Below are 115,343 nucleotides of genomic sequence, written 5' to 3' on the forward strand. Positions count from 1 at the left end.
TTGCGTAGCTGGCATTGGCAACGACCATACCAGACAGGGCTCCACCGGATGCACCAGCCAAGGCAATCAATACATCAACCGTTCCCTGCATTTTCGCACGAGTGGCGGGCTGCGTTGCATCCACGATGAGCGCTGTGCCGCTAATTAATCCGAAATTCCAGCCCAGTCCGAGCAGCACAAGAGCGGTGATGAGTAGCGGCATCGAATCGGCTGGCGCGAAAGCAGCAGTTATGCTGGCTGCAAGCAGTATGACACCTGAAGCATATGCCATTGTGGAGCGACCGATCTTGTCAACGAGTACACCCGTCAAGAGCGAGGGGAGGTACATCGCACCGATATGAAAACCGATGACGATGCCTACTTCAGAGAGACCATGTCCGTGGTGCTTCATATGTACAGGCGTCATCGTCATAATAGCAACCATGACGATCTGCGTCAAAATCATGACGGTGGCTCCCACGATGATTCCACGGTTGTTGCTTGCAAGCTGATTCTCATTTAGACAGGACGGCGTGCTCTGATCCACCTGTTGTGCTTCGGCGATTGCTTTCGAAACGATGAACGGGTCTGGTCGAAGCAATATCCAAAATACGAGACCAGCGAGGATAAAGGCTGCGGCACCCAAGATAAAAGGACCGGCCAGTGCGGGGACACCGATGGATGTAGCGAATCGTCCCATGACTTCCACCAGGTTTGGTCCTGCAACGGCCCCGAATGTAGTGGAGACCATGGCAATACTTACAGCAGTCGCTCGTTGTTTAGGCTTTGCCAAGTCTGTGCCTGCATAGCGGGCCTGCAGGTTAGTAGCGGTGCCAGCCCCATACAGAATTAAGGAAGCAAATAGAAGGACAACACTGTTTGCGACGGCTGCGATAACCACCCCAATTGCTCCAATACCTCCGGCTAAGAAGCCGCTAGCGAGACCCAAACGGCGTCCAAAGCGTTGAGAGAGTCGACCAACCAGCAATGCAGCGACAGCAGAGCCGAGCGTGAGCAATGCGGAAGGGATGCCCGCGAGACTTTCCGAACCGAGCATATCCTGCGCGAGGAGAGCCCCTACGGTGACACCTGCCGCAAGTCCTGCACCGCCGAAAATTTGTGAGATGACAACGATCCAGAGCGTTCGCTTGTATAGTCTTTGCTGTTTATCTGGGGAGTCGATGTAACTTTGTAAATCTTCAGGTTTGAATAACATCTGAACCACCTTTCTATGTAAGGGGAGCTTTCGTTAAGTTATGAAATTTCAGTCATCCATTTGGGTGAAAATGACTGGGGAATTTGCATTTAGTATAGTATTGACGACGGTTTAACACAAGGATAATACGGCTTAAAAAACACTTTTCGAATACAAAAACACCGGACATTTTCTACCCGGTGTTTTTCGTTCATTTTCCTACGATAATCAATAGCTCACGGAGGTTTTGTATGAGGATTTGATTTTCTTCCAGCGTACCTACACTGATTCGAATATGCTCCGGTAACCCCCAAGTGTCTCCGTACCGCAAAATGATGCCTCTTTCCAGCAGCTCTTGATAAATCCTACCCGCATGTGGCCCCAATTTTGCCAAGATAAAATTAGACATACTCACGGTATAAGGGATATTCATTTCATCGAATGCATCATACAGCTGCTTGCGGCCCTTGGTGTTTTCTGTGAGGGATTTTTCAAAATGCTCCACGTCAGCAAGGGCGGTTATTGCGGCTGTTTGTGCCAAAGAATTGACGTTAAACGGCTCTTTTACTTTCAGGATTTTTTGGATCACCGAAGGGTGAGCGACACCGAATCCGACGCGAATACCGGCAAGCGCGTAAATTTTCGAGAAGGTTTGCAAGACGAGAACAGGGTATCCTTGGCGGACAAATTCAATTCCCGTTGTGTAATCGTCAGCCGTTGCATAGTGACTGTAAGCAGCGTCGAGTACCACAAGCACCCCATCTGGCAGTTGGTCTAGCAATGCCGTCAAGTCCTGACGAGACAAATAGGTGCCTGTCGGGTTGTTTGGGGAACAAAGGTAGACAAGTTTTGTTCGATTCGTGATGGCTCCCAAAATAGCGGAAACATTGTATGCATAATCGGCCTCAAGCGGAACCGTTTTGATGACTGCTCCCATGAGATGTGCGCCGAATTCATATTCACTAAAGGTCGGCGTAGGCACGACGATTTCGTCCTCGGGCTCCAAATAGGTTTCGGAAATGAGCTTGATCAGTTCGTCACCGCCATTCGTGACGATTAAATGCTCCGGACTTAACTCAAGATGATCAGCCAAGTGCTCTTTCAGCGTCGTTGTATTAGCATCCGGGTAACGATGCAGCTCCGGGAGCGCACCGAGAATGGCGCGGATGATTTTAGGGGATGGGCCGAGTGGATTTTCATTTGAGGCTAATTTAATGATATGAGAGAGTCCGTACATTTTTTTAATCTCCCAAATCGGCATTCCAGGTTGATAGGATTGTATCTTTTCTAATGTTTTACGCGATTGTGTCGTGGGCAGTTGTTTCATCTATATGGCCTCCAAAACTTCATGGTAGCAACACTGTAAGTGAAATCTCCAGCAGTGTAACCAGCCAATTCACGAAAGATGGAACAGACCAATTACGAGGAAGGACACAAATTGGATGGTTCATAAAAGTCAAGATTGGATCATGAAGGAAGGAGCCGCGTACCTTATAATCAGCCCAGAAACATCACTCATTCAAACAACACGGAAGGATAGTGAGGTGGGAAAAATGTTGATTCAAGGGCAAACGCCGCTCTTTAACGGGCTGAGAAAGCATGCCCAGAAGAATCCAATCCAATTCCATATACCAGGTCATAAGAAAGGGAAAGGGATGGATCCTGAATTTCGATGGTTCATGGGAAAAAATGCACTTTCCATCGATTTGATTAACATTGAACCATTAGACGATTTGCATCAACCAAAAGGAATTATCAAACAAGCGCAGGAATTGGCTGCTGAAGCCTTTGGCGCTGATCACACCATATTTTCTGTTCAAGGTACGAGCGGAGTCATAATGACCATGATTATGGCGGTATGTAATCCCGGCGATAAGATCATCGTGCCACGGAATGTACACAAATCTATCATGAGCGGAATTGTTTTATCGGGTGCGACCCCTGTCTTTTTACATCCAGAAATAGACCCTGTCTTCGGGATCTCACATGGAATCACACCACAAGCTGTGGAAAAAGCATTGGAACAGCATCCAGATGCAAAGGCAGTTCTAGTCATCAATCCAACCTATTTCGGAATTGCCGGTGACTTGAAGAGTATCGTTCAAATTGCGCATGCCAGAGGAGTGCCTGTACTCGTTGATGAAGCGCATGGCTCACATGTGCACTTCCATCCCAAGCTTCCACTATCGGCGATGCAAGCTGGTGCAGATATGGCAGCAAGCAGTATGCATAAATTAGGAGGATCTCTGACGCAGAGTTCGTTGTTGAACATTCAGGGAAATCTTGTTTCGATTCAGCGTGTACAAGCTATCTATAGCATGCTCACTACGACATCCACCTCTTATTTACTGCTCGCTTCGCTCGATGTGGCGAGAAAGCGGTTGGTTACATCCGGGAAAACTCTGTTGGATCAAACGATTCAGCTGGCAAACGAAGCACGAGCACAAATCAATAAAATTAATAATCTGTACTGCATTGGGAGAGAAATTATCGGGACAAATGGAGCGTTTGCTCATGATCCGACCAAGCTGGTCATCTCAGTAAAAGACCTCGGCATTACGGGATATGAAGCTGAAAAATGGCTTCGTGATCGCTATAACATTGAGGTAGAGCTATCTGACCTGTACAACATCGTTTGTATTATCACACCGAGTGATACAAAAGAAGATTTGCAAATCCTTGTCTATGCCTTGGAGGAGCTGGCTGCCGGGTCCGAGGATCAAGGGAACAGAAAAAGCCGTCCAAAAATGCAGCTTCCCAAAATACCGGTACTGGCTGTCACTCCGCGCGATGCATTTTACGCATCGACAGAGATGATTCCTGTCGAACAATCCGTGGGAAGAATTATCGCGGAGTTTGTCATGGTATATCCACCAGGTATTCCGATCTTTATCCCGGGTGAGATCATTTCGGAAGAGAACCTCATCTATACGAAGAAAAACATCGAGGCAGGTTTACCTGTACAAGGCTTTGAAGACCCCACGCTACAAACCATACGTGTCATCAAGGAATAACCAAACAACAGGCATTGGAGGAGAATTCTATGAAACAATATCTCAGCTTTTCGGACGAGGTCAGACACGCACTTGATCATCAATTACCGATTGTTGCACTAGAAACGACGATTATCTCCCATGGAATGCCTTATCCGCAAAATGTAGAAATGGCGAACGACGTAGAGCAAATGATTCGCAATCATGGTGCTGTTCCGGCAACGATTGGTTTTATGGATGGGCAAATCAAGATTGGTTTGAGTGCGAGTGAGCTGGAAGAATTCGCGACAAACAAAAATGTGGCCAAGGTTAGCCGCCGGGACATCCCGTATATTTTAGCCTCGAAAAAAATAGGAGCGGCAACCGTATCGGGGACGATGATCGGTGCTGAGTTGGCAGGCATTCGCATGTTTGCAACAGGTGGAATTGGCGGTGTTCACCGTGAAGGGGAAGTGACGTGGGATGTATCTGCTGATTTGACGGAGCTGGCAGAGACAAATGTGGCAGTCGTATGTGCGGGCTGCAAATCCATTTTGGATATCGGAAGAACACTGGAGTACCTGGAAACGCTCGGAGTACCTGTTGTTGGCCATCAAACAACCGAGTTCCCGGCTTTTTACTCCCGCCAAAGTGGATTCGATGTGTCTGTAAGCATGGATACGCCAGAAGAGGCAGCTGCGATGCTGGATGCCAAATGGAAACTCGGCTTGAAGGGCGGAGCGGTGATTGCCAATCCGATCCTCGAAGCGGATGCGATCCCTTACGATGAAATCGAAGCGATTATTCTCCAAGCGATGCATGATGCGAAAAACCAAGGAATCACTGGCAAGCAAGTAACGCCATTCATGTTAGCGAATGTAAAAGAACGAACAGGCGGAAAAAGCCTGGAGGCGAACATTGCCCTAGTGAAAAATAATGCAATGCTCGCTGCACAAATTGCCGTTGCGTTAAACCGTAGCGAATCATAGGAGGAAAGGCCGCCTTGGGGGTGGCCTTTTTCTTTTGCTTACTCAAGGATTCTCTACCGCCTTTCCTCCTTTGATCCGGAAGAGGATCAGCAAAAAAATCGGCAGCAGCAGGAGCACATATCCATACTTGTAATAGGAGTGAATGGCTTGCAAGAGTTGTTGATGATTGGAAAACACGAGTAAAGACAGGAAAAGCGTAACCAAACAGACAGGCAAGCTCAGTTTTTTGTAAGTGGTGGAAAGGAGAAAGGCAAGACATTCACAGATGGCGTATAAAAATACCGCTACTCGGATGAAACAGCCTGCTGTCATCGTATATAAACCATAAATGTCTCCGCGGCTTATAAATCCCAATTTTATTTGTCTGACTGTATTTTGCACGGGCCAGTCCAATTTTTCCGAGAGAGGGAGGCCAAATACAGCAATGGCACTCATTAGCATCGAGGCACCCAAAAAGACGTTAAATAACACAAGAAAGGAGAAACCATTGAAGTCATGACGCACACCGACCCATTTTGTCTGAAGCAGGAGGACTAAGATCAATTCCCCCCACAAGGCAACATAGTAAAGCGAGCCCTCCAGCGCAGGTCCCCAGCCATTGTCGAGGATCGGCAAAATGCGGGCATAATCTTTTTCTTGCATGAGTGTCAGTCCAACTATCGGTCCTGTTATCATCGTCATCAAAAAAAAGATGACGGCCATTCTGGCGATGGATTCGATGTTTCTTTGCAGACTGAACCAAATAAGAAGGATGAAGCTCGTTCCGATTGCCCAGAGAGGCGTCTCCGGCAAAAAGGTTATTTTGATGAACTCCTCCAGACCACGCATCGTCGTAGCAGAAGCAAACAGAAAATAGGCGAGTAAGATCACACATAAAATGACAGCTGGTGCTCTACCGGCTTTTTCTTCTGTTCCCGTCAGCAACGAGGTGCTTTGAAGTTTCCTTCGCAGAATGCTCAACAGTAGGACGAATAGAATGCCTAAGGGAATGCTGATCAAAGCAGATATCCAGCCGTCTTTGCCAGCGGTATGAATCAGTGGTTCGATTAGCGAGACGTGTCCCATTATGGGGAGACTTAATGCATGGATTGAGACCCACTGAAATCTTGAGATCGTGCGGACGTCCAACCATCCCACTCCTTATTTTTCGCCAAGTTGCTCTGTCAGAAGTCCATTTAAGAGGAGCTTGCTTTGAACGTTCACTTTTACGTCTAGTTCTGAAAAGTGAGCGGGCCATTGTTCTTCCCAGGTTTTCCACACTTGTGGATACGCGCGATGTACATATTCATGAAAGCCAAAAATATCGGCCTTGTTTTTCTTCGCTACTGTTACAGCCTCATGGATTTCATCTCTAATGACATGATTGATTTTTGTCTGCAACCATTTATACGTCTCGGTGTCCATTGGAATGGGATGATTGAGACTTCCGATATATCCGTGTGGATGGACAGTCACTTGGATATGTAACTGATTATTTTCGAGAACGGGACGGATTTTTGTTTTGGAATCCACAATCTCGATCGATGCGTATTGTCCCTGCTTCTTGAGTGGAACGATGACAAGCGTGCTTTTTATTTTCCCCGTTGTCCACAGTAATCCACGCACCTGTGTCTCATTGATCGAAGCGATCGCTTTTCCGCCTTTGATAATGACAGCTCCAGCTTCGCGGCTTTCTTTCTTCGATTGGATTGGATGACTGATCGGCAGATAGCCTATTTTCTCTTTACTCGCCATCATGCGCATAAGGTCGAGTGAACGTACGGGTGGATATTTGCCAATGGCTCGACTGGCTATCATTTTTTCGTTGATTTGCAGCGGCTGGATGTCGTTCGTATTTCCTTTTGTGTGCAGGAGAGATTCCGCTTTCCCTTCGACATAAATGACCCAGTGACGCCCGGATAATTCCTGGTCGCGAAAAAATAAATCAAGGGGACCGATGATATCCTTTTTGGCCGCGGCAGTGCCAATCGCTACGTATTGCATTTGATGATAGCTAAGCTTGTACCCCGAGTACTCGATCATATTTCGGGCTGCATCAAACATGGTATAGCCTGTCGATTGGATAATCGCGCTTTTTTCCGCCGTGCCTCCTGCATCCGTTTTTCCACTGCTTGGCTTCATGACGTTCACAGTAAGGACATAGCGGCCTTCCTCGTTCAAGTCGATTCCAACTGCCGTGACAAATCTTGTCTCAGTGAGCTCGATGTTATTCCAGCATCCCCCTAAAATGACAGTCAGCAAGCCTATCACAGCGGTTAGCGTCTTCATGATCATTCTCCCTTTTGCTTCTTCAGTGGGAAAGGGGTAGCACCAGAGCTTTGTTTGATAAACCAAAGTGGAAGGCGAATAAAGAAGTCCTTCCAATCTTGCAGTTTCAAAGGAGCTAAAGGAGCAAGATAAGGTATCCCAAACGAACGGAGATCGCACAAATAAATAGCAACCAGATAAAAGACAAGAAAATTGCCGTACAATCCAAGCGCCGAGGCGGCAAAAATCGAGACAAATCGCAGAATGACTACCACATCAGAAATAGCTGGGAAAATAAACGAAGTGATGGCCGACGCGGCAATGACAATAACGGTCGGCGCCCCAACTAATCCCGCACTAACGGCGGCCTCACCAATGACTAATGCTCCTACGATGCTGACAGCTTGTCCGATGGGGCGAGGCATGCGGACCCCAGCCTCACGCAGCCATTCATACACGATCGCCATAAGAAGCAGCTCGATGGGCAAAGGGAACGGAACCCCTTCTCTGGCATTGATAAAACTGAACAACAACGTGGGGGGGACTAAGTCCTTGTGGAAATTTTCGAAAGATATATAAAGAGATGGGAGAAATGCTGAGACAAAAAATGCTGCATAGCGAAGCAAGCGCAAAAAGCTGGCGTAGAAAGGGCGGGAATAGTAATCCTCCGGGTTTTGAAAAAACTCTTGAAACGTGGCTGGTACCATGAGGGCAACTGGACTGCCGTCCACTAAAATAGCGACACGCCCCTCCAAAATCTTGGCTACCAGGATGTCCGGCTTCTCACTGTTGAAGATGGTTGGGAAAATAGAATACGGTTCGTCTTCGATCCATTGCTCGATATAGCCGGAGTCCAAGATGGCATTCATTTTTATGACAGATAGGCGCTTTCTCACCTCATCGACCAATTCTTCCTTCACAATTCCTCGGACGTAGGCGAGACATACCCTTGTATTCGATTGTGTACCGATCCAGTAGGTCTCAATTTGGAGATTGGGATTGTGATATCTTTTCCGAATGAGTGAGAGATTTGTGTCAATCGTTTCAATAAAGCCTTCGCGTGGCCCACGAATGACTGCTTCTTTGGAAGGCTCTTCCACGCTTCTTTGTCCAAGCGATTTGGCTCCGATAATAATGCATTGTGCTTGCTTATGAATAAAAAGCACGATATATCCGCGGGCAAGCTGTTCGAGCACTTTTTCAAGGGTGCTTTCCTTCCACGCCATCGAGACATGCAGAACAGCATTCATCATATGATCAATCATGCCCTCGTTGAGATCGCCAATGGTATTCATCAACGGTCTAATGACATCCCGATCCATTACGTCTTGATTCGACATGCCTTTTAAGAACAGCAAAGATGCTTGGTGTGACTGATTTGTCCCAAGCCAAATGGTTCGGACGGCTAGATCACTCGTGAACCCAAAATGACTGCGAACGGTGGTCACATTTGCTTGAAGATCCTCCTGTAGGGGAGTTTCTTGTGGTTCCTGATTTTGTTTGATTTGATGGATGGATAGCTTTCTCCGAAACTTTTTGATCACGTAGCTTCACCTAATCAGCAATGAGATGGAAGTGATCTTAGGGTACCCATCGATTTCCAATTCCATTCGACTAGATAAGGACCTTCTTGCGTGAGAAGGGCTTTTTTGTGTCCAAAAAGTGTCCAAAATGCAGCGGATTCGTGAACATGGCTGGTTGAACCACTTTGTCATTGGCTGGTGACACTCTATTGGTCCGGCTTTAGAGTAAGACTTGTTTCAATAGTACCCTGTGCATGGTGATAGGAGATGAGGACAAGGACATGAAGACGTCCAAGACAGTACGCTGTATGTCATTTTTGTTCATGTTCATCCTGCTGTTCTTGACGACCGGTTGCGCTGATAACTATATCGTGCTCGATCCGAAAGGACCCATTGGTGAACAGCAAAAGGACTTAATGATTTTATCCACGCTTTTAACGTTAATTGTGATTGTTCCTGTACTAATTCTTACTTTTGTCATTGTATGGCGATACCGTGACAGAGAAGGAAGAAAGGCGAAGTACACGCCTAATTGGGAACACAGTACGAAACTGGAAATCATTTGGTGGGGCATTCCCATCATCATTATTACGTTAATTGGGATCGTGACAGTTCGGTATACGTATTCGTTGGAGCCATCCAAGCCGTTGGAATCCGAGAAGAAACCGATCACGATTCAAGTGACGAATTTGGATTGGAAGTGGCTGTTCCAATATCCTGAACAAGGCATTGCCACTGTGAACTATGTGCAGTTCCCAGAGGATGTGCCAGTACGCTTCGAAGTGACATCTGACGCTCCGATGAATTCATTCTGGATTCCACAGCTTGGCGGTCAGATTTATGCCATGTCCGGCATGTCTATGACTCTCTACCTGCAAGCAGATGAGCAGGGTGAGTACATGGGATCTGGTGCGAACTTTACCGGAAAAGAATTTGCGAAGATGTTCTTTACTGCGAATGCGACTTCCCAAGAAGACTTTGATCAATGGGTGAATCAGGTGAAAAATACTTCCCCTGAGCTGACGCTGGATGGTTACAAAGAGCTGACCAAACAAGGAACATCGGATGCGCGCTATTTCTCTGCTTTCCCTGAAGGATTGTACGAGATGACTGTGACCAAGTATGCTGCTTCACACAATCACGGCTTATCTACGAGAGTGCAATCGCCAGCACGGGTGAAAGAATAGTCGGTTGAAATGGAAAGAGGGAGGAGAGAGACAACGATGTGGGAGAGTGTGAAAGAATTCGCCTCTGAATTTTTCGTAACAGGCGATCCACTTATTTACGGTGCGGACGTCAGCATTGTGCTCAGTATGATCGCAATCGTATCAGTGCTGACTTACTTTAAAAAATGGGGATGGCTCTGGCGCGAATGGCTGACAACTGTCGATCACAAGAAGATCGGTATCATGTACATTCTCGCTTCCGTTCTCATGCTGTTTCGAGGAGGGGTAGATGCTCTCCTAATGCGGGCTCAGCTCGTCATGCCTGAGATGCAGTTTTTGAGTGGGGATCACTACAACCAGATTTTTACGACGCATGGCGTTATCATGATTCTGTTTATGGCGATGCCGCTTATGTTTGGTTTGTTCAATGTCATCGTGCCACTGCAACTCGGTGCACGTGACGTAGCCTTTCCGTTCCTGAATGCGCTCAGCTTCTGGTTGTTTTTCTCAGGGGCGATGCTGTTTAACTTGTCCTTCGTCATTGGGGGTTCCCCGGATGCAGGATGGCTGGCTTATCCGCCGTATTCGGAGTTAGCCTTTAACCCGGGACCAGGTCAGGATTTCTACATTTGGGGGATTCAGATCTCAGGTATAGGTAGTTTGATGACCGGGATTAACTTTATTGTGACGATCTTGAAAGTACGTGCTCCAGGTATGACGTTGATGAAAATGCCGATGTTTTCCTGGTCAGTTTTGTCGAGTTGTATCGCAATCGTTTTCGCATTCCCAATCTTGACTGTTACATTGGCACTGCTGTTTATCGACCGCTATTTGGGGGGACACTTCTTCACCTTGGATGGCGGCGGTAATCCGATGATGTACATCAACCTGATTTGGATGTGGGGTCACCCGGAAGTTTACATTATCGTTTTGCCAGCGTTCGGGATTTTCTCGGAGATCGTTGCGACGTTCTCACGGAAAAAGCTGTTTGGTTACAAATCCATGGTGTTCGCCATGATCATCATCAGCGTTCTCTCGTTCCTTGTATGGGCGCACCATTTCTTCACAATGGGCTCCGGTGCGGACGTCAATGCCTTCTTCGCGGTCACGACGATGTTGATTGCGATTCCAACGGGTGTGAAAGTGTTTAACTGGCTGTTTACGATGTTCCGAGGAAAAATTACGTTTGAAACGCCGATGCTGTGGATGGTCGGGATTATCCCGAACTTCGTCATCGGTGGGATGACGGGTGTACTTCTGTCCGTGGCACCTGCTGACTTCCAGTATCACAACAGCTACTTCCTCGTTGCACACTTCCACCAAGTGATCATTGCGGGTGTCGTATTTGGATTCTTCGCAGGCTTGTACTACTGGTGGCCGAAGATTTTCGGCTTCAAGCTGAATGAGCGTATTGGCCGTTGGGCTTTCTGGCTGTGGAACATCGGGTTCTACCTGTGCTTCATGCCGCAATACGCATTGGGCTTGATGGGTATGACACGTCGTCTTTACACGTACGGCTGGGACAAAGGCTGGTTCGAAATGAACCTTGTATCGACGATTGGTGCCGTAATCATGGGTGCTGCATTCCTTGTCCAAATTTGGGACATTGCATACAGCATCAAACATATGAAGAGAGATACAACAGGAGACCCATGGAATGCTCGTACGTTGGAGTGGTCGATTCCTTCTCCAGCTCCGTTCTATAACTTTGCCGTAATGCCGCAGGTAACGTCTCAAGATGATTGGCATGAAAGAAAGCTGCGTATCGAGCAAGGCTTGGAAAAGCCGGCGAAAGTAGAGCTGGAACCGATTCATATGCCGAAAAACTCCGGTATTCCGATTGTAATGTCCATGTTCTGGTTCTTTGTCGGATTCGGTTTGATTTTTGACTGGCTATGGATGGCTGTACCAGGATTTATCGGTGTGATTGGTTGTATGGTTGTTCACTCGTTTAACTACGACACGGACTATTACGTCACGGTGGAAGAGATTAAACGTACAGAGGCGGAAGCAGGGAGGGTGATTACGTAATGGCTAATGTGAATGCTGGACACCATGATCATCATCCAGACCAAGAGGAATTACGCACGTTTGCCTTTTGGATCTACCTCATGACGGATGTTATCTTGTTCGCTACCTTGTTTGCGACTTATATCGTACTGCAAGGGAGCACGGATGGTGGTCCAGGTCCAAAAGATCTGTTTCAGATGAATGGTATTTACGCGAGTACGTTTATTTTGCTGACCAGTAGCTTTACGAGCGGTCTTGCGATTCTCGCTATGAATAAGGGTAATCGTCTTGCATTGATGAACTGGCTAGGAGTTACCATATTTTTAGGAGCATCCTTCTTGTTCCTGGAAATCAATGAGTTCATACATCTGGTAGGCGAAGGGGCTACGATTAGCACGAGTGCATTCCTGACTGCTTTTTACACCTTGGTAGGAACGCATGGATTGCACGTGGCGCTCGGATTAGGGTGGATGATCATCGTCATCATGCAAATCGCGAAGCACGGCATTACACCCGTAACGAAACGAAAAGTAAACATCATCAGCTTGTTCTGGCATTTCCTTGATGTTGTTTGGATTTTCGTCTTCACCATCGTGTATGTGATGGGGGTGAATTAATTGAGCAAGCAATCTGTGCATGGCACGACAGAACAACACGGCGGTCATGGTTCCTTGAAATCGTATGTGATCGGTTTCGTCTTGTCGCTTGTATTGACGATCATCCCAATTCTGGCCCTAGAGAACGGTTGGTTGGATAGTGATAAGCGACTCATCATCTATTTAGTAGCGGCTCTGTTCCAGTTTATTGTCCAGTTATTCTTCTTCATGCATCTGAAAGAAGAGGATAAACCACGCTACAACTTGATGTCGCTCTTACTCGGACTGTTTATCGTATTCCTCATCGTGATCGGCTCCATCTGGATCATGATGTACAACATGGTCGCACTATAATGACGTCAATTCAATCGGGGGTAGGAGATGCTAGCAGATTGGATACAGCTCACCAAGCCCCGCATTCTTCAACTTAATCTGGTAGCAGCATTCGGTGGGTATTGGGTAGCGAGTAAGTGGGAGCCGGATTGGATGCTCTTGTTATGGCTGATGATCGGGACCACACTCACAATGGCTTCGTCCTGCGTGTTAAATAACATTTGGGACTGGCAGCTTGACCAAAAAATGACCCGTACGAAAGACCGGCCACTTGCTTGCGGACGACTGAAACCTGGGGGCGTACTGCTGTACGCCCTGGTTCTCGGTCTTGCGGGAGAGCTCGTGCTATTTTATAAAGTCAATGCGCTAGTAGGTTGGCTCGGATTGTTCGGGATGTTCGTATACGTAGTCGTTTACACCATGTGGCTCAAACGAACGTCAACCTGGAGCACGTCCATTGGTGGCGTTTCGGGAGCAATGCCGCCTGTGATGGGGTATTGTGCCTACACGAATGAGATAGACGCAGGGGCGTGGCTTTTGTTCGCTTTGCTGTTTTTGTGGCAGCCTGCTCACTTCTGGTCACTTGCGATTAGGCGTGTAGAAGAGTATAGAACGGCGGGATTTCCTCTCCTCCCGGTAGTGAAGGGAATCAAGCGAACCAAGTTCCAAATGATTCCGTACGTGGTGCTATTGTTGCCAACTGTAACGATTATGTACTTACTTGGTTATGTAGGGATTGTCTTTTTCGCTGTTTCCTTCCTATTCGGAATGGTATGGATGGGACATACGATGATCGGGATTGTGTCGGAGAACACGGAAAAATGGGCGAAGACAAACTTTTTCCTCTCGATTAATTATTTGATGATTGTTTTTGTTTGCATGGTAGTGGATACAGCAGGCCGTCCCTTTTTGTAAGGTACCGTTATTCCCGTAGGAAAGGTAGGGGGTTTCTGTGAAAGCCATCAAGTATCTCATGATTGGTTCACTGATCTTGGTTGCAACTGCATGCAGCAATGGCGCAACGGAAGAGCAATCAGAAGTTGCAGATGCAGATAAAAGTGCGATGAAGCTATACAAAAATAATTGCATGAGCTGCCACGGTAACGATTTATCCGGTAGGGTGGGTCCAGGCTTGCAGCAAGTTGGCTCGAAAATGACGGAGGAAAAACTCGTTGAAATAATTACGGTCGGCGCAAATGGCATGCCTGGTTATGAAAATGTACTCAGCGCAGAAGAAATCGGCCAGTTAGCGAAGTGGCTCTCTGAGAAAAAAGAATAGGAGAGGGGCGGTACAATGAAAAAAACAGCTTGGTTGATCATGCTCAGTATCCTGATGGTTCTGGTAACTGCGTGTGGTCCAGCAAGATATGATTACAACTATCCGGTTAATGAATTTGCTTATACGGACCAGGAAGGGAAGCCTTTTTCATCGAAAGACCTGGAAAATAAGGTATGGGTTGCTAACTTTGTCTTTACGTATTGTGGAACCGTTTGTCCTACGATGACAGCAAACATGGCTGAATTGCAGAAAAAAGCAAAAGAAGCTGGCGTTGATGCGGAGTTTGTTTCTTTCTCGGTTGATCCAGAAAGAGATACGCCAGAGGCATTGAAGTCATATTTGGGTAAATTCAATGCTGACTTCTCCAATTGGCATGCATTGACTGGGTATGGATTTGATGAGATCAAAACGTTTATTCTCAAGTCATTCAAGACTCCAATAGAAAAGGACCCTAATTCCGATCAAATCATCCACGACACGTTTTTATACTTGGTCGATCAAAAGGGAACAGTGGTTAACCGTTATGAAGGAATGACGGACGTGCCTTACAATCAAATTATCGAGGATATGAAAGCGTTGCAGGAGTAGGGGAGCCAGTCGGGTACGCCGAATAATAGGAAAGTAAGACAGATTCTCTATTTGGGAGGGGATGTAACATGTCAATTCAGCAACATAACGTACGAGTAGCAGTTGTTCAAGCTGCTTCGGTCATAATGGATCGTGATGGAAGTACGGAAAAGGCGGTTTCACTGACATTGGAAGCAGGCGAAAAAGGAGCGAAAATCGTTGTTTTTCCCGAAGCTTTTATCCCTGCGTATCCGAGAGGCCTTACTTTTGGGACAAAAGTAGGCAGTCGTTCCCCTGAGGGGCGTAAAGACTGGTTTCGTTATTGGGACAATTCGATTGTGGTCCCGAGTGAAGAGACAGACAAGCTCGGGGAGGCAGCGCGCAAGGCTGGCGTGTATCTCGTCATTGGTGTGATCGAGAGGGACAATGAAAATAGCGGTGGCACCTTATATTGTTCCGTCTTATTTTTCGGACCAGATGGTGAGTTGCTCGGCGTGCATCGCAAGCTGAAGCCGACTGCATCCGAACGATTGATTTGGGGAGAAGGGGACGGAAGTACTTTGCCGGTATTTGATACTCCATACGGTAAGATCGGGGCCCTGATTTGTTGGGAGAATTATATGCCGTTAGCGCGAGCAGCCATGTATGCAAAAGGCGTTCAAATCTACATCGCACCAACAGCTGATGCGAGAGATGCATGGCAATCTACCATCCGCCATATCGCATTGGAAGGCAGATGCTTCGTCTTATCGAGCAATCAGTACGTAACAAAAGATATGTATCCGACTGATTTGGCTTGCTACGACGATCTGGCTTCTTCTCCAGACGAGATGAGCAGAGGTGGAAGTGCGATTGTGGGGCCATTGGGTGACTATATCGTCGAGCCTGTTTTTGGTCGGGAAGAGATTCTCTACGCTGATCTAGACATTCGCGATATCGCTTATAGCCAATTCGATTTTGATGTGGTTGGACATTACTCGCGCCCGGATGTTTTTACGTTGTTGGTGAATGAAGAGAAAAAAGAGAATGTGAAGTGGATGAAGTAAGTCCGTTTGTAAAATACAGAAGACCTCCATTGCTTGATAAAAGCGGTGGAGGTCTTTTATTAGTTGCTGTGGTGGGGGAAGAAGCGCATTTCCAGTCTACGCTTCGGAACAAATAGCGGGAGCGCTTCAAACGTAGAAGTTTCGAAGAAGTATTCCATAAGTGAAGCAAATTCCCCACCATTTATTCCGGTGCTGGGATGGGCTCCAGAGGCGCTTGGACTGGAAATGCGCTTCTTCCTGCGTAGCTTTGGCAAATATTCCTTTAAGGTAAATCCAAGTAGTAAAAAAGTTGAATCAAAGCTTCCTGTCTTGACCTGCAAAAATGCTCTAAAAGCTTGAAAGAAACAAAAGCTGTACGAAAGTCCTGTCACAGGACTTCCCCCGACCACAATCGTTGACCGACAACTATGACAAAACAGCCTTCAACGCATCCGCAAATTTAGAGACACCAAGCGTAATTTCCTCTTCTTTTGGTCGTGCAAAGGTAAATCGAATGTAGCCGGAGTCTGAACCATACACACTGCCAGGTACAAAAACGACGCCTCTGCGAACGGCTTCTTCAAACAATTGGTTGTCGTTCACATCAGGGTTAATTTTACACCACAAGTGTAATCCGCCTTGGGGAATGGTGAACGAAAGCTCATTGGGCAACTCTTTTTGCAGTGCCTCCACAAGCAAATCTCTTCTGTACTGTAAATGCATACGTAACCGCTCTAAATGTGGCAGGAAGTTATCGGAATGCAAAAACTGGGCCGCGATTTTTTGTGGTACCACGCTCAGGCCAAAATCCATCTGCTGGCGGGCATCTGCCAGACGTTCGATAACGGAATGAGGCGCCACCATCCAACCGACTCGTAAACCGGATGCAGCAATTTTGGAAAAGGAACCAATGTAGACAACGGAGCCAAGTTGATCCAATGATTTGAGTGGCAGTGGAGGCTTGCCGTCATAGGAAGTCAGACTGAAAGGATCGTCCTCTACAATCGGCAGACCGAGTTCGCTTGCTACATCCAACAGCTGCGTGCGCCGAGTGGGATCAAGACAAATTCCTGTAGGGTTTTGAAAAGTGGGATTGATAAAGATCATCTTGATCCGATGTTTTTTATACAAGGCTCGAATATCTTCTGGATCAATTCCGTTATGGCCGACGGGAAGGCGGAACAGGCGAAGTCCAGCAGATTGAAACATAGGCAACGAGTAAGAATAAGAGGGATCTTCGATGGCAACTGCATCGCCGGGTGCAAGCAGACATTGGGTGATCAAATAAAGAGATTGTTGAGAACCCGACGTGATCAGAATGGAAGAGTCCGTTGTCTGCACATTCCGGTATCGTGACAAATACGAGACCAGCTCTTCGCGCAATGGTGTAAAGCCTTGCGGATTGTCGTATCCGAGATATTCCGTGAAGGGGTTTTCCTTCATCAGGGTACTGATTTCCTTACCTGGTGAGAGTTGAGAAGACAACTCCCCACTCGCAAAATCGATGAGACTGCTGTCTTTTTGCAAGGCTTCTCTAATCCGCCGCAGATAAGACAAATTCGGGAGGAATTGACCACCTTCTACATATCGATGCCAGTTGGGTGTATGCTTCGGAGTTGCCTCCCATTTATTTTTACTTACACGAGTACCGCTTCCTGTTCTGCTCTCGATGATGCCTAATGCCCGAAGTTCCTCGTACGCTAAAATAACAGTGCTTCGGTTTACTCTTAATTGCTCAGCCAGTTTTCTCTCAGAAGGGAGCAGGCTCCCAGGGGGGAACTCTCCATATGAAATTCTGCGTTCAATCTCATCGGCTATTTGGTGGTATAGAGTTTGACTGCTCGACCGATCAGGCTTCCAAATGATAATCACAACCTTGCACATATTCATTGTTTGTTATATGGGGGAATCCATTTCATCATAACATTGTTAAGAAAAATACATGTGACAAAGTCGTTCCAAACTGTTGAACATGGATGGATAAAAGAATCATGATGGTTCCATTTCCGAATGAGTATGATTAGGTTTCCATCCAGTGGTGATGAATACTCGTGATAAAAATAGATAGATTTTTCTTGCAAAGAGAAAGGGTGTGTCAATCCGATCAAGAATGAGTAATGACAGTATATGGGAAAAGAGGCGTGATCATTGAGTAATTTGACGCTACGGTATTTGAAGGTTTTGGTTTTAGCATTATCCGCAGCATTTGGAACATCCATTTTCTTAGGGAATCTTATGGACTACCATTCCAATTATCAATTTGTCCAACATGTTCTGTCCATGGATACCACTTTTGAGGGTAACGCACTTATGTGGCGAGCGATTACTGATCCTACTGCTCACACCATTGCTTATATCGGAATCATCATTGCGGAAGGGCTATTCTCACTTTTTGGTTGGATCGCGGCAGGAAATATGCTGCGTAATGTAAAGAAGGATGCAAAAACGTTCAATAACTCTAAAACATTCGCATATATCGCTTACATGGTTGCTTTTTGCATCTGGTTTTTCGGATTTGCGATTGTGGGCGCAGAGTGGTTCGCCATGTGGCAATCACAAGTATGGAATGGTCAGCAGGTAGCATTTAACATTACAGAGGTGATGATTGGATTCGTGATTTTGGTTTCCTTGCGAGATCGAGAATTAACAGATATGTAGTAGTAGAGCCACGTTCCTTTGAGAGCGTGGCTTTTTTATTTGAATTGCATTTTTCGTTCGGAGTTAAATATGCGAGGGAATCACGAACGTCGGGTTATGCTGGTTCAAAATATCTTCCATTCGCTGACGCACAGTTTCTTTATACGAGGGATCTGGCAGAATGTAAAAGCGATTGCTCTTGATCGCCAGGAAGGTGTGATCAGCTACTTCTTTCGGAGAAATTCCTTGCTCGACACCTGAACGAATGAACTGGTCGATGGCGGTGGTCATCGGTGATGGCTCCACGATATCTCCTGGTTTGCTGTACTCGGCTGGACGATTGCGATGGGCGTCACATATTTGCGTTTGAACAAAGCCGGGGCATAAAACGGAAACACCGATTTTAGATTGGATCATTTTCAATTCGTGGTAGAGGGTTTCCGACAGACTAACTAGCGCATGCTTGCTTACACGATAAATGCTATTCCCTGGTCCGGACTCTAGGCCAGCGAGAGAGGCGGTGTTCACGATGTGGCATTCAGTCCCTTGTTTTAACATCATGGGTACGAAAATTTGTGTAGCGTGAATGGCACCCCACAAGTTCACATTCATGACCCATTGCCAATCAGCAAGGGTGCTTTGCCAGATTGTCGAGCCTCCGCCAACCCCTGCATTGTTGAACAATAGATGGACAGCACCGAACGAGTCTAGCGTTTTTTGTGCAAGCATCTGGATATCTTTTTCTTTACTTACGTCCGTTACGACGGCGAGGACAGTTGCTCCTGCTGCCTGTAACTCCTGCTCTACTCGTTGGAGCGCCGCTACTTCTACATCGGCAAGAACAACCTTCATTTGCTCCTCAGCACAGCGCATTGCCAATGCGCGACCGATACCGCTGGCCGCTCCGGTAATGACCGCTACTTTGTTTTCAAACTGCTTCATGACATCCTCCTCCAAAAAACTCAAACACTAGGAATTGATGTTTAGATTATAATAGACAAATTGATTAAATGTCTATTTTTATTTGTGGTTGAGCGCAACCGATGATCCTGTGAGCATGTGGTGAAAAAAGAAGCATATATTTTGGTGAGACTGGAAAGATGGGTGAGACCAATATGAAGGGAATCGGAACGCAGCATTGGAGCGTCATAAAGAGCTTGATACCTCCTACGGCAGAACTAGTGGTCATGCCAAAGCCGCACGATCAACCTGCCGTTATCGTCGCTGATCTCGATGGAGATAATCATCAGGAAATAGCCTGTGTTTATCGCAACCAGGGCGAAATGTACGTCATGGTCGCCAAGCAGGATGACAATCGCTGGCATCCAATCGGTAATTTCAAAGGACAAGGCTATACGGTTTCCGAATTATTGGCTGCTCCCATTGTCGATGCCCAAATGAATAGCTTATTGATTGGGTGGCAAATAGGCGGGGTATGGTCGAACATAGATATTTTGCAGTGGTCGGCGAATGGATTTATGCACATGCTCCATCAGGAGACACGAGCAAGCAGGGTAGAGGTGGAAGACATGCCGGGGGTTAATGGAATGGATGGCAACGCTGAGCTTGCGCTGTGGCTACATGATAGCGGAAAAGCGTTTCAAGTAGAGGTGTATAGGTGGGACGCAGGAAATCTGGTAATCGCAGACGATGTCTATCCCTATTATTTTCAGAAGATGGTTGCCTACTATGAGTCTGTTCTTGAAGAGAGTGATGCGGCGAGGTATTGGTACTACCTGGGGGACGCGCAAAGAAAAGCAGGAATGCATGCTCAAGCTTTTCAATCCATCGAGCAAGCATTGCAGTTTCCCAATCCGTATCCTTCTCGGGAGACCCTGCTTCGTTGGAAGAAAGAGTTGGATGCAGCAAAAAGAAAAAGCTAAAAAAGCACCCATTGGCGGGTGCTTTTACTCTTTATGAGGGGGAATCGTTGTTTCCTTATTGCACTTTATAAGACATCAAAATTTCTTGTGCGAGCGGCTTCCACTCTTCCATTTGTGCCTCGGTGCAATTGAAAGTAGTCATCAGCATTTTGCCGTCGAGCTCTGTAAAGAAAATGAGGTTGTAAATTTTCGTATCAGCAGCAGGAGTCAGCAGTTCGAACACACCAACGTTTTTCCCGTTGATTTGGATTACTTCATCGCGATACCAGGTTGCATCTTGGTACATGTTGGAGAACGCTTGTTTCATCGGATCCTTCATGTCTTTGAGAAGGCTGTCTTGAATAGGTGTTTCTGTATGACTAAATGCAATGTTAATGGAACCTTTTTCATCGGTATAAATCAAGGAAGGACGATTTTCCATCGGGTATTTTGCTTTTGCCATCTCTTCGGACATGACAGTAAAGCCTTTTGGAATCAAGATTTCCACTTTGTCGTTCAGAACCTTTTTCGCTTCCAGCTTGTCGTTTGTTGTTGCAGCAGAATCTGTTTTTGGAGCTTCAGTTGTTTTAGCGGTTTCTGTGGTTTGTGCTGCATTTTGCTCAGCAGGCTTTGTATCAGCTGGTTTGTTCGAACAAGCAGTGATAGCCAACATGGAGAGCAGCAAAGCTACGGATACTAGTTTTTTCATCTGAATAGATCCACCTTTTTATACATAATTGGAAATGTACGGAATTTCCTTTCCGATTCTATCATGGGGTGTATAATAATGGAAATATAAGAGGTTAATTGTGAATATTCGAACAATTAACTTTCTCTTCTACAGGATCAAGGGTACTAGGACAAAATACACCCATTCACACCATGCTAAAATGGGTGTATTTTCCTATTTTCAGATATGGTGTGTCGTAATATAGCGGTTGCGAATCTTCTCTCCCAAATAATTTACCGCAAAACGGACAAACGCCCCGTTCCAACCCATATAAATACCGAAATTGTTCAGCTGTGCAACATGCCCGAGCATGACAAAGCGCTTGAAACGGGCATTCCGACTTTTAGGTGCTTGCAGTCTGCCATTGATACGCAGTGTACTCCATCCCCACAAATGGGTGAAGCAATAATGGAGGGCCTCAGATGACAGTTCCACATCACAATCGAGTGGATCGCATGGGGATTCGATCAACCCATCTGCTAGGGAAAAGCGAAATGTCTTTTGATAGTCTGACAAATAAAAGGTAACGATCCTAACGATAGAGAGAAACAGCGAATGATTATTTTTCCGAATCTGTTCCTTGAAGTCCAAGCCAGCCTCGAAGAGCTTGTCCGATTCGATTTTGCTAAAAGGGATGATCCTGCTGGGGAGAAAAACGTGACAGGAATTTGAAAAACATATTTTTCAGGAATTTGTGTCACAAGCTGTGCATGAGGAGGATCGTAACAAGTGAACAGCAATCAACGAGTCGAAAGGATGAACCGACATGAAAAAGCAAGCACTTGTTACCGTTAGCATGGCAGCACTCCTTCTCTCAGCGGTATCCCCATTCGGGATCGCACAAGCACAAACACAAACCAACATGGTAGTCGCGGCGAATAAAGCGCAAGCGATCACTTTTGATCAGCTCGTCAAAGAAATGGACAAAAAACAGCCTGTCTCCATGTACATCGAATCCACGCACACATCGAAAGCGAAGCAGGGCACCGAGACCCAAAAGGCAAAAACATGGGATAACACGATCAAAGGAGAATGGAGAGAGGAAATCTCAGACGGGAAAAGGGTTCAGCATGCCGTTGGGAAGGCAGGACAGGTGGCGGCGTATCAAGAAGGCGGCAGAGGATTTGTCCACTCCGCAACGATTGGCACATACGATAATGAAATCAACAAGACGAAGCGAGAGCTACAGCGCTTGAAAGTAGCGTTGCCAGATTCGAAGGTGGCGATCACTGTGAAGGAAGCACAACTGTTGAATCGAGCCGTGTATCACGTGGTCAAAAAAGAAGAGGCGAAAATCAATGGCAAGCCTCACCATTACCAGGATGACCTGTGGATCGACAAAGAGACAGGGCTGCTGCTCAAGCGCACCTTCACCCACAATCAAGCACAAGCATTTTCGTACACCGTAGACAAGGTGGATTTCCAACCTGTTTTTGATGAGAAAACATTCGAAGTGAGCATTCCGGCGGGTGTGGAGCAGAGCAAGTTTTCCTATGAGGTGGAAAAGGTAGTAGCCGAGGTGACGAAGCTTTTCCCAGACACTGCACAGTTTTCCGATTATGATGATTACGGCGTAGAAGGTAACTGGCAACTCCTGAAAATGCTTGAAGCACAAAAACGGGTGTACAGTCCGACTCCTCGGGCAGAAGCTTTCGTTATCATGGATACCCGTACAAACGAATTGAGCAAAGTAATGATACAAAATCCAGATTGGGTGTCGAAAAAGCTCCCTGCCGAGAAGGTGGCAAAAGAGAAAGCAGCTACTTTCCTGAAACAGCTGGTGGGCGATCAAGCAAGCCAGTATAAAGTAGAGGCAAAGGTTGAGCAGGGCGGTGGCGGTGCTATTTTCGAAGACTACGATCATGGCTTTGTGACAGCAGACGTGACGTTCCGTCCAGCCAAAGGCAAGGGAATCACGATCTCCGTGGATGAAGCAGGTCGTATCGTAGGCTTTCAGTATACGGAATAAGAAATAGGATCAAGCTGACAGCTGTCGCTTGTACGATGGCTGTTTGTATGTATAAAAAACAAAGTCGCCATTTCTGGCGACTTTGTCATTTTTATTAGTTTGGTAACACGTAAGTATATACGGAATATTTGAAGTTGTTGTTGTCCAAATCATAAGATACGCCTTCAACTCTGATGTTGTATTCTCTTCCAGCTACTAAATCAACATCGAAATAGTCCTTTGTCCGAGTTGTAGCGTAATTGTAGTTACTGTTTAACACTAGTGTGAATTCCTGACTATTAGCTTTGGAGTAGGCGATTTGAAAACGGACTTTTTGATTTACGGTAGGAGTAAACTTGAAGTAATCTTGCTGGTCTCCGTTATTTCTATCCAGTTTACCGTTAATTTGGTTTCCGTCAGCTACATGAAAAACATTTGCTGTGTCTCTGGTGTTGTTTGGCTCATTATCAGGGTATACGGCAGCAAATGCGGATGCAGATGTACTTAATACGAGTGTTAGGGCAAGTAGACCAGTAGTAGCAAACTTCTTCATGTAAATTCCTCCTGAGTATGTAAAATTTGGGACAAGTACAACATATCAATTATTTGGATAATTGTAAATATGTGCTAATTTTGTTCACTAATCTTTCACATTTGTTGATTAGGAAGACTCACTGAAATTTAATATAAACCGACAAAAAGCATTCGGGATACGAATGCTTTTTACGTGCAGCCAATCGCTGGTTTTATCCGATAAAACGAATAATCTCTTCCTTCGCTTGTCTCGTTTTCGCACGGGGCTCATTTTTCCGGTAGCCAAAAGCCACCATGCAGGCGACGCCGAAACGCTCTCTGTCGAGGAGTCCCTCCGCTGCTAGGATATCCTCGACCTTTTCTTTTGCAAAGCCTTCAATGGGGCAGGAATCAATGCCGATCATCGCAGCAGACGTCATCATATTGCCAAGTGCGATGTAGGTCTGTCTGGATGCCCATTGGAACATGACTCGCTCGTCGTCAAACAGGGCGAAATCGTTTTTCAGGAAGTTATCGTAGGCAGTGCCTTTATGTTGTACGACGTTTTCCGGCAAGTCCTGCGTGTCTTTCATGATATGTTGGATATATTCGGAATCAGCGGCCATTTCTTGTTTGGTCCGCGCCAGTACGATGACAAAATGGCTTGCGGTCGGCAGTTGTTTTTGCGCCCCCCATGTGACGGGTAACAGCTTTTCTCTAAGAGCTGGATCTTGCAGCACGAGGAAGTTCCATGGTTCAAAGCCAAAGGAGCTAGGAGACAGGCGAGCAGTCTCCATAATAAAATCAAAGTCTTCATTCGTAATTTTTTTAGCTGCATCAAACTCTTTGCAGGCATGTCTGAATTGATAAGCTTCTATGATTTGATCTTTACGCATGATGTCATCCTACTTTCGAATAAGTTTATGAAACCGTTGATAGAAAATGGGCTGGCGTGGATCAATAGCAGAGCGGGACCGTTTCCCTCCACTGCGTAAGCGATGTCGACTGGGCCTACCCGCACTTACTTTTCCATGAGCTCCCTCCTTTAAAAGTGTTTTACAAAACTGAGCATACCGAATACACTAAAGAAAAGTAAGTACGCACTTTTTCGGTTAATACTTACGAAAAGGGAAGTGAGTGGGATGAAGAAGCTGCCATCGATGATGTACCTATTAAATGGAAAAGAATATCCTTGCCCGATCGAGCTTGCCGTCTCGGTTTTTGCGGGAAGATGGAAGGTATCGATCATTTGTCAGCTACTCAAAGGGAAAAAAAGGTACGGAGAGTTAAAGAAAAATATAACCGGTGTGAATCATAAAATGCTGGCAGAGCAATTGCGGGAGTTGGAGGAAGCAGGAATCGTCAAACGTGAAGTGTATCCTGTCGTTCCGCCAAAGGTAGAGTACGAGTTGACCGAGCTAGGGAAAGGCTTGGGACCTGTCATTGAGTATTTGCGAGAATGGGGAGCACATTTTCAAACAGCGGCACCAGAAGAGTCTCTATCTACTGCTCACGGGTCATGAAAACCGCCACCTGAAAGGGTGGTTTTTTTATTTTGTAACCTCCCTGTGGTTTTTCCGACTATTACATAGGACAAAAGGGAGGGAACGACTGTGAAACGACCAATCAAGGGCAGTGAAGCTCTCACCAGCAGCAGAAAAAACAATCCAGACGACTCCACATGTGACCTTCCTCCATTCCGTTTTATTGGTTAATGATAAGAAAGTCCCCAATTTATAGAAAAAGTTAACATGTTACCAAGAATTTCCAATATTGTAGGTAAGGGTATTCTGGTGGTTCTGTATAGATGATCTGTCGATTCATCCTATGTATGAATCTGGTGCAGTTATCAACAGAATTTTCCGCATGCCAAAGAAAGGGGGGCGATCTTCATGAATCTATAGAGGAAACCATTCCCACAGGATAACAACTTCTAAAACGGGAGGAAAGTTTATGCAAAAAAGTTTTAAATACCTGTTCACGTCTGTTTTTTCTTTGATTTGTGTTTTGTACTTTCAAACGGATGTTTTTGCCGCACCCGCATACGATGGAGTTGTCAAAATGAAGCAACCGTCAGGAGAATCGTTTCAAGCTGTGATGCATGGAGATGAATGGTTCCATTGGGCAAGCACAAAGGATGGCGATGTACTTTTACAAGATCAGGAGGGATATTGGAATTACGCTGAACTTACATCAGATGATCTGAAATCGACGGGGATAAAATATAAAATTGACGAAAAGCCTTCAGAAGCGGTAAATGAGAAAAATCTGATGAAATGGATAAATGAGTACGATCCTCAAGCGAATAAAAAACAGGAGTTCATGAATGAGCTACAACAAGAATTTTCGGAATTACCAGAAAATATTGACGGAAGTGTCACGCCAGTTTCAGGAACCCCAAAATTGCTTGTTTTGCTAATTGGGTTTACAGATGTTGATATCGCATATAGCGCCAACGATTGGAGCAACAAATTCTTTTCTGCAAATCAAAAGTCAGTAAAGCATTACTATAATGAAGTGAGTAATGGAAAAGCACAGATCACTCCAGCATCCGAAATATATGGTACGCAAAATGATGGAGTTGTGAAAGTAAGATTAGATTACGCTCATCCGGATACATCGGGAAAAGACATTAGGACGGTTATAACAGATGCACTGGATAAAGCTGATCCTGAGGTGAACTTTGCTAGTTTTGATACCAATAATGATCAAGTCATCGACTCCAAAGATGGCTTCTACATTGTAACTGTTCTTGCTGGTAATGAAGAGGCTAGTGGTGGTACAGCGCCAAATATTTGGGCACATCAGTGGTATGCTCCCAACACAAATCATGATGGTGTTACAGTATCAGGTATGTATACGACGCAGGGTGAAAAACAATTTGGTCATATGGCAACGATGGGTATCACTGCTCATGAATTGGGTCATTCCTTGGGCCTTCCAGATCTCTATGGTGCTAATAATCGTGTGGGTGGTCTAAGTTTAATGGCAAATGGAACCTGGAATAATCTCCAAGGGGAAGATCCTGGAACTACACCCACTCATATGGATGCCTGGTCAAAAGGAAAATTAGGATTTGTAACACCAACTGTAGTAAATGCCGCTAACAATTTTACGCTACAAGCCATCCCGAATAATTATAATGTTTTAAAGGTTCCTTTAAAGGATAATACGTATTTTTTAGTTGAGAATCGCGAAAAAGTTGGATATGATGCTAGCTTGCAAACAGTTTCTGGAGGCATCGCGGTTTGGCACATTGATGAATCCATGAGTAATGACACGAATGATCCTCATCCTTTCATTGACATAGAGCAATCCGTGAGCGAATACCAAGACCCATTCTATTACACGAATAATAATCATGCTGCCTCCTTTAGTCCAGACACCAATCCAAACAGTAATACCTACACTGGAGAAAAATCGGGAGTAACGATTACGACGACAAGCACAAGTAATTCTGCCATGAATGTGGCAGTCACAGCAGGAGAAGCCAGTCTGATTCCGAAAACGAATTGGACGCTAAAATATGTAGACAGCGATGAATTGTACAATGAAGCCCCGAAAGCCTTTGATGGAAACAACAGCACGTTTTGGCACACGAAATGGAGCCCCGTAGCTCCAATGCCGCACGAGATTCAAATTGACTTGGGTGCAACGTATAGCCTTTCCAAATTCAGTTACCTGCCAAGACAAGATGGTCAAGTGAACGGAACGATCAAGAATTATGAGTTCTACGTCAGTAGTGATGGAGTGAATTGGGGAACAGCTGTAGCCACAGGTACCTTTGCAAATGATACCACGTTGAAAGAAGTCAGCTTTGCAGCCAAGACAGGTCGCTATATGAAACTGCGTGCCTTAAGCGAGGTAAACAATAACCCATGGACAAGTGCGGCTGAAATCAATGTATTTGGGCAATAAATAATACGCTACCCAAAAAGGTTATCATCTGCTGAGAGTTTCGTTCGGCATTTGATAACCTTTTTATTCGCTCGGGGTTAGTAAAATAGCAATCCATAAGAAACATGCCATCCATGAAAGCTCTAGAATTAACAGTAATTCACTGCCCGATAAGGAGGGATTCCGAATGATGAATGAACATGTCAATCCTATTTCTCAAGAGGTACCCGAGCCTGAACCGGCTCTTTCTCGTCTGAACATTTTTGTGGGGAAATGGGCGACAGACGGACTGATTATGGAAAGTCCTGCTGGGCCAGCCGCGAAGTTGAAAGCAACTGATACCTACGAATGGCTGCCTGGGGGATATTTTCTTATTCACCATGTAGATGGCCTGATGGGGGATAAAGAAGTCAAGACCATTGAGATCATCGGCTATGATGCGACTAGTCAAATGTACTTCACGCACGCTTATGACAATTATGGAAGCATGGCTTCCTACTATGCGAATTTATTGGGCAGAGATTGGACGATCACAGGGAAAACCGAACGTTTTACCGGTAAGTTTAGTGTTGATGGCAACACGCTCACTGGCACTTGGGAATTGCTGGGCAATGATGAGAGTTGGGCACATTGGATGGATATTCGATTAACGAAGGTTGAGTAGAAGGATGAGGACCAGAGAGGGAGCATCAGGGGAGGATGCTCCTTTTTTATGGTTAATTTTCATTTTATCAAAAAATACTTGAATAAAATTAAAGTTTTAATTAATATAATTAAAGACAGGAGGCGAGGCGATTCATGGAACGCGACGAAATTCCATCTTGGGTGTTAGCTCTGGACAAGGAGACCCTCGAATTTATCAGGAAGTTTATTATCAGTTCGGGCTCTCTCAAGGGGATGGCTGATGAGTACGGTGTATCGTACCCAACGGTGAGGGCCAAGCTCGACCGAATCATTAAAAAGATCGAATTACATAGCAAGGAAGCGGAAGTAGAGTTCGTGCAAATGATCAAAAACCTGGTCATTGACGAACGGATGAGTTTGGAGGTAGCCAAGCTCATTATTGAAAAATACAAACAAGAAAGAGATGAAAGCAGATGAGTACGGGGATGATTCAATTTTTGGTTGGGCTCGGTATTGTGGGGATACAAAATTTACTTGGCAGACTGAATCACGCTTATTGGGGGGCAATCTTCCCAGGCATCTTTCTTGCGTATTTGGTCTACGGTTATGCCACTGGTTTATTTAAAGATGGCAGTGAACTGACGTTGATCTTGGTAGCAGTTGGTGGGATCGCGATTCTATCATTGGCTTGGTCGAAAGGCAGGAGAGCGATGAAGGCGAAGAGGAAGAAAGAGATGGAGAGAATGGAGCTGCTTGATTTGTAGTGACTGGAACCACCTGAGCAGGGTGGTTTTTTGTTTTGATAATAGTAGCTGTAGTGGGGGAAGAAGCACATTTCCAGTCTACGCTTCGGCCTACGCCCTGCAAGGGGGATTGACTGTCCGCTTCGGAATAAATGGCGGGAGCGCTTCAAACCAGAAAACGCGAATGCGTTTTTGTATGTGATAAAAGCTGAAATTCCCCGCCATTTATTCCGAAGCTGGGGCGGGCTCCAGAGGCGCTTGGACTGGAAATGCGCTTCTTCTGACGCGGCTTTCATTACCATCTTAAAAGCAGATTCACGGAGATACCAAAGTGTTGAGACAACAAAAAACAGCCCCCGCAGAATGTACTCCACGAAAACTGTCTTCAAAATCAAGTTTACTTTAAAAATTTCACTACCCCGTTAAAAATCCAATCCGCACCATCTCCCGCGAAGCGCTGAATCAATTGCTCTGAACCGTTCATTTCTGCATACTGCTGTTCCTCCGTGGTAATCGGAATCATCCATAACAGATTAACGGGATCACCCGCCATGAGCGGAAGTGGAATACTCGGTGCATCCTCAGGTTTTGCGAGCAGCATGGAGGAGAAGCGGCTGTTGATCTGACTGATTTCCTGGCACGGAATGGTGTGACCTTGTGCGAGGAAGGTCATATACGACCACGGCAAAGAGGTTTGGGCGCTGATGTAGGCCAGAAATTGCTGCTCGTTTTGGGCGAGCCATTTGGTTTCGCAGGCAAAGGCCAGCTCGAATCGGCGTAATTGCTCTGGCTCTTCTGTATACTGCTCGACTTTTGGCTGACGCAATATGGACACGCCGAGGGTCATCGCATAGGTAACGTCTCCCTTTTCGATGGTCACCAATGCTTTCGGAGGCCAGTGACCGCCGTCGATGCCGTAATACTGTTTAACTGGGCCGAGAGTCGAGGTAATCGCGTCCATGAACTGCTGCTGGATGTTAGGCCAAGGGTTGCCATCCCAGCTCGCCCAAAAATGCTGGGCAGCCTCGATTCGAGCAAACATGGTGTTCGTCTCTAGTGTTCCCAGCGGAAAGCATAAATGAGATTCTCCGGTGCAATCTCGCGCATACGAAGGATAGTGCGAGCCGTCCGGGGAAGGGCCAGCCCAGCTGGGAATCACACACAGCACCTCATCCTCATACAAAAGTGCCGCTGCATCGCCTTCCTCCAGCCAGACGATCGAGAGCTGCTCCGGATCCAGCCTGTCTGCTCCATCCGGATGAGCGCAGCAATCGCGTGGAAGCATGGGAGCTTGACCATCCTGCATGGCAGCGAAATCGATCGAGTCCGGTGCAGGTCTGTAATTTCTTACCCAACAAGAGCGAATGCTGGCATGCTCCTCACCGGGATAATCCCACAAATAAAAAAAGACGCCGTTCTCATCCTCTTCGACAAAAGCTTGAATCGGACAAATCGGAGAGAACTCCTCTACTAGGATGTTTTTCATAGGTTTCACCTTCAATCATCGTGATAGACTCGCCGATAACTATAAAGATTTGCGCTTGATTAAACAGGGTTAGAATACCATAATTGAATATTGATTACAAAATTCGGCACTTTGAAAATGTTTGCCCAGCAAAGGAGGTTACCAGATGAATCAATGCACCATTTATGTCTCCATCCAACAATGCGAGAAAGTCGTAGCTGCGATTGTCGAGGCTTTTCGTGATCAATTGGTAGAGGTATCCGCAGACGAGCGGGCCGTGACCGTGACAGATAAAAAATGGTTTAGCAAGAGCAAGATCACCTTCAATCTTATGCGCGAGGACGATGACCAAGAAGCCTTTCTCCAGATGAAAAAAGGGATGTACGGCTACTTCGCACAGATTGAAACGGCACACGAGAAGGTCCAGCAAAAGCTGTTGTACCAAATTACAGCGCTCAATGTGGCGGTAGGAATCGTAGCGAGCAAGGAATTCGACCAGAAGACGTTTGCAACTATTATGGCGATTGCTGAAGATGTACACGGGATCGTCTTTCTCCCTACCGGAGACATGCTCGATAAACAAGGAAGGCTGATTCTCAATACGGCAGGAGAATCGGAAGTGGACGATTTTCTAGTGACGGTCAGCGTAGACCTGATCGATGGACATATTCAGCCCTCCCAGTCAGGAGAAGCGCGCAAGGAGCGGAGCATCAAGCTATTGCAGGAGCAAGGCATTCCGTACATCCCGCATCTTCCTGTCATCGTAGGGGACGAGGACGCTGTCATCAGGAGCAAGGACGAGATGGTTCAGCGAGCGATTGCCCTGTGCTTGATTGCGGTATATGCTGGAGGGATCGCCGAAAACGGGCAAATCAAGGAAGAGCGGGAGTTCATCGAAGGGATTATTGAGCAGTTTGGCGCTGCTGAATTCTTTACGGAAAAAGAGAGAGACTTCTTGAATGATCCACAGCCAGACCGAAGCGATATGATTCAGATGGCTTGGATGTACGAATGCTACTGGGTACTGCTGTGGGCACTCGGCTATGTGGAAGAGCTCCATTTCCCAGATGAGATTTGTGATGTAAACACCGCGATTGACGCTCTCAGAAGCGCAGGTGACTATGACACCTTCTATAGCAATGCAGTTGTGAGAAGCAAACAAGAGATTCTCGACCAAGCAGATTTAATCTATCGCTATGACTGGGCATGTGTGGATGCGCGCATCAACAATCGCACGGTTGCAGGCGGTTTGAATGACGAAGTAGTTGTTGAAAGACACAGAGCATTGAATTGGCTGGTTCGTTACATGGAGGACGACTGGGATCATGTCTCAACGGATACATAGGCTGTATTCGCGAAAAAGTTGGGCACCTTGTGTGATCTTCCTAGCAGGAATGGGCGATAGCTGTGAGACTTGGAAGATCGTTCAAGATCGAATCTCGCAGGAAGCGTCGACCTTATCCTATGATCGTGCGGGAATTGGCAGGAGCCCAGCGGCAGCAGTCGTACCGCGGACTTGTCGTGATCTGGTCGAGGAGCTATATGATTTGCTGCAGGAGATAGGGGTGGAGCCGCCATACATTTTGGTCGGGCATTCTTTTGGCGGCTTGGTTGCTAGACTGTTTGCCAGTCTGTATCCGCACCTCGTTTCGGGCATGATTCTGGTGGACGCTGCTCCGGAATATAAGGAGCTCGCGTATGAAAAGGTTTTGCCTGAAAAGCTGATAGCAGCCAACCGGGAATATTACGAGAATCCGATGTTGAATCGAGAAAAGATCGATAAGATACGGAGCTATCAAGAAATCGTTGACCATTTTCGGCAAAGCGACATACCTGTCTCAATTATCACGAGAGGCTTACCGGACATATGGGACGAGGAATGGCCGAACGAGGAAATTTTGAAAATCGAACAAAATCTGCAAGCCGATTTCAGGCGGCTATCTACATCAAGCAAGCAAAGAATTGCCGGTCGCAGCGGGCATTATATTCATCATGATGAACCGGATATCGTGGTTGAGGAAATTTTGATGATGTTGAGGGGGATGAAAACGTGATGGATACGAGAACAAAACTCATACTGGACCTGCAGAGATTGGAGCAGGAACAATACCTGATTCGTGAAGGGGAGCAACTACAGGATTTCGTCGGGCTATTGCTGCAATACATCGGGGACCCTGACCCGGAGCTGCGTGATAATCTCATTTACCCGGTATTTTATTACTGGATTCTTGATGAGAAACATCTGACGGAGGCGCAATTGAGCAGCCTTCTCCGCGAACTGACGGACGATACGCATTTGTTCTATCAGATCGGCAGCGAGGGTGATCAATCTGTATTTACGAGGACATTCTCTGCATTGCCGATTGCCTTGATCATGCGACGTCACAGGCAGAAGCCTTTTTTGGAGCTCGCTGATTTCCAGCATGTGAAGAATGCCATGCTCCGCTATTTTCAAGAGGAAAAGGATTTGCGCGGCTATTTGTCAGAAGGAGGCTGGGCGCACAGTACGGCACACGGGGCAGACGTATTCGTAGAGCTAGTGCAGTGCCCAGAGAGCGACGAAGCCGTACAACGAGACATCCTTCGTGCGATCCAGGGCGTGTTGGATAACAGAAAGCATATTTTCAATGACGAAGAAGATGAACGTCTGGCAAGCATTGTCGACACGATGATAGATAAAGATTTGCTCCCAGAGCAGGAGCTCGCTGACTGGATCAATGGCTTGGCAAGCTGTGCAGAACTGCCGAAAAGTCGTACCCAGGTCATCGCTCGAGTGAACAGTAAAAACTTTTTGCGCAGCCTTTATCTAAGAAGGGCACGAGATAGCCAGGAAAATGAACTGGCGGCTGCTATGCTTGCTGCCGTAACGAAATTAAACAGATTTGCGATCAGTTAAAGGGTGAAGGTTGATGCCGTGACAGACGGCATCAACCTTTTCTTTTTTATACGAAGTTTTAAAAGGCAAAGCTGGTAAGAAGAAAAAGCGCAGGGCTCGCAGACCTTGACAACGCCTACCCAGTCGGAACTTCAAAAAGGGGACCACGCTTGTCGAACACTTCTTCCTCGAGAACCTTCCGCCCGTAGGGTGGCTTTGGCTCGACGGTCCCCTTTTTTAAGTGTAGACGGACAGTAATTCCCCCCTGATGGCGTGTCAGAGTCGAAGAGAACTGCGCTTTTTCTTCTCCTCCACTGATTGACAATCACCCACTAGTACTATATAGTTCTAATTATGAAACGAACCTCAAACCGTGACCATGTCATCGTCACTGCATCCAATTTGTTTTTGCAAAAAGGACTCATGAATACCAGCATGGATGACGTCGTAGCACATAGCAAAGTCTCCAAGTCCAACATTTACTACCATTTCAAAAGCAAGGAGGAGCTCGTCGTAGCTGTGCTCAGCTACAGAATGGACGTACTGAGAGGAGCACTGGAAGACATCCTGCAACGAACAGATCTGTCTGTTTCCGCACGGGTGGGGCTTATTTTTACCACCATCGCAGAGGAACTGGAGGGACGCTCCTGCGTAGGAGGCTGTCCGATTCTTTCCTTACTGTCGGCACAAATACCAGAAGTCAAAGCGCGAATCAACGAGTTCCTGATCGAATGGCAGAACCTAGCGGAAAAGCTGCTCATGGAGGGAATCGCCCATGGAGAATTCAAGGAAAATATCTCTATTCAGCAAACGGCAGTCTTGCTCGTGACCATTGTGGAAGGAGCGATGCTCATGGCTGAATCGCAGGGTCATGCACAGGCACTCGTAGGCGCTGGTCAGACACTTCTACACTTGATTCAAGTGTAGGATTTTTTTGAAGTCAATTAGTACTAATTAGTTCTAAAAATATAAAGGAGGCAAAAACAATGGCTGTCGTTTTTGTAACAGGCGCGACTGGATTTATCGGCAAGGAGGTAACAAAACAACTGACACGAGCTGGTCATACCGTGCTGGCGCTGGTTCGTTCGCCCGAGAAGTGGGATGAATTGCTGATGCAGATGACACCAACAGAGAGGTCCAATTGCAATGCCGTGCGGGGTGATTTGCGAAAGGAGGGCTTGGGATTATCAGCGAGCGATTACGAGCAGGTATTGCGCGCAACTATCATCATCCATGCAGGTGTCCCGATGGATATTTCGATGGATGAAACGGTGGGGAGGGACGTGATTTTACAAGGAGCAAGTCACCTTGCAGCAGTAGCGAACGAATTGCATAAACAAAAGCGTCTACAAAAGCTGATTCATATTGTTGGCTACATGAGTCCGTTTGACGATGAGAGTGGAAAGCTGGCGACAGATGTTTTTGCGACAAACGATTTTTTACGAGAGGCAGGGGGCTACGAGAAATACAAGTTTCTGGCCGATCTATACCTCAGACAAGAGGCGTATCAAAAAGGAATGCCGCTTGTCGTGGTGAATCCGAGTACAATTATAGGTCCGCGAAGCACGGGGAACACAGAACAAACGGATGGCCTGGGGCTCGTGATCAGCTCCATGCGGCGTGGAAAATTCCCTGTTCTTCCGGGTGGCAAGGAGTGGTGGCTGCCCTTACTTGCCGTCGACGATTTGGCCGAGGTCATTGTGGGGATTGTAGAGGCAAATCACATCGAGCATCAAACGTATTACGCCTTAAATGAGCGGAGCGCTACGCCATCTTTTTTGGAGCTAATTTCGTTGATGGCCAAAGAATTACGGATGAAGTCACCAGCCATTCCTTTCCCGGTATCGGTTTTGAAAAAAATCCTGCATAACGGCGGCAGCCGCTTGCTCGGGGTACCTGCCAATTCGATGGACTTCATCGTAAAGAAAGACTTCCCGCTCGCTGCCTTTCAGCAAATGAAAGCGAAAAAAGGCATCGATGCATACGACGTAGCGGCTTATCTTCCCAGTGTGATTGCCGATCTGGATTATCGTTTGTCGGTAAAGGATCAGAAAGTGCCTCCTTACTATCACCGAGAGCAAATCGCAGGCATGGCTGCATACAAGAAAGAAGGCTTGGGTACTCCGTGGCTGCTCGTGCACGGGCTTTTCAGTGAGATGAGCGATTTACTCCCGCTCGCTGAACAGCTGGGTGAAGATGCTGTATGGTTACTGGATTTGCCCGGGTTTGGCAGATCGCCCTATCACCATCACGAAAATCCGATCGAGGGCTTTATCGAGGCATTGGCGGAGGCATTGCGACAACTGCCGTCTCCGGTTCATCTTGCGGGACATTCATTTGGCGGGTTTTTGGCGTGGGAGGCAGCAAAGCGAGTACCGGAAAAAATCGAGAAGCTATACCTTCTGCAGCCGCCCCTGCATGCGCCGAAGTATTCTTTGCTGCTGGCGGGATTGGGGAAAAGTCCAGCCCTTCTTCAGCGTTTTTTGCAAAAGCAGTTAACGCCAGCCAAATTGGAAAAAGCAATGCTTGAGCAAGGGGTATTTCAGTCCACGGAGGAAATGCCAAAAGGCTATGTAGAAAAGGCAGGGAAGCTCCTGCAATCCCCGCGGATCAGCAAGACGCATACAGACGTGCTGCGCTATTTTATGAATGAACTCCAGCAAATGGCGGTAACAACACAGCCGTTCCCTTTTCCAGCCCAGATCGTATGGGGAACACAGGATCAAACGTATCAGCTGACAAAAGGAGCAGAGGATGCTTTCATGAAAGCAAATGTAGAAATCGAAAGGCTCTCCGTCGCTCATCATTTTCCGCTCAGTCATCCACAGCTAACGGCAAACATATTGCTTCAGATGAGGCATGGTAAGGAATGACGACGGAGCGATTCTTCAGAAGGGGCATGGTAGAAAGGGACCATGCTCTTTTTGAATGAGGCAAGAAAAAACGAGTTGAACTTTCTGTGAATTTCGAATAGACTATTTTTATCAAATAACGACACTATAACGACAAGTGTCGTTAGTGAAGAAAAAGGGAGGAGAGTAAAGTGCAGGAACGCAACAGGAAGAGGCTAGTTTATACCGTTTCTCACATCTGGGTGAAGACCTCATGAAGCAATATATAGTGAAGCGCCTATTGTCGGGCATCATTGTCCTGTTTGGACTCTCCGTTTTTACGTTTTTGCTTATTCATCTCATCCCCGGTGACCCTGTGCGGATCATGCTGGGGCAGCGGGCGACTGTCGAACAAATCGAGTCGCTTCGCGGAGAGCTGGGCTTGAACAAAACTTTGGTCGTCCAGTATTTCGACTATGCTTCTGGCGTTTTGAAAGGGGATCTCGGCACTTCCCTGAAAACGGGCCGGCCTGTAAGCACAGAAATTGCCGATCGTTTTCCCGCGACAGCAAAAATGGCAGTAGGCAGCCTCGTGGTGGCAGTTGTGATCGGCATCGGGCTTGGTGTCCTTGCGGCGAAATACAAGGATACACCTATCGACGGAGCGATCATGACCTTTTCCACCTTTGGGATGTCCATACCCGGCTTTTGGTTAGGCTTGCTCGTCATCCTTGTGTTCTCCGTTCATTTGGGGTGGTTTCCGATTGCGGGAGGAACGGGGCTAAAAGACATGGTTCTTCCAGCGTTTACCTTAGGGACATTGATGGCGACCGCACTCAGCCGACTCACACGTGCTGGCATGGTGGAGGTTTTGTCCAATGACTATATTCGAACAGCACGTGCGAAAGGGATGAATGAACGAATTGTGCTGCTGCGGCACGCTTTTCGCAATGTGATGATTCCGATTGTGGCTGTCATTGGCCTGGAACTGGCTGGCTTGCTGGGCGGGGCTGTGATTGTCGAGCAGGTTTTTGGCTGGCCGGGAGTGGGTACTTTGGCGATTCAAGCGATTAGCTCGCGGGATTTTCCGATGATTCAAGGAACGACGCTGTTTATTGGAGCTGTGTATGTCCTCGTTGTCATTTTGATTGATGTCCTGTATGCGCTTCTCGATCCTCGTATTGACTACGCCGCGAAGGAGGGGGTGTAGCGTGTTCTGGAGTAAGCAATGGTCTATGCCTCGTTTCGAATTATGGGAGAAGATCATGCAGCAAAAGAAAGCGAAATATAGCTTCCTGATGATGCTCTGCATTGTTTTGCTGGGAATTATCGGGCCGTGGATTGCTCCGCATGATCCTACGAAAACGTACTACGAAGCATTTATGCAAGGGCCGTCGAAAGACTTTTGGCTAGGGACAGATGCGATTGGCCGCGATATTTTATCCCGGATGCTGTACGGAACACGAGTGACACTGACCGTAGCTGTGCTGGCGTCTGTCATGACGTTTGTAGCAGGAACGCTGATTGGTGTGACATGCGCTTACCTCGGAGGAATTGTTGACAATCTGATCATGAGAATCATGGACATCATGCTGGCGTTGCCCGGCATTGTGCTTGCTCTAGCAATCGTAGCTGTGCTCGGACCGAGTCAGGAAAATGCGATGATCGCGATCGGAATATCATCGATTCCGGCCTTTTCGATTCTGATCCGTGGTGCGGCACTCTCGATCAAGCAATCCGGCTATGTGGAAGCAAGCCGCTCCATCGGCAGCTCGAATTGGTGGATCATTACGCGCCAGTTCATTCCAAACATCTCCAACGTGCTGATCGTCTATACGACCATGTTTATAGGCGGTGCCATTTTGGGGACCTCGGCTCTGGGCTTTATCGGTTTGGGTGCCCAGCCTCCTACACCGGAGTGGGGAACGATGCTGAATGAAGGGAAAAATTACTTGCGTGAAGCTTGGTGGCTCGCTACTTTTCCCGGTCTTGCGATTACGGCAGTCGTTTTTACGGTGTATCTGCTCGGGGATGCATTGCGTGATATCTTTGATCCCAAATCATAGTTTACGAGCTTCCGTTCCCGAAAAAGGAGTGAGTAACGTGACAAACGTGTTGGAAGTGACGGGATTGACTACCACGTTTTCGAAAAATGAAAGGGCTTTCAAGGTGGTGGACAATCTTTGCTTGCAGGTCAAAAAAGGTGAATCGGTCGGGATCGTCGGAGAATCAGGGTGTGGAAAAAGCGTTGCCTCTCTATCCATGATGCGTTTGCTCAGTAAAAACGGAAGTATTGCAGGCCGTATTCAACTGAACGGAGCCGATCTCTTGCGCTATACCGAAAAAGAGATGCAGAAGATCAGAGGAAAAGAGATTGCAATGATCTTTCAGGAGCCGATGACTTCGTTGAATCCCGTACTGACCATCGGCAAGCAATTGAGCGAAGGGCTGGAAAAGCATGAGGGCATGAACCGAGTCCAATCGAGAGAAAGAGTGCTCGAGCTGTTGACGCAGGTAGGCATTTCACGTGCCAATGAAATCTATCACGAGTACCCGCATCGTCTGTCCGGGGGGATGCGACAGCGCGTGATGATCGCGATGGCGATTGCCTGTCATCCAAAGCTATTGATAGCGGACGAACCGACGACTGCACTAGACGTAACGATCCAGGCGCAAATATTGGATGTCATGAAAAAAATCCAAAGAGAGCTGGGCATGTCGCTCATCATGATCACACATGATTTGGGCGTCGTCGCCGAGACATGTGACCGGGTACTGGTGATGTATGCCGGGCAGGTCATTGAAGCGGCTGATGTTCGCACACTGCTTCGAAGCCCCAAGCATCCGTACACCATGGGCTTGATCAAATCGACGCCACATAATGCCAAAGGTCAGAAGAGATTGCACAGTATCGCGGGAAGTGTGCCGACCCCCGATAATTATCCGAAGGGATGCCGTTTTGCTCCGCGATGCGAGAAGGCGATGCCTGTCTGTTTGGAACAAAATCCCCCGTTGCTGGATGTGGATCAACAGTCGGAGTGTCGCTGTTGGCTGTATCAAGAGAACAGGGAAAGCACGGCGGTGAATGGATGAAGACGCCTCTTTTGCAAGTGAAGAACCTGAATAAGAAGTTCCTTGTCCGCAAAGGGTGGTTCCAGCAGCCAGGTTACGTGCATGCCGTTCATGGAGTGAACGTGACTGTCAACGCAGGTGAAACGTTGGGAATCGTGGGGGAGTCAGGCTGTGGCAAGTCAACACTGGGCAGATGCATTTTGCGCTTGATCGAGCCGACAGACGGCGAGATCGTGTTCGAGGGTCAAAATATCCGCAGCTTACAGAAGGCAGACATGAAGAAGCTGCGGCGTGATATGCAAATGGTGTTTCAAAATCCATTTGATACCCTCAATCCAAAGCTGACGATCCAGCACATTTTGTCAGAGCCATTGATTGCCCATGGTATCCCAAAGCGCGAGCGAGCAGCCATGCTCGAAGAGACGCTGGAGATCGTCGGTTTGAACAAAAGTCATTTGTCGCGATACGCGCATGAGTTTTCCGGAGGTCAAAGGCAAAGAATCGGGATCGCTCGCGCCTTGATGCTCAGGCCAAAGCTCATCATAGCTGACGAGCCTGTGTCCGCTCTGGATGTATCGATTCAATCGCAAATTCTCAATTTGCTTCAGGATTTGCAGGAGCAGTTTTCGCTCACGTATCTTTTTATCTCGCATGACTTGAGTGTCGTCGAGCATATCGCCGATCGAGTAGCGGTGATGTACTTGGGAGAAGTGATTGAGCTGGCGAAAAAAGAAGAGCTGTTTCAACGTCCGATGCATCCCTACACACAGTCGCTTCTCTCCGCCATTCCCATCACTGATCCTGACGAGAAAAAAGAACGGATCATGTTAACAGGGGACCTGCCGTCTCCATCCAATCCGCCGCAGGGCTGCAAGTTTCACCCGCGCTGTTGGGCGTGTATGGACGTGTGCAAGACAGAAGCGCCTCCATTAACAGAAGCAGACGGCAGACTGGTTGCGTGTCATCTCTATGAAAAATAAGGGAACAGGAGTGATAGATAGATGTTGGACCCACGTCTTACGAAGCTGGCGAATGTGCTGGTAAATTACTCTACAAATGTGCAGCCGGGAGATAACGTGTTGATCGATGCGATGGAGGTGGACGCCGCTCTGATAAAGGAGCTAATCAAAGCAGTTTCGCGAGCAGGCGGACATTCCTTTGTGAACCTGCGTGAATCCTCGATTAGTCGTCAGTTATTGCTAGCGGGAACACAGGAGCAATTCCGTCTAGGGGCAGAGATGGACAAAGAGCGAATGGAAAAAATGCAAGCGTGCATCATCATCGAGGGTGGTCTGAACATCAATGAAGTGTCTGATGTCCCTGATGAGCAGATGAAGCTGGCTACGTCCTTTTTCAAAGAAGTAAGTATTGTGCGTCTCAAAAAGAAATGGGTCTATCTCCGTTATCCGACGCCTTCCATGGCGCAACTGGCGAATAAAAGCACAGAAGCATTTGAACAGTTCTACTTCGATGTCTGCACGATGGATTACGCCAAAATGGCAGAAGCTATGCAGCCGCTCAAGGAGCTGATGGAGCGAACCGACCGCGTGAAAATCACGGGACCTGGCACAGAGCTGACCTTCTCAATCAAAGGCATTCCAGCGATTCCGTGTCCGGGGCACTATAACATACCAGACGGTGAAGTATTTACGGCCCCTGTTCGCGATTCGGTGAACGGTGTCATATCGTTTAACACGCCCTCGCCTTATCAAGGCTTTACCTTTGAAAAGGTACGGTTGGAGTTTGTGGAAGGGAAGATCGTTAACGCCACAGCCAATGACACGGAGCGCTTGAACAACATTTTGGATACAGATGAAGGTGCCCGGTACATTGGGGAGTTTGCTTTGGGGGTCCACCCGTTCATTCGGGAGCCTATGCAGGATATTTTATTCGATGAAAAAATCGACGGTAGTTTCCACTTTACCCCGGGACGATGCTATGACGAGGCATCCAACGGTAACAAGTCGAACATCCATTGGGACATGGTCATGATTCAACGCCCGGAGTATGGTGGCGGTGAGATTTGGTTCGATGACCACTTGATTCGCAGAGACGGACGTTTTCTTTTACCGGAGCTTGCACCACTTAACCCGGAAAACCTGAAATAACAGGGGGAGCATGAGGCATGACACACGTAATCGATGGGCATTTTGACCTTTTGCTGGATGTCGCTATTCAACGCGAGCATGGCAGGCGAAAAGTAATAGAATCGGATTACTTACCTGATTTCGTGGCGGGCGGGGTTCAGATGGTTGTCGCAGCGATTTATATCGACAACAAATTCCTGCCGGAGATGGGCTTGAGAAAAGCACTGCAACAAATCAGCGCGTTGCACGCAGAGGCAGATGAATCGCCTGAGAAAATCATGGTTTGCAAAAATGTGAGTGACATCGAGACCGCGAAGCGAATGGGGAAGATTGGTTTTGTGCTCTCTCTGGAAGGCGCGGAACCGTTATATAATGATCTGAGTATGCTCCGTGTTTTTTACGAGCTGGGCGTGCGCCTTTTGGGTCTCGTGTGGAGCAGGCGGAACTTCGTTGGAGATGGCAGTCATTTTAGTCCGGTACGGGAAGGGCGCAAGGGCGGGCTCACCGAGTTCGGTATCCGCGTCGTCGAAGAGGCAGAAGCAATGGGCATCATCCTTGATGTCAGCCATCTGAATGACGAGGGCTTTTGGGATCTAATCGAGGTAGCGCGTAAGCCCATCATCGCTTCTCATTCCAATTGCCGGACATTAGCAAGCTCCATGCGCAATCTGACGGATGAGCAAATCAGGGCGATCGCATTCACCAACGGCGTAATCGGCATCAATGGCGTCAATCTGTTCGTAGCGGATACAGACGATCAGGCTGATATCGAGCACATGATCAACCACGTCGATCACATCGTGAAGCTGGTTGGGATTGAACACGTCGGACTGGGTCTGGACATCATCGAGCCATTTATGAAATACGATTCTCCCAATGTGTTTATCCAAGCAGGACGCAAAGATTTTGATGTCGTAAAAGGACATACCAAGGTTCCAGAGCTTGTGCGTGCCCTTGCCAAAAGAGGGTACAAGGATGAAGCGATTGAGCGTATTTTGGGCAAAAACTTCATCCGCGTGTTTAAGGACGTGTGGAAATCATAGAGAGATGAGGGAGTGGAACATTGACCATTACGATAGTGGTAATCTCTTCGGAAGAATTTTTGCCAAGGATCTTGAAGCATACCCAATCCATCGATTACATTCAACTGACCTCGTATACATACCAGAACCCCAAAGAGAGTGTTGCGTTGCTTGATCAAATCCATGACTGCGACGTGCTGCTTTTTGCTGGCCCACTTCCTTATTTTTTTGCCAAGGAAAAGGTAGAGCAAAAGAAGCTGCCTGCCGTGTACATCCCGATCGATGAATATACCATTTCCCTCTCTTTATTTCATACCTTGCTGAATGTACCAGGAGGACTGGAGTGCATCTCGATAGATTTGCCAAAAGCGGAGTATATTGAGAAGGTCGCTGATGAATTGGGCATTATTTCTACGCCTTGGTATGTAAAAGACTACAGTGAGATTATTGAAGAAGGCGGGACGAGATTTGACGTAGAGGAGATTATTCAGTTCCACAAGGAGCTTTGGGAACAGAAAAAGAGCCATTTTGCTTTGACTGGTGTTGACTACGTATACAGTCGATTACGTGAGATGAACATCCCTTCTGCATCGCTCGTCAGTCCCGATAAAAATATTCGCGATGCCGTCAATCAAGCCGTTGCTTATGGTCAATTGAAAATTAGCAAAAATTCGCAGATTGCTGTGGGAATTGCAGCGATCCAGCAAAATGATGGTCCGCCAGTAGAAACGCAATGGCAGGATGCGACGATTATTTTGCTGCAAGAGCTGCTGGAGCTCGTCAAAGAGACGGACGCTTCCATTCAAAAGTTGGGAATGGATCAATTCATCATCTATGGCACGAGAGGTAGCATCGAGCAAATGATTGAATCCGGGAAGATCATGCAAGTATTGGGCAATGTTGATCTGCTGGCCAAAGTGACGGTTGCCATCGGATTTGGTTTTGGCCAAACCGCGAAAGAGGCCGAAGCCAATGCACGCATTGCGATTTATCATGCCCAGAAAATAAATGAAAGCAGTGCGTATCTGGTGACGGATGAAAAAGAAGTGATTGGGCCATTGAACACCGAATCGAAGACATTCCAATTAAAAAGCGAGAACAAGGAAGTGCTGGAGATCGCAGAGAAGACTGGCGCAAGTGTCGCTACTATCACGAAAATCATGCAGTATGTCAAGCTTCGCCGCGATAACCGCTTCACCGCTTCCGATTTAGCCGAGTACCTCCAGATCAGTCGCCGCAGCTCGGAAAGAACTTTGAAAAAGCTGATCGAGCATCATGTTGTAGAGATCGTCGGAGAAGAACAGCCGTATCAGCAAGGACGCCCCCGGGCTGTGTATCGTCTTAATCATCCATGATTCTCCTCATGTAACATCAACCTGTCCCGGTTTTTCCGTTTGCGAAGGCAATCCGGGACCCCCACATCCCTCATCTAAGAAGCAATCCGATTTAATTAGCGACTATATACCGACGTAAGCAGACTTCGAATGGAAATGACTCGAAAATGGAGGTCGCGACATGCTATCAGAACGGTTAAAGGGCCAAATACGCAGCGTTTTACTCATGTGTGTACTCGTCTTTTCCATAGTTGGCTGCAGTTCTGCTCCCACTCCGGCTACAGACGACAAGCAAGCAAATCAACCAGCAAAAAACTCCCAGCCCAAAAAGGGTGGGACGATCACCATGGGATACCAGATGGAGCCAGATACGCTGGACCCGCAAAAGACGTCGTTGCCAGCGGGAAATTTTGTTGGGGGCATGTTGGGGGGAGCTCTGCTGATCCTCGATCCCTTTACGTTTGAGTTGAAGCCGCATCTGGCTGAATCGTACACGATCTCGGAAGACGGCAAGACCATGACGTTCAAGATACGTTCTGGCGTGAAGTTTCATGATGGAACACCGCTCACTGCGGAAGTTTTTAAGCAAAGCTATGAACGTGCACTCGATCCGAAAACAGCCTCACCGGTTACGGGACCGGACGTATCTTCGATCAAATCCATTTCAGCTCCTGATGATTCCACATTGATTTTTCATTTGAATGAGCCCTCCGCTTCGTTACTTTCTAACTTATCATATAGCGGCTACCAGCAACCCATTTCCATAGAGGCACGAAACAAATACGGAAATGAGCTGGGGCGCAATCCTGTCGGGGTAGGTCCGTGGAAATTCGAGAGCTGGAAAACAGGCGAATCGATCACACTGGTACGAAACGACGAGTATAAGTGGGCAGCTCCTTTTGCTCTGAATCAAGGACCTGTAAGACCCGACAAGTTCGTTCTGAAATTTATTCAAGACGACCAGACTATGATGGCTGCTCTCGACAGTGGGACGATTGATATTGCCACTGTGTCCCCGAAAGACGCGAAGAAATACAAGGATCACAAAGATTTTACGGTGTTGGAAGGAATGCAGCCTGCAGAGTTCTTCATTGGGATGAATCTGGAAAATGAAATCTTGCAGGATGTCCGCGTGAGAAAAGCACTGAACTTGGCGATCAACAAAGATGCATTGATCATGGCAGATCTGCAAGGAGAGGGGGTGCCTGTCTACGGACCGATCCCACCAACGATGATCGGATACGATGCGGCAGTAGAGCAGTACGGCTACAAGTACAATGCTGATCAAGCCAGACAACTGCTGGAAGAAGCAGGATGGAAGCCAAACGCGCAAGGGATAAGGGAAAAGGATGGGAAAACGCTCAGCCTGACGATGCTCATCGAAGATACAAATCCCGGACATCAGCTGGTGCAAAGCATGTTCAAAGAGATTGGTGTCGAATTGCATATCCAAAAGTATGAATCAGCGACAGCTCTTGAACAGGCACTGAAGGGCGAGTTCGATTTGTTCACAACGGGTCATGGCAGCGTCGATCCAGATATTTTGCACTTGTTACTGCATTCGAGTCAGATCGGGGGCTTGAATTTCTTTCGCCTCAGTGATCAACAGCTCGATAGCCTGCTAGATAAAGGACGAACGACAACAGATCAAGCGCAGCGACAGCAGGTTTTTGCAGACATTCAAAAAAGAGTCGTGGAACAGGCCTATTGGGTTCCGCTCTATTCCGCAAAAACATTCGTGGTCATCAGTAACCGGATTCAAGGCATCAAGCCAAATCCATTAGCATCCTTGATTATTCAGGACATGTGGGTGAACGAGTAGGGCATGGTATGACAACATTCGAAAGAGGTGGAAGAAATGAGACAGCAAGGCTGGTCAGTAGAGTGGGAAGAACTGGTTGAGAAAGAAATGAAGGAAGGTAGAGTTCCGGGCTTCGTTATGGGTGTGAATCTGAATGGGCAGAGCCTGTTTCGCAAAAGCTTTGGCTATCGGGATCGTGAAAAGGAACTCGAAATCACTCCTGATACGGTGATGGGTTTGGCCTCCGTTACAAAGTCCTTTACATGCATGGCGATCATGCAGCTACAGGAAGCGAAAAAGCTCTCTGTTCATGATCCAGTGATCAAGTACCTCCCTGAGTTTCGTACCCCGGATCGTCAAAAAACGGAGCAGATGACGATCCACCATTTTATGACGCACACGACGGGCTTACCGCCGCTGCCCATTGATAACCTGGCGATTCGCAACTCCATGCTCGATGACATGCCGGACGAGGATAACCCGATTCACCGTTACTTGAAAAAGGAGTACCAGAAACCGATCTACACGTTCGAAGAGCTGATGGAAGCTCTTGCTCTGGCGGAATATGAGCTGGTGGGCTCACCAGGACAATTGTTCAGCTATTCGAATGATTGCTATTCTCTCCTGGGAGCGGTTATAGCCAGAGTGAGTGGGAAGTCGTATGACGTGTATGTCAAAGAGCATATTTTGGAACCAGCAGACATGAAGAGCAGCACCTTTCTTCTGAGCGATCTGCCACACCTCCCGGATGTAACGACCATCTATCATTTTAAAGAGAGCAATGGCGTATCTGAGATTTACCCTGATCCAAATTGGGAGGATGGGCTACTCGTAGCGGCATCGGGGCATTTGAATTCAACAGTGCATGACATGTTGAACTACGCTGAAATTTTCCGTACGGGCGGATGTGTGGGCAAGGAACGGATATTATCCGAGGAGAGCGTCAAACAAATGATCTATCCGCATATCAAGAACAGCTACAGAAGGTACTACGGGTATGGCTTATCCATTCAACCCGACTACTATGGGGGTACCTTGATCAAACACGGTGGAGCGATCAAAGGTGTCGCCGCCCATTTAGCGATTGTTCCGGAGCGGGGTATTACATCCATGGCCTTGGCCAATTTGATCGGAAGCCCCGTCGAAAAAGCCACACTGACAGCACTCCATGCCATAGAAGGCCGTCCATTGAATACGCCACAGTACCAATTCGAGACATACAGCGTCCCTACTGCCCAATTAGGAGAATATGCCGGTCGATACGTTAGTGGGGAAGGAATGGATATCATCGTATATGTGGTAGAGGATGCCTTGATGATGATAGATAAAACGTCAGATGCGTTTGGTGGAAAACAACTGAACTATCTATTGCGACCAATTGGAGAGCATCAATTTATCACCGAGAGAGAGGGAAGTGAGCTGACAGTTGGCTTTATAAAAGGCGAAGACGGCTCTGTAAAAGCCATGTCCCTTTATTATCGAATCATTCCACGAGTAGCAGCTACGGAGGGTAGTCGAGTATGAAAATAACGTCTGTAAAGGTTCATGCCATAAGGTTGCCGCTAAAACGCCCATTTATTATCGCGTATGCCTCTTATGCGGATATGCCGTCCATTATTGTAAAAGTGGAGACAGACAATGGCTTGGTCGGACTAGGCGAAGCCGTACCGGATCAAAATGTCACCGGAGAGACGTGGGAGTCTACCTATACGATGCTCGTTCATAACCTGGCGCCTATTGTAATCGGTGAGAATCCGTTTGATATCGAGAGAATCCATGAGAAGATGAACCAGGCTGTTTGGGGAGCCCCAGCAGCAAAAGCCGCCATCGATATCGCTTGCTATGATCTGATGGGAAAGGCGGCTGGTCAACCTGTTTATCATTTCTTAGGCGGAAAATATCACAAGACTCTTTCCTTCCCATATGTGTTAAGCATTTTAGAGCCAGAGGTCATGGCAGCTGAAGCCAAGCAAGCAGTGGCAGCTGGGTATGACTCGATCAAAATAAAGGTGGGAGCTGATCTTCGGACAGATATCCAGCGAATCCGGGCTGTTCGGCAGGCAGTTGGACCTGACGTAGGGCTGCGGGTGGACGCCAACCAAGGCTGGGAGAACCGTGCGAACTCCTTGCTTGTTTTGAAACAGCTCGAGGATTGTCACATTGATTGGATGGAGCAACCTGTGTTGGCTGATGATCTCGATGCTCTCGCGGAAATTCGCAGGCAAACGACTATTCCAATCATGGTAGACGAGGGACTGCACGGGACAAAGGAAATGCGGGAAGTCATCGCGAAGAAAGCTGCAGATAAAGTAAACATCAAACTGATGAAAAGTGGAGGGATTTATCCTGCTCTCAAATTGGTGAATCAGGCGGAAATGGCCGGGATGGAGTGTCAGATTGGTTCGATGCTGGAGTCTTCGATTGGCAGTGCAGCCGGCGCTCATTTGGCGATTGCGAAGAAAAACATCATTTCCAACGAGCTGGCAGGACCAACGATCATTTCGCGGGATGTGGCTCAGCTTGCGATTCACGGAAGCCAAATTGTCGTGACAGATCAGCCAGGCTTAGGTGTAGAGCTAGATGAAGCGGTGCTTGCCGACATAACGGTTAAGTCAGAGCAGGTCATCGGAGCGAAACGGCAACCCGTATAGGGAGATGACTGAATGCAAAATACGCGCATAGAAATCGTAGAGACATTGACAGAAAGCCAGCTTCAGATGATCAAGGCAATGGAGCAGGAGGCTTTTGGCGTACATGGAGCGATTGATGAATGGGTGCTCGTACCACTCGCGAGACATGGCTGCGTTGCACTTTTTATGGAAGCGGAGGAGGCGTGTCCTGTCGGAGTATGCCAGCTCTTGAGGGATTTCCGTCAGCCGGACAAGTGCTACATGTATGGGTATTACATCCGAGCAGATCGTAAAGGGATGGGGTATGGGTTCTCTTTCTTGAACCGATTGCTGGAGCAGCTGCGTGAGGATGGGTTTCGTCAGATTTGCCTGACCGTAAGCCCTGATAATACTGGAGCAGTCGGACTCTATCAAAAAGCAGGCTTTGCGGTTATCGAGAGACGGATTGCGGAATATGGTAGTGGAAACGATCGCTATTATATGGTGAAAACGCTATAGAAGGGGAGTCGCTACAAACATAAGCGTAGACATTTCTCTCTATTGTTTGTTGGAGATTCATTGGCCCTCTCCTCGTTGTAACCCGACCAAAATTAGGCACCGGACATGTTCCGGTGTTTTTTTGTGCACTTGACAATTATAAAACGACGGGTCATTATGTTTATTAAATAACAAACAAAAACATGTTTTGTTTATTAATTTTGCGGAAGGTGAGGGAGGAACTATGAATCGCGAAGAACTGAAACAACTGTATAAAGAATCGGAAACGCAGGCAGGGGTGTATCAGATTAAAAACACCAAAAACCAAAAAGTCTGGATCAGCGCCACCCGCAACCTCAAGACGATGAACGGAAAGCTGTTTACTCTCAAAATGGGTTCGCATATAAACAAGCAGCTTCAACAGGAATGGAATGAGTACGGAGAAGAGGCATTCGTCTTTGAAGTGTTGGAGGTTTTGAAAAAGAAGGAAGACGGATTCTTTGATGAAAAAGATGCCCTGAAGAAACTGGAACAAAAATGGCTCGACCAGCTCCAGCCGTACGGAGAGCGCGGATACAATCAGGAAAAAAAGAAAGAGCAATAATCAAACGAAAAGAGGGAAAGAAAATGAAAATACCAACTAACTTGAACCATAAGCCTGTTGTCGTGTCGGATAACTATGAGCGCGTTGATGGTCGATTAGCCAGGAACACAGATGTGAAAGCACTTTCTCTGGGAGTGGCAGAGGGCAACTCCAGAAGAAAGGTCGATATATCTGCCAAGGTATGGAGATACACGGGAGAAGAATGGTCAAAACAATCGGAGGAACTGCCTCTCCATCGCGTTCTTGATATGTCCATACTGATTTGTCGGTCTTTGGCTCATTTTCGCGACGCATACAGATATGAGCATTATTATGACCCGCAGGAGCCCGTCATCGACCGGGTTGCCCTGCAAGGGGATGCAATGAACGTGGCGATATGTACGGACAATGAGAGTCTTCATGAAGACATTAAGCTATTCAGCCAAGGGCTGAGTAACGACGATGAGCTGATCGGCGAACGTCTGCGCACATTATCAAAACTAGTAAAGGATATGGGGTATTGAAATGTTTTCCAATGTTTATGTTCGAACGATTATCCTCTCCCGTGTGCTGCTGCATTTGGGGATTTGGATCCGGAATTATGCCGTTCTTCTTTTCGTTAGCGAATTGACGAATAATAATCCGGTTTATGTATCACTGATTTCGGTTGCGGAATTCGCCCCCATTTTTCTATTCGGCCTGATTGGCGGAACTTTTGCCGATCGATGGCGGCCGAAACGGACAATGGTTTGGAGCGATCTGCTTTCTGCCCTGTCTGTCGGGGCTGTGCTGCTTGCACTCATGAATGGGGGATGGATGGCACTTCTCATCGGAACATTTATTTCCGCCAGCCTGTCTCAGTTTTCTCAACCCTCGGCGATGAAACTGTACAAGCGTCATGTGCCAGCTGAACAACTGCAAGGCGCGATGGCAATGTCCCAGACGCTTGTTGCTGTCTTTACGGTTTTAGGTCCGGTCATCGGCACGTTTATTTTCATCCAGTTTGGAATTACAGTCTCTCTGATTTTGACAGCCGTTCTGTTCCTAGGGTCTTCCCTTATATTAGCGACGCTTCCCCGTGACGCGGAGGAACCGAAGTCTGACGATGCTGGCGGCTTCATAAAGGAATTGAAGGCCGGACTGCGCTATATTGGGTCCAATCAATCCTTACGAACTCTCTGTCTGACTTTCTTCGCTGTCGGATTGGCGTCAGGTCTGACACAGCCGCTTCAGATCTTCCTTGTCATCGAGAATTTGGGACAGGACAAACAATTTTTGCAGTGGTTGGTTATGACCAACGGGTTAGCCATGTTGGCAGGAGGAGCAATCATAATCGGGATAGCCAAAAAGGTAAGGCCACAGATGTTGCTCATGGTAGGCTTGCTTGTCTCTGCCGCTTGCACGATGGTAATAGGGGTTACCACAACGATTTGGTTGATGATTGTTCTATTAGTGATCAGCGGTTTCTTTTTCCCTTGTATTCAAAGCGGAATCCAGACGCTACTTGTACGGAACACAGAAGGGGCATTTATGGGCCGGGTATCTGGTACGATCACGCCTGTTTTTATGGGGATGATGGTGATTGGCATGTTTATATCCGGCTATTTAAAAGAGACGTTTTCCCTAGTTGCGGTATATGTGGTGAGCGGGGTTTTGATTATGATCGGTGCGGCTTTGCTGCTGCCTCTTCTTGTTGAGAAAAAGAGCAAAGATGTGAAGAACCCAGCACTATGAGGGGAGTAGAAATGTAATGACTGAAAATGGAAAATATGATTTGTCACCCGAAAGACAGCTGACGGATGCAGAAAAAAAGCTTGTTTGGAAAAAGCCTTCCACTCATAAGGTCAGTGAAGAAGAACAGCGCATTAGTAAAGAAATCAAACGTAACTGGAACCGCGGAGAAATGAAAATCGCCAATATATTATTAGAAGGTGACGCTGGTTCTGGGAAAACACAACTAGCCAAAGCATTATCGGCTAATTTCGGGCTGCCGTATACGAAAGTGACTTGTTTTGCTGATATGGATAAATCGGATATTATTGGCGCTATTTTGCCGGTAATTTCTTCTGAACGTTTAGAGAAAATGGAGCCTGTCGAGCAAACGGTATGGAAAGCATTATATGAAAGTGATGGGTTTCAAAGCATATCTGAAATTTTAATGGATGCACTGGGGATTACTCAGGAACAGGCAGCTTTAAAGATGAAGCAATTACTGAAGCTTGCAGCAGCGGAAAATACCGATGGCGAAGCGATTGAGTACCGATTTTACCCTTCGGAAATCGTCAGGGCCTATCAAAAGGGTTATCTTTTGGAAATCCAAGAACCAAACGTTATTCGTGATGCTGCGGTGTTAATGGCATTAAACTCTGCCTTGGAGCTGGATGGCAGCATCAATCTTCCCACCGAGATCATATGCAGGCACCCAGACTTCATCGCGGTTATCACAACAAACCGCAGTTATGCGGGAACCAGGCCGTTAAACGAAGCGCTGCGTGACAGGGTTCAGCATACGGAAAAGATGGACCTGCCGACCAAAGAAATCATGATCGAACGTGTAATGGCCAAAACTGGTTTTCAAGATGGAAAGGTGTTGGGGATTTTAGCGGACATGATTATGGTTTTAGACAGAACAGCGCGGGCCAATGCGATCAAGGGCGTGGCTGGAATGCGTTCCTTTTTCTACTGGGCAGATGCGATTGCAGGAGGAGCTTCCGCAAAAGAATCCCTTTATCATAAGGTCATCTACAAGATAACAACCGATTCGGAAGAAATAAAGCTTTTGGAAGAAGCACTAAAAAATCATGGTTTGTTTGCCAGCTTGGAAGAAGCTGAGATTGAGTTAAAAAAAAACGAAAATCTGAGGATGCCATAGAGATCAGGACATGGGGAGGTATAGACGACACTGATTTTGGTAAAGACAACCAGGGAGGGGAAAAGGGAATCGCATTGAAAAAATCTGCCGATAGTGACGAAAGCTCTTCCCGTGTCTCTGATGATTCTACTCATATGGAACGTTCGGGTTTGGGAGAAGATGGCCCTCCCAAATATCATCAGGCAAATCCTGAATCCATGTCAGAGGAAGCGAAACAAAAGGAACGCGATTTCCGTAAAAGGCTGAATCGAGATGCAAGAGAGGTCGTTTCCGATTCGATTCATAAAAAAGTAAAGCTCATTGTTCACCGTCCAGACTACGATGAGGAAAACCAACAGGAATATGTTCGTCTTTGTCAGGGACTCATGCCTATCGTGCAAGAGATTGCTAGAAAGACACTTCCGTATCTGGAACATGAGATATCTTCCGACTTTGCGAGGAATCGTTACTACGGCAGCAAATTTCAAGCAGACAGCGTTGCTTACAGGGATTACAAGTATTTTGCCAAGAAACGTCCTCCAACAGAATCCCCTTCTCTTGTAGTTGGTCTTAGGGTTGATGAATCCGCATCTATGTCGGCTTACGGGAGATTAGAAGCAGCAAAACGAGCAGTGATCGCCGTATATGAATATTGTCAGCTTTGTCATATCCCCATTTTGATCTACGGCGATACTGCGGATGTTTCCAGATTGGAGCAAATGTCGATCTTTGCCTATGCCGACTTCGATAAAGCGGATGCCAATGATCGCTTCAGGTTAATGAGGATACATGCGCGAAGTAATAATCGCGATGGAATGGCGCTTAGAATTATGGCGGAACGATTAGCCGCTTCCCCCCAAAAGACAAAACTGTTGATTAGCATAAGTGACGGACAACCGAAAGCAATGGATGACTATACCGGAAGCTACGCTGTTACAGATATGAGACAGACCATACAGGAATATGAACGAAAAGGAGTTAAATTTCTTGCAGCCGCAATCGGTCAAGACAAGGATGTGATAAGTGAAATCTATGGGAATGAAAGATTTTTGGATATTACAAATTTACATGAGTTCCCTGCAAAGTTAGTTCGGATTATCGCTCAGTATTTATGATTGAAACGCGGGAATCTCTCTCTATCTGTTTCGCATAGAGAGGATGCCCGCGCTCTATTATTTTTCAATATACGCGTATTTAAAGTAGGAACCGCCGAGAGGGAAGATTACAAAGTCCTTCACCTTGTCGTTTTTCACATAAGCGTTGCCGCGGAAGTGCAGTGGTGCCAGCGGCATTTCTTCCATGAGAATTTTTTCGGCGTCAAACATCAGCTGCTTGCGCGTTTGCTCGTCGGATTCATAGTAGCTCTTATTGAGCAGATCGCGGTATTCCTTGTTGTCGAAGCGAACGACGTTGTTGCCACCCAAGTCCTTGTACATTTCGAGGAAATTGATCGGGTCGTTGAAATCGGCTCCCCATAGCCAGATGCCGAAGTCGTATTTGCCATTTTGGACATCCTCGTTGAACACTTTCCATTCTGAGGTGCGAATGTCAATGTCGACCCCCAGTGTTTTCTTCCACTCGTCTTGGAGTGCTTGAGCTAGCTTCTTGTCCGTTTCTCCGGTGTCGTAGTAGTACGTGACTTTAGGGAATTGAGTCAGCCCGAGTTCTTTCATGCCTTCTGCCAAAAGCTGCTTGGCCTTCGCCACATCTTCTTTAAAGTAGCCATCCGGATTCAACCCCATGGAAACGGGAACCCAGCCATAAGCGGGCGGAACACCAGTCTGTAGGATGTTATCTACCAGTTGCTGTCGGTTGATGGAATACGAAAACGCTTGGCGAATCTTTTTGTTGGTAAAAGGGGGCTTTTCTGTATTGAAGATGACGGCTTTGGTGCCGGGGTTATCTGCGACGAGCAGCTTGCCTTCTTCTTTAATCTGTCCGACTGCATCCGGTGACAAGCCAAAGGAAGGGTAGCCTCCCCAATCCAGATCGCCATTTTCAAACATGGACAGAGCGGTGTTGTTATCCTCGATGATGACAATATGGATCTGATCTAGCTTGACGTTGGCGCTGTCCCAATAAGTAGGGCTTTTGCTGAAGGTGAGCTTGGACTTGTGCTCCCACGTATCCATGATAAACGGGCCATTGCCGACAATCGTTTTGGCTTCTGTTGCCCACTGGGGGTTGCTCTCGATGGTCTTTTTATGAAGTGGGTAGTAGGTAGTGAATGAGGTTAATTCGCGGAAGAACGGTGTTGGTGAGCGCAAGGTGAAATCTAATGTGTAGTCGTCCTTTGCCTTTACCCCGACGTCTTCTGGCTTGCCTTTTCCGGAGTAAAAGTCCTCGCCCCCCTTGATATAGAAGAGCTGATACGCGTAGCCGGAAGCGGTTTTGGGGTCGAGATTGCGCTTGATGGCGTACTCAAAATCGTGAGCGGTAACAGGATCGCCATTGCTCCATTTGGCGTCCTTTCGAATGGTAAAAGTAAAATGAGTGAAGTCAGGAGTATGCGTGTAGCTCTCCGCGATGGCGTTGATCATCTGGCCTTGACGGTCGACGCTGGTCAGTCCTTCGAAGGTGAGATTGATCATGTCCATCGAGGTCGAATCTGTTGCAATGCCGGCATCCATCGTAGACGGCTCCCCGGTGATGCTCCATTGCAAGACCATTGGCTCTGAAGTAGTAGGCTTAGCTGTTGTTTCCGCTGGAGGGGATTGGATATTGTCGGTGGGCTTCGAGCTACAGCCGACTGAGAGACTAAATAACAAAACAGCAGTAGAAATGCCTAGTAGCCACTTGTTCATACTGTCCTCCTGTTAAATTATTTGAAAAATAAGAAAATTTATAGTTCCTCAAAAGAATAATGCACAGCAATCAGTCAGTCATTCAACATAATGTATAAATATTCATCAGAAATCACGGTTACCTTTCGGAATAAATTCATACAATTTGTCCGTTACTTCATTAACTATCGATCTGAAGGGACAACAAAAGCCACCCGTAAAAGGTGGCTTTGTCATTAGGGAGGGAAGAAAGGATTACTTGTTCATCGGCAAAACACCATCGCGCGATTTTCTCGTCCAAGGTGTTCCGAGATAAGAAAGTGCCCAGCGATCAAGACCATACCAGCCCGCAACCTTCCAAGCCAGAACGAGCCAAGTGGCAAAAACAAAAAGGAGTGGGTTGGTGCTGACCGTTCCTGCGAACAGAAAGCTGACGTTCATCAAGCCGCCGAAAAACGCTGCGATCCCTGTCAGGCATCCGAGGATCAAGCCGAGTCCGACGAGTACCTCACCCCAAGCAACGAGGAAGCCGAACACCTTGGCATTTGGCAATACCATATTTTCCAGGAACCAGGCGTACCACCCCGTTACGTCCTTTCCTTCGGCTGCTTTTGCCAAGGAGCCTTTTACGAACCCTTGAATCGCGCCGCCAGCCGCATCTCCGGTCCAGCTATCGGACTGGACTTTTTTCCATCCCGCAGTAATCCATGAATAGCCGACATACAGTCTGATGATCAACCAGAGCGCAGCCGATTTTGTGCTGGTGAATAGGAAGTGTGAAACAGGATTTTCAGGAATAATAATTTCGTTTTGACGATTTTGCATGTGGGTGTCCTCCTACATACGTTTTGCACATCTTTGTTCGAGCTGATTTTAACACAACAAATGGCGGTGTAGTGCGGTTTTGGGCATAAGTTCATACGGTGTTCATTGACACTATAAGCACGGTGTTAATGGTAAATCCTAGTGTATATATTGCCAAAATACAGTAAACTCATGAAAGGATTGACAAGTTAAGATGTGGTAAATTATGTTAAGTTATGTTAAAAAATAAAACCTCTTGGAGCAGACTTATGAAACGAATGTGGATGTCTTTTCGTACTAAGCTTACCTTGATGATTTCTTTATTTACGATGCTGGTAGCCATTGTGTTGTCTATTATTGACTATGCTCAGTTCAAGGCGAATATTATTTCTGACCAAGCGGTACAGTACCAGCTGGTAGAGGATCATGTCACGAATTCAGTGAAGAATGTGGATATGGCATACGGCGTTTTTGAGAAAGACATGGAAACCCGCATGCATCAAACACTGCAAGTGTTAACAAATAATTATCGGCAAAATCCAGGAGTGGAGACGTGGGACTATGCAGCCCTGCGTGAGCAGTATGGGATGGATATTTTCATCATTGACCGAAATATCAAGGTCGTTCATTCCAGCGTCAGAACCGATATTGGGCTTGATTTCAGCAATGCCGGGGCATTTACGGAGCTGTTGAAAAAGCGGATCGATGGAAATGAGTTTTCTGCCGATGGCATGGAGGTTTCCGTCAATACAGGTCAAATCAAAAAGTTCGCTTATCTCCCTACGTTTGACCAGAAGTACCTGTTTGAAGTCAGTGTGAATTTGCAGGACAGCGCGCTTTTCCAGACCTTTAATTTCTTGGCTGTGTCCCAAGCGATCACGGAGAAATACGACATGGTGAAAGACATTCTGGTCTTTTCTCATGATGGTTACGCTTTGGGGAGAACAGGGAGCGACGGGAAAGCCTTGCGGGTGATTGATAGTCACTTGCCGATTTTTACGGAAGCATACCAATCTCAAGAGATCAAAGAGTTTCATGAAAAAACAGAGGAGAAAGATCTCACTTATCGCCTCGTCCCGTACAAGCTAGGCAAAGATTCCAATGACCTCAGCCGATCACGTGTCATCAAGATTGTGTATGATAATACGGAGCTGAACCAGAAGCTGGCGGACAATCTGGAGTCCGTTGTCTGGAAGCTGGTATGTTCTGTGGCAGGAGCGTTGCTTCTATCCTTCTTGCTGAGTCGCTGGATTACCCGTCCGATTGATCAAATGAGGGAGATCATTACGCAGACGGCTCAATTTGATTTGCGAAAAAAAATGGCGGTGAACGAGCAGGGCACGCAGGATGAGATAGGATTGACGGCACAGTCGATCATTGTCATGCGTGTGCAATTGAGCGAGGTTGTGAGCAAGCTGGCAGCCGTGTCCCGCTCGGTCGCTGAAAATGCGCAAAGCGCGAAGCAAGCTACGAACAAAGTAAGCGAGCAGTCCAGCGGAACCGCGGAGGCTACGGGCATCTTGCTCGCCCATATGCAGGAGACGATGGCGGCCACAGAAGAGATGAATGCGACCTTGAACGACATGGAGACCGTCATTCACTCGATTACGAAAAGAACAGAAGTAGCGGCTGCGACCGCGCAGGATGTCAGCTCGCGGGCAACTGCTTTGCGGGAACATGCATTGGCTGCGGATAAAATGACGACAGAGCTCTATATGAATGTAAAGGCGCAAACGGAAATTGCGATCACCGACTCGAAGGAATCGATGGAAAAAATCAATCTGTTGGCAGAGGCGATACTCACAATCTCCGAGCAGACGAATCTGTTGGCATTGAATGCGGCGATTGAAGCTGCACGTGCGGGAGACAGCGGTAGAGGGTTTTCTGTCGTAGCGGATGAGATACGGAGACTGGCGACGCAATCGTCTGAGGTCGTGATTGATATTCAACGCATTATCCAGGTCACGGGCAAATCCGTAGACAATTTGGCGACTCATTCGTCGAGCGTATTGGACTTTATCGAAACGCGGGTCATTCCTGACTATGATAGCATGATGGAAACATCGGAGAAGTACAATTTGGATGCGCATCGTTTCTATACGTTGCTGGAAGAATTCAATGCGTCTTTTGAAGAGTTGAATTCCACAATCAGCAGTGTGGTTTCTGTCGTGGAGCAAGTGACGAACTCGATGGAGAAAAGTGCCCACAGTGTGGAGTCGATCACAGAGCAATCTCGCATTATTGCGGATAACAATCAACAGGTCGCGGCTATTTCAGAGCGAAATGTCGGCTTGACGCAGACGATGGAAGAGATCGTGCATCGGTTCAAAATCTAAGAATGCCCCTTTTCTGGTGAAAACCGGGAAGGGGGTTTTTGTTGTAATATATTTGCAGGAAGGATGTAGGCGGAAAAAAAGTTTCCACGGAGGTTAGGCATGAAAACCTATATTTACATGGTCAGGCACGGAGAATCACCAAAAACCGAAGGGGACGAAAGAACACGAGGACTGACTGAAAAAGGTTGGTCAGATGCCCGTTTCATTACTCAATTGTTGAAAGACGAGGGGATAGATGCGTTCATTTCAAGTCCGTATCAAAGGGCAATGGCAACCATAGAAGAACTAGCCCAGTCCCTAGGGAAAGAGATCGTCGTTTTAGAAGAGCTGAGAGAACTCGTTTTTATCGGAAACAATCAAATCATGGCTGATAGCGAATTGTATCCATTAGTAAAGAGGATGTTTACTGAGCCAGACTTTTCTGTACTTGGAGGAGAGTCCATCGCAATTTGTCGGAATCGTGTGGTAAGTGCGTTGCGAAAAATTTTAGAGCAATATAGAGGGCAGAAAGTTGTAATCGGAACGCATGGTGCCGTTATGACATTGATGATGGGGTACTTTGACAGTCAGTACGATTTGGATTTTTTATTGACGACGTCTAAGCCTGATATTTACAAGATGGAATTTCAGGGCGAAGTGCTCGTGGAAACGAAGCGATTATGGAAGAACTGACTTCCTATAGGAAAGAGGAGGCTTACCATATGGATATAAGAGAGTATATCAAGAGTGGTTTTGAAGCTTACTATGCTCGATATAACCAAGTGACAGAGGAAGGTTTTTGCAGATGGATGCGGCCAGACGTCCCTGATGTCATGAAGGTAGCTGATATCGATGAAGAATGGTCCAGATGGAAGCTGGTTCCTTCTAGCGTAAGTCACGAGGATGTGGCTGCACTCGAAGAAGAATTTGGGGTGAAATTCCTGGAGTGGTATAAAGCCTTCATTTCTACTTACCATCATTATTTCGACGTCATTCCTGAACAAGGGATTGATGAGCCTTTTGATCGTATTAAGGATATATACAACCCGTTACTTTGCAAGTTAGGCTACCTTCCTTTTTCATGGGATACGGAGTACGGTAAACTACGATGTATCGATTTACAAGAAAGTCCAGATGAAGAGAAGTGTGCAATCTATGAGATTGACCATGAAATTTTGTTTGAAATGGATGACGAAAATACAGAACGCAACGAACTGAAAGAATCACTGATTTTTTTATATCCGAATTTCAAAACTTATTTTGACCACACTTTTTTAGATCGTGCATGACGCGAAAATAAACCCTCTTTCACGAAAATAGGAAAGAGGGTTTTGCTTGTGAGGTTTTTGTGAGAATCGTTTTGTTACGCTAGGAGCCGACTACGACTCTATGAATCTTAGCTTATCAGGGTTTCTGACAAAATAGAGGTTACGAATGACTCCGTGTTCGATATGCAAAAACACCACAGTGTCGATTTTGCCGTCCTGTCTAATCAGAAAGCCAGTCTGGTTGTTCAAAGGTGCGAGCTCCACAGAGATATCTGGACGCTTCGATAAGCTGCGTATCAAGCCGAATAAGAAGGAAGCCACGCGTTCGCCAGACAAGATCGGATGCAGGGCTGCGGTGACCTTGCCGCCGCCGTCGGAGAGCAATACCGCATCTGTGGCAAGCAGAGTGAGCAATGTCTCGACATTTCCGTGCTCCAGCGCAGACAGAAAACGGCCGATCCATTCTTCGCCGAGCTCTTTTTCTGGGGTGAGATGAGATTCCTCTGGGTCAATCCCCATTTTCTTTTTAGCCCGACTAACGATCTTGCGGCAATTCGCTTCGGTTTTTCCAACCAACTCGGCAATCTCGTCGTATGGGAAGTCAAAGGCTTCTCGGAGAACGAATACCGCTCGTTCTGGGGGAGACAGCCGCTCCAACAGGACGAGCATCGCGTAGGATAGCAAATCTTTAGTAATGACAGAATCATAGCTGTCTGCATCAGGGGTAGAGATGGGCTCTGGCAGCCATGGTCCAGTATACAGCTCTCGTTTTTTGCGGGCCGATTTTAACAAATCGAGGCAGCGGTTTGTGGTCATTTTGCACAGGTAGGCCTTCGGTTCGGCCATCTGTTCCAGCGAGACATCATGGGCCTTCACGAATACGTCCTGCACGATATCCTCTGCATCTGTGGCCGAGCCGAGCATCTGATAGGCGAGGCGGAACATGAGCCCCTTATATTGTTTGTACAGAGCCTCCATGGCTGTGTCACTTCCTCTTGTATCTTCGTACGTCCCTATTTTTTTCCTATTTTATCATGCTGGCAACATTCCAGGTGAACTGGCGAAGCTTCCACCCTAATTTCCCTGTCAAAATGATATCGAGTCCCCATTTTCTCGTCCAAACCATTCCGCGTTCAGGGCCGAGTCCGACGCAGTAAATGTCCATGTAGCTTTTGTGTGCGGGGGCAGGGGTGCCATCCAAGTCAGCCAGCACAATTTTGCCCAAACGTATCGCCTGCCCGGAGGCTTCCTTACATGTCATCGTGTCCGCTTGCCCGCTGGTTGGATCTACGATGCGCGCACAATCGCCAATACTGTACACCCCCGGTGTTCCCGCAACACGATAGGATTCATCGACGACCACCTGTCCGAGTGTGGTCAGTGGCACGCCCATGCTGCGCAATGCGGGATTGGGCAAGAGTCCGAGCGACCAGACACACAACCCGACAGCAAGCGTACGACCACTGGCTAGCGTCAGCATTCCGTCCCGTTCATGAAGTGCCTTTTGACCATGCAGAATGGTAACGCCGCCATCTGTGAGTGCACTCTCCAGCTTGCGCCCCATTTTGGCAGGGCCTTCCGTAAACAAACGATTTTGTGCGTTGATGAGATAGACGTGGACTTCATCAGGATGGATGCCGAGGTTCTTCGCTTCCTCGCGCATAGCGAAAGCCAGCTCCGCAGCGGTCTCCATCCCGCTGATACCCGCTCCCGCAACGGCAATCGTCAACAATCGCTCACGTTCGGATGGCTGCTTCTCATGGACGGCTTGGCGCATGTTGGCAAGCCACTTATCCCGAACCGCTTCGGCCGCCTCGACGCCCGTCAAAGCGATGCCGCCTTGTTCTGGCTCCGGTTGGCGAATGACGCTTCCTACTGCCAGGATGAGCATGTCGTAGGGCAACGCCTGTTCTTGACCGTTTTTGTTCCGGAATAAGAGGGTTTTCTCCTTCCCTTTGATCGACGTGACTGTACCTTGGACGAATTCGACGCCCTCTGGAAACAGGCTTTTTAGTGGAATCGAGATATCTGTTTTGGCAGCAGCTGGTTTGAACAACAGGACTTTGCGAAGGTGATGAGGCTCTCTATCGATTAAGATGAAGCGTATCGGGCGTCCTTTGCACGTATCGCGAACGGCTTTTAGTGCGTGGATACCTGCGTACCCGCCTCCGACAATCACACATGTTTGTTCTTTCATGCCAATCAGCTCCTCGTTTGGTTTGACCATATAACGAGAGAGGGAGCGATTGTGTGACACACCGCAAGAGGAAAACGTCGAAGAAAATCGAATAGGGATTAGATGGGAAGCTAGACATCTGCGTTTGTAGGAGGATTCCAAGCATGTCATACAACATCTACACTTTCGCACAAAGATCAGATCTAAACGATCAAGCTGATGCACTAATCGAAGCAAGCTGGTCTGCCTTCATGCTAAATGACGAAGTGGCTAACGAATATTACGGTCATCTGTATGACTGGTTCTCTCCTTATCAATTCATGCTGACGGATGAGGCTGACAAAGTGATCGCTGTAGGAAATGCGATTCCATTTTATTGGGATGGCACTTCGGAAGGGCTGCCAAAAGGGTGGGATGATGTCTTTCTGCAAGGGATTGAAGACTACCGCCAAGAAAAACAGCCAAACGCGTTATCGGCACTCTCTATCTCCATCGATCCCCTCTATCGTGGACACGGTCTCAGCAAGCAGATGGTTACGGCGATGAAGGATATCGCCAAGGAAAATGGCTTGGCATACTTGGTGGCACCCGTACGTCCATCGCTTAAGCACAAGTACCCGCTCACGCCCATGGACAAGTACGTTCAGTGGAAAACAACGGATGACGCCCCGTTTGATCCGTGGGTACGCACGCATTGGAAACTGGGAGCGACGATCATGCAGGTAGCGCCGGAATCCATGCTGATCAGAGGAAGCCTGACGGATTGGGAAAGCTGGACAGGGATGAAATTCCCGGAGTCCGGATCATACATCATTCCAGACGCATTAGTTCCCGTGCAGGTTGACGTTGAAAAGGACGAAGTGGTATATATCGAGCCGAATATTTGGATGCAGCATTTTTTATAGATCGATCCAAAAGGTTTGGTTTTTGGAAAAGGAAGAACAAACAGCGAAGTAGCCGTTGTGGAAGCCACAGCGGTTTCTTTTTCATTTCTGTCACCTTTTTGCCGTGAGACGGATCATACCTACTAGCAAGCAATCAACGGATGAGGTGAACGGGTTGAACGAAGCAGAAACAATGCCAGCGAGTCTGGAGGTTACAAGGGAAGCCAGACTGAAATGGCTGATGCAGCATTACGGGGAGAAGATTTTTCATCTGGTGAGTCTCACGGTAAAGAACCATGCCTTGGCGGACGATATTACCCAAAACGTGTTTATCCAAGCATATCGGCATCTCGATCAGTTCCGCGGGGACGGACAGATCAAGCATTGGCTCTACAAGATCGCGATGAATGAAAGCAAAAAGCATTTTCGGTCGTGGTCCTTTCGCAACATTTTTCCGACGATGGATGATCATCTGGGCGACCTGCTGGATCGGCAGGCAAACAATCAGGTAGAGGAAGAGATTTTGAACCGGATGAAGCGGGAAGAGGTCGTCACGTATATTCAATCCCTCGCACCGAAGTACAGGCAGGTTATCCTCTTGCACTATTACGAAGACCTGTCGATTGCGGAAGTGGCGGACATTCTCGCGGTTTCGCAGGAGGTCGTCCGTACGCGTTTGCATCGAGCCAGAAAGCAATTGAAGGAGACTATGTCGAAGGAGGTAAAAGGATGAGCGACGATCGCATGTGGAGGGAATGGAGTCAATCAGCAAAGCAATCCGTTCGTGAAAAATATCCGTTTTATTTGGAAAAATTCGAGCAGGAAGTACTCACAAAAATTCAGCGTGAGAAGCGTCGCCGTCGCTGGCAGGTAACCTCTTGGGCAGCCGGAGTGGCAGTTGCTGCTACTTTATTCTTCCAGATTGTTCAGCCCTTCGATGGAAGTTTGTGGGGACTGACTGGTGCAGAGCGAGGCCAGGAAGTATTTGAATGGATCACGCCAGATGAAGGTTTCATGCATGCTTTGAAGAACGGCTATCCGATTCTGCCTGAGGTGAAATTGGAGAAGGACGGTTTTGTTTATCAGATCAGGGATGCCATGGTCGATCACAGACGGATTACGTTTACGCTGTTAATCTCCGGTGAAAAAATGGAGGAGATTGCGCGAATTCCAGACGAATCGAAAAGAAGCGAGATGCTTTATGGGAGTCTTCGTGTAGATTTGGGGGAGCTGATAGAAGTAGGTCATGCTCCGAAAGATTTTCAATTAATCGATGGTGTGCATTATCTTATCATCACACCGAATTACCGAATTGACGAGAAAAAAATGCGGGAGTTCATGAATCAGACGAAGCCCGTTCTGCCTGTGCAAATTGTAGATATGCGCAAGAAAGAAGCTGATGAAGTGGTAGCCGAGCTGTTGTTGCCCCTGCCAAGGTCCGTCACTGTAGCAGAAAAAGTAATCCAACCGGATGCAGAAGTAGAGGCTGTGCTAGAAACAGACAGCCTCTTGACGAGGCTGAAAGTAAATCAGATCATGGCTTCTCCGACGGTGATGGAAGCGGAGCTGGAAGCTGCTTTGCAGGATGGATTCGAGTTGTATCGCTTGGAGAATGTGAAGCTGGTAGATGGGAATGGAAAGGAATATCCGGCAATGGATGACCGATTCAATGAGAATCTGGAACGGGTTCGAGGTGGCGATGCTACCCGGGTTCAGGGCAGCGACAAGTATACCATGCAGTTTTTCCCATCTCTCTTCTTTGAAGACGTTCCGAAAAAACTCGAGCTTCGATTCGACGAGGTATCTGCGAATAAGTCCATTAGAGAAAACATCGTGCTGGATCGGAATGCCAAATATCCGCAAAGCATTCCATTTGGCAACAAGAAAAAGCTGAACATAGAAAAGGTGTATTATGACAAAGGCAAGCTTTTCATCGTCATCCCGAACAAGGGACCGGAAGAGATTAACTTGCGTGTAGACGGTCAGTACTACAAGGATTTCATTGTCGCAGAGAATCTGGAGACCGTTTCGCTTACTTACAAGGTACCGAAACAGGATACGTATCAGCTGGAGATGAGCGGACTGGAGTTTGAGAGATTTCCCCTTAAAGGTGTAATACCTATTACGAAATAAGAAAGCCTTTGCACGAACCAGGAGGTCTGGTATTGTGCAAAGGCTTTTTGCTGTTTTTTACACCCAACCGAGTGCTCTTGCCGCCTGGGCAGTCAAGAACGTTACTCCGATCGCAATGACTAGCGGAATGAGTGCAGAAAGCACCGTCCATTTCACACTTTTCGTTTCCTTGTAAATATTGAACAAGGTTGTGCCGCAAGGGTAATGAAGCAAAGAGAACAACATCATATTGAGTGCTGTCAACCAAGTCCACCCGTGCTGCAAGAAGACATCCTTGATGTTGTCGAGGCCTTCCACATCAACCATGGCACCGGAGGACATGTACCCCATCAGCAGGATCGGCAGCACAATTTCATTCGCGGGCAAACCGAGAATAAAAGCCATGAGAATATAGCCATCGAGCCCAATGATTTGCGCAAACGGATCAAAAAAGGCAGCCATATGCGCGAGGATACTGTCTCCACCGACATAGATATTGCCTAATATCCAAGTGATGATACCGGCAGGGGCGGCCACAATGACGGCCCTTTTCAGCACGCTCCACGATTTATCTTTGCTCGCAATCAGGATGGTTTTCCAAATCTGAGGGCGTCGATATGGGGGCAGCTCCAGCGTATAGTGTGTCGGTACCCCGCGCAAGGCTGTTTTGGATAGCGTCCAGGAAACCGTAAGAGTGATAACGATTCCAAAAATAACCATTCCCATCACGATGAGAGCAGTGGTCAGTGATTGCCAGCCACTAGTCGCGCTGGTCGCCATAAACAGTGAAGCCAATAGGATCAAGGTAGGCCAGCGACCATTACACGGGACGAAATTATTGGTCAGAATCGCCAGCATTCGCTCCCGAGGAGATTCGATAATCCTGGTGGAAAGGATGGCAGCTGCGTTACAGCCAAACCCCATCGACATGGTCAATGCCTGTTTTCCGTGTCCGCCGGCGTTTTTGAACAGACGATCCATGTTGAACGCGACACGCGGCAGATATCCGAAGTTCTCGAGCAGGGCAAAGACTGGGAAAAAGATAGCCATCGGAGGCAGCATGACGCTGACAACCCATGAGGTACCGCGAAAGAATCCGAGAACCAGAATCCCGTGCAGCCAATCAGGTGCATGTACAGCTTGAAAGCCAGCAGTTAGATAACCCTCGACAACACCGAACATGTCGGCAAGCATTCCAGATGGAACATTGGCACCTGCGATCGTGATCCAGAATACCGCACCTAAAATCGCCAGCATGATGGGGTAGCCCCATAGTTTGGACGTCACAATTTTATCCAGCTTATATGCACTAGACAGCTTTTGCTTATCTTCGTATTTCACCGCTTCCTTACAAATACTGCGACTGGTGCGGTAAATGTCACTCACAATCGTGTCTCGAATTGCACTTCCTTCCACTGAGCTCCGGGCCGCGGAAAGAAGCGCATCAAGGGAATCAGACGGATTAGTGGCAAACGGTTCGGCCATGGGTCAAAGGCTCCTTTCTTGCAGCTGTAGCCGGATCTTGCATGCGCTCTCTCAAGGTTCGCAACAAACTTTCATCACCATCTAACAACCGCAGAGCGATCCATCTTGTCGGAAAACGGCTACCCAAGGTTTTCTCGATTAGCGGCTCCAACTGTGCCAGCTTGGATTCAATCTGTTCACTGTAGGTTATCTGTACAGGACTGGGCACGATTGTTCCGTTCGCTACTTTTTCCACCAGATCGAGCAAATTCTCGATCCCGATATGGTTTCTGGCGGAAATGGCGACACAGGGAACACCTAATCTTTGCGAGATTTTTTCCAGATCAATACGAATGCCAAGCTTTTTCGCCTCATCGATCAAATTGACGCATACGACGACGTGGGGGGTCATTTCCAACACCTGCAAGGCCAAATTGAGATTCCGTTCCAATGAAGTTGCATCCAGTACCACAATGGTGACGTCAGGTTGCTCGAAGATAATGTAATCTCTCGCCACTTCTTCATCCGTCGAGTTGGAATACAAGGAATACGTACCTGGCAAATCGATGATCCGAAAAGTCGTATTTCCCCGTGAGAATTCTCCCTCAGCCATTACGACTGTCTTTCCTGCCCAGTTTCCCGTATGTTGGCGAAGTCCCGTCAATGTGTTGAATAATGTACTCTTACCGGTATTCGGATTTCCTGCCAAGGCAATCGTGTAGGAAGTCACTTTTCTTCACTCCCCACGTACTCCCCGAATATGAGGGAGCTTTCTTCTTTGCGCAGGGCGATGATCGTGTTATTTACCCGAAAGGCAATGGGATCGCCTAGCGGACTTTTTTGCATGACTTCCACGATGTTGCCGGGGACGAATCCGAGATCCAACAATCGCCTACGCAGTATACCCTGAACGTCAATACGATCCAGACAGATGTGGCTACCAATCAAGGCATCAGACAAAGGAATGCTGATAGATGGCATGATGTTCACTCTCCTTTTTCGTTAAGGACAAACTGTTGGCTTAGGGCAAAAATAAAGGTAAAAAAAAGTGCACGTATTCGATATCTTCATGATTTTAGTTTAAGATAAGACTCTTTCCCTGGCAACAAAGTTTTTGCTTAAGGAAACTTTTTGGTCATAGAAATAACTGCACCGCCAATCGTTCATGGTATCTAACAATGGAGGTACAGTTCAGTCTTGATGGTCTATCGCGGCTAGATCCGTTCCACCGGGCTTGTCAGGCAAGTAGGCCCACCTGTTCCCTTATAAGAAATCTCCTCGCCCTCATACTCGTACACAGTCGCACCTGCGTCGAGAAGGCGTTGCTTCGTAATCGGGTTGCCGGCCACGACCATGCACACACGCGGCGCGAGAGCGAGAACATTGCTGCCGAGATTATCGTACTCATGATCCGGTACCTCGATTAACTGAATGCCTCTGTCAATGAGCAGTTGGCGGAAAAACACGGGCATCAGCTTGGAGTAAACAACTGCTAAATCATGATCGACCATGCTGATAATCGACATCAGATGCAGACATTCCGCAGGACCGCGATCATACGGTAGCTGCACGACGATGATTTCATCCGTGAAATCCTTGACCATTTCCGTAATTTGAGCGATAGCCGCTTCGTTCGTGCGGAAGCCAAGGCCGATCGCGAGCGTTTTTTCATCCAGCCAGACGAGATCGCCGCCATCTGACAAGGCATCGCCTGTGAGTTGCCCCAGAATTGGGATGTTGTTTTCTTCTAAAAAGGCTTTGTATACTTCGGCTTCTCCCTGACGGAGCTCCTTGCCAGATTTGAGGATGATTGCCCCTTTAGAAGTAAATTTCACAGGGTCATGGGCGTAAATGGAGTCCAGTCCGGTTTTATCAGATTGTGGCAAGTGCAGGACGTTTTCTACATGCTCGCGCAAAATCGATTCGAATTTGGCGTATTCATGCAGAGCGCGGTCCCAGTCAGGGCGGTCTGTATAGTTGAAGGTTTTCCACGATTGATCGAGATGTTCTTGACTGATAAATGCTTGATGGGGATGCTTGATGATGACGGTTTTCATCTTTTTGACCATGGATTGGCTGCCTTGGAACATAGTTGCCTCCCTTTTTCCACATTACAGAATATTATTCATATTTCGAAATGTTCACCATTAGTTTACACATTCTGATTTCTGACTGTCAATCTGTGATTCCTTACTGGAGTTTTTTTGCGATTCACAAAATTAGAGCAAATGGTTTAACATAGTTTCATATGAGAAGATAGATAGAAAAGGGGGGATGACCGTGATTCAATCGTTTGACCGAGCGATGGCGATTGCAACGGCACTTTCGTCGGATGAACATAGAAAATGGTGGACGATCAATGATTTAGCGAAGGAATGCCAGCTTCCGGTCAGCACCATTTATCGACTGTTGTACACGTTGATGAAGCATGGACTGGTAGAGCAGGATGCTGCGACCAAGCAATATACGTTGGGGATTAAATGGATGGAGTTCGGTTTGCGCGTGCTTGATCGGATCGATTATCGGAAGGTGATAAAGCCGATGATCGAGGAGCTTGCCAGAGAAGTGAACGAGAGTGTTTATTTCAGTCAGCCTAGCGGACTCGAATCCATTGTTGTCGATCGCGTAGACAGTCAGCACAATATCCGCATCTACGATCAGTTGGGCTTGCGGATTCCGATGCATATCGGTGCAGCCAATAAAGTCGTGCTGGCACATATGTCTGTGGAAGAAGCACGACAAACCGTAGTGCAGCTGGTGGTTGAAGAGCAGGTGCCTGCTTTTATGGACAAGCTCCAGGAGATCAGAGCAGCTGGTCATGCGGTCAGCTTTGCGGAGCGGACGGAAAATACGGCGTCCGTCGCAGCACCGGTGATTGATTACACCCAAAAGGTAATCGGGGCGTTAAGCATTGGAATTGTTACGTATGATTTGAAGGAGGAACGACTCCAGTATTTGATTGAACGGGTAAAGGATGTCGCTCACAAAACCTCGCAACGGCTAGGCGGCCTGTCAAAGGCTTGACTGGCCTTTTTTTATTTCGATGAAACCAACTGTGAAGATAGTACGTAGAAAAAAATGTAATTTCTATAAAGGGAGTGCAACAAGAAGTTTACGAGAGGGGCTAACCTATTGGAATCAATCCTCGTAGGGCTAGTTACGATTTTGTTTTCCTACATAAATGGGTTTTTAAACATATTGGGATTTCAACCACCTGATCGAAAAGATACTGATAAAGAAGGCAAGATTAGCTTTTCGAAAATGTTCATGGTGGTAACAGCTCTTGTGGTTATCGATCTCATATGGGCGTGGATTTTTTAATCATCAAACGATATTAAAGAAAAAACTCGATCTTCCCAATTGTCCGGGAAAGAGACACACCAGGGGGAGACTCCTGGTGTTTTGTTTTGCATAATGCCTTCCCAGAAATTGCATAGTAAAGCGTGAGGGGAGGGGCAAACGTGGAAGGATTCGGAGAAAGCATGCTCGTCATCGGGCGCGTATGTACGATTATTCCTTTATTACTGCTAGTCACCTTGTTCATGGGCAAGCGTTCGATTGGGGAGCTGCCTGTCTTTGACTTTATCATCATTATTACTTTGGGATCAGTGGCAGGGGCTGACATTGCAGAGCCAGATGTCCGTCATATTCCGATTGCAGTAGCGATTTTGACGTTGGGTATCTTGCAACGGGTCGTATCGCAGTTGTCCATTGTCTTTCGCTGGTTTGGCAGAATGGTTACATTTGAACCGACCGTCATTTTTTACAACGGGAATTTTCACGTCAAAAACATGAAAAAAATCCGCTACTCGCTCGATAATGTCCTCCATATGCTTCGCGAAAAAGATATTTTTGACCTGGCAGAGATTGATTTGGCTATTATCGAGGCGAACGGTCGGTTGACTGTGCTCAAAAAAGTAGAGCAGCAGGTCGTAACGAAACAAGATTTAAACATCCACACTTCTTCTGCGGGAATGTCGTTGCCTGTCATTGTGGAAGGCAAGATATATCCGGATGTGCTGTCATATCGGAACCGCGATGAGCAATGGCTTGTGCACGAATTGAAGAAAAAGGGGATCCCGTCCGAACAAGTCTTTCTCGCAACGATCAATCGCCAAAATGAATTGCAGTTCTCCTTAAAAAACGAAAAAGATCCACAAGTCCCCCCGTTGCATCATTAGCTATCGAATGGAAAAAGGCACAGTCCCTCTGCAAAACCTGCATGAAGTCACTGTGCCTTATACGGGAGCATAATGGTGAACTTGGTTCCTACTCGTGGTTTGCTTGATACATTGACCGTTCCGCCAATTGCATGGATGACATGATAGGAATACGTCAATCCAAGACCGGTCCCAGTTGTTTTCGTAGAAAAGTAAATCGTTCCGAGGCGGCTGATCTGTCCTGCATCCATACCGATACCGTTATCCTTGATGACCAACACGGCTTTGTTTCGCTCGATGAGCAAGTCCAGGGAGACTTTTCCGTCCGAAATATCCGAGCATGCCTCGATGGCATTTTTGATGAAATTCACCAACACTTGCTTGAACTCGTCTGGATTGGCTTTGATCGTCACAGGTCTCTCAAAGTCTTGCAGCGTAAGCTCCACGTTATGCATATTGGCAAAAGGGAGCATCACTTCGCGGATAGCATGAAGATGCTCGCTCATATTAATAATCTCATGCCGTTCCTTTAGCGGCTTGGAAATCGCAAGGTACTCGGTCAAAATGGCTTCTGTCCGTTGGACTTCATCGAGACTGATACGAATGTATTGATCGACTTTTACCAAATTTTCCGGACATTCCTGTATTAATTTCAAGAAGCCTTTGACTGCTGTCAGCGGATTGCGAACCTCGTGTGCGAGCGATGCAGCAACATGGCTCATCGTCTGGATTTTTTCGTTTTGCGCGTGGCGAATAAACAGCTCTTTATCCGAAACGCATTTGCTGAAAAGCGACATTAATAACCAGAGGCCGAAAAAGTTTTGAATAGGAATCACCATGGTGTAGTAAACGAGGTGTTGAGTTACATACGTGGGAAAAAAGTAATAAGTAGTCCCTAAAGCAACCGTAGAAAAAATCGCACTCGTCATAAAAAGATACAGTGTTTTCCGATAACTGGCTTTGTAGTGTCGATACAAAAAGAGTGACAAGACAAAATTGACTGTAAGGATCAGCATCGCAACCCATGTTCCTTCGCCACCTAGGTAGTACCGATAAACCAAGGCTTCAATCAGAAGGAGCAAGGCAATCTCGATTCCGCCATAAACCAGTCCGAAAAGAATGATGACATGTCGGATATCAAAAAACATGCCATTCGTGACACTCGGGGCGAAGGTCATCGCGAGAAACATGCAAGCTGAGCTAATGATGACAATAAAGGAACGGCTGTAGTTCCGCATTTTGTCACGGTAATAAATGTTGAAAAACACAAACGGGATAATGGCGAAAAACCATTGAAGAATGACTTCTTTTAATAGACTCATGTAGCATCCCCATCGCAAATATTTGCTAGGCTTGTATCAATCTACGATAATTCGACAAGACACAACAAAATCCCTCTTGATGTTACAGAAGAAACTGGAATATTTATCAAGAAAATTCTTTCGGTAAACCCAGTTGACAGATAGGTAATTGCCAGATTATATTCTGTATATACTTATACAAACGTTTTGAAAATAGAAACTACTCTTATCAAGAGAAGGCTGAGGGAATGGCCCTATGAAGCCCGGCAACCTAGCACGAGAGATTACGTTCTTTCGAGCCAAGGTGCTAACTCCAACAGGTAGAATACCTGACAGATAAGAGGCGAGAATCTTGTCGATTTTTGTCCTCTTTCTCTGTGAAAGAGGATTTTTTGCTTTTCTCAAAAGTTTTGTAAAAGAAAAAGGGGGAGCATCTCAATGAAAAAGAAACTCGGTCTGATCACATCACTTGTTTTGGCAGCATCTGTTCTTGTGACGGCATGCGGCAGCGGGGCAACAACCGGAACCGGCAGCACAAACGGCGGTGCTTCGGGAGAGAAGGCAAAGAGAATCGCATTGATCATGCGTCAAAACGTAGGGACATTCTCCGCACAATACATTAATGGTGTGAAGACAGAGGTGGAGAAAAACGGCGGCGAGTTGACCGTATTCAACGCAGATACTGATCTGGCAAAAATGGCGTCCAACCTCGATGCGGCTGTGAATCAAAAGTTTGATGGCATTCTGATCGACCATGGTACGGCGGAAGCGTTGCAGCAGGGTACGCAAAAGGCCGTGGATAAAAAAATCCCGGTCGTCCTGTTTGATACAGACATCAACATTCCGGGTGTGCCAGTTGTGGCGCAGGATGACAACAAGTTGGCAGAGCTGAGCCTGGAGAAGCTGGCGGCAGATACAAACGGCAAAGGCAGCATCGTAAAAATTTGGGTAGCTGGCTTTGCGCCTATGGAAAAACGCCAAGTGACGTATGAAGCTTTCCAGAAGAAATACCCGGACATAAAAGAGATTGCGGCATTCGGTTCTGCTACCAACAATACGGCACTCGATACACAAACGCAGATGGAAGCGATCTTGAAAAAGTATCCGAATAAAGGCGACATCACAGCAGTATGGGCGGCATGGGATGAATTTGCCAAAGGGGCGACACGTGCCATCCAGCAAGCAGGCCGTACGGAAATCAAAGTATACTCCATCGATTTGAGCGATGAGGATCTGCAAATGATCCAGACGGAAAACTCTCCGTGGGCAGCGACGGCAGCAGTAGACCCATCCAATATCGGACGCATTCATGCGCAAACCGTGTTCCAAAAAATCAAAGGCGAGCAAGTGCCAGACAACGTGAAGCTGAATCCAGTGCTGGTGAAACAGGAAGACCTGCCGAAGGATAAGAAAGTAACGATGGGCGACCTGTCCCAATACGTACAAGAGTGGGGCAAGTAAGAACCAAATTGGCTTTTCCCGTTGATCTGTATCCGTCAACGGGATTTTTCCTTATAGAGGTTGGAACACGCAGGTAAACAGGAGGTGTGAAAAATGTCCACATTGCAGATGAAAGGGATGGCGAAGCAGTTTTCTGGGGTTCCTGCCCTGCGATCCGTCGATTTTGAGGTGCGCGCAGGAGAGGTTCACGCACTCCTCGGTGCCAATGGCGCAGGAAAGAGTACCCTGATGAAAATCCTCACGGGAGCGTATCAGGCAGATGGCGGTACGATCACCATCGATGGACAGGCCGTGACGATCAATTCGCCGCAGGACGCCAAAGCACAGGGCATTCAATGTGTATATCAGGAAGTGGACACCGCCTTGATCCCGTATTTGAGCGTCGGTGAAAACGTATTGGCGGACCAGCTCGTCCAGGCGAAAACCAAGGGACTGATCAACTGGCAGAGCTTGTACAACGAAACGGAGCAGATTTTAAAAAACTTCGGCTTTTCCATTCCGGTGAGGATGATCGTCGAAGAATGTACGCTGTCGGAAAAGCAATTGATTTTGATTGCACGGGCTACCGTTCAAAAGGCGAAGTACGTCATTTTTGATGAACCGACAGCGCCGTTGAGCACGAAGGAGAGCGAACGGCTGTTTCAAATCATTGCGCAGTTGAAAAAAACAGGAGTTGGGATCATTTATATCTCCCATCGCCTGCCGGAAATCTTTGAAATCTGTGATCGAATCACCATCATGCGCGATGGACAGCATGTCGTGACCACAGACACGGCGAGGACCAATATGGATGAAGTGATCGCGAACATGCTGGGCAAAAGCTTCGACGAGGAGTTCCCGAAGCTTGCAGTGCCGATTGGCGAAACGATTTTTGAGGCGTCAGGAGTGGCTGGCGGCAAAGTACGCGGAGTCGACTTGAAGGTTCGCGAGGGAGAGATCGTGGGTGTCGTCGGTCTGGTTGGGGCAGGGAAGACTGAGCTCGCCCGATTGCTCTTCGGTGCGGATGAGGCAAAGGCTGGTGCCGTTCGATTGCATGGATCAGGTATCCAACTGCGCTCGCCAAAAGACGCCGTCGATGCAGGAATCGTACTCGTCCCAGAGGAAAGACGCAAGGAAGGAATTTTCGTAGAGGAGTCTGTGCAGAACAATCTGTCTGTCGCCTCGTTGAAAAAGAAGTCCTGGCTTGGATTTATCAAAAGAGGGGCGGAATCGGTCAACGCAAGAGAGCTCGTGCAGCGCCTTGGTGTAAAAACAGCCGATATCAAGCAGCTGGTCGGTTTCCTCAGCGGCGGAAACCAACAAAAAGTCGCTATCGGCAAATGGCTGGATACAAACGCTCACCTCTTTATGTTTGACGAGCCGACAAAAGGGGTGGATATCGGCGCGAAAAGCGATATTTACCGTCTGATCGGAAATCTTGCCGAGCAGAAAAAGGGCGTCCTGTATTTCTCCTGTGAGTTTCAGGAAGTCATCGGGATCGCAGACCGGATTCTCGTCATGTTCGAGGGCAAGATCGTGAAGGAATTGAGTCGCGAGGAAGCAACACAAGAGCTAATTATGTACTACGCAAGCGGAGGTGAGTAACGTGGCAGATAAAAAGTTTAGCTTATTTGATTTTGTTTACAAATACGGAACGGTTGCAGTTATCGTTATTGTCATGTTGTTATTCAGTTTGACCAACCCGTATTTCTTCACGTACGACAACTTGACGGACATTCTTCGCTCCATCTCGATTGTGACATTTGTCGCGATTGGCGTTACGTTCTCGCTGATTGTCGGAGGCTTTGATTTGTCTGTAGGATCGACGGTTTCGTTGACCACTGTCGTTTCTGCTTCGATGATGGTTTGGTACGAACAAGGGGTCTTCACGACACTGGTTGTTCCAATTGTACTCAGCTTGCTCGTCGGGCTGGTCAACGCTTTCCTGGTCGTGAAAATCCGCATTCCTGATTTGCTGGCTACTCTGGCGATGCTCTACATCGTCAACGGCATTCATATGACGTATTCCCAAGGCTACTCGATCTACGCAAACATGCCGATGCAGGACGGCTCACAGGCACCGGGAAAATTCCAGGAATGGTTCCTCTGGCTGGGCCAAGGAGAAATTCTTTCCGTACCGGTTCCGGTTATCCTGACCTTTTTACTTGTCGCGATCACGCATGTGTACTTGACCTATACGAGACAGGGGCGGATGCTGTACATGACAGGCGGCAATTTGGAAGCAGCCCGTCTGTCGGGGATTCCTGTGAATCGCTATCGTACCTTGGCTTATGTGCTTTCTGCTCTTTTTGCAGGCTTGGGCGGGATGCTCTTGGCAGCGCGGATCGGTACCGGGCAGGTGAGTAGTGGCGGCTCCATGCTGATGGATGCAGTAGCGGCTGCTTTCGTAGGCTTCTCCGTTTTCGGTGCTGGAAAGCCAAACGTATTTGGTACATTTGTGGGAGCCATCCTGATCGGGGTGCTGCTCAACGGCATGACGATGCTCAATCTGCCGTATTACGCTTACGATATTATTAAGGGGACGGTTTTGGCGCTTGCTCTGGCTGTGACCTATTATCAACTGCGCAGAAAACGAAACGCTTAGAAACGTAACGTTCTTCTTACTTTTCTCTCATCAATTTCTCATCTTCCTATTATTCCCTTCTCTTTTTTGAAGCTTAGTATTGGTCTTACTCAAGTGAGACAAATGCGAAAGCAAATTCAAATAAAGAGAAGGGATGTTGTTTTTATGCGAATACTCGTTGTGCCTTCGGGCTTTAAGGAAAGTTTAGATGCCGAGCAAGCAGCAGAATGCATGAAAGAAGGAATCCTGCGCGTACTCCCGCTCTCCCAAGTACAGACACTGCCGATGGTAGACGGAGGAGAAGGCTTTACAAAAGCGATTGTGAAAATTTCGAATGGCTCGATTATTGATAAGGAAGTAACTGGCCCTGTAGGAGAAAAGGTTCCTTCCCATTTCGGGATATTCGGATCAAAGACGACAGGTCAAACGGCTGTGATTGAGATGGCGGCAGCAGCGGGACTGCGACTGGTTCCAAGAAGCTTGCGTGATCCGCGCAAAACGACGACACATGGCGTCGGTGAATTGATCAAAGCGGCGCTGGACATGGGGGCAGATCGTATTTTGCTAGGCTGCGGCGATTCCGGTACTTCCGATGGCGGGGCAGGCATGGCGCAAGCACTTGGCGCGAAATTTTTGGATGCAAGCGGTCAAGAAATCCGTATTGAAGGCGGAATCTCGCTGGCAAAAGTAGCGAAAATCGATGTATCCGACATGGACAAAAGACTCAAGCAGGTGCAAATCGATGTGGCTTGCAACTGGTTTAACAAGCTGTGTGGGGAAAATGGAGTCGCTCGCGTGTTTGGCCCGCAAAAGGGAGCAACGCCTGAGCAAGTGGTTGAGCTGGAAGGAGCACTCGAACAATTTGCGGCTATCATCGAGCGTGATTTCGGTATCGATGTCAGAGAAATGCCGGGCAGTGGTGCATCGGGTGGCTTGGGTGCTGGTCTGCATGCGCTGACGGGTGCGAATCTGTATCCACGCTACGACATCATCATGAAGTACATTGATTTGGATCGGATGCTTCAAGAGACAGACCTTGTGTTTACGGCGGAAGGCAGCATAGATTTTCAAACACCGCGAGGAAAAATTCCAGTGGAAGTGGCGAAGCGAGCGAAAAAGCATGCCCTGCCGGTAGTGGCTTTGGTGGGGACTGTTGGCAAAGGTGCCCGACTCAATTATGAGCACGGAATTGATGCGTACACGAGTATTTTGCCGATGCCGTCTACGTTGGAGGAAGCGTTCATGCATGCGCAAAAATGGCTGACTGATTGCTCGGAAAGCTCTATGCGAACCATCATGGTGGGCCTGCAGCTCGCAAATCGTTTAATGGAGAAGGAGCAAGTATCGTGATTGCACAGACTGCTGCAAAGGAAAGACCTGCCTGGGTCCTTCCGATTGTCCTGATTATGTTCGTTGAATTACTGCTCATGCTGCCGTCTTCCCTGACATTTGAAGCCAAATGGAGCTTGTTCTGCTTCTGTGTCGCCGTAATCCTGTGGACGACCACCTCGCTGAACTCCGCCTATGTAGCGATTGGCTCCGTGTTACTCCTCGTCGTGACAGGAACGGCTGACCAGGAAATTTTGTTCGACTCGCTCGCCTCCGATGTCATTTGGTTAATGATTGGCTCGTTCATTCTCGGCGGTGCTCTTCAAGTGACTGGCTTGGCAGGCAAACTCACAGATCTGGTCGTGAGCAAGGCAAAGAATGTCAAAAGCTTGTTTTGGCTCTTGACGGTCGTCGTTCAATTTCTCGCTTTCTTTATCCCGTCTACTTCTGGACGCGCAGCGGTGCTACTGCCTGTTTTCCACTCGCTGACCTCCGAAATCGGGAACAAGCAAATCACGAAAGCCATGGCGATCCTGATTCCGACGATTATTTTAGTATCGACGAGCTCCACCATGATCGGAGCGGGCTCCCATTTTATCGCTCTCGATATGCTGAAGGAGTTCAATGGGGAAGGGATTAGCTTTGCGGAGTGGCTGTTGTGGGGACTGCCGTTTGGGGTAGTGGCCAGCATTATTACTTGCCGGATTGTTCTGGCTCTGTTTCTCACTAAAGAAGAGATGCAGCGCCCACTCGCGAGCAAAAAGCTCTCCCTTACCTTGTCTCGCAACGAAAAATATACGGTTGCTGTGATCGGGGCGATGGTCATTTTCTGGCTGACAGAGCGGTTTCATGGAATCGAGATTGCTACCACGACAGTTGTCGGCGCCTTTCTTTTGACACTCCCCAATGTGGGCGTCATGAAATGGAAGGATGGCGTTCAGTCTGTCTCGTGGAACCTGATTCTGTTTGTAGGGGCAGCCATTGCCCTCGGAAAGTCGTTGTTGGACAGCGGTGCGGCAGAGTGGATCATGAAGAAGCTGTTCACGATCACTGAGCAGCTGGAAGGGGAATCGTCGCTATTGATCATTGTGGTTATCACATTGCTGACACTGACTTCCCATCTGTACATTACATCGCATACAACGAGAGCTGTCATTCTTGTTCCACCGCTTCTTTACTTTGCGAGTAGCCTTGATTTGAATGAAGTGACCGTGTTGTTCTTAGGAATCGTCGGCATGAACTACTGCCTGACCTTCCCTGTCAGCTCCAAAGCATTGCTCATGTTCCAGGAAAGCGGCAAGGAGACCTTTTTGCCTAAGGATTTGCTGCGATTGAGCTTGTATGCAGGTGCGGCCCACGCGATCCTGATGGTCGTCTTTTATTACGCGTACTGGCAGTGGGTGGGTTTATCGATATAAGTAAAAAATTATATCTTTCGTACGGATTACTCTTTGATCCACAGCCAATATTTGCTAAACTCATCTGGATAATGGATGCAAGGTTTAGGAGGATTACATGTCGGAGCGAATATTAATTGTGGAAGATGAAGAGAAAATTGCTCGTGTGATTCAATTAGAGCTGGAATACGAAGGATACGAAAGCGAGATCGCCAAAACAGGGCTCGAGGCGCTGGAACAATACAATCAAGGCGGATGGAACTTGATTTTGCTCGATGTACTGCTGCCAGGCTTGTCAGGCATAGAAGTGCTTCGCCGGATTCGGGTAAAGGACTCCGCGACACCAGTCATTTTGTTGACGGCCCGAAATGCTGTCGTGGACAAAGTAAATGGACTCGATCAAGGCGCGAACGACTACATCACGAAACCTTTTGAAATCGAAGAGCTGCTGGCTCGCATCCGTTCCTGCCTCCGCTTGTCCCAAATGACAAGAAAAGTGGAGGCCAGCTCCAAAGTAGAAGTAGCGGATTTAAGCCTGGATGAAAAATCGCGGGAAGTGACGAGAAGCTCCAGTCAGATCGAGCTGACGCCGCGTGAATTCAATTTGTTGCTTTATCTGATGCAGAATAAAAACCAAGTTCTGAATCGTGAACAGATTCTTACACACGTATGGGGATTTGATTATTTCGGAGACACAAACGTCGTTGACGTGTATATCCGTTACTTGCGTAAAAAGGTGGACCAAGGGTATGAAACCCCGCTTTTGCATACAGTACGAGGCGTTGGTTATATGCTGAAGGGGTAAATTATGAAAATCAAAAATAAAATTCATTTGTTCTCTACGGTCGCACTCTTGCTACTGTTGCTCATGGTCAATAGCTTCATTTACTTCATGTTCTACAAAGTGACAACAGACGGAGAGCTGGATCGTCTGCAACGAGAAGTTCTGCACATCCAGAGCGGACTCAATCAGATCGGTGTAGAAAGTTTCGACCCTGCGACGCTCTTGCAGCCGTATTTGCCATCGAACGGGATGATCCGGATTATCGATCAGCAATCGCGGGCCATCGTCACGCAAGAAGTAGACAGCACGCAGCCAATCCCAGCACCGAAGCCCATTTTTGATAGAAAAGCGAGTGACGGGGTCTTCGATGTCAACGGAGCGAAATACGCGTACGTCAAGGTCCCGATCATTTGGACGAATGGGAAAATTGTCACGTTAGAAGTCATTGAAAGTATTGCGGGCTTGCAAGAAAATTTGAGCCTGCTGCAAAACGTTCTGTTGTTTGCTTCGCTGTTCGTGCTGATTCCTGCTTTTTTTGCAGGACGCATGTTGAGCAATCTGATTTTGCGACCAGTCAACTCGATGATTCAAACGATGGAAGACATTCAAGCGCGCAGTATTTTTAAGAAAATACCGCTTGAGCACACATCCAAAGATGAACTGCACGCGTTAGGAAGCACCTTTAACAAGATGATGGATTTATTACAGCAAAACTTCGAGAAGCAGCAGCAGTTCGTCTCAGATGCTTCCCATGAATTGAAAACGCCGCTGACCGTAGTAGAAAGCTATGCGAAGCTATTGAAACGTTGGGGAACGAAAAAGCCGGAGGTTCTGGCAGAGTCGGTGGAAGCGATCTATTCGGAAGCCGTGCGCATGAAGGATATGACCAATCAAATGCTCCTTCTCGCAAACAATAGCGCCGAATGGAATCTGGATGTCAAAGAAATCGACTTGATCCCGATGTGCCAAACGACCATTACACAATTGACCAATGCGTATGGCAGGTCCTTTCAACTGGGTGCAAACCACGAGTCGGTTCCTGTGATGGCCGATGAACAAAAACTAAAACAAGTGCTCGTCGTTTTACTCGACAATGCGATGAAATACAGCTCCAATGAAATCGAGGTTGGGGTGGGACTTCAAGGGGACCGCCCCTATATCTCAGTCAAGGATTACGGAATGGGGATTCCCAAAGAAGATTTGCAGCATGTTTTTGACCGTTTCTTCCGTGTAGACAAAGCCCGTAGCCGCGAAACAGGGGGCGTAGGATTAGGTCTTTCCATTGCCAAACAGATCGTTGATGCCCATCAAGGCGATATTGCACTGGATAGCGAAGAAGGGAAATGGACGCTCGTGACCGTTTTTCTGCCGGGGCAGGCTAAGAAATAGCAGGAGGTACGTATGAATAAAAAATGGAAAATAGGGCTGCTGGCGAGCTTTCTGTTGGTCACTACGGCATTTGGCATGCAACGGATCTTCGCGAGCATGGATTTGCAGTCATTGTCAGCGGAGGAAGTCAAACAGATCGTGACGGCCCGCTACCCGGGGAAGATTGAATCGATCTCCATGACGGATGTAGGAGAAAACAGCATTTACAATCTCCAACTCCTCAATGAGCGCGGAACATATAGTGTGATGGTGAATGCACATACGGGCGAAATTATTGATTTGAAGGAGCTCTCCTTGGTCGCAGCCACTGGGCAGCCGAAGGCAAACGAAACGGCGGCGAATCCAATACAGCCGGGTTCAAATCCGACAGCCAGTACAGCGCAACAACCGAATAATGGCGGAAAGGATGCTTCAGGCAACGCGACCAAGCCAGTAGGTACGGGGACAGTGGGGACTGTTGCGCCAGGTAAACAACAGCCAGCTACAACCCAAACTCCAGCACAGCAGCAATCGAAACCCAATCAAAGTCCGAACCCACCAGCGCAGCCACAGACCAAAATTACCGAGCAGCAAGCGAAACAGATTGCGACGGAAAGAACAAGTGGCGGCAAGATCGATGATGTTGATTTAATCGAGACAAAGAATGGAGCAGTCTATCGGGTGATCACGAAAAAAGACTCCAAAACGGTAGATGTACGCATACATGCTATTACTGGAAAAGTGCTCTCGACGACCACCATCGACAATGGGTCAACGGATGACGACGATGATGATCAGGTACCAACCGAGAAGAACAGCAGTGCACCAGCGGATACATCTTCAAGTGATGACACGAGCAGCAACGACACTGATGATGATCTCGACGATGGTGATGATGATTAGGATTTAGATTTCATAGTAGAGAGCCGTCAGTGTCAGCATTGACGGTTTTTTGTTCGGGAGGGAACACGATGATTACATATCCGACAGAAGCGGTTCGAGAGACGATGGAGAAATGGTTTGCTACGTTTCCTGGTTTGCGTGAAATGTCTCATCTGAAAATCAGAACGTGCGATAAGTGGAGAGTTTGTGAGATAAGAGTAGGTCATAACCGTACAGAACTGGAGATAGACAAAGAAACGGGTTATGTGATGGATTTCGACTTGGATGAAAAAGATCGAGAATGGCTTCCTTCTGGCGAACCAATGGATGCCGAGTCAGCGACGGAGCGGGCCATAGAAGTAGCGGAAAAATTATACGGAGATCATCTGAACGAAATGGTAAGAGGCCATTTAGCAAAGTTGAGAGAGTATAGAGAGAGAAAGCAATGGGAGCTGTACTATAGTTATTTTTTTCATGGGATTCCGCATTCAGGTGTGTCTTTGAGAATAGCTTTAGACGAGTCGGGAAATTTGGTAGACATCCGATACCACGGATTTCACGATTTTGATCGCAAAAATAAGCCTCCCAAGCCAGAAGTGATAACGAAGGAGGAGGCGAAACAAGCGTACCTTGCTTTAGTAGAGAAAAACATGATGCTCATATGCGATGAACAGGAGGAAGGGAAGCTCAAGTATATCCCTGATGAGGCACCGCTGGACTATGTTGTCATTCATGCAAAGACAGGACAAGTAGCAAAGACGGTCATAGGGAGAAGACGAATTATAAAAAAATACTCAGAGGTCATCCCAATCATGGCCCAAGGGGAATCCCTTGTTTTCGCAAACTTGCAGGAGATCGAGCAATGGGTAAAGGAACATTTTCAATTAGATTTGACTCACGCAGGGATGAAAAGAGAAACACTTGTGACTCCGAATGAGGATGGGGAAACTTTCAATCCAATGAGCGGATATTTCAGATTCGTTGCCGAAGCGCGGGAACCTGGTTGGCCTTCTACTATCCATTATTTCTGGCCATTACCAGAAGATGAGGAGGCTGAAACTGTTTACGATCCTGACGTTGTATGGGTTACACTCAATCGAACGACCAACGAGCTGCTTGCCTTTACGGTTAATCAAAAAATAGAATATATAGCGCCACGGCTTTCGGAGCACGATGCGTTGCAAATTGCAAAGAGGTTTTTGGAGAAATACATCGAGCAGGGAATTACCGAGCTTCACTATTATGAACTGTGCTCTTTACGTGGTACCGGAATTACCTATTACTTCTATGAGCGCCGACAAGGGATCGTACTCACAAATCGAGTCTACTCAGTAAAAGTCAATCCTTGGACAGGCCAGGTAACGGGTTTTTACAAGCACGATGCTCGCAAAAACAAGGAGATTCCCGATCCCTCCTCAGTTGTGTCTACTCGGAGGGCAGCGGAGAGTTTCTTACGTCTGTTTGACATTGAACTGGAATATGTGCAAGTGGAGGACAGAGGTAAAAGTAGAAGGGAAAAAGCCCCTGTTCCGATCCCAATCTATCAGCTCAAATACACATGTACAGAGCGCTATAAATATTTCGACGCAATGACAAGCCTGCCAGGTAGATGATTTTGCTTGCGATCATCCAGCACAGTGAAACGGCTGATACTCTTTGACGTAGAAAGAAAAGAAGGGAGAGGATGTATCTGTTTTTTCTTGGATTAACGGTTTGCATGATCGCATGGATAGCGGGAGGCGTATTTCTGTATCAAGGTGATTATGTAATGGGCGGGGTCTTGATCGGACTAGGTCTTCTTCTTTTTATTTGCATGATCTTCTTCTATCGTAAGAAGCGTAACAGTTGTTCGTTAGATTGCAACTATATTCCAGCTGATTGTCCGGTTCCAGATTGTGATACGCCCGATTGCGATTGCAAGCCTGATTGCTCACATTGAGGGAGCTGATGAAGATCAATATGCAGTGGATTCCATGTCATCGGCGCCCAGATCGTTCCTTTTATATAGCGGGTAAAAAAATGCCGCTATGTGCCAGATGTGTTTCGATATTGGCTGGATACTTGGTTGCGCCAGTTTTTGTAGGGATGCATCTCGTGACCTCTTACTATTTGATTGGATTGCTTTTACTGCCAATGCTCATTGATGGCTTTACCCAACAATGGAAGTGGCGGACAAGCAATAACAAGCTCCGATTTTTAACAGGGTTTAGCTTTGGTGTCGGACAGTCGTTACTCATTTCCAATCTCGTTTGGTTCTTGGTTGAGAGACTCAGGTGATTGAATTTCAATTTTATGGTAATCCTTTCACCTGGGACATCCCTCCTATATAATACTGGTGGGGGGATATTAGTGATCCATTATAAGACATACATACGTGGTGAAGATTGCGAATGGGTGACTTTTGTCCATGGGGCAGGGGGCAGCTCATCGATTTGGTATAAACAACTTAAGGCATACAAAGAGAATTTCAATGTTCTTCTAGTAGATATGCGTGGTCACGGAAAATCTAAGAACATCCCAGGCAAGCTGTTCAAAACATACACCTTTGATGATGTCAGCAGAGATATCATTGAGGTTTTGGATCATTTAAAAATCACTTCCACCCATTTTGTGGGGATTTCCTTGGGGACGATCATTGTGCAGATTATTTCGGAGCAGGCCCCAGAGAGAATGCGCTCTATGGTTTTGGCAGGAGCTGTGACGCACATGAACGTTCGATCGCAGGTGCTGATCACGCTGGGGAATATGGTCAAACATTTCATCCCGTACATGTGGCTGTATCGACTGTTTGCATGGGTGATCATGCCGAGCAAGCGTCATAAAGAATCGCGTTCCTTGTTTATCCGCGAAGCCAAAAAGCTTTGTCAAAAAGAATTCAAGAGATGGTTCAAGCTGACAAAAGGCATTAATCGATTCCTAGGAACTCTCTTTGATAAAGAGCCTCCCATTCCTACCTTATTTATCATGGGTGACGAAGACCATATGTTTTTGCCGTTCGTCCAGATGCGCGTGAAAAAAAGACAATTTGCACAGTTGAGTCTAGTCGCTGACTGCGGTCATGTCGTCAATGTCGATCAGCCGGAAGAATTTAACCGAATCTCCATCGGGTTTATTCAAAAGCAGTCGACAATAGCACACGGAATGTATGCACTGAATCCAGCATAGCTTCGTAAGATAAGAGCCGCAGAGAATGCTTCTGGGGTTCTTTGTTTTTGCTTCGGTTGCGATTGGCGAAGAAAAATGTTCCAATGTGAGTAGGAATCAGAGAAATAATTATATTTGTAGACAGGAGGGAAACACATGTCGATTCAAAATGAACATGATTTGCTGTGCTTGAAACGGATCGGTAGTATTGTGGCAGAGGCAAGAGAGACGATGATAAGGGCCGTGCGAGCAGGCGTGACAACAAAAGAGCTCGACCAGATTGGCGGAGAGATCTTGGCAAAGTACGGAGCGCGGTCTGCACCGAATATCACCTATGATTTTCCTGGGCATACGTGCATCAGCGTCAATCACATTGTTGCGCATGGCATCCCTGATGATACCGTCCTGAAAAATGGCGATATCATCAATATTGATGTCTCAGCAGAGCTGGATGGATACTTTGCCGATACAGGTGCTTCTATCGTGGTAGGAGAAGGCGAGCCTGAAAAGCAATCTTTATGCCAATGCGCCGAGGAGTCGCTGTATAAGGCATTGGATGCGGTAAAGGCAGGATCGAAGCTAAGCCAGATTGGGCGCATTGTTCACCAGGAGGCTAGGAAAAAAGGCTTTACAGTCGTCAAAAACCTTACGGGTCATGGCATCGGCAAAAGCTTGCATGAAGAGCCTGCTTACATTTTGAATTACTATGACAAAAAGGATAGACGCTTGCTTACAGAGGGTCTCGTGTTGGCCATTGAAACATTTATTTCGACGGGGACGGAATATGTGGATGATGGCAGGGACGGTTGGGCGATCATTACGCCTGATAAGAGTTATGTTGCTCAATACGAGCACACCATCGTTGTGACGAAGGGGAAGCCAATTATTTTAACAGCTTGATTGTAGGGAGACCTCAGATTGATGAGGTCTTTTTTTTGTGAAGAAAAACTTGCAGAATAGCCAATGATTGTATATTCTTTATATAAGAATATATGTTCGCATTATGTAGAGGAGGCTTCTTTCCATGAATCGGTGCGGCTGGGTGAATCAGGACCCTATCTATATGGATTATCACGATCACGAGTGGGGAGTTCCTGTCTATGAAGATCGTTTGCTCTTTGAATATTTGAATTTGGAAGGCGCTCAAGCTGGACTGAGCTGGTACACGATCTTGAAGAAGCGGGAAAATTATCGAAGAGCATTTGATAACTTTGAAGCAGAGAAAATCGTTCAATACGATGAAGCCAAGATCGAGCAATTGCTGACAGACGAAGGCATCGTTCGAAACAGGCTGAAGATTCGCGGCGTCGTGAAGAACGCCCACGCGTATTTGCGGATTGTGGAGGAGTTTGGGTCCTTTAGCAGCTATATTTGGTCGTTTGTAGGCGGGAAGCCGATCCATAATCATTTTCAGGAAATGAAGGATGTGCCTGCTTCTACCGAAATCAGCGACAAGATGAGCAAGGACCTGAAAAAGCGCGGTTTTACGTTTGTCGGTTCAACAATTTGCTACGCCTATATGCAAGCAGTCGGTATGGTCAATGATCACGTAGCGACATGTGATCTCTATCAAAAAAACTAGGACGAGCTTACGGAAAGGGGAGAATGGCATGAACGAAAATGATCTCTTAATCTTAAACTTTGAGGAAGTAAGACGTAGAAGTATCAAAGTTTGGAAGGCAATTCCTAAAGAAATGCTGAACTGGAAGCCTGACGATAAAGCGTTCACGTGCGGGGAAATGATTCGCCATGTCATCGAGGGTGAGTTTTTGTATCACCAGATTTTGATCCAACGGGGGAGCGCCGCTTTGTCTACTATCCCCAATCCGTATGAAACCAAAGAGTTTTCGACTGTTGAAGAAGATTTGGCCTTTGCGAAGCCGTATCGAGAAGAATTTCTCCGCTTCGTCAAAGGGTTGTCCAAGGGCGACTTGGAGAGTGTCCGCATCGATCGATCCGATGTAGGCTATGTCCGCACGCTTGGAGACATGCTGCTGCGAATCGCCTATCATGAGTCGGTACATACCGGTCAAATGCTAGATTATATGCGAACGATGGGTGTTGAACGTCCGAATATTTGGGATTAAAAGAGTGCGAAAGATAGAAAAGCAAGCTAGCTCTTCTGTTATGAATGCGAGAGTGGCTTGCTTTTTTATTTTTAAAAGGTCCTTCTTCATTTAAGGTGTTTCTTGCATGATGGGCAGATAAAACTCAAAAAGTATGAGAATTATGTACTTTTGTAGAGTAGGGACATCAGTTGTGTAAGGATAATTTAATACTTCTACACAGGCACGATCTCTACTTGGGATCGTGCTTTTTGATGTCTTCTTTGAGATTTATGCAGTGGATCAACCGGAAAAATCATCTCCAAAAATCTGGTGGAAAGAACTTGAACTTATTACCGTAGTATGAGATACTTGTACTACAAAGAGAACGAGTGTTCCTATTTCCGGATGAAAAAGACAGAAGGTGAAGCATTTGACAGATGAGCAGTTGAAAGAGCATTGCAGAAAAGTGCTCAAGAGGATTGCTTGGCGATTGCAGTACGCCGCCAAGAAGCGTTTGTACAGGGAGACGGTGATCAAAGAGGGGATACGGGGAACGGAAGCGATCGAGGACAACCTGTCGGACCTGTATGTTCAGGAGGTGTTAATGCAACTTCCAGAAAAAGCCCGGATCATTATCAAGCAAGTCGTCCTTCAAGGAATGACAGAAGAACAGGTAGCCAAAAAACTGAATATGACCAGACAAGGAGTGAGTAAATGCAAAAACAAATATTTGCGCCAATTGGCCGAGAAGCTGACACGTTCAGCCTGACCCTCCAAAAAGCACAGTCAGGGGATAATCGGGCTGTACTGACAATCCTCGACTTTCTGCTTCCCGACATGGAGTACCTTGCTTCCTTTATCAAACTACCTCGCGAAGAGAGCATGCAAGAAATGAAAACCGCGATGCTCGAAGCGATCCGCAGTGGAGAAGTGATGCTATGATGACGATTGATTACGTTCAGGTTCTCGCGGTTGTCGTGTGCTTCCTTGCTTTAATCGTCACGTTTAAGCAGGTAGATTTGCAGATTCGGATTAATAATCTGTTCAACCTGCAATTAAAGGCAAACAAAGAGAAAAAGAAAGAGCAACTGGAAAAAAAGGAGACTCCGACTGACGATCGGAATCCCCATTAATTGCTTGGGGCAAAGAATACAACTGGTGAGTATCCTCTTTGCCCCCTTTCATTATACAAGAAAATGATGATGCAAAGGAGATACGTACGAAATGATAGAAGCAGCATTAATCGGAGCAGCTGTCTTATTGATCGGAGTCATTATCGGACAGATCGGTTTGTCTCAAAGATTAAGAAAAGACGCAGGAGTCAACGAAAACCGTTAAGCAATCATACGGACTTCATATAGATGACCGAGGGGGAATAGTGCCTTGATCAGCAAAGATATTTTCATGGAAGCAGTATGCGAGGTGTGTCCGGCAACGTGCTGGGGAAAGAAATCACATTGCCAGGTTCATGATAAGCACGTAGGAAAAATCGATTCTTGCCCGGAGTGGGACAAGTACATGCGGGATCAAAAGGCAAAAGGGCAGCAAAAGACAGTATCCGCTAGAAAAGAAGGCTTCGTCCGGCTGAGTGAGCAAGCACCCATTGTAGATTTTCTACAAAAAGCCGAGGAAGAAATCCGCGACTACAATTACATGCAGATCGAGATCATACGCATCCAGCGTTTTTTGCGCGAGGCGGGGGAAGGAATGGTCTCTCAGTACGGATTGGATGCAGTCATGCCAAAAGGAAAGGGCACCACGGGAGATAGAACGCATGCGGAGGTTGCACGCCGGGAACGAAAGTGGAAGAGGCTGCAAGGTTTGCAGGATAAAATCGAGCGGATCAACAAAGCGGTCGAGACGATTCCGGGGGAGCAGGAGCGATTGGTAGTCGAAGCTTTGCTGGATGGCGATAAGAACAATCTGATTGCCAAAGAAATCGGTGTGTCTCGACAGCGGTATTATGAAATCAAGCGCAGTGCCGTCATGAAGATGGCGTGGGCGATGTATGGCGATCAGGTTCAGCAGACTGGATAATGAAAAACAGAGCCCGGCTCGATAGACGAGAAGCTGTCTGATGATGACAGCTTCTTTTCATTTTCACAAGCCTGTTAAAACTGACAAAGGTTGACACTTCCTGACACATCGGGTCATTTTCCCGGTTTTTCCTCCAGATCAGTTATACTTGAGTCAAGCGAAACAAGTAAGAGAGATACGAGCCATCCGATGAAGCTGTCGGGTGGCTTTTTATGTACGCTGACGACTCTAATGTCCGGCGAGCGGGGAAAACGGCGATTGACGCCACACGATGTTGCAAGTTCAAAGCCAAAGGCTACTCGCTCCCTGCTCGGCGGGCATTTGCCGTGGATGCCTTGCCAAATGAAGTGAAATAGTGGGGGGAAGAGACATGTGACGAAGACAGAAGAGAATACCGCAAGTATGGGAGGTGGAAGCTGGATGGACCGTGAGCTAACCGTTCTCATTGAACTGGTGAATGAAGCGTATCCAGAGCTGGCTACTGTTGTGAACGTGGACGACTGGATGGCGCAGCGATTCCAGCCGCCTATCGCGTTTCTTTTGACGCAAGGGGTCCGTGAAGAAGGAAGAAGCCTCACTTCCTATCAGGTGGTCTCAGAAGCAGCCATCGTCCTCCACTATCCAAATGTAGCAGGGGTCTATCAGCCGTTTTCAGCAGAGCCGCTGCGTGAGCTTCTTCGCCAAAGGCAATTTAGCTATCAAGGCAGGACGTCTGGATTGTCCATCGAGATCGACAGCTCCACCTTGCGTATTTGGCGGGATAAAAAGGACCGGACGGAAATCGCGTTCCAGTTCACCTACAACGTGGCGGTGCAGAGAGCAGTCACAGACAAGATCAACGAATTTGATGTAGAGGGGGTCCGATCATAGTGGCACGAAAAGAACAACAAGCACAGGCCCCAGAGCTTGTGCAAACCAAACAAGAGTGGATCAAGAGCGCCGCTTATCTTGGAGCCGAACGGTTCGAGGTAGCAGGTGCTCTTTTTTCTGAAGCAGATAATCAAGAACTGGCAGAAGGACAAGTGAAGAGCCGACTGACCAAATACAAAGGCGGGGTGTAAGCATGACCATTCAACGTGAACGTCCAGGTGTAACGGTCGAACTGATCGCAAAAGCAAAAGAACGTGTAGTACCGAAGAGCGGTGTCGTATTGGTGCCGTACCAAGCAGAGTGGGGCGCGCCAGATGAGCTCGTCAAGCTGGGGAGCTTTGAGGAGCGACTTGCCCAGACGTTTGGCAAGGTCGATACCGTGGAGTTGGCAGCAGAAGGTGGCGCGATGATTCTTGCATACCGCATGACAAATGGCACAGCCACAAAAGCAGCGTATGAGCAAGCGGATGCAATCAGAGTCGAGGCTCTGTATCCAGGTTTGGTAGGTAATGAGTTGAAGGTTACGATTACTGCCTCAACGTCCGAGCCAGGTAAAAAAGAACTTCAGGTAACAGGCCCGCTGCAAACCGAGAAGTTTTCGTTTGCGGATGCGAATGAGCTGGCAACGAAAACGAGCCAATCCAACTATGTGCGTGTGAAAAAGCTGGGCGAGACTGCCGTTACAATCGTGCCAGAAACAGCGCTGACAGGAGCGAAAAGTGGCACAGTAGCGCTTACCCCAGCTGACTCTACTAAGCTGTTCATGGCTGTGTCCGGTGCTGATTTTGACACGATGTATCTGCCCTTTGACGATGCGGCTGTACAAGCGGCAGCGAAACAATTCATGAGCGATCGTCGCACGCAAAATAAGAAGCTCAGCACGCTGGTGATTGGCGGCAAGGCGGCGGATGACGAGAACATGGCGAAGCACATCGAGCGCTCTGTGGGGCAAAATGCCCGTTTTGTCGTGAATAGTGCTATCGCTGGACAACACAACAACGGAAAAGTATACGGCAGCCTGGAGTGGGCCGCATGGGTAGCGGGTATGATCGCCGCGACACCTGCGCATGAATCGCTGACAGCCGTCGTCGTTCCGTTGAAAAAAGCGCTCAAGGATTGGGGCCACACCGATATTTTGAGTGCGCTCGGCTCTGGTACGCTGATCGCAACCCGCGACGGAGATGTGTACATCATCGAGAGCGCCGTCAATACGCTGGCTGTACTGGGTACGCATGAGCGCGAGGACTACGGAAAAATCCGTGTCAGCCTGACGCTGGATCAGATCGTCAACGACATCAGCCAAGTCGGCAAGAAATACAAAGGCAAGCTCGCTAACAACGATTTGGGCGGCGCGGTATTTGTCTCTGCCGTCAACGCGTACATGACCGTCCGCGAGCAGCAAGGCGCAATTGATACAGGTTGGACGTTTACAGATCAAAAGAACGGCATCGGGGATCGCCGTGGCTTCCTCTTGTCTGCGAAGCCGCTTGATGCCATCGAATACTTTGACATTGACTGGGAGGTGCTGTAATTGGCTATTGCACGCGATATTAAACTGAAGAACTGCCAAATTTACGATGAAAATGGAGACCCGATCTTCGGTACCTTGGAAGGCAAAATGGTCCTCAAGGTGGAGTACGGCGACACGAATCGTCTGCAAAAAGGAAAAATCCAGACCGTCAACGACTGGCATGTAGAAGTGACATTGAAAATTACCGCAACCAACGCTGCGCTGAAATACTACTGCGTCGATCAATTGACCCAAGGCAAGACCCCAGTTCTCCCATTCCTGATCGGAGAGACGCTGGACAAGGAGGCGGGCAACTCCGAACGCGTCCGTATTTCCAACATCGTGCTGAACCCAGACGAGATTACGCTGTGGGAAGCCAAAGCAGACGGCAACGATCACGCGACATATGACCTGAAAGGGATGTCCATCGAAAAGCCGGACTACCTGGATGAATTGCCAACCTACACCGAATAGGAGAGTGCTTGAATATGAACAAAAACAAACTCGAGAAATTTTTGGCCAAAGCCAATGAACAAGCTCCGCGAAAAGAAATCACTGTAAGCATCGACGGTGACGAATGGAAGGTTCGCCAACTGAATTTGTCCGAGCTGCGCGAGTGCGAACGCATGGCCGACAAAGGCGAGAAAACAGATTGGTTCTTGTACAACGATGCCCGATTGGTGAAGGCCACCGAGCACGAATTCCCTTGGAATCAGGAAGAGCTGAAGAAAGCGTACAAGGTCGGCACCAAGTACGAGCTCGTCGAGAAAATTTTCCGCGACAATCCAGAAGGCTACACCAAGCTGCTCAATGCGGTCCGTGAAGTCAATGCAACCCAGACGGAAGAAGAAGCCATTGAAGAAGCAAAAAACTAATCCGATCTGACGGCGAGGCCTGGCACATTTGCCGCGCTTTTCTAAAAGGCAGAGGCCGCCCGTCGGATCTACTCGAGTACGAAGTCGATTTGTACAAGCAGAAGCTGTTTATTTTTGCTTGTCAGATGATTGAGGCAGAGGATGAGGAAAGGGCTGGGGGGTAGGTCTCCCGGCTTTTTCTCGGTTCTGCTGGGTGTAGACATCTGGGAGGACAAGGAGGTGAAAGAATGGCAGGAACAATGATGGAAACGTTTGATGCTTATAGCGGAATAGTAGGTAAATATGACGAATTCGAAAAAGGACTCCTGGGCTTACTAACTCCCATGATCGAAAAGGCTCTTGGAACAACGCTGAGTTCGGTTGCCCAAGAAGCTCAGGCGACAGAAAGAGAAAAGACACTTTTTGAAGCTGGTGGCAAAGGTAATGAGCAACTCCTGAAGGTAGAAGAGACTTCCATAAAAATACGTGAGCTCAACCCGGATATAAAGAAAGATCAAGCATACGGCCTCATCGCCAAAGCCGAACTTGTGCATGCAACCAATGGTTTAAAGTACGCAGAAAAAGCAGGCATGCTAAAATACACGACGAGGTTTACGGAAGATGAGATCATGAAAATGATGAGTTCCATTGAGTTTTCTACTGGTCATGATAGTACTGTTAGACAGTCAAATGCCGTTCAGTATTTAAGCAATAAGGGAGGGGGAGCCGCGACCGGAAAATTTGTGGAATCCATGGCTCACTTCAACCTTCAGAATGGCAAATTGCTGAATACGCCTGAAAAAATGGCCGCTACTTATGTCTCAATAGGAAAGCTTTTGAATGATTATAAAACTTATGGTGCGTTGTATGAGAATGCAATGAAGATGTCGGATAATGGTGATCTCGCCGTAATCCTTGAGAAGCATTACAAGGCTCAAAATAAGAAGGATGCAAAGGCCAAGGCCGCCCAAGATATAGCAAAGCTGAATCGAGATTTCGCATCGGGGGAGAAAGAAACAATTAATATCGCCCTCGCAAAACTCATAACGACTTTTTCTTCCATAAAAGATGAGACAACACAACGAGAGGCATTCGCTGGGTTGACAGGCGATGCTGGAGATGAGTTGTCGAAAGGTCTGAAAGAAGTAAAGGATATAACTACAGGGGTTTTTGTACCAGAATATGAAAAACAAAACGAATATAAAGTCGGGAATGAAGCGGTGAATGCACATAAGCTGTCTGCACAGAACGATGTTTATTTCAAACCTGGGCAGGCACAAGCGATGGCGAGAAACGAGGCCATGGAGATCGCGACTCTGTACACAGAACAAATGTCTGGGAGAAATACGGAGATTTCGAAAGCAGCTGAAGGAGTAATGAGCTCATTCAACTCTTTGGACGAGTCGATAAAAGGTACTGCGATTTTTGCCGGAGGATTACTACTCCTTGGTAGTGCTCTGAACATTCATACGACATCTCAACTGAAAAAGTTCAGAGATCTTCGGACAACCATTGAAAAGTTTCCTCAAGAAGCGACTGGCGGAAAAGACTCCTGCTGTTGCTGTTGTCAGGGTAATAACCGTAATAACCGAAACCGTAAATCAGGTTCTTCTTCAAAAAATAGACGTAACAAGAATACTCCAAGGAAACGACGTACGAGTGAGGTCATAGACCAGTTAGCAGATCAGTTAAAAGACCAGCTCATGAAACGCTTTCCTTTGGGGAAGCTCAAAGGTGGACGGACAGGTAAGATCATGTTGGGCCTTGGGCTTGGGGGATTGTGGCTGGGTAAAGACAAGCTTATGGAGAAGTTTAATAGCTTGTCACTAGACAAACTCAAGGATGGGTTCATGAGTAAGTTGGGAGAATTGCACCCGAGTAAGCTCAAAGATGGGCCCATGAAAGGCCTTGGGCTTGAGGGATTGTGGTCGGGTAAAGACAAGCTTGTGGAGCAGTTCAAGGGCTTGTCACTCGACCAACTCAAGGATGGGTTCATGAATAAGCTTGGAGAATTGCACCCAGGTAAACTCAAAGACAAATTTATGGAACAGTTCAAGCGTTTGCCTCTGGATAAGTTTAACTTCGGGTTGAAAAAGGTGCCCTACCTCGGAACCTTAACAAGTCTCGAAGAAGTTCTCGCATCGGAGAACAAACTTGACGTTGCCGCTCGTTTTGGAGCGGAGACCGTCGGTGGCTGGGCTGGAGGAAGAGTGGGGATGATCGCCGGAGCAGGCCTTGGTTCGCTCGTTACACCTGGAGTTGGTTCATTCGTCGGCGGTTTGGCTGGTGGTGTCAGTGGCAATATCGGTGGATCAATGGCAGGTGGAGCTCTATACGATTGGATCAAATCATGGTGGCAGGATACGTCTCCTCCACAACCGGTTAGTATACAGCCCTTAATCCCAGCAGTCGCTTCGATGCCAAATCGTTCACCTGTCAGCAGTATGCCAAAACAGCCCGTCTCCATCACCATTCCGCAAATTTCAGTCCCATTACACGTACAAGGCGTACTACAGGATATCCCGACCATGTTGAAAATGCTCAGCGATCCATCTGTCGCGCAGAGAATCAAAGACATCATCGAACGTTCTCTGCTGGATGCACTAGAAACGAGGGGAGGGGTAACCACATGATCCGCCTTCAAGGCAAATACAGGCTGACGTTTCCTGTCACACCTGCGGAAATCCAGTTTCGCGGCTATGGCAACGACATCGAAAGCACGACATCGATTACATTATTGTCCGGCAACCGCATCTCTTCCAGACGCCCAAAGTCTATCTCCTTTGACTTCATCGTACCCGGAGACAGTACGGCCCCCTATGTCGAGGTGCAGGGCTATCAAGGGCCCAGACAATGGCTTGCCGGATTGGATCGCTTAACGGGCTCCGAAGCACTTTTGACTATAGATGAGCTTGATCTGGCGTGGAATGTGCTCATCGGGCCATGTGACGGTAAATTTCATGGGAAAAATGTCGATTTTCATGGCTCGATTGAGCTGCCCCTGTTTGTCAAAGACGAATTCATTACGTGGAGCAATCAGACGCAGCTTTTATCCCCCGTGGCGGTCATTACGAAACAGCAGCCAGCTCGCCCGAACACGAGCGGGAAAGTAGCCAAGAAGACGCAGAAGCAGCAAGCGGCTCAACGGAAAGACAGCAAAAAGTTGGAAGACAGGAAAAGAGAGATTCACGAAAAGCTAGAAAGAGAAAACAGAATGTAACGGAGGGCAGACAAAATGAAAGTCATTTACGGAAAAGAACAGACCCGCTATGACTTGACCCCGGCCGTTACCGAGCTTTCCTGGTCCTCGGCCAGGGGACAAATCGCCCAAAATTGTGATGTAAGAATCAAAGAAGGCCCGCCGCTGCAATCGGCGGGTTTTTTGATGCTCTTTGTGGGTACAGAGCTCAAGGAATCCCAGCAGCTTTTCCATGGTCCACTCGTTCGTTTTGACCGAGACGATCGAACAGGTGATTTATCCGCAACAGCATACGAGCTTGGCTGGTATTTGCAAAAAAACGAAATTTCGAGACTCAAGCTGGACGGGGATGCAGGGACAGAGCTTGCACGAATTATCAAGTCGGCAGGTATCAACTTTAGTTGCCCGGTGTTCGGGTTTACGATCAAGGAGAGAATCTCGTCCCAATCATATACATCCCTCTTTACATCACTGACAGAGCAAGCGTACGAAAAGACAGGCATTCGCTATTTCGTGCAATACCAGCGCGATAAGCTGACGGTACTGCCCGAGGGGAAAAACAGTATCATCCCGATGTTCAAAGCGAGCTTGCTCACGAGCAGCTCAACGGGTGAGAGCATCGAGGAGGTTTACACCGTCGTGACAGCAGAGCGCTACCGAGATGATCGGGTCGTGAGCAGTACAACGAAATCAAGTGATACCCTGGTCAAACAAATCGGGCGCATGCAAAAAGTCATCGATGCAGGCGAGGACAAAAACGTAGCTGGAATGGCAATCAAGCAGCTTGCAGAGTTGTCCAAAATCCCCAAGACGCGCTCGATATCGGTCAGGCACGAGGATGAAAATGCCGCTAGGTTACGTGCGGGCTGGCTCATCAAGATCATGGAAAAAGACAATAAAACCATCACGGATTGGATCGTCACCAGCTGCCAAGCGCGCTGGCATGGCGGTCAATATACAATGGATCTCCAATTGGAAAGGAGGACGTAAGAGATGCATTCGGTTATCGCAAAACTGCGAGGGCACACACAGGACGGCATCGAGAATACGCAAGGGGAATTCGGCAAGCTTTTGTCGCTCTCGCCCTTGTCTGTAAAGCTCGACGAGGACCCGACACCCTTGGAGCCGTATGAGCTGTTGGCATTGCGTTCTGCCCAATTAAAGCCAGAAGATGTGGGCAAAAAAGTAGCCCTGTTGCGATGCAACAACGAACAATACCTCCTGTTTGGGGTGGTGGAATGATGTTTCCGCAGTTGCAAGGTACAGAAGAGATATTGGCGCAAGGAACTGAACTGCCGATTCCGTGGACATATCGGTTCGATTGGGAAACGAAGCAGCTGCGGCAAGGACCAGACGGCAGATATTTGCGCACCAAGACTTACGTGGAGTACTTGGAGGAGACGGTGAAAAAGATCCTCCATACACGGCGGTTCCGCTATGAGATTTACTCGGAGCGGTATGGCGTGGATTTTTTGTCTGACAAAGGGCGAATGCGGTCTGCGCTGTCCTTGTCCGTGATTAAGGCACAGGTGCAAGAAGCGTTGGAGGCGCACAGTGAGATTGAGCTTGCGGAGGTGCTCGATATCCGCTTTGAGGGGAATCGGGTTATTTTGCATGTGGAGATTGCCGGGATGCGTGGTTCGACGAGAATGGAGGTGGATGCATGGCAACGTTAGAGAAGCCGGAGATGCCGATACTTCGGGAGACGCCGGACCAGATTTATCAACGGATGGCGAACCGGATGGCAAAATTGGCTGAGCAGCGTGGGGATACGCCGCCTGCTACGGAGGAAGGGGAAATCTACTATGACTTGAGCTACCCGATTGCGGAGGAAATCAGCGATCAGCAGCAGCTTTTGGAATATGGCTTTCTCCAAAGATTCCTCCCTTGGGCGGACGGGGAGTTTTTGGACGCAATCGGCGTATTCTTTGGACTGCAAAGGAATGCGGCAGAAGAGGACGATGCCTACAGACAAAGGTTGATAGATAGGGCCCGAACAGAAGAAGGGGATGGACGCAGGCAAGACTATGAGCGCTGGACCCGAAATGTTGAGGGCGTAGGGGGAGCAGTCGCCGTAGAGAAAGCGCGGCACGATCTGTCTATTGATGTGTATATTACGGACTTGGCTGGTCAGCCAGCTACATCTGAGCTGGCACAAAGAGTACGGATGAAGCTGGAGGACAAGAGACGTGCACTGCACGATCTTCAAATCCACCCCGCAAAAGTGTTTCCGGTAGCTGCCCATGTGAAAGTGGTTACGCGTCCAGATGCAGATTTGGCAATGATTCAAGAACAGATCATCAAGCAAATCCAAACCTATTTAAAAGGGCGTTCGCAGATCGTATACCAGCAGATCGGAGCGCTCTTTTTCGTGGATGGCGTGACAGATTTTACAGGCTACACCTTAAATGACGGGGAAGTGAACTTGACGGTGCCTGCTGATTCTGTGGCGACGTTAACCGTGGTGGTGACGACATGATTCCAGAGCGCTATCGGCGGATGTTGCCGCCGCAATGGTATGAGAATGAAGTGGCGGAATACCACTTGGAAGGTGCGGGTACAGCGGTAGATGCTTTCCATTCTCAGCGCGAGGACCTCCTGCAACAGTTTAGCCCATGGTCAGCAACCTGGGGACTGGATGTTTGGGATTGGATCTACTTTGGCAGTAAGCAATTGCAGTCCATTGAAGAGCGACGTAAAAACATTCAAAGAAAGCATTGGGCTAGGTCGCCATTTACTTTACCTGTACTAGAAGCAATGGGGCAAGCTGCTGGAGAGCTAGAAAAAGTAACAGAGGATTTCGGGAATAAGGAGATCGTTTTCGAATTCTCAGCGGAACAACCAATTAATGCTGTTGGATTGTCCAAGGATTTTGAGTGGATACGGCCTTTGCATGTCAATAGTAGCAGGGTAGCAGTTAACAGCAGAGGCGAAGATATCCTTATTTCGGCTCCAACTCGGTTTATTGAGGTTGAATATCCAATCTGTGGGATGGTCTATCCTGAAGACGATATGGAAGGGCGCATTTTCCGTGAAACAGTGCAGGTTGCTGAGGCTACCCGTTTTCATGCGGTGAACTATCCGCTTACAAACATGATGTATCCAGAAGGGGAGGTGTAAGGCTTGGCTATCATCCAAAATCGGTTACTAGAATTGCTGCGAGATGATTTAAGTAATCAGATTAAAGGGGCATTGATTAACGTAGACGGTACGCTACGATCCTATCCGATCTACAAAACAATTAAAAATGGCTTCAAAGTAACCCAATATATCTACTTAGACGATGTACAGGCACAAGGGCGCATTCAGTCCGCGGTATTAATGGATAGTGAGGGCAACGCTCTAGCAATTAAAAACATGCAGGTGGTAAAGGGTGACAGCGGGCTGTTGGTTGCTTTTGAATTTTCTCTGGAAGTGAAGGTGGTATAAGTGGCTTATCAAAAGACGACCTGGGTTGACCATATTGTTGACCCCGTAACAGGGGACGTTGTACAGCAGGGAACAAAGGTAACGGCAACACGGATGAATAAAATGGAGCAAGGGATTGCTGACGCGCAAGGACTTACTGAGGCATTGGCGCAGACAGTAATTGGTAGTCCGGTGGTTTCAGGATTGGAGTTTTCAGCAAGCGGATTAACAGCTCAATGGACAGATGGCGTGGCCTATGTAAATGGTGTGCGCTTTGAAGTAAATGCAGGGAGTATTAAATTAAGTGCCACGCAAGGTCAATATATTTACTTGGATTCAGATGGAGTGGTGAAAAACACGACTACTCAGGCAACCGCCGATGCTAAATGCAAACTGTGGTACTTTGCCACCGATGCGAGTTCTATCATTACATCGGTTGACAACAGAAACATCGTGTCGAAGGATATGTTTGTTAAGCAAACAGAAGTAGGTACGAGTGGAGCAAACAAAATACCTCGATTGGATGCCCAAGGAAAAGGAGCTTTCAGCATTACTGGTGAGGCTGCAGGTACTCAGGCAAAATTGGATGCTCATACGGGAGCTGCCGACCCCCACACGCAGTACGCTCTGGAAAGCGGAGCGACTTTCACAGGATCAATCAAAAGCACTAGCTTTCTCCCGTTCATCGTAAAAGCGGCAGGGAAAAAGAGTTGGGTGATACACAAGCCAGATAACAGCAACGATCTTGTTATTGCGCCGTCTGCTACGGTTAACGGAGAAGATTGGGACTGGAACAAAAGCTTTACATTTACCGAAACATCCCTGCACATTGCTGGAAAGACGTTTGATGGCGTTAAAGAGATATCACTCTTAAATGGAACGAAGCTCCGTGAAGAGTCAGGAATCAGGTCGCTATTGAATGGCGAGGGCAACCGCTTTGACGTTGTTAGTGAGGACGGCCTTAGATTCCTGACCGACTTTGATGAAAACTCAGCAAGCGCTCGATTTATGCGGTTCGATATACTAGGCATGAATAGGACTGTTCGAAGCCTGAAAGATGCAAACGGAAAGTATCGACAAGTAGATTACTATAGGACTGATGGAACAACACTTTTCATGCGGACTACCCTAAACGGTACACCTGATGCAAACGGAAACTATCCAACCATGACGATCAAGCGATACAAGGATGACGGAGTAACAGAGGCATATTCTGGAAATCACCCGATTGCTTACGACATGGACGGTGAGTACATTTCATTCGGATAAGAAAGGGGGGTTAAACGATGAATATAGCTAATTTGTTGGCGGCACATGGTGTAGGTGCGGGCGAGAGAAAAATTGATTTAAAAAAAGAAATGTTAGTTTCCGCAACGAGAATGCGGCGAACTACTCAAGGGCAAACGACAGATACAGACTTCGTGGTTGCTGTAGGAAAAACAAGGGTTGCCCAAAGGCGTAGCGAGTCCTTTTCTTTGATTGACGTTTATGACCACAGAACAAAGCAGCTTATTTGCAGCATTAACCTTTCAAGCCAATTCGGCGGAGGGTTTTACCCAGATGTCTCAGCAGTCGTAATTTCAGGTGCTTTCATTGGTGATTATCTGGTCATGAGAATTTTCAACGGATCAACCAGACACCAACCCGTTTATAATGCCACGACAGGTGAGTATATCAGAAATCTAGGCACAGGCAACACTTGGGAAGATTGGAGGATCGGGCCGGATGGCGCTTTGTATACCGTCGATTATGGTAATCTCCGAAAAATCGACACAAACGGAAATACCGTATGGACAGCGCTTATTAGCAGTTCGAATGGTGGGGGCGCTGTCATTGCTGGATTTGAGGATGGATTTGTTTATATAGGCCATTCCGCAAACGGCGTCATGTCGTATTATAATATGACAACCAGCGCGAAAATTGCCGAGCGCATGGTCACAAACTATTCCACTCAATCGGTTAGATCAATGCGAAAATTCGGATCGGAATATTTTGTGTTGAATAGTGGTAATGAGTACCGAGTTTTTACTGACAATACGCTTCAAACACCCGCACGTACAGTCACGGGCGTGAGTTTTTTTTACAAAATTAGTGATACGGAAATGTTGGTGTGTGGCTATGCGGGTACGGCGGGTTATGGTGAAATGTTTACCGTGAATCCGGCCAATTTCGCCGTTATAAATCCATGCATATCTGCTTTCAATATTTTGGAGCAGCCCATTTACGAGGAACAAGGTAAGGTTATTTATTTTCCTGCTAAAAAGACACAAGGTGATTTCATGGCAGGTCAAAGCCTTGTGAAAGTACATTTGAAAGGGTGAGTGTTATGTATTTGGTTTTGCACAAGAAAATCAATGACAAAAACATGGTTTCGAGCATTATTAATCTTGACGTTGCAACAGATTTGCCACAAGAGGTTATTGATTCCGGGGTTATCGTTGAGAATGAGCCATCCCCGGAGGCTGTGACAGGAAAGACAGCAACCGTATACATCGACATTGACACGAAAAAGTATTATTACGAGTATGCAGACCGACCACTAACACAAGACGAAGAGATTGCAGACCTTAAAGCGAAACTCAAAGTGACACAAGACGCGATTGACGCCACCTTGCTCACATAATCAACTACACGGAGGGATTGGACAATGGCAAGTAGACTGTACGCTTATTGCAAAATGCGCTGGGAAGATGGAGCGTGGACAGAGGCTGAATTGACAATAGCCGTCACCAAGAAGCACATCACAGATCCAGAAAAAACAGAGATTATGACACAACCACAAAAAAGCATGTAGAGCGCCTTATCCTACTCAGGAGAGGCGCTTTTTCATGGAAAACTCAGCTATCTATCACGAAGACCAACAGCTCGCCCCGTTCCTAGCGGGGCTATTTTTATTCCTTCATAACGGATTAAAAGGAGGAGACACACCATGAAACCCCTACACAGCCTAGAAAGCATCGCAACCCCAGCAAACGCCTGGGCGACCACAGCAGGTGCAATCGTGTCGCCCGCCTTTCACTATCTATACGGCACGAATCGCCAAGACATCCTGATCGTCCTCTTCTTCATGATCGCCCTCGACTGGATCACAGGCATCTCCGCCGCCAAAAAAGACCAATCCTACTCCTCCGACTACGGCCTGTCCCGAATCCCACGCACTCTATTCCTCATGGCCCTACCAGCAGTAGCCAACCTCTTAGACCGCGTCATGGGCACACCAGGCTTCTTGTTCTACGGCGTCACCTTCGGCCTCATCTACCACACCTGGACAAGCCTGACCGCCAATGCTCACCGCGCAGGCTGGCCGATGCCCAAATCCGTCGAGAGACTAGTCAGCGCCGAAATCAAGGCAAAGGCAGAGCGAGCCAAACGAAAGGAGTCCTAGTAAACGATGAATATCACCGAGATGCTTCTATCCAACGTAAATTCCCGCCCCAAAAAGAAGATCGTCCCAAAAGGAGTCGTCATCCACTGGACGGCCAACGAGCGCAGCGGTGCAAATGCCGCCGCAAACCGAAACTACTTCAACAAGCCAACGACAGTCGCGAGCGCCCACTACATCGTGGACGACAAACAAATCATTCGCTGTCTACCCGAGGACGAGATGGGCTACCATGTCGGGGCGAAAACTTATTCACAGGCTGCCTTGACCAAATTGAGCAACTACCCGAACAACTGCACGATTGGGATTGAAATGTGCGTCAATGCAGATGGAAGCTTTGCGAAAATGTACGAGCAGACAGTGGCACTGACCGCTGATATATTGAAACGACATGGCTGGGGAGTCGAGCACCTGTGGCGTCATTACGACATTACGGGGAAAAACTGCCCCGCCTTTTTTGTCGTCAATACGACCGCTCAAAAATATACGGGAATGCCAGCCAAGGACGCATGGGCAAAGTTTCAACAGGATGTCCACAGGTTTCTCACAGCTTATCCACAGAAACCACAGCCTGGTGTGGATAAGTGTGTAGTTGAACTGACACTTACTTCCGCAGGCAAACTAATCGATGATGTTTCCTATGTACCCATCCGTATGATTGTGGAGGCAGTGGGTGGAGTAGTGGAATGGGAGCCTTCCACGCAAAAAGTGACAGTAAACGGACAGGAAGTTTCCTATGTAAACGACCAGGGAACTACTTTTGCGAAAACAAGAGAGCTGGCTGCCTTGCTTGGATTGCAAGTGGAGTGGGACGAGCCGAGAAAAGCGGTCGTATTGAAGAAATAAAAGAAAAGCCGCAGATTCCGTCTGCGACTTTTCCCATACATACTTTTACCTAATCAAAATCTGAATGATATCCGCTGCACCCAAGACAGCACTTGGCTTCGTCTCCTGCTCATTCAGTCGAATATGCCCGTCCTTGATCTTGCGGACAATCTGGCTGCGACTCCAGCCTTCTATTTGTTCAGACAGCAGCTTGTCGAGGCGAAAGCGGGCCTCTGCGCGCTCAATCCGAATCGTCACTTCCTGAACGCCCTTTTCCTGGTATTCATGCAAGGGGAGAGGAGGCAGTGGCGAGATTTCTTCACTGAACTCCGTATCTGGCACCTCCCGATGATCTGTAAAGGCTTTGTAGATGGCCAGCTTTTCGTTCCACGTATGATTTTTTTCGCATTTATAAATAGCGAAGCGATAGATGTTTTTGCCGTTAGCGTTGTGGCGGCGGATGTTGGTATCGAAAAAGAGAACGATTCGCCCGCAATTGCTGCAATATCGCCGCACTGGCTGATTTTCATGATTTTCACGTAATACCCACGTATGCTCGATGGTATGCATGGTCCTTCACCTCGTGTAAAAAGTGAAAGGAACGCACCTGCTATTTGGATGTCCTGTAGGGCAGACCTGTTTTTGGACACAAAAAAACGGAGATTCCCCATAGCGAACCTCCGTTAGGATATACACCTACAGATTTCGTTACGTTCCTTTGTAATGGGAAAAAAGGGCAGACTTCACCTGTGCGAAAAACAGTTTGTTTTCCGAAGGGCAAGCTATCCAGTTTTTTAGGCCATTACAAAGTAGTTGTTGGCATACGTGTTACCGTACCTTTCCATCCAAATAGACGTGGCACCAATATACCATATAATGGCTTAGTTTCCAAGGGGGATTGTGTTGTTGACCACAGGAGGGCGAGTGGTTTTGACGCGTAAAGGAGCGGAGCCGTAGATTTGCTTCATCCAGGTTCGCGCTTCCGCAAAGTCACTCTCCCGATAGAGATGAAAAGCGGGATGGTGTGTATCCACAAATAGGGACAAACCCAAGGCCTGCGCCCGGATGCAGAAATGACGGTCCTCGCCCCAAAAGCTCAGGTTCGAAATTTGTTTAAAGCTGACGCCAGCCTGCAGCGCTTTTCTGCGGATGAGTGTGCAAGCCCCTAAACCACCTACTTCATATACGCCGGGGACACGGAGTTGTCCGTAGAAAGCGTACTTTCGCAAGTATTGTTCTTCTAAGGAAATTTGTTCATGGCGTGCGCATTCAAATTGGGTGTATTCATCTTTGAGCCACACCTGAGGGACGGGGACGGTATCTGGTGTCCAGCTCGTCCAGAAGATTTCAGATATGACCTGTTTGTCAGAGGAGAGCAAAACTTCCAAAGTAGCTGGTTGGAGAAGCAAATCCGAATCGATGAGGAAGAGGGCATCGTAATCATGGTGTTTGGCACGGGCGATCATTTCGTCCTTGAATCCAGCGACCTTCCATACGAGTGCGTCGCTCCAGTAATGGGTCTTATCATCGCATGTGTAAGGATGGAGGCTGCCAGCAGCGGGGGTAATGTCGACCTGTCCCATGTGTTTGTCTGCAAAGTTTTGAAGGATTTTGCTCGAAAGTGGATCGTTATTGTCATCTACGAACAAATAATGCAACGTCAAGTTTGAGCTCAACAGCCTTTCTAACGAAAACAAAAACATTCGGAGAACATCTGGTTTCTGACAAACTGGACTTCCGATTAGCACCCTCGTTTTCACGCTCATAGCACCACCTCTCGCTTTTGTACGAAGTGCGAAGCATGCAGGGAGCTCGCAGTGTAATCGTAGACAAGGGATTCATGTGTCTTGCCCATGCGCTCCATGCATCGTCCCAAAAAGTGAAAAGCGTAAAAGCTCCCCATTCCTTGCTCACTAAAATGCTCCCACTGATTGTCCCCGATCTCCAAGCAATACTCGAAAGCTTTTACCGCCTCGGCATACAGACCGTGCTCCATCAGGAAAACGCCTTTGTAAAAATGAAGGTCTACGTAATTGGGGTAGATTTGAATAGCTCGTGCAATACCCGGCCAGGCTCCGCGCATACTGCCATGCTGGAAAAGAATATCGAATTTCAGCTTGTAGCAAATAGACGGGGGAGGTTGTTTGGTGGTCAAAAAGCCTTTCATTGCTTGATTCACCAGTTTAAATGCATGCTCTAATTGTTTGGCGCGAAAAAATTCGTTTGCGAGATGGTAATCGCACCACGGGTCTTGTTTGGATTGCTTTCTTTCGTGACGTAAGAGCCTCAAGTTGCGCAAAGCTTTTTGTTTTCGTTGAATGGCATCGTCCATATATCCGAGATGATGAATATGTACAGGTAGCAAAGGGACGGTAAGATCCCCTGAAACGGTGGCCGGCCATTGAAGCACTTCGTGTATGTCCCTCAGAAATCTAAACCCTTTTTTGTTGCGAAATAAGCGGATTTGCCCGGATCGATAAGCGAAGTGGCGTGAAGCGTGCTCCTTTTTAGAACCAGTGTAATGGATCATTTTCATAAAAAAGGCGTCGCCTTTGCTCGCACTTACAGCTTGACGAAGCACCCCTGGTTTTTCTTCCTGTACGATTTCATCCGCATCGAGCCATAAAATCCACTCTCCCTTGGCAACCTGCAATCCGGCGTTTCTCGCTTTTGCAAAGCTGTTTTCCCAAGGAATCTCCAGAACTTTCGCCCCGTATTTCCGACAAATATCCTGTGTACCATCGGTTGATCCTGTATCGACAACAATGATCTCGTCTACCACCATATGCACGCTGGACAGACATTCTTCGATCTGGTCTGCTTCGTCTTTGACGATCATGCATAGTGAAAGGAGAGGCGGGCCCATTCGGATGATCACCTTCTTTTCGGTGTTGTCAGAACATATTGTTACACCATATTCGTGCGGGGAGATGGTTATGAAAGTACGGATACATAAAGGGGGATGGAAGGAAATAGGATGTTGAGAAAATGATTTTCTGGGGAGGGGGCGATCTGCATGTTCACGGTTAGCTTGTGCATGATCGTTCGGGATGAGGAAGAATCACTCGGTCGATGCTTGTCGACGGTCTACGATTTGGTGGATGAAATCATCATTGTCGATACAGGATCTACCGATCGGACCAAGGAAATTGCATTGACCTATGGTGCACAATTGTTTGATTTTACCTGGGTAGACGATTTTTCGGCAGCTCGTAACTTTGCTTTTGCGCAAGCCAAGATGACGTACATTTTTTGGTTGGATGCGGACGATGTGCTTTTGGAAGTGGATCGGGAACGCTTTGCAGCACTGAAGGCCTTGGACAATTTTGAATACGACAGTGTCTCGATGCCGTACCACTTACTGGTAGATGAGCGAGGGAAGCCCGTGCACTATTTGCGAAGAAATCGCCTCGTCAGACGGAAGTGTAACTTTGTTTGGCATGGGGCGGTCCATGAGTATTTGGCTGTCGCGGGGGAAATTCTGCACAGTGAAATCGCCATTACTCACCAAAAAAATAAGCCGTACACAGACCGCAATTTGCAAATTTATGTAAAGCGCAAGGAAAAAGGTGAGGGTTTTGATCCGCGTGACCAATTTTATTTTGCAAATGAATTGTTCGATCATGCGAGGTACGAAGAGGCGGCTGAGCAGTATCAGTTGTTTTTGGACGGAGGGCTGGGCTGGATCGAGGATCAAATATGGGCGTGCCAGAAGCAGTCAGAGTGTTACGCTCACTTGAAGCAACATGAAAAACAGATTCAATCTTTGACCAGGACACTTGCGATTGACCTTCCACGTGCGGAGATTTGCTGCAGGATGGGGGCATTTTTTGTGGAGAAGCAAGATTTCCCGAAGGCCATTTACTGGTACCGGCAAGCGACATTATTGGAGCGGCCACAAGGTTCCATGGGGAAGGTAGATGAATCGGCATGGACGTGGCTGCCTCATATACAGCTGTGCTATTGCTACGATCGGATCGGGGATCAACGAAAGGCTAAAATTCATCACGACATGGCAAAGCTGTATTACCCTACGCATCCAAGTGTAGCGTACAACGAAGCTTATTTTGCAGGATTGGAGCAACTGGATTCGGTAGAACAGTAGATGGCTATACTCCTTCTTGGTTGTCCGTATTGTATTTGGGAAGTTGTTATTTGCACGGGTCTTCTCTACAAAATAGAATCGATCCTCGTTGATTAAAGAAGGAGATTTTCCATCCGTTACTGGTATGAGCTGCATGACAGTTTATTGGAATCCCTTTTTAGATTAAGGGGGATGGCTTCTTTTTTGGAGGAAGAGGATGGATGAACACTAAGACCCCGTTTACGGTTTGGTAAAACACTTCGATTACGATTACTCCTCGTATTGATTCCTCTAATGAATGAGCAACGGTTTCCTTTCTCCTTCTATTTTCTCGTGGTTGTCTGTAAGTGCCATTCTTTTTGTCCACGGCTTCTTGTGTAACAACTAAAAAGGGAGGGGAAACATCCTTTTCAAAGAGGAGGAGAATCATGTCATTTCCAAATATACCGAATATCACCCCGACCATTCATATAGGGCGTGACGAAGCACTCAATTTAATGTTGTCTTCTTTAGCCATGGAAGAGTTGGGGCTTAGTCATATTTTAAATGCGGAAGCTGAAAAAATTCAGTATGCACTCGGGACAATTCCCGGGCTACCTGGACCAGGAGCCACCATTGCGGATTTGCTCGAGTTAAACAAGAGTGTGCGGGACATGCTCGAAGCAACGACAAAGCAAGACCTGCTTTTGCAAAATAAACTGGAGGCTGTGCTGGATGCTTCTAAGTATCCGGTAAAGAGGGTTACGGGGCCAACTGGAGCAACTGGACCGACAGGAGCAACTGGAGAGAGAGGGCCGAGGGACGTTACGGGAGCTACGGGAGCAACTGGAGTTAGTGGACCGAGGGGACCACGCGGAGCTGCCGGGGCGAAAGGAGCAACGGGAGCGACGGGAATAACCGGATCGACTGGAACAACTGGAATAACCGGAGCCACCGGATCAACTGGTGCGACGGGAGAGGTCGGGGCAACGGGAGAGACCGGAGCCACTGGATCAACAGGAGAGACTGGGGCAACCGGAACAACCGGAGCGACTGGTGCAACTGGAACAGCTGGAACAACTGGTAAAACGGGGGAGACCGGAGGCACCGGAGTAACCGGAATCACCGGAACAACGGGAGAGACCGGGTCAACCGGAGTAACCGGAGCCACTGGATCAACGGGAGAGACCGGGGCAACAGGAGTAACCGGAGCCGCTGGAGCAACGGGAGGGACTGGAGCAAGGGGAGGGACCGGAGCAACAGGAGAGACCGGGGCGACAGGAGAGACCGGGGCAACAGGAGAGACCGGGGCGACAGGAGAGACCGGAGAGACCGGGGCGACAGGAGAGACCGGAGAGACCGGGGCGACAGGAGAGACCGGAGAGACCGGGGCGACAGGAGAGACAGGGGCAACCGGAGAAACCGGAGCAACAGGAGAGACCGGAACAACAGGGGAGGCCGGGGCAACGGGAGAAACCGGATCAACTGGAGTGGCAGGATCAACAGGAACAACAGGAGAGACCGGGGCAACGGGAGAGACCGGGGCAACAGGAGAAACCGGAGCCACTGGAGCAACGGGAGGGACTGGAACAACGGGAGAGACCGGATCAACAGGAGAGACCGGGGCGACAGGAGAGACCGGGGCAACGGGAGAAACCGGAGCGACTGGAGTAACCGGAGCTACCGGGGTAACAGGAGAGACCGGAGCAACAGGAGAGACGGGAACAACAGGAGAGACCGGGGCAACGGGAGTAACCGGAGCAACCGGAGCAACCGGAGCAACTGGATCGACAGGAGCAACGGGAGAGACCGGAACAACAGGAGGGACCGGGGCAACGGGAGTAACCGGAGCAACTGGAGCAACGGGAGGGACTGGAGCAACGGGAGGGACTGGAGCAACGGGAGAGACCGGAGCAACAGGAGAGACCGGAACAACAGGAGAGACCGGAACAACAGGAGTAACCGGAGCCACTGGAGTAACTGGATCAACTGGATCAACGGGAACAACGGGAGCGACCGGAACAACAGGGGAGACCGGAACAACAGGGGAGACCGGGGCAACCGGAGCCACTGGAGCAATGGGAGAGACCGGAGCAACAGGAGAGACCGGGGCAACGGGAGTAACCGGAGCCACCGGATCAACTGGATCGACAGGATCAACGGGAGCGACCGGAGCGACCGGAACAACCGGAACAACCGGAGAGACCGGAGGAACGGGAGTAACCGGATCAACAGGAGAGACTGGGGCAACCGGAGTAACCGGATCGACTGGAGCAACGGGAGAGACCGGAACAACAGGAGAGACCGGGGCAAAGGGAGTAACCGGAGCCACTGGAGCAACGGGAGGGACTGGAGCTACTGGGGCAACAGGGGAGACCGGATCAACAGGAGAGACCGTAGGAACCGGAGCCACTGGAGGAACCGGAGCCACTGGAGGAACCGGAGCCACTGGAGGAACCGGAGCAACGGGAGAGACGGGAACAACGGGAGAGACGGGAACAACGGGAGAGACGGGAACAACCGGAGAGACCGGGGCAACAGGAGTAACAGGAGCAACCGGAGAGACTGGTGCAACTGGAACAACGGGAGAGACCGGAGTAACTGGATCAACGGGAGATATCGGAGTAACAGGAACCACCGGATCAACGGGAGCAACAGGAGAGACCGGAACAACAGGAGAGGCCGGGGCAACGGGAGTAACCGGAGCCACTGGAGTAACCGGAGCAACGGGAGCGACTGGAACTACGGGAGAGACCGGAACAACCGGAGAGACCGGAACAACCGGATCGACTGGAGCCACCGGATCAACTGGAGCGACTGGTGCAACTGGGGAGACCGGAACCACCGGATCAACTGGAACCACCGGAGCCACCGGAGCCACCGGAACCACTGGAACCACTGGATCAACTGGAGCGACCGGATCAACTGGAACCACTGGGGAGACCGGAGCGACCGGAACGGCTGGAGCAACGGGAGAGACCGGGGCAACCGGAGAGACCGGAGCCACTGGTGCAACTGGAACAACCGGATCAACCGGAGAGACCGGAACAACCGGAGAGACCGGAACAACCGGAGAGACCGGAACAACTGGTGCAACAGGAGAGGCCGGAGCCCCTGGATTGACTGGAGCCACTGGAACCACTGGTGCAACTGGATCGACCGGAGCCACCGGAACAACGGGATCAACCGGAGTGACCGGAACGACCGGATCAACTGGATCCACGGGAACTACGGGAGCGACAGGATCAACGGGGACTACGGGAGCGACTGGATCCACGGGAACCACTGGAGAAACCGGCCCCACCGGAGCAACCGGTACAGTCTTCACCAACATCAACGCCTTCGGGGCCAATACCTCAGGATCTCTCATAGCCGTAGTCCTAGGAGGAACGAATATCCCACTACCGAACAACCAGGTGTTGGCAGGTGGCATTACTGTGAATGGCGCCAATACGGTATTTACGGTTCCTTCGGCAGGCAACTACTTGATTTCGTATTCCATCAATACAACGTCTGCCTTACTGGTTAGCTCGAGGATCTTGATAAATGGGACGGCATACACTCCAACTATCATCTCACCAGCTTTATCATTTTCATCGTTCAATAATACCGTCATCGCCCCTCTTACGGCTGGAGCCACAATCACGCTGCAACTGTTTGGATTATTGGGAACGGCTACCCTTCTGACGGGGGCTGGAGCGACCTTGACGATTATAAAAATAAGTAATACGTAGTATGCAAAAGGAGCTACGATGACAAGTAGCTCCTTTCCCTTTTCCATTTCTTTTTGTTAAAGTAGTAAAAATATTTAGTTAATTAACGGTAATGATAGTATAATAGCTTGGAAGAGGATTTGCCTATTATTCGGAGTGGGGATAGATGCCGATGGATGACTTGGCAGTATATTTGGACGAGCACGAGGCAACGATCGTGAAAGAATTCAAGCGACGAATTGCCGTTTCGGACAGTGATCAATACAAGGGATTGATCCATCTGAATGGACAAGCACTGTATCGTATGGTTATTGAATATTTTCGTTCGGAAATCACTCTTGAGGATATTAAAGAATTGGCTTACAAGGTCGCTTATGAACGAAACCGGGCAGAGACCAACATTGGCGATTTTGTTTCCAACGTTTGCATGGGCAGGGAAATGGTTATCGATCTTCTCCAAAAAGGTCCGTTTACGCCTGCCGCTTTAATACCTGCCTTATTGAAAATAAACGAATGCTTTGATGTCTTTTTGGTACACGCTGTTTTCAAATACACCGACCTCAAAGACAACGCTTTGGAAGAGAAGAAGCTATTTATCGAGCGTTCTCACAAAGACAGGCTCACGATTCTGGGGCAAATGGCCTCCAGCTTCGTCCATGAATTCCGAAATCCGCTTACTTCCATTATGGGATTCTCTCGTTTGTTAAAAGAAGATTATCCGAATCTCCCTTACGTAGAGATTATTGAAAATGAGCTGCGGCAATTGAATTACCGGGTTTCGCAGTTTTTGCTGGTCTCGAAAAAGGGCGCGGTCTATAAGCAAATGGAGGTTTTTAGTGTTTGGGAGTTGTTTGATGAGATTCTGTCCTTCCTCTATCCGAATATCGTTGACGTGAATGTGGATATCAAATGCAGTATCGATCCTACCTTTCAACTAAAAGGCTACAAGGATGAGATGAAGCAGGTGTTTATCAACATCATTTCCAATGCACTGGATGCGTTACATAAAAAAACAGGCGATAAGGAGATTGGCATTGAGGTGTCCCAAACGCCTGACAGGTCCTTGATTACCGTTTCCAACAATGGATCGCCAATTCCACCTGACCTGCTCTCGGTTATTTTTGAACCGTTTTTCACGACGAAGGAGCTCGGTACTGGAATTGGCTTATACGTTTGCAAAGAAATCATTGAGCGGCATGGAGGAACAATTACGTGCGAGTCTACTGATCAGCAGACGAAATTTTCCATGCAGTTCAATCCCTGCGACACATGTACAAGTGGCTCGATGTCGATGAGTCATCATATCTAATGCCACAAAAAAACGACCTATCCATGAAGGCACGCTCGTTAACTGACGTGCACCATGAATAGGTCATTTTTTTTGTGGAAAAGCTGTTTATTTGCTAGTGTGAAGCTGCCTGCGTGTTTGTCGTATGGTTTTGGAGATACGCTCCAGTTTGTTTACCAGCCAGACCAGCATGAGTGCCAACAGACAACTACAACCGATAATCAGGAGCAAATACAGCAGAGAGTACCACGTGTTTTCAAACAGCCAAGCGACCTCGCCGTATTTCGCAAACAGATAATCTTTGAACATGATCAAAAAAGCAGAGTGGAACAAGAAAATAAAATACGTCAGCCCTTTTCGAAACTTGATGTGCAAACGATCGACGCGTTCCAGAAAGAAGACCATGAGCACGAGAAACGACAGAAGCGTGGCGAAGACAAAAGTCAGATGCACAGCCACATACAGCTTGTTTGAGACAACAAAAAACAGCGCAGCCGCAGTAGAAACACCCGTCATCAGCGTCAGTATGGAGCGGTTGTTTCGCAAAAAGGATAGAATCGATTCACGGTACCAATACAATACGTGCCCCATGTACAGGGTAAAAATCCAGCTCGGGAGCATATGACGCGTGGTAAGCCCGAACCAGCCCTGATGGATAAAGTTGATGTACACGTACTGAATACCGAGCAGAATCCAAATGACATACAAAATGTTACGCTTGGTGATCACACGGTGAAACAGATAGGCAAAAACGTAATACTGGCAAATCATAAACACAAAGTACAGATGGTCACCCGTTTTGCCTAAAACAATGTTCGTAAAGTCCTGGGCAGTTTGAGGCATCCCTTTTTTCAACAAGTAATGGTACAGGACACCAGATACTAAATAGGGGACAAAAATATACAGAAGCTTCCCTGAAAAAAACTCGCGAGCAGTAGGGCTCTTGGCTTCAAAAGAATAAGCAGTCAAATAACCAGTGGCGATCGTCAACAGAACAGTGCCGTAGCGACTGATCTGATTGAGGGCCACGATCCAAAAAGGATCTGTAAAAGAAAGTACAGAAGCCGTGAAATGACCGACTACAACGAGAAAACTTGAGAAGAGCTGGATGTAAAACAGAGATTTCAAGATTTTTGAATCTGTATACATTTCGATATTCTCCATTTCATCGTTTGTCGGCTGACGTTGTCGCTCAAACAATTAACTGTGAATGGTTTTTATGATAATAAAGTTTTCTTTGAATCGTATTTGGACAGGGGAGGGGAGTTCTGGAAAGGGAAAAAGAAAGAAAGCCACACCCGCGCGTGTGTAGCTTTCGCACGAGTATGGCTTTCATACATTATTTCGGATTCTTTTTCATTTCATCGATGGTCTCACTGACCACAAACGCCAAATCGTCATTGCCAAACAGCGACAATACACCAAGGAGAGTCGCATCAGGAATATCCTCTGCTTCTTCTTTGGGAACGGTATTGTCCAGCATTTGAGCGAGTAACGTATTTTCCCCTTGAGCGGGATAAGCGCGACGGTATAATTCGCGTGCATCGAGACCGTGATTCACACACCATTGGGCAAAAACGAGAATCATCATGCCCTCGTCGCGCTGGTAGGCTTGAATCACTTGATCTTCCATCTCTTTTCGGTTCATGGGCATACTCCTCTAACATTCGGACGTCATGAATTTATTGTAGAGAAGAGGAAGAATACCCGCAAGAAAAAAGAAAAAGAGGGCTCAAGAGTTCCGCTTGCTGCTGTGATTGGTTATGACCGGCAGCATGCGCGTATCTTTTACCATACGGGCATGGCAAAAGGGGCAGCTCGGGCTCTTATCAAAGGAAAAGTTATCTCTCATCCAGCACGTACAGCCCTCGTTACTGCACGTCCATACATCTGTTTCCTCTTCTTCGATTGGAACGACTGCTTTTTTTGAGAAATACATATGAACTCCTCCTTTGCAGGGCAAAAGTGCACAAAGTAACCTCTATTAATGTGTGATGGAAAGCGCATGAATATACCAAGATTTTCTTTGGTAGAAGGTAAAAAAAGAGGCCGCGCTTGCATGGCCGCAGCCTCTTTTATCCATTAATATCCTTACTGTTCATCGGGAATGAAGATTTGTCCCGTCGCTTCTTGATTCGTGATGGCCAGCAAAATCGCTTTAGACAAGGTATCTGGATGATAAGGCTTGATCAGATAGCCGGCTGCTCCCAGATCAAATGCCTTTTTCTTTTCCTCAAAAGCACTGGAGATCACGATCGGAATGGTCCGTAAATTCGGGTTTTTGCGTATCTCCTCAATGACCTTCCAACCACTCTCGCCGTCCTTCAAGAGAAGGTCAAGTACGACAGCATCCGGTCGGAGCTCCTCGATTGCTGCTACTGCTTCAGTCGCCGTAGAGAAGGAATTGACACGGAATCCAGAGCTCGTCAACTCATCACGCAACAGCTCGGTTAAGTTCAAATCGTCCTCGATGATCACAACGTTTCCTTTGCATTGACCAGTTGGAGCAACTGCCGCCTCACTTCCCGCTGGATAGCCAGGGGACAAAGCGTGCTCAGCCAGTGGAAGAGTGACCGTAAATGTACTACCCTTGCCCGATTCGGAGGTAACGGCAACTTCTCCATGGTGCATATGGACGATCTCCTGAACAATGGCGAGACCCAATCCTGTACCGCCGATCTCGCGGCGATCCGAGTTATCTACACGATAAAATTTGGTAAACAGGTGAGGGATGGCTTCGGAAGGAATGCCTAGCCCTTCATCCTGGACCTCCACGAGCAAGCGATTCCCATCTTGTCGACAACCCACCCGGACATGACCACCATGCGGGGAGTATTTGACGGCATTACTGATTAGATTCACAAATACTTGACGCAGCTTGGCTTGGTCTCCATAAACAACGGTTTGCTCCGTTTGCAAATCGAGTTCGAATCTATGGAGAGGGTACTGGACTCGATAAAGTCCGAAAACATCCTGAATCACTTGATCAATCGAAACATTCTCTAGCTCGTACGTCTGTCTGCCGGACTCCATGCGCTGCAAATCCAAGAAATCGTTGATTAGCGCAGTCAGACGAGTAGCTTCTTGATATATGGTCGCTATGTACCGCTGTTGACGTTCGGGCTTGAGCGCTTTCGTTAACAGCAGCTCCGCAAAGCCAAGCACACTGGCGAGAGGGGTACGCAGCTCATGGCTGACCGTACTGACGAATTCCGATTTCATTTGGTCGATCTCGTATTCCTTGGTGAAGTCACGGTAAACGAGCAAGGTACTCCATTTCCCTTGGTTCCGGTACAGTGGCTCTGCATAGAGCTGAATATGGCGTACTTGCGGTCCGGCCATCTGAAACACAATACTGCCTGAAGGAATGGCACCTTCGTCTAAAACGACAGCTCTAACATACTGAATCAGCCGATCAGGCTCAGAGGTTCGACTCTGTAGATGGGAAAGGAACTGTTCCAAGTCAAATCCTTGCGAAGCGAGCTGATGGTCGTAACACAAGAGCTCACAAAAATTGCGGTTCACCTGCAGTGTTTCTCCATTCAGATCAATGAGCTGAATGCCTTCTTGAACAGAATCGAGCATATCCTGCGTCATTTTGCGCTGTCGTTCTGTCTCTTCAAACATCGCGAGCTTATCGAATGCCAAGGAAATCTGCTTGGCGAGTCCGATGATGACTTGTAGCTCCTGATCCGTGAATTTGCGATCGATACGGGAGAGGATGATACATGCCACGATTGTCTGATGGGCATCGAACACAGGAACGTAAAGCTCGGAAGTTCGAGAGATTTCCTCTGTATAGCCGCGCTCAGCGTCTGTACTTTCGCGGATCAGGACATATGGCAGGCTCGTTTCCTTGATTCGCACGAACGGACCTTCATCCAATCCTTTTCGCAGTTGCTTCAGCACGTTCTGGGAAACGCCAAAGCTAGCTGCATCCCTGTCAGTGTTCAGCATGACGATGACACCTTTATCGGCATCCATGACCTCAGTTATATTGCGAATGATACTGGACAGCAGCTCACCTTTATCCAACGTATTCGCCAAAGAGAGGATGAGACGATTTTTCTTTTCCAAATACCGTTCGT

Annotated in this window: 117 protein-coding genes and 1 riboswitch (2 of these 118 cut by a window edge); of the genes, 89 read left to right on the plus strand and 28 right to left on the minus strand. The window is 47.6% G+C overall.

Annotated elements, in window-relative coordinates; all coding sequences use genetic code 11:
- Together ACM6JA_RS20200 and hisC are read right to left on the minus strand one after the other, a co-directional pair.
- Positions 1-1,195: the 5' portion of an MFS transporter gene (locus ACM6JA_RS20200; protein WP_414853761.1), read on the minus strand. The gene continues 101 nt to the left of window position 1, outside the view; 1,195 of the gene's 1,296 nt are visible here — the first part of the coding sequence; it begins with the start codon at positions 1,193-1,195; its stop codon lies off the left edge, out of view.
- A 190-nt stretch (positions 1,196-1,385) separates the two neighbouring features.
- Positions 1,386-2,501: a histidinol-phosphate transaminase gene (gene hisC, locus ACM6JA_RS20205; protein WP_414853762.1), complete on the minus strand. Its 1,116-nt coding sequence runs from the start codon at positions 2,499-2,501 to the stop codon at positions 1,386-1,388.
- Between the two features lie 229 nt (positions 2,502-2,730).
- Here hisC and ACM6JA_RS20210 point away from each other — a divergent pair, with 229 nt between their 5' ends.
- Together ACM6JA_RS20210 and ACM6JA_RS20215 are read left to right on the plus strand one after the other, a co-directional pair.
- On the plus strand, positions 2,731-4,188 hold the full coding sequence (locus ACM6JA_RS20210) for an aminotransferase class I/II-fold pyridoxal phosphate-dependent enzyme (protein ID WP_414853763.1): 1,458 nt from the start codon (positions 2,731-2,733) through the stop codon (positions 4,186-4,188).
- Between the two features lie 29 nt (positions 4,189-4,217).
- Positions 4,218-5,135 carry a pseudouridine-5'-phosphate glycosidase gene (locus tag ACM6JA_RS20215; protein ID WP_414853764.1) on the plus strand — a complete coding sequence of 306 codons (918 nt, stop codon included), beginning with the start codon at positions 4,218-4,220 and terminating at the stop codon, positions 5,133-5,135.
- A gap of 42 nt (positions 5,136-5,177) precedes the next feature.
- Here the strand turns inward: ACM6JA_RS20215 and ACM6JA_RS20220 are convergent, their stop codons facing one another.
- Genes ACM6JA_RS20220 through ACM6JA_RS20230 form a run of 3 tightly spaced genes read right to left on the minus strand, consistent with a single transcriptional unit; the run spans position 5,178 to position 8,926 of the window.
- The gene (locus ACM6JA_RS20220) at positions 5,178-6,272 is read right to left on the minus strand and encodes a GerAB/ArcD/ProY family transporter (protein ID WP_414853765.1); all 1,095 of its coding nucleotides are present in this window, start codon (positions 6,270-6,272) and stop codon (positions 5,178-5,180) included.
- Between the two features lie 3 nt (positions 6,273-6,275).
- Positions 6,276-7,403 carry a Ger(x)C family spore germination protein gene (locus ACM6JA_RS20225; protein WP_414853766.1) on the minus strand — a complete coding sequence of 376 codons (1,128 nt, stop codon included), beginning with the start codon at positions 7,401-7,403 and terminating at the stop codon, positions 6,276-6,278.
- A 2-nt stretch (positions 7,404-7,405) separates the two neighbouring features.
- The gene (locus ACM6JA_RS20230; RefSeq protein ID WP_414853767.1) at positions 7,406-8,926 is read right to left on the minus strand and encodes a spore germination protein; all 1,521 of its coding nucleotides are present in this window, start codon (positions 8,924-8,926) and stop codon (positions 7,406-7,408) included.
- 260 nt (positions 8,927-9,186) lie between these two features.
- On the opposite strand from ACM6JA_RS20230, the gene cyoA reads away from it, so the two are divergent.
- From cyoA to ACM6JA_RS20275, 9 genes are all read left to right on the plus strand, one after another.
- Complete coding sequence (gene cyoA / locus ACM6JA_RS20235; RefSeq protein WP_414853768.1) at positions 9,187-10,092, plus strand: ubiquinol oxidase subunit II; 906 nt, start codon at positions 9,187-9,189, stop codon at positions 10,090-10,092.
- A 36-nt stretch (positions 10,093-10,128) separates the two neighbouring features.
- Entirely contained in the window at positions 10,129-12,102 is a 1,974-nt protein-coding gene (locus ACM6JA_RS20240; protein ID WP_414853769.1) for a cbb3-type cytochrome c oxidase subunit I, read from the plus strand.
- Positions 12,102-12,698 carry a cytochrome o ubiquinol oxidase subunit III gene (gene cyoC, locus ACM6JA_RS20245; protein WP_007723957.1) on the plus strand — a complete coding sequence of 199 codons (597 nt, stop codon included), beginning with the start codon at positions 12,102-12,104 and terminating at the stop codon, positions 12,696-12,698. The genes ACM6JA_RS20240 and cyoC overlap by 1 nt, the downstream gene beginning before the upstream one ends.
- Positions 12,699-13,031: a cytochrome o ubiquinol oxidase subunit IV gene (cyoD, locus tag ACM6JA_RS20250; RefSeq protein ID WP_007723955.1), complete on the plus strand. Its 333-nt coding sequence runs from the start codon at positions 12,699-12,701 to the stop codon at positions 13,029-13,031.
- 27 nt (positions 13,032-13,058) lie between these two features.
- The gene (gene cyoE, locus ACM6JA_RS20255) at positions 13,059-13,925 is read left to right on the plus strand and encodes a heme o synthase (RefSeq protein WP_414853770.1); all 867 of its coding nucleotides are present in this window, start codon (positions 13,059-13,061) and stop codon (positions 13,923-13,925) included.
- A 37-nt stretch (positions 13,926-13,962) separates the two neighbouring features.
- The gene (locus tag ACM6JA_RS20260; protein ID WP_414853771.1) at positions 13,963-14,289 is read left to right on the plus strand and encodes a c-type cytochrome; all 327 of its coding nucleotides are present in this window, start codon (positions 13,963-13,965) and stop codon (positions 14,287-14,289) included.
- A gap of 15 nt (positions 14,290-14,304) precedes the next feature.
- Entirely contained in the window at positions 14,305-14,877 is a 573-nt protein-coding gene (locus ACM6JA_RS20265; RefSeq protein WP_414853772.1) for an SCO family protein, read from the plus strand.
- Between the two features lie 68 nt (positions 14,878-14,945).
- Positions 14,946-15,902 (plus strand): carbon-nitrogen hydrolase family protein, encoded by a 957-nt coding sequence (locus ACM6JA_RS20270; protein ID WP_007723939.1) that lies wholly within the window; start codon positions 14,946-14,948, stop codon positions 15,900-15,902.
- 63 nt (positions 15,903-15,965) lie between these two features.
- A complete protein-coding gene (locus ACM6JA_RS20275) occupies positions 15,966-16,241 on the plus strand; it encodes a hypothetical protein (RefSeq protein WP_414853773.1) in 276 nt (91 codons plus the stop codon).
- Between the two features lie 66 nt (positions 16,242-16,307).
- Here ACM6JA_RS20275 and ACM6JA_RS20280 read toward each other — a convergent pair whose 3' ends face one another.
- A complete protein-coding gene (locus ACM6JA_RS20280; RefSeq protein ID WP_414853774.1) occupies positions 16,308-17,771 on the minus strand; it encodes a PLP-dependent aminotransferase family protein in 1,464 nt (487 codons plus the stop codon).
- 258 nt (positions 17,772-18,029) lie between these two features.
- Here ACM6JA_RS20280 and ACM6JA_RS20285 point away from each other — a divergent pair, with 258 nt between their 5' ends.
- A complete protein-coding gene (locus tag ACM6JA_RS20285; RefSeq protein ID WP_414853775.1) occupies positions 18,030-18,539 on the plus strand; it encodes a DUF2165 family protein in 510 nt (169 codons plus the stop codon).
- A gap of 63 nt (positions 18,540-18,602) precedes the next feature.
- Here the strand turns inward: ACM6JA_RS20285 and ACM6JA_RS20290 are convergent, their stop codons facing one another.
- On the minus strand, positions 18,603-19,460 hold the full coding sequence (locus tag ACM6JA_RS20290; protein WP_414853776.1) for an SDR family NAD(P)-dependent oxidoreductase: 858 nt from the start codon (positions 19,458-19,460) through the stop codon (positions 18,603-18,605).
- 158 nt (positions 19,461-19,618) lie between these two features.
- On the opposite strand from ACM6JA_RS20290, the gene ACM6JA_RS20295 reads away from it, so the two are divergent.
- Positions 19,619-20,401 (plus strand): hypothetical protein, encoded by a 783-nt coding sequence (locus tag ACM6JA_RS20295; protein WP_414853777.1) that lies wholly within the window; start codon positions 19,619-19,621, stop codon positions 20,399-20,401.
- A gap of 55 nt (positions 20,402-20,456) precedes the next feature.
- Here the strand turns inward: ACM6JA_RS20295 and ACM6JA_RS20300 are convergent, their stop codons facing one another.
- On the minus strand, positions 20,457-21,089 hold the full coding sequence (locus ACM6JA_RS20300; protein WP_414853778.1) for a hypothetical protein: 633 nt from the start codon (positions 21,087-21,089) through the stop codon (positions 20,457-20,459).
- A gap of 201 nt (positions 21,090-21,290) precedes the next feature.
- Positions 21,291-21,701 (minus strand): hypothetical protein, encoded by a 411-nt coding sequence (locus ACM6JA_RS20305; protein ID WP_414853779.1) that lies wholly within the window; start codon positions 21,699-21,701, stop codon positions 21,291-21,293.
- A 175-nt stretch (positions 21,702-21,876) separates the two neighbouring features.
- On the opposite strand from ACM6JA_RS20305, the gene ACM6JA_RS20310 reads away from it, so the two are divergent.
- Positions 21,877-23,079 (plus strand): hypothetical protein, encoded by a 1,203-nt coding sequence (locus tag ACM6JA_RS20310; RefSeq protein ID WP_414853780.1) that lies wholly within the window; start codon positions 21,877-21,879, stop codon positions 23,077-23,079.
- Positions 23,080-23,173: 94 nt separating this feature from the next.
- Here ACM6JA_RS20310 and ACM6JA_RS20315 read toward each other — a convergent pair whose 3' ends face one another.
- A complete protein-coding gene (locus ACM6JA_RS20315; RefSeq protein WP_414853781.1) occupies positions 23,174-23,611 on the minus strand; it encodes a hypothetical protein in 438 nt (145 codons plus the stop codon).
- A gap of 193 nt (positions 23,612-23,804) precedes the next feature.
- Positions 23,805-24,467, minus strand: coding sequence for an NAD(P)H-dependent oxidoreductase (locus ACM6JA_RS20320; RefSeq protein WP_414853782.1), 663 nt, complete (start codon positions 24,465-24,467; stop codon positions 23,805-23,807).
- A gap of 246 nt (positions 24,468-24,713) precedes the next feature.
- On the opposite strand from ACM6JA_RS20320, the gene ACM6JA_RS20325 reads away from it, so the two are divergent.
- From ACM6JA_RS20325 to ACM6JA_RS20345, 5 genes are all read left to right on the plus strand, one after another.
- Positions 24,714-25,094, plus strand: a complete 381-nt coding sequence (locus ACM6JA_RS20325) for a winged helix-turn-helix transcriptional regulator (RefSeq protein WP_414853783.1) — start codon at positions 24,714-24,716, stop codon at positions 25,092-25,094.
- A gap of 430 nt (positions 25,095-25,524) precedes the next feature.
- Complete coding sequence (locus ACM6JA_RS20330; protein WP_414853784.1) at positions 25,525-27,489, plus strand: M6 family metalloprotease domain-containing protein; 1,965 nt, start codon at positions 25,525-25,527, stop codon at positions 27,487-27,489.
- Positions 27,490-27,655: 166 nt separating this feature from the next.
- On the plus strand, positions 27,656-28,132 hold the full coding sequence (locus ACM6JA_RS20335) for a DUF1579 family protein (RefSeq protein ID WP_414853785.1): 477 nt from the start codon (positions 27,656-27,658) through the stop codon (positions 28,130-28,132).
- A 134-nt stretch (positions 28,133-28,266) separates the two neighbouring features.
- On the plus strand, positions 28,267-28,569 hold the full coding sequence (locus tag ACM6JA_RS20340) for a DUF2089 family protein (RefSeq protein WP_007723913.1): 303 nt from the start codon (positions 28,267-28,269) through the stop codon (positions 28,567-28,569).
- Complete coding sequence (locus tag ACM6JA_RS20345; protein ID WP_414853786.1) at positions 28,566-28,856, plus strand: hypothetical protein; 291 nt, start codon at positions 28,566-28,568, stop codon at positions 28,854-28,856. Before ACM6JA_RS20340 ends, ACM6JA_RS20345 begins: the two co-directional genes overlap by 4 nt.
- A 376-nt stretch (positions 28,857-29,232) precedes the next feature.
- Here ACM6JA_RS20345 and ACM6JA_RS20350 read toward each other — a convergent pair whose 3' ends face one another.
- Positions 29,233-30,321 carry a suppressor of fused domain protein gene (locus tag ACM6JA_RS20350; RefSeq protein WP_414853787.1) on the minus strand — a complete coding sequence of 363 codons (1,089 nt, stop codon included), beginning with the start codon at positions 30,319-30,321 and terminating at the stop codon, positions 29,233-29,235.
- A gap of 145 nt (positions 30,322-30,466) precedes the next feature.
- Between ACM6JA_RS20350 and ACM6JA_RS20355 the strand changes: the two genes are divergently transcribed.
- From ACM6JA_RS20355 to ACM6JA_RS20455, 21 genes are all read left to right on the plus strand, one after another.
- Positions 30,467-31,645, plus strand: coding sequence for a DUF4272 domain-containing protein (locus tag ACM6JA_RS20355; protein WP_414853788.1), 1,179 nt, complete (start codon positions 30,467-30,469; stop codon positions 31,643-31,645).
- Positions 31,626-32,354, plus strand: coding sequence for an alpha/beta fold hydrolase (locus ACM6JA_RS20360; protein WP_414853789.1), 729 nt, complete (start codon positions 31,626-31,628; stop codon positions 32,352-32,354). The genes ACM6JA_RS20355 and ACM6JA_RS20360 overlap by 20 nt, the downstream gene beginning before the upstream one ends.
- Positions 32,351-33,196 (plus strand): DUF2785 domain-containing protein, encoded by an 846-nt coding sequence (locus ACM6JA_RS20365; RefSeq protein WP_414853790.1) that lies wholly within the window; start codon positions 32,351-32,353, stop codon positions 33,194-33,196. Before ACM6JA_RS20360 ends, ACM6JA_RS20365 begins: the two co-directional genes overlap by 4 nt.
- Positions 33,197-33,529: 333 nt before the next feature.
- Positions 33,530-34,102, plus strand: coding sequence for a TetR/AcrR family transcriptional regulator (locus ACM6JA_RS20370; RefSeq protein WP_414853791.1), 573 nt, complete (start codon positions 33,530-33,532; stop codon positions 34,100-34,102).
- Between the two features lie 59 nt (positions 34,103-34,161).
- Positions 34,162-36,048 carry an alpha/beta fold hydrolase gene (locus ACM6JA_RS20375; RefSeq protein WP_414853792.1) on the plus strand — a complete coding sequence of 629 codons (1,887 nt, stop codon included), beginning with the start codon at positions 34,162-34,164 and terminating at the stop codon, positions 36,046-36,048.
- 232 nt (positions 36,049-36,280) lie between these two features.
- Positions 36,281-37,216, plus strand: a complete 936-nt coding sequence (gene nikB, locus ACM6JA_RS20380) for a nickel ABC transporter permease (RefSeq protein WP_414853793.1) — start codon at positions 36,281-36,283, stop codon at positions 37,214-37,216.
- Position 37,217: 1 nt separating this feature from the next.
- Positions 37,218-38,072 carry an ABC transporter permease gene (locus ACM6JA_RS20385; RefSeq protein ID WP_414853794.1) on the plus strand — a complete coding sequence of 285 codons (855 nt, stop codon included), beginning with the start codon at positions 37,218-37,220 and terminating at the stop codon, positions 38,070-38,072.
- A 37-nt stretch (positions 38,073-38,109) separates the two neighbouring features.
- A complete protein-coding gene (locus ACM6JA_RS20390; protein WP_414853795.1) occupies positions 38,110-39,099 on the plus strand; it encodes an ABC transporter ATP-binding protein in 990 nt (329 codons plus the stop codon).
- Entirely contained in the window at positions 39,096-40,058 is a 963-nt protein-coding gene (locus ACM6JA_RS20395) for an ABC transporter ATP-binding protein (RefSeq protein WP_414854158.1), read from the plus strand. Before ACM6JA_RS20390 ends, ACM6JA_RS20395 begins: the two co-directional genes overlap by 4 nt.
- 21 nt (positions 40,059-40,079) lie before the next feature.
- Positions 40,080-41,186 (plus strand): aminopeptidase, encoded by a 1,107-nt coding sequence (locus ACM6JA_RS20400; RefSeq protein WP_414853796.1) that lies wholly within the window; start codon positions 40,080-40,082, stop codon positions 41,184-41,186.
- 17 nt (positions 41,187-41,203) lie between these two features.
- On the plus strand, positions 41,204-42,208 hold the full coding sequence (locus ACM6JA_RS20405; protein ID WP_414853797.1) for a dipeptidase: 1,005 nt from the start codon (positions 41,204-41,206) through the stop codon (positions 42,206-42,208).
- Between the two features lie 20 nt (positions 42,209-42,228).
- Positions 42,229-43,542 carry a transcriptional regulator gene (locus tag ACM6JA_RS20410; protein WP_414853798.1) on the plus strand — a complete coding sequence of 438 codons (1,314 nt, stop codon included), beginning with the start codon at positions 42,229-42,231 and terminating at the stop codon, positions 43,540-43,542.
- A gap of 160 nt (positions 43,543-43,702) precedes the next feature.
- Positions 43,703-45,343: an ABC transporter substrate-binding protein gene (locus ACM6JA_RS20415; protein WP_414853799.1), complete on the plus strand. Its 1,641-nt coding sequence runs from the start codon at positions 43,703-43,705 to the stop codon at positions 45,341-45,343.
- Between the two features lie 36 nt (positions 45,344-45,379).
- Positions 45,380-46,846, plus strand: a complete 1,467-nt coding sequence (locus tag ACM6JA_RS20420) for a serine hydrolase domain-containing protein (RefSeq protein WP_414853800.1) — start codon at positions 45,380-45,382, stop codon at positions 46,844-46,846.
- Positions 46,843-47,973 carry a mandelate racemase/muconate lactonizing enzyme family protein gene (locus tag ACM6JA_RS20425; RefSeq protein WP_414853801.1) on the plus strand — a complete coding sequence of 377 codons (1,131 nt, stop codon included), beginning with the start codon at positions 46,843-46,845 and terminating at the stop codon, positions 47,971-47,973. Before ACM6JA_RS20420 ends, ACM6JA_RS20425 begins: the two co-directional genes overlap by 4 nt.
- A gap of 12 nt (positions 47,974-47,985) precedes the next feature.
- A complete protein-coding gene (locus ACM6JA_RS20430; protein ID WP_414853802.1) occupies positions 47,986-48,450 on the plus strand; it encodes a GNAT family N-acetyltransferase in 465 nt (154 codons plus the stop codon).
- 223 nt (positions 48,451-48,673) lie between these two features.
- A complete protein-coding gene (locus ACM6JA_RS20435) occupies positions 48,674-49,033 on the plus strand; it encodes a GIY-YIG nuclease family protein (RefSeq protein WP_007723539.1) in 360 nt (119 codons plus the stop codon).
- 23 nt (positions 49,034-49,056) lie between these two features.
- Complete coding sequence (locus ACM6JA_RS20440; protein ID WP_414853803.1) at positions 49,057-49,536, plus strand: DUF6530 family protein; 480 nt, start codon at positions 49,057-49,059, stop codon at positions 49,534-49,536.
- Between the two features lies 1 nt (position 49,537).
- A complete protein-coding gene (locus tag ACM6JA_RS20445; RefSeq protein WP_414853804.1) occupies positions 49,538-50,746 on the plus strand; it encodes an MFS transporter in 1,209 nt (402 codons plus the stop codon).
- A 16-nt stretch (positions 50,747-50,762) separates the two neighbouring features.
- A complete protein-coding gene (locus ACM6JA_RS20450; RefSeq protein WP_414853805.1) occupies positions 50,763-51,884 on the plus strand; it encodes an AAA family ATPase in 1,122 nt (373 codons plus the stop codon).
- A 74-nt stretch (positions 51,885-51,958) separates the two neighbouring features.
- The gene (locus ACM6JA_RS20455) at positions 51,959-52,978 is read left to right on the plus strand and encodes a vWA domain-containing protein (RefSeq protein ID WP_414853806.1); all 1,020 of its coding nucleotides are present in this window, start codon (positions 51,959-51,961) and stop codon (positions 52,976-52,978) included.
- 57 nt (positions 52,979-53,035) lie between these two features.
- Here ACM6JA_RS20455 and ACM6JA_RS20460 read toward each other — a convergent pair whose 3' ends face one another.
- Positions 53,036-54,667 (minus strand): peptide ABC transporter substrate-binding protein, encoded by a 1,632-nt coding sequence (locus ACM6JA_RS20460; RefSeq protein ID WP_414853807.1) that lies wholly within the window; start codon positions 54,665-54,667, stop codon positions 53,036-53,038.
- Between the two features lie 234 nt (positions 54,668-54,901).
- Positions 54,902-55,471 (minus strand): DoxX family protein, encoded by a 570-nt coding sequence (locus tag ACM6JA_RS20465; protein ID WP_007723525.1) that lies wholly within the window; start codon positions 55,469-55,471, stop codon positions 54,902-54,904.
- Positions 55,472-55,719: 248 nt separating this feature from the next.
- Here ACM6JA_RS20465 and ACM6JA_RS20470 point away from each other — a divergent pair, with 248 nt between their 5' ends.
- The 3 genes from ACM6JA_RS20470 (at position 55,720) to ACM6JA_RS20480 (ending at position 59,054) form a co-directional block, all read left to right on the plus strand.
- Positions 55,720-57,786, plus strand: coding sequence for a methyl-accepting chemotaxis protein (locus ACM6JA_RS20470; RefSeq protein WP_414853808.1), 2,067 nt, complete (start codon positions 55,720-55,722; stop codon positions 57,784-57,786).
- A 99-nt stretch (positions 57,787-57,885) separates the two neighbouring features.
- On the plus strand, positions 57,886-58,458 hold the full coding sequence (locus ACM6JA_RS20475) for a histidine phosphatase family protein (RefSeq protein WP_414853809.1): 573 nt from the start codon (positions 57,886-57,888) through the stop codon (positions 58,456-58,458).
- A 29-nt stretch (positions 58,459-58,487) separates the two neighbouring features.
- Positions 58,488-59,054 carry an SMI1/KNR4 family protein gene (locus ACM6JA_RS20480; protein ID WP_414853810.1) on the plus strand — a complete coding sequence of 189 codons (567 nt, stop codon included), beginning with the start codon at positions 58,488-58,490 and terminating at the stop codon, positions 59,052-59,054.
- Positions 59,055-59,144: 90 nt separating this feature from the next.
- Here ACM6JA_RS20480 and ACM6JA_RS20485 read toward each other — a convergent pair whose 3' ends face one another.
- Together ACM6JA_RS20485 and ACM6JA_RS20490 are read right to left on the minus strand one after the other, a co-directional pair.
- Positions 59,145-60,011 (minus strand): RNA polymerase sigma-70 factor, encoded by an 867-nt coding sequence (locus tag ACM6JA_RS20485; RefSeq protein WP_414853811.1) that lies wholly within the window; start codon positions 60,009-60,011, stop codon positions 59,145-59,147.
- Positions 60,012-60,057: 46 nt separating this feature from the next.
- On the minus strand, positions 60,058-61,230 hold the full coding sequence (locus ACM6JA_RS20490; protein WP_414853812.1) for an NAD(P)/FAD-dependent oxidoreductase: 1,173 nt from the start codon (positions 61,228-61,230) through the stop codon (positions 60,058-60,060).
- A 143-nt stretch (positions 61,231-61,373) separates the two neighbouring features.
- Here ACM6JA_RS20490 and ACM6JA_RS20495 point away from each other — a divergent pair, with 143 nt between their 5' ends.
- From ACM6JA_RS20495 to ACM6JA_RS20505, 3 genes are all read left to right on the plus strand, one after another.
- Positions 61,374-62,114 carry a GNAT family N-acetyltransferase gene (locus ACM6JA_RS20495; protein WP_414853813.1) on the plus strand — a complete coding sequence of 247 codons (741 nt, stop codon included), beginning with the start codon at positions 61,374-61,376 and terminating at the stop codon, positions 62,112-62,114.
- Between the two features lie 154 nt (positions 62,115-62,268).
- Positions 62,269-62,826 carry a sigma-70 family RNA polymerase sigma factor gene (locus tag ACM6JA_RS20500; protein WP_414854159.1) on the plus strand — a complete coding sequence of 186 codons (558 nt, stop codon included), beginning with the start codon at positions 62,269-62,271 and terminating at the stop codon, positions 62,824-62,826.
- Positions 62,823-64,226 (plus strand): hypothetical protein, encoded by a 1,404-nt coding sequence (locus ACM6JA_RS20505; protein ID WP_414853814.1) that lies wholly within the window; start codon positions 62,823-62,825, stop codon positions 64,224-64,226. The genes ACM6JA_RS20500 and ACM6JA_RS20505 overlap by 4 nt, the downstream gene beginning before the upstream one ends.
- 57 nt (positions 64,227-64,283) lie before the next feature.
- Here ACM6JA_RS20505 and ACM6JA_RS20510 read toward each other — a convergent pair whose 3' ends face one another.
- The 4 genes from ACM6JA_RS20510 to ACM6JA_RS20525 form a co-directional block, all read right to left on the minus strand.
- Complete coding sequence (locus ACM6JA_RS20510) at positions 64,284-65,690, minus strand: nucleoside recognition domain-containing protein (RefSeq protein ID WP_414853815.1); 1,407 nt, start codon at positions 65,688-65,690, stop codon at positions 64,284-64,286.
- On the minus strand, positions 65,668-66,399 hold the full coding sequence (locus ACM6JA_RS20515) for a FeoB small GTPase domain-containing protein (RefSeq protein WP_414853816.1): 732 nt from the start codon (positions 66,397-66,399) through the stop codon (positions 65,668-65,670). Before ACM6JA_RS20515 ends, ACM6JA_RS20510 begins: the two co-directional genes overlap by 23 nt.
- Positions 66,396-66,650: a FeoA family protein gene (locus tag ACM6JA_RS20520; protein WP_048034840.1), complete on the minus strand. Its 255-nt coding sequence runs from the start codon at positions 66,648-66,650 to the stop codon at positions 66,396-66,398. Before ACM6JA_RS20520 ends, ACM6JA_RS20515 begins: the two co-directional genes overlap by 4 nt.
- A 233-nt stretch (positions 66,651-66,883) precedes the next feature.
- The gene (locus ACM6JA_RS20525; RefSeq protein ID WP_414853817.1) at positions 66,884-67,759 is read right to left on the minus strand and encodes a dimethylarginine dimethylaminohydrolase family protein; all 876 of its coding nucleotides are present in this window, start codon (positions 67,757-67,759) and stop codon (positions 66,884-66,886) included.
- 190 nt (positions 67,760-67,949) lie between these two features.
- Between ACM6JA_RS20525 and ACM6JA_RS20530 the strand changes: the two genes are divergently transcribed.
- Together ACM6JA_RS20530 and ACM6JA_RS20535 are read left to right on the plus strand one after the other, a co-directional pair.
- Positions 67,950-68,693 carry an IclR family transcriptional regulator gene (locus tag ACM6JA_RS20530; protein ID WP_414854160.1) on the plus strand — a complete coding sequence of 248 codons (744 nt, stop codon included), beginning with the start codon at positions 67,950-67,952 and terminating at the stop codon, positions 68,691-68,693.
- 437 nt (positions 68,694-69,130) lie between these two features.
- The gene (locus ACM6JA_RS20535; RefSeq protein WP_414853818.1) at positions 69,131-69,850 is read left to right on the plus strand and encodes a DUF421 domain-containing protein; all 720 of its coding nucleotides are present in this window, start codon (positions 69,131-69,133) and stop codon (positions 69,848-69,850) included.
- 47 nt (positions 69,851-69,897) lie between these two features.
- On the opposite strand, the gene ACM6JA_RS20540 is transcribed toward ACM6JA_RS20535, so the two are convergent.
- A complete protein-coding gene (locus tag ACM6JA_RS20540) occupies positions 69,898-71,151 on the minus strand; it encodes an ATP-binding protein (RefSeq protein WP_414853819.1) in 1,254 nt (417 codons plus the stop codon).
- A 202-nt stretch (positions 71,152-71,353) separates the two neighbouring features.
- Positions 71,354-71,473: riboswitch (SAM riboswitch) on the plus strand.
- Positions 71,474-71,568: 95 nt separating this feature from the next.
- Between ACM6JA_RS20540 and ACM6JA_RS20545 the strand changes: the two genes are divergently transcribed.
- The 38 genes from ACM6JA_RS20545 to ACM6JA_RS20730 all read left to right on the plus strand — a co-directional run bounded on the left by ACM6JA_RS20545 (position 71,569) and on the right by ACM6JA_RS20730 (position 102,212).
- A complete protein-coding gene (locus tag ACM6JA_RS20545) occupies positions 71,569-72,591 on the plus strand; it encodes a sugar ABC transporter substrate-binding protein (RefSeq protein WP_414853820.1) in 1,023 nt (340 codons plus the stop codon).
- Positions 72,592-72,684: 93 nt separating this feature from the next.
- Positions 72,685-74,175 (plus strand): sugar ABC transporter ATP-binding protein, encoded by a 1,491-nt coding sequence (locus ACM6JA_RS20550; RefSeq protein ID WP_414853821.1) that lies wholly within the window; start codon positions 72,685-72,687, stop codon positions 74,173-74,175.
- A gap of 1 nt (position 74,176) precedes the next feature.
- A complete protein-coding gene (locus tag ACM6JA_RS20555; RefSeq protein WP_016741326.1) occupies positions 74,177-75,175 on the plus strand; it encodes an ABC transporter permease in 999 nt (332 codons plus the stop codon).
- 144 nt (positions 75,176-75,319) lie between these two features.
- The gene (locus ACM6JA_RS20560) at positions 75,320-76,504 is read left to right on the plus strand and encodes a glycerate kinase (RefSeq protein ID WP_414853822.1); all 1,185 of its coding nucleotides are present in this window, start codon (positions 75,320-75,322) and stop codon (positions 76,502-76,504) included.
- Positions 76,505-76,560: 56 nt separating this feature from the next.
- Positions 76,561-77,901, plus strand: a complete 1,341-nt coding sequence (locus tag ACM6JA_RS20565) for an SLC13 family permease (protein WP_414854161.1) — start codon at positions 76,561-76,563, stop codon at positions 77,899-77,901.
- Positions 77,902-77,998: 97 nt separating this feature from the next.
- Positions 77,999-78,685 carry a response regulator transcription factor gene (locus ACM6JA_RS20570; protein WP_414853823.1) on the plus strand — a complete coding sequence of 229 codons (687 nt, stop codon included), beginning with the start codon at positions 77,999-78,001 and terminating at the stop codon, positions 78,683-78,685.
- 3 nt (positions 78,686-78,688) lie between these two features.
- Complete coding sequence (locus ACM6JA_RS20575; protein ID WP_414853824.1) at positions 78,689-80,053, plus strand: ATP-binding protein; 1,365 nt, start codon at positions 78,689-78,691, stop codon at positions 80,051-80,053.
- 12 nt (positions 80,054-80,065) lie between these two features.
- Positions 80,066-80,935, plus strand: a complete 870-nt coding sequence (locus ACM6JA_RS20580) for a PepSY domain-containing protein (RefSeq protein ID WP_414853825.1) — start codon at positions 80,066-80,068, stop codon at positions 80,933-80,935.
- Between the two features lie 68 nt (positions 80,936-81,003).
- Positions 81,004-82,527: a YcdB/YcdC domain-containing protein gene (locus ACM6JA_RS20585; RefSeq protein ID WP_414853826.1), complete on the plus strand. Its 1,524-nt coding sequence runs from the start codon at positions 81,004-81,006 to the stop codon at positions 82,525-82,527.
- 334 nt (positions 82,528-82,861) lie between these two features.
- Entirely contained in the window at positions 82,862-83,191 is a 330-nt protein-coding gene (locus ACM6JA_RS20590; RefSeq protein ID WP_414853827.1) for a DUF2085 domain-containing protein, read from the plus strand.
- 72 nt (positions 83,192-83,263) lie between these two features.
- A complete protein-coding gene (locus ACM6JA_RS20595; protein WP_414853828.1) occupies positions 83,264-84,079 on the plus strand; it encodes an alpha/beta fold hydrolase in 816 nt (271 codons plus the stop codon).
- A gap of 135 nt (positions 84,080-84,214) precedes the next feature.
- A complete protein-coding gene (map, locus tag ACM6JA_RS20600; protein WP_414853829.1) occupies positions 84,215-84,958 on the plus strand; it encodes a type I methionyl aminopeptidase in 744 nt (247 codons plus the stop codon).
- 124 nt (positions 84,959-85,082) lie between these two features.
- A complete protein-coding gene (locus ACM6JA_RS20605; RefSeq protein WP_414853830.1) occupies positions 85,083-85,640 on the plus strand; it encodes a DNA-3-methyladenine glycosylase I in 558 nt (185 codons plus the stop codon).
- A gap of 28 nt (positions 85,641-85,668) precedes the next feature.
- Positions 85,669-86,145, plus strand: a complete 477-nt coding sequence (locus ACM6JA_RS20610) for a DinB family protein (protein WP_414853831.1) — start codon at positions 85,669-85,671, stop codon at positions 86,143-86,145.
- Positions 86,146-86,527: 382 nt separating this feature from the next.
- Positions 86,528-86,875 (plus strand): sigma factor-like helix-turn-helix DNA-binding protein, encoded by a 348-nt coding sequence (locus ACM6JA_RS20615; RefSeq protein WP_414853832.1) that lies wholly within the window; start codon positions 86,528-86,530, stop codon positions 86,873-86,875.
- Entirely contained in the window at positions 86,821-87,048 is a 228-nt protein-coding gene (locus ACM6JA_RS20620; RefSeq protein ID WP_007723470.1) for a hypothetical protein, read from the plus strand. The genes ACM6JA_RS20615 and ACM6JA_RS20620 overlap by 55 nt, the downstream gene beginning before the upstream one ends.
- The gene (locus tag ACM6JA_RS20625; protein WP_007723468.1) at positions 87,045-87,239 is read left to right on the plus strand and encodes a hypothetical protein; all 195 of its coding nucleotides are present in this window, start codon (positions 87,045-87,047) and stop codon (positions 87,237-87,239) included. Before ACM6JA_RS20620 ends, ACM6JA_RS20625 begins: the two co-directional genes overlap by 4 nt.
- A 250-nt stretch (positions 87,240-87,489) precedes the next feature.
- Entirely contained in the window at positions 87,490-88,143 is a 654-nt protein-coding gene (locus tag ACM6JA_RS20630) for a hypothetical protein (RefSeq protein ID WP_414853833.1), read from the plus strand.
- A gap of 189 nt (positions 88,144-88,332) precedes the next feature.
- A complete protein-coding gene (locus tag ACM6JA_RS20635) occupies positions 88,333-88,494 on the plus strand; it encodes a hypothetical protein (protein WP_414853834.1) in 162 nt (53 codons plus the stop codon).
- Positions 88,495-88,515: 21 nt separating this feature from the next.
- Entirely contained in the window at positions 88,516-89,013 is a 498-nt protein-coding gene (locus tag ACM6JA_RS20640) for a hypothetical protein (RefSeq protein WP_414853835.1), read from the plus strand.
- The gene (locus ACM6JA_RS20645) at positions 89,013-89,204 is read left to right on the plus strand and encodes a hypothetical protein (protein WP_007723458.1); all 192 of its coding nucleotides are present in this window, start codon (positions 89,013-89,015) and stop codon (positions 89,202-89,204) included. The genes ACM6JA_RS20640 and ACM6JA_RS20645 overlap by 1 nt, the downstream gene beginning before the upstream one ends.
- A gap of 2 nt (positions 89,205-89,206) precedes the next feature.
- Positions 89,207-90,544, plus strand: coding sequence for a phage tail sheath subtilisin-like domain-containing protein (locus tag ACM6JA_RS20650; protein ID WP_414853836.1), 1,338 nt, complete (start codon positions 89,207-89,209; stop codon positions 90,542-90,544).
- A complete protein-coding gene (locus ACM6JA_RS20655; RefSeq protein ID WP_007723453.1) occupies positions 90,545-90,997 on the plus strand; it encodes a hypothetical protein in 453 nt (150 codons plus the stop codon).
- Between the two features lie 14 nt (positions 90,998-91,011).
- Positions 91,012-91,398, plus strand: a complete 387-nt coding sequence (locus ACM6JA_RS20660; RefSeq protein WP_414853837.1) for a phage tail assembly chaperone — start codon at positions 91,012-91,014, stop codon at positions 91,396-91,398.
- A gap of 227 nt (positions 91,399-91,625) precedes the next feature.
- The gene (locus ACM6JA_RS20665) at positions 91,626-94,010 is read left to right on the plus strand and encodes a hypothetical protein (RefSeq protein WP_414853838.1); all 2,385 of its coding nucleotides are present in this window, start codon (positions 91,626-91,628) and stop codon (positions 94,008-94,010) included.
- Complete coding sequence (locus tag ACM6JA_RS20670; protein ID WP_414853839.1) at positions 94,007-94,597, plus strand: hypothetical protein; 591 nt, start codon at positions 94,007-94,009, stop codon at positions 94,595-94,597. The genes ACM6JA_RS20665 and ACM6JA_RS20670 overlap by 4 nt, the downstream gene beginning before the upstream one ends.
- A gap of 15 nt (positions 94,598-94,612) precedes the next feature.
- Positions 94,613-95,566 (plus strand): hypothetical protein, encoded by a 954-nt coding sequence (locus ACM6JA_RS20675; protein ID WP_414853840.1) that lies wholly within the window; start codon positions 94,613-94,615, stop codon positions 95,564-95,566.
- Positions 95,567-95,569: 3 nt separating this feature from the next.
- Complete coding sequence (locus ACM6JA_RS20680; RefSeq protein WP_414853841.1) at positions 95,570-95,818, plus strand: hypothetical protein; 249 nt, start codon at positions 95,570-95,572, stop codon at positions 95,816-95,818.
- Positions 95,818-96,252: a DUF2634 domain-containing protein gene (locus ACM6JA_RS20685; RefSeq protein ID WP_414854162.1), complete on the plus strand. Its 435-nt coding sequence runs from the start codon at positions 95,818-95,820 to the stop codon at positions 96,250-96,252. Before ACM6JA_RS20680 ends, ACM6JA_RS20685 begins: the two co-directional genes overlap by 1 nt.
- Positions 96,240-97,055 (plus strand): baseplate J/gp47 family protein, encoded by an 816-nt coding sequence (locus tag ACM6JA_RS20690; protein ID WP_414853842.1) that lies wholly within the window; start codon positions 96,240-96,242, stop codon positions 97,053-97,055. Before ACM6JA_RS20685 ends, ACM6JA_RS20690 begins: the two co-directional genes overlap by 13 nt.
- Positions 97,052-97,696, plus strand: coding sequence for a putative phage tail protein (locus tag ACM6JA_RS20695; RefSeq protein WP_414853843.1), 645 nt, complete (start codon positions 97,052-97,054; stop codon positions 97,694-97,696). The genes ACM6JA_RS20690 and ACM6JA_RS20695 overlap by 4 nt, the downstream gene beginning before the upstream one ends.
- Before the next feature lie 3 nt (positions 97,697-97,699).
- Complete coding sequence (locus ACM6JA_RS20700; RefSeq protein ID WP_414853844.1) at positions 97,700-98,005, plus strand: hypothetical protein; 306 nt, start codon at positions 97,700-97,702, stop codon at positions 98,003-98,005.
- A complete protein-coding gene (locus ACM6JA_RS20705; RefSeq protein ID WP_414853845.1) occupies positions 98,006-99,253 on the plus strand; it encodes a hypothetical protein in 1,248 nt (415 codons plus the stop codon).
- Between the two features lie 17 nt (positions 99,254-99,270).
- Positions 99,271-100,305: a hypothetical protein gene (locus tag ACM6JA_RS20710; protein ID WP_414853846.1), complete on the plus strand. Its 1,035-nt coding sequence runs from the start codon at positions 99,271-99,273 to the stop codon at positions 100,303-100,305.
- A 5-nt stretch (positions 100,306-100,310) separates the two neighbouring features.
- Positions 100,311-100,607, plus strand: a complete 297-nt coding sequence (locus tag ACM6JA_RS20715) for a hypothetical protein (protein ID WP_414853847.1) — start codon at positions 100,311-100,313, stop codon at positions 100,605-100,607.
- 24 nt (positions 100,608-100,631) lie between these two features.
- Positions 100,632-100,778 (plus strand): hypothetical protein, encoded by a 147-nt coding sequence (locus ACM6JA_RS20720; RefSeq protein ID WP_174226216.1) that lies wholly within the window; start codon positions 100,632-100,634, stop codon positions 100,776-100,778.
- A 135-nt stretch (positions 100,779-100,913) separates the two neighbouring features.
- Positions 100,914-101,369, plus strand: coding sequence for a holin family protein (locus ACM6JA_RS20725; protein WP_414853848.1), 456 nt, complete (start codon positions 100,914-100,916; stop codon positions 101,367-101,369).
- Positions 101,370-101,375: 6 nt separating this feature from the next.
- Positions 101,376-102,212 carry an N-acetylmuramoyl-L-alanine amidase gene (locus tag ACM6JA_RS20730; protein ID WP_414853849.1) on the plus strand — a complete coding sequence of 279 codons (837 nt, stop codon included), beginning with the start codon at positions 101,376-101,378 and terminating at the stop codon, positions 102,210-102,212.
- Between the two features lie 45 nt (positions 102,213-102,257).
- On the opposite strand, the gene ACM6JA_RS20735 is transcribed toward ACM6JA_RS20730, so the two are convergent.
- From ACM6JA_RS20735 to ACM6JA_RS20745, 3 genes are all read right to left on the minus strand, one after another.
- Positions 102,258-102,761: a S4 domain-containing protein gene (locus tag ACM6JA_RS20735; RefSeq protein WP_414853850.1), complete on the minus strand. Its 504-nt coding sequence runs from the start codon at positions 102,759-102,761 to the stop codon at positions 102,258-102,260.
- A 311-nt stretch (positions 102,762-103,072) separates the two neighbouring features.
- Positions 103,073-103,855 carry a glycosyltransferase family 2 protein gene (locus tag ACM6JA_RS20740; RefSeq protein WP_414853851.1) on the minus strand — a complete coding sequence of 261 codons (783 nt, stop codon included), beginning with the start codon at positions 103,853-103,855 and terminating at the stop codon, positions 103,073-103,075.
- Positions 103,856-103,953: 98 nt separating this feature from the next.
- Positions 103,954-105,057 (minus strand): glycosyltransferase, encoded by a 1,104-nt coding sequence (locus ACM6JA_RS20745; RefSeq protein WP_414853852.1) that lies wholly within the window; start codon positions 105,055-105,057, stop codon positions 103,954-103,956.
- A 150-nt stretch (positions 105,058-105,207) separates the two neighbouring features.
- Here ACM6JA_RS20745 and ACM6JA_RS20750 point away from each other — a divergent pair, with 150 nt between their 5' ends.
- The 3 genes from ACM6JA_RS20750 (at position 105,208) to ACM6JA_RS20760 (ending at position 111,276) form a co-directional block, all read left to right on the plus strand.
- Positions 105,208-106,296: a glycosyltransferase gene (locus tag ACM6JA_RS20750; protein ID WP_414853853.1), complete on the plus strand. Its 1,089-nt coding sequence runs from the start codon at positions 105,208-105,210 to the stop codon at positions 106,294-106,296.
- Positions 106,297-106,703: 407 nt separating this feature from the next.
- Positions 106,704-109,988 (plus strand): BclA C-terminal domain-containing protein, encoded by a 3,285-nt coding sequence (locus ACM6JA_RS20755; protein WP_414853854.1) that lies wholly within the window; start codon positions 106,704-106,706, stop codon positions 109,986-109,988.
- A gap of 145 nt (positions 109,989-110,133) precedes the next feature.
- Positions 110,134-111,276 carry a histidine kinase N-terminal domain-containing protein gene (locus tag ACM6JA_RS20760; protein ID WP_414853855.1) on the plus strand — a complete coding sequence of 381 codons (1,143 nt, stop codon included), beginning with the start codon at positions 110,134-110,136 and terminating at the stop codon, positions 111,274-111,276.
- Positions 111,277-111,363: 87 nt separating this feature from the next.
- Here the strand turns inward: ACM6JA_RS20760 and ACM6JA_RS20765 are convergent, their stop codons facing one another.
- The 4 genes from ACM6JA_RS20765 to ACM6JA_RS20780 form a co-directional block, all read right to left on the minus strand.
- A complete protein-coding gene (locus ACM6JA_RS20765) occupies positions 111,364-112,404 on the minus strand; it encodes an acyltransferase family protein (RefSeq protein ID WP_414854163.1) in 1,041 nt (346 codons plus the stop codon).
- A gap of 190 nt (positions 112,405-112,594) precedes the next feature.
- Positions 112,595-112,903, minus strand: coding sequence for a hypothetical protein (locus tag ACM6JA_RS20770; RefSeq protein WP_016741286.1), 309 nt, complete (start codon positions 112,901-112,903; stop codon positions 112,595-112,597).
- An 84-nt stretch (positions 112,904-112,987) separates the two neighbouring features.
- Positions 112,988-113,194 carry a cold-shock protein gene (locus ACM6JA_RS20775; protein ID WP_081496852.1) on the minus strand — a complete coding sequence of 69 codons (207 nt, stop codon included), beginning with the start codon at positions 113,192-113,194 and terminating at the stop codon, positions 112,988-112,990.
- Between the two features lie 152 nt (positions 113,195-113,346).
- Positions 113,347-115,343, minus strand: partial view of an ATP-binding protein gene (locus ACM6JA_RS20780; protein ID WP_414853856.1) — the 3' portion only. It continues 892 nt past the right edge of the window; the window shows 1,997 of its 2,889 coding nt (coding positions 893-2,889); its start codon lies beyond the right edge, outside the window — the gene reads right to left on this strand; the stop codon is at positions 113,347-113,349.

It is taken from the genome of Brevibacillus sp. IT-7CA2 (assembly GCF_949767855.1).
Taxonomy (GTDB): Bacteria; Bacillota; Bacilli; order Brevibacillales; family Brevibacillaceae; genus Brevibacillus.

What these genes read in the sequence shown, in the direction of transcription:
- hisC (WP_414853762.1), bottom strand. Translation starts at nt 2,501, where the DNA reads ATGAAACAACTGCCCACGACACAATCGCGTAAAACATTAGAAAAGATA.
- ACM6JA_RS20215 (WP_414853764.1), top strand. Translation starts at nt 4,218, where the DNA reads ATGAAACAATATCTCAGCTTTTCGGACGAGGTCAGACACGCACTTGAT.
- ACM6JA_RS20225 (WP_414853766.1), bottom strand. Translation starts at nt 7,403, where the DNA reads ATGAAGACGCTAACCGCTGTGATAGGCTTGCTGACTGTCATTTTAGGG.
- cyoA (WP_414853768.1), top strand. Translation starts at nt 9,187, where the DNA reads ATGAAGACGTCCAAGACAGTACGCTGTATGTCATTTTTGTTCATGTTC.
- ACM6JA_RS20240 (WP_414853769.1), top strand. Translation starts at nt 10,129, where the DNA reads ATGTGGGAGAGTGTGAAAGAATTCGCCTCTGAATTTTTCGTAACAGGC.
- cyoC (WP_007723957.1), top strand. Translation starts at nt 12,102, where the DNA reads ATGGCTAATGTGAATGCTGGACACCATGATCATCATCCAGACCAAGAG.
- cyoE (WP_414853770.1), top strand. Translation starts at nt 13,059, where the DNA reads ATGCTAGCAGATTGGATACAGCTCACCAAGCCCCGCATTCTTCAACTT.
- ACM6JA_RS20265 (WP_414853772.1), top strand. Translation starts at nt 14,305, where the DNA reads ATGAAAAAAACAGCTTGGTTGATCATGCTCAGTATCCTGATGGTTCTG.
- ACM6JA_RS20270 (WP_007723939.1), top strand. Translation starts at nt 14,946, where the DNA reads ATGTCAATTCAGCAACATAACGTACGAGTAGCAGTTGTTCAAGCTGCT.
- ACM6JA_RS20280 (WP_414853774.1), bottom strand. Translation starts at nt 17,771, where the DNA reads ATGAATATGTGCAAGGTTGTGATTATCATTTGGAAGCCTGATCGGTCG.
- ACM6JA_RS20290 (WP_414853776.1), bottom strand. Translation starts at nt 19,460, where the DNA reads ATGAAGCAGTTTGAAAACAAAGTAGCGGTCATTACCGGAGCGGCCAGC.
- ACM6JA_RS20295 (WP_414853777.1), top strand. Translation starts at nt 19,619, where the DNA reads ATGGGTGAGACCAATATGAAGGGAATCGGAACGCAGCATTGGAGCGTC.
- ACM6JA_RS20300 (WP_414853778.1), bottom strand. Translation starts at nt 21,089, where the DNA reads ATGAAAAAACTAGTATCCGTAGCTTTGCTGCTCTCCATGTTGGCTATC.
- ACM6JA_RS20310 (WP_414853780.1), top strand. Translation starts at nt 21,877, where the DNA reads ATGAAAAAGCAAGCACTTGTTACCGTTAGCATGGCAGCACTCCTTCTC.
- ACM6JA_RS20315 (WP_414853781.1), bottom strand. Translation starts at nt 23,611, where the DNA reads ATGAAGAAGTTTGCTACTACTGGTCTACTTGCCCTAACACTCGTATTA.
- ACM6JA_RS20320 (WP_414853782.1), bottom strand. Translation starts at nt 24,467, where the DNA reads ATGCGTAAAGATCAAATCATAGAAGCTTATCAATTCAGACATGCCTGC.
- ACM6JA_RS20325 (WP_414853783.1), top strand. Translation starts at nt 24,714, where the DNA reads ATGAAGAAGCTGCCATCGATGATGTACCTATTAAATGGAAAAGAATAT.
- ACM6JA_RS20330 (WP_414853784.1), top strand. Translation starts at nt 25,525, where the DNA reads ATGCAAAAAAGTTTTAAATACCTGTTCACGTCTGTTTTTTCTTTGATT.
- ACM6JA_RS20335 (WP_414853785.1), top strand. Translation starts at nt 27,656, where the DNA reads ATGATGAATGAACATGTCAATCCTATTTCTCAAGAGGTACCCGAGCCT.
- ACM6JA_RS20340 (WP_007723913.1), top strand. Translation starts at nt 28,267, where the DNA reads ATGGAACGCGACGAAATTCCATCTTGGGTGTTAGCTCTGGACAAGGAG.
- ACM6JA_RS20345 (WP_414853786.1), top strand. Translation starts at nt 28,566, where the DNA reads ATGAGTACGGGGATGATTCAATTTTTGGTTGGGCTCGGTATTGTGGGG.
- ACM6JA_RS20350 (WP_414853787.1), bottom strand. Translation starts at nt 30,321, where the DNA reads ATGAAAAACATCCTAGTAGAGGAGTTCTCTCCGATTTGTCCGATTCAA.
- ACM6JA_RS20355 (WP_414853788.1), top strand. Translation starts at nt 30,467, where the DNA reads ATGAATCAATGCACCATTTATGTCTCCATCCAACAATGCGAGAAAGTC.
- ACM6JA_RS20360 (WP_414853789.1), top strand. Translation starts at nt 31,626, where the DNA reads ATGTCTCAACGGATACATAGGCTGTATTCGCGAAAAAGTTGGGCACCT.
- ACM6JA_RS20370 (WP_414853791.1), top strand. Translation starts at nt 33,530, where the DNA reads ATGAAACGAACCTCAAACCGTGACCATGTCATCGTCACTGCATCCAAT.
- ACM6JA_RS20375 (WP_414853792.1), top strand. Translation starts at nt 34,162, where the DNA reads ATGGCTGTCGTTTTTGTAACAGGCGCGACTGGATTTATCGGCAAGGAG.
- nikB (WP_414853793.1), top strand. Translation starts at nt 36,281, where the DNA reads ATGAAGCAATATATAGTGAAGCGCCTATTGTCGGGCATCATTGTCCTG.
- ACM6JA_RS20395 (WP_414854158.1), top strand. Translation starts at nt 39,096, where the DNA reads ATGAAGACGCCTCTTTTGCAAGTGAAGAACCTGAATAAGAAGTTCCTT.
- ACM6JA_RS20400 (WP_414853796.1), top strand. Translation starts at nt 40,080, where the DNA reads ATGTTGGACCCACGTCTTACGAAGCTGGCGAATGTGCTGGTAAATTAC.
- ACM6JA_RS20405 (WP_414853797.1), top strand. Translation starts at nt 41,204, where the DNA reads ATGACACACGTAATCGATGGGCATTTTGACCTTTTGCTGGATGTCGCT.
- ACM6JA_RS20415 (WP_414853799.1), top strand. Translation starts at nt 43,703, where the DNA reads ATGCTATCAGAACGGTTAAAGGGCCAAATACGCAGCGTTTTACTCATG.
- ACM6JA_RS20420 (WP_414853800.1), top strand. Translation starts at nt 45,380, where the DNA reads ATGAGACAGCAAGGCTGGTCAGTAGAGTGGGAAGAACTGGTTGAGAAA.
- ACM6JA_RS20425 (WP_414853801.1), top strand. Translation starts at nt 46,843, where the DNA reads ATGAAAATAACGTCTGTAAAGGTTCATGCCATAAGGTTGCCGCTAAAA.
- ACM6JA_RS20430 (WP_414853802.1), top strand. Translation starts at nt 47,986, where the DNA reads ATGCAAAATACGCGCATAGAAATCGTAGAGACATTGACAGAAAGCCAG.
- ACM6JA_RS20435 (WP_007723539.1), top strand. Translation starts at nt 48,674, where the DNA reads ATGAATCGCGAAGAACTGAAACAACTGTATAAAGAATCGGAAACGCAG.
- ACM6JA_RS20440 (WP_414853803.1), top strand. Translation starts at nt 49,057, where the DNA reads ATGAAAATACCAACTAACTTGAACCATAAGCCTGTTGTCGTGTCGGAT.
- ACM6JA_RS20445 (WP_414853804.1), top strand. Translation starts at nt 49,538, where the DNA reads ATGTTTTCCAATGTTTATGTTCGAACGATTATCCTCTCCCGTGTGCTG.
- ACM6JA_RS20450 (WP_414853805.1), top strand. Translation starts at nt 50,763, where the DNA reads ATGACTGAAAATGGAAAATATGATTTGTCACCCGAAAGACAGCTGACG.
- ACM6JA_RS20460 (WP_414853807.1), bottom strand. Translation starts at nt 54,667, where the DNA reads ATGAACAAGTGGCTACTAGGCATTTCTACTGCTGTTTTGTTATTTAGT.
- ACM6JA_RS20465 (WP_007723525.1), bottom strand. Translation starts at nt 55,471, where the DNA reads ATGCAAAATCGTCAAAACGAAATTATTATTCCTGAAAATCCTGTTTCA.
- ACM6JA_RS20470 (WP_414853808.1), top strand. Translation starts at nt 55,720, where the DNA reads ATGAAACGAATGTGGATGTCTTTTCGTACTAAGCTTACCTTGATGATT.
- ACM6JA_RS20475 (WP_414853809.1), top strand. Translation starts at nt 57,886, where the DNA reads ATGAAAACCTATATTTACATGGTCAGGCACGGAGAATCACCAAAAACC.
- ACM6JA_RS20480 (WP_414853810.1), top strand. Translation starts at nt 58,488, where the DNA reads ATGGATATAAGAGAGTATATCAAGAGTGGTTTTGAAGCTTACTATGCT.
- ACM6JA_RS20485 (WP_414853811.1), bottom strand. Translation starts at nt 60,011, where the DNA reads ATGGAGGCTCTGTACAAACAATATAAGGGGCTCATGTTCCGCCTCGCC.
- ACM6JA_RS20490 (WP_414853812.1), bottom strand. Translation starts at nt 61,230, where the DNA reads ATGAAAGAACAAACATGTGTGATTGTCGGAGGCGGGTACGCAGGTATC.
- ACM6JA_RS20495 (WP_414853813.1), top strand. Translation starts at nt 61,374, where the DNA reads ATGTCATACAACATCTACACTTTCGCACAAAGATCAGATCTAAACGAT.
- ACM6JA_RS20505 (WP_414853814.1), top strand. Translation starts at nt 62,823, where the DNA reads ATGAGCGACGATCGCATGTGGAGGGAATGGAGTCAATCAGCAAAGCAA.
- ACM6JA_RS20510 (WP_414853815.1), bottom strand. Translation starts at nt 65,690, where the DNA reads ATGGCCGAACCGTTTGCCACTAATCCGTCTGATTCCCTTGATGCGCTT.
- ACM6JA_RS20520 (WP_048034840.1), bottom strand. Translation starts at nt 66,650, where the DNA reads ATGCCATCTATCAGCATTCCTTTGTCTGATGCCTTGATTGGTAGCCAC.
- ACM6JA_RS20525 (WP_414853817.1), bottom strand. Translation starts at nt 67,759, where the DNA reads ATGTTCCAAGGCAGCCAATCCATGGTCAAAAAGATGAAAACCGTCATC.
- ACM6JA_RS20540 (WP_414853819.1), bottom strand. Translation starts at nt 71,151, where the DNA reads ATGAGTCTATTAAAAGAAGTCATTCTTCAATGGTTTTTCGCCATTATC.
- ACM6JA_RS20545 (WP_414853820.1), top strand. Translation starts at nt 71,569, where the DNA reads ATGAAAAAGAAACTCGGTCTGATCACATCACTTGTTTTGGCAGCATCT.
- ACM6JA_RS20550 (WP_414853821.1), top strand. Translation starts at nt 72,685, where the DNA reads ATGTCCACATTGCAGATGAAAGGGATGGCGAAGCAGTTTTCTGGGGTT.
- ACM6JA_RS20560 (WP_414853822.1), top strand. Translation starts at nt 75,320, where the DNA reads ATGCGAATACTCGTTGTGCCTTCGGGCTTTAAGGAAAGTTTAGATGCC.
- ACM6JA_RS20565 (WP_414854161.1), top strand. Translation starts at nt 76,561, where the DNA reads ATGTTCGTTGAATTACTGCTCATGCTGCCGTCTTCCCTGACATTTGAA.
- ACM6JA_RS20570 (WP_414853823.1), top strand. Translation starts at nt 77,999, where the DNA reads ATGTCGGAGCGAATATTAATTGTGGAAGATGAAGAGAAAATTGCTCGT.
- ACM6JA_RS20575 (WP_414853824.1), top strand. Translation starts at nt 78,689, where the DNA reads ATGAAAATCAAAAATAAAATTCATTTGTTCTCTACGGTCGCACTCTTG.
- ACM6JA_RS20580 (WP_414853825.1), top strand. Translation starts at nt 80,066, where the DNA reads ATGAATAAAAAATGGAAAATAGGGCTGCTGGCGAGCTTTCTGTTGGTC.
- ACM6JA_RS20585 (WP_414853826.1), top strand. Translation starts at nt 81,004, where the DNA reads ATGATTACATATCCGACAGAAGCGGTTCGAGAGACGATGGAGAAATGG.
- ACM6JA_RS20590 (WP_414853827.1), top strand. Translation starts at nt 82,862, where the DNA reads ATGAAGATCAATATGCAGTGGATTCCATGTCATCGGCGCCCAGATCGT.
- map (WP_414853829.1), top strand. Translation starts at nt 84,215, where the DNA reads ATGTCGATTCAAAATGAACATGATTTGCTGTGCTTGAAACGGATCGGT.
- ACM6JA_RS20605 (WP_414853830.1), top strand. Translation starts at nt 85,083, where the DNA reads ATGAATCGGTGCGGCTGGGTGAATCAGGACCCTATCTATATGGATTAT.
- ACM6JA_RS20610 (WP_414853831.1), top strand. Translation starts at nt 85,669, where the DNA reads ATGAACGAAAATGATCTCTTAATCTTAAACTTTGAGGAAGTAAGACGT.
- ACM6JA_RS20620 (WP_007723470.1), top strand. Translation starts at nt 86,821, where the DNA reads ATGCAAAAACAAATATTTGCGCCAATTGGCCGAGAAGCTGACACGTTC.
- ACM6JA_RS20625 (WP_007723468.1), top strand. Translation starts at nt 87,045, where the DNA reads ATGATGACGATTGATTACGTTCAGGTTCTCGCGGTTGTCGTGTGCTTC.
- ACM6JA_RS20635 (WP_414853834.1), top strand. Translation starts at nt 88,333, where the DNA reads ATGAAGCTGTCGGGTGGCTTTTTATGTACGCTGACGACTCTAATGTCC.
- ACM6JA_RS20650 (WP_414853836.1), top strand. Translation starts at nt 89,207, where the DNA reads ATGACCATTCAACGTGAACGTCCAGGTGTAACGGTCGAACTGATCGCA.
- ACM6JA_RS20660 (WP_414853837.1), top strand. Translation starts at nt 91,012, where the DNA reads ATGAACAAAAACAAACTCGAGAAATTTTTGGCCAAAGCCAATGAACAA.
- ACM6JA_RS20665 (WP_414853838.1), top strand. Translation starts at nt 91,626, where the DNA reads ATGGCAGGAACAATGATGGAAACGTTTGATGCTTATAGCGGAATAGTA.
- ACM6JA_RS20670 (WP_414853839.1), top strand. Translation starts at nt 94,007, where the DNA reads ATGATCCGCCTTCAAGGCAAATACAGGCTGACGTTTCCTGTCACACCT.
- ACM6JA_RS20675 (WP_414853840.1), top strand. Translation starts at nt 94,613, where the DNA reads ATGAAAGTCATTTACGGAAAAGAACAGACCCGCTATGACTTGACCCCG.
- ACM6JA_RS20680 (WP_414853841.1), top strand. Translation starts at nt 95,570, where the DNA reads ATGCATTCGGTTATCGCAAAACTGCGAGGGCACACACAGGACGGCATC.
- ACM6JA_RS20685 (WP_414854162.1), top strand. Translation starts at nt 95,818, where the DNA reads ATGTTTCCGCAGTTGCAAGGTACAGAAGAGATATTGGCGCAAGGAACT.
- ACM6JA_RS20690 (WP_414853842.1), top strand. Translation starts at nt 96,240, where the DNA reads ATGGCAACGTTAGAGAAGCCGGAGATGCCGATACTTCGGGAGACGCCG.
- ACM6JA_RS20695 (WP_414853843.1), top strand. Translation starts at nt 97,052, where the DNA reads ATGATTCCAGAGCGCTATCGGCGGATGTTGCCGCCGCAATGGTATGAG.
- ACM6JA_RS20710 (WP_414853846.1), top strand. Translation starts at nt 99,271, where the DNA reads ATGAATATAGCTAATTTGTTGGCGGCACATGGTGTAGGTGCGGGCGAG.
- ACM6JA_RS20715 (WP_414853847.1), top strand. Translation starts at nt 100,311, where the DNA reads ATGTATTTGGTTTTGCACAAGAAAATCAATGACAAAAACATGGTTTCG.
- ACM6JA_RS20720 (WP_174226216.1), top strand. Translation starts at nt 100,632, where the DNA reads ATGGCAAGTAGACTGTACGCTTATTGCAAAATGCGCTGGGAAGATGGA.
- ACM6JA_RS20725 (WP_414853848.1), top strand. Translation starts at nt 100,914, where the DNA reads ATGAAACCCCTACACAGCCTAGAAAGCATCGCAACCCCAGCAAACGCC.
- ACM6JA_RS20730 (WP_414853849.1), top strand. Translation starts at nt 101,376, where the DNA reads ATGAATATCACCGAGATGCTTCTATCCAACGTAAATTCCCGCCCCAAA.
- ACM6JA_RS20735 (WP_414853850.1), bottom strand. Translation starts at nt 102,761, where the DNA reads ATGCATACCATCGAGCATACGTGGGTATTACGTGAAAATCATGAAAAT.
- ACM6JA_RS20745 (WP_414853852.1), bottom strand. Translation starts at nt 105,057, where the DNA reads ATGGGCCCGCCTCTCCTTTCACTATGCATGATCGTCAAAGACGAAGCA.
- ACM6JA_RS20750 (WP_414853853.1), top strand. Translation starts at nt 105,208, where the DNA reads ATGTTCACGGTTAGCTTGTGCATGATCGTTCGGGATGAGGAAGAATCA.
- ACM6JA_RS20755 (WP_414853854.1), top strand. Translation starts at nt 106,704, where the DNA reads ATGTCATTTCCAAATATACCGAATATCACCCCGACCATTCATATAGGG.
- ACM6JA_RS20760 (WP_414853855.1), top strand. Translation starts at nt 110,134, where the DNA reads ATGCCGATGGATGACTTGGCAGTATATTTGGACGAGCACGAGGCAACG.
- ACM6JA_RS20765 (WP_414854163.1), bottom strand. Translation starts at nt 112,404, where the DNA reads ATGTATACAGATTCAAAAATCTTGAAATCTCTGTTTTACATCCAGCTC.
- ACM6JA_RS20770 (WP_016741286.1), bottom strand. Translation starts at nt 112,903, where the DNA reads ATGAACCGAAAAGAGATGGAAGATCAAGTGATTCAAGCCTACCAGCGC.
- ACM6JA_RS20775 (WP_081496852.1), bottom strand. Translation starts at nt 113,194, where the DNA reads ATGTATTTCTCAAAAAAAGCAGTCGTTCCAATCGAAGAAGAGGAAACA.